Genomic DNA, 113,512 nt, shown 5'->3' on the forward strand with positions numbered 1-113,512 from the left:
CGTGGGGGCGCACACCGCGCTCCCCGCGCGCCCGGACACGGTCTAGCGCAGCGCCGCCCGGATCGCGTCGTCGATGCGCGGGAAGGCGAACGGGAACCCCGACCCCAGCAGGACACCCGGCAGCACCCGCCCGCTGTTCAGGACGTCCTCCGCCAGCCCTCCCAGCACCACCCGCAGGGCCGGCGCCGGCACCGCGAACGGCGTGGGACGGCGCAGCACCCGGCCCATAGCCGCGGTCGCCTCCCGGTTGGTCACCGGCTCGGGAGCCGTCAGGTTCACCGGGCCGGACAGGGACTCGGTGTCGATGATGTGCCGCAGCGCCGCCACGGCGTCGTGCAGCGCGATGAAGCTCCAGTACTGCCGGCCGCCGCCCAGCCGGCCGCCCAGCCCCGCCTTGAAGAGCGGGAACATCCGGCCCCAGGCGCCGCCGTGCCTCGCCACCACAAGGCCCGTACGGGCCAGGGCCGTTCGCACACCCGCCTCCTGGGCCGGGGCCGTGGCCTCCTCCCACTCCACGCACACGCCCGGCAGGAACCCCTCCCCGGGCGGCGCACCCTCGTCCACGGGCCGGCCGCCCGTGTCGCCGTAGTAGCCGACCGCGCTTCCGCTCACCAGTACCCGCGGCGGCACGTCCAGGGAGGCCACGGCCTCCGCGATCGCCGCCGTGCCGAGGACGCGGCTGTCGCGGATCTCCCTGCGGTACGCGTCCGTCCAGCGGTGGTCGCCCACCCCGGCCCCCGCGAGGTGCACCACGGCCTCGCAGCCGACCAGGCCGGCCACGTCCACGTACTGCCGTGCGGGGTCCCAGTGGACCTCGTCCCCGGCGCTCGCCGGGCGCCGCACCAGACGCACCACCTCGTGCCCGTCCGCGCGCAAGGACCTCACCAGCGCCCCGCCCATGAGCCCGGAGGCGCCGGTGACGGCAATTCGGCTTCTCTGCATGGGCCCATCCTGCCCCGGTGGTCCGACATGGCACAGTGGCCCCATGCCCGAGTCGCACATACGCCCCGCACGACGTGACGACGACGCGGAGCTGGGGGAGCTGGACCGCGCCGCCTGGTCGCCGTTGCATGCCGTGACCCCCCGGCCGCAGCCCCCGTACGACTCGTTCTTCGACGCCAACCACCGCCCGGAGCAGTTCCTCGTCGCCGAGGACGGGCACGGGGCGATTCTCGGCTACATCCGGCTGGCCCCGCCGACCCCGCTCGCCTGCAACCGGCACGTCCGCCAGATCCAGGGCCTCGCCGTGGCCGAGCGGGCCCGCGGCCGCGGAGTCGGGCGGGCGCTGCTGCGGGCGGCGTGCGACGAGGCCCGGCGGCAGGGAGCCGTGCGCATCACCCTGCGGGTGCTCGCCCACAACGCGCCGGCGCGGGCGCTGTACGAGGCGGAGGGCTTCGTGGTCGAGGGGGTACTGCCCGGCGAGTTCCACCTCGACGGCCGCTACGTGGACGACGTACTGATGGGCCGCGCCCTCACAGGCACCGCGTAGGCCCGCGCCCGCCGAGGGGCCGACGGCCCGTCAGCCGCTGCCGAACCGCTCCCACAGCCGCGGGAAGCGTTCGGCGAGTACCGCGTCGTCGTCGAGGTCGAAGGGCGTGCCGGCCGGCTCCGCCGACTGCATGGGGATCCCCAGGTCGGGCGCGTCGGCGCCGGTCAGCTGCTCGTACGCCTCGTCGGCGGCGTAGCCCAGTTCCTCGCCGTCGCCGTCGATGTCCTCGTCGAAGTCGTCCAGCAGCTCGGCCAGGGCGTCCGGCTCGTGCACCGCGCTCTCGAACATCTCCCGGCCCTGTCCGATGAGCCAGCAGCGGAAGTAGTCGAAGGCGTCGTCGCTCGCCCCGTCGAGCAGGACGGCCGCCGCGCCCCACAGGTCCCAGTGGTAGGCGCGGTTGTAGCGGGCCTCGAAGTGCCGTGCGAAGTCCAGCACGGAGTCGGGGTCGAGCTGCAGCAGCCGTTCGACGAGCAGCTCCGCGTGTTCCTCGGGGTCGCCCTCGGCGGCCTCGCGGGTGCTGTCGATGATCTCCCAGAACTCCGTCTCGTCCATCACGGGTCAAGCATCGTGGTTGGCGGGGGCCGTCGCACGCGGAGCATGCCGAAACGCGGCTGTTTCGCAATACGGTGGCTCCGGTCGGCCCAAGCCCGACAGAAGGTGTCCGGTTTCCGTGCGACGGTCGGCTCATGACGACGAACAAGCCGCTCAGCGGCAGGATCGCACTGGTCGCGGGCGCCACTCGTGGCGCGGGACGTGCCATGGCCGTGGAACTCGGCGCCGCGGGCGCGACCGTCTATGTGACCGGCCGGACCACCCGCACCAGTGTCAGCGAGGTCGGCCGCCCCACCGAGACCGTCGAGGAGACCGCCGAACTGGTCACGGCGGCCGGCGGCGAGGGCATCGCGGTGCCCACCGATCACCTCGAACCGGAGCAGGTGAGGGCACTGGTCCGGCGCGTCGAACGCGACCACGGACGGCTGGACGTCCTCGTCAACGACCTCTGGGGCGGAAACTTCCTGCTCGACTTCGACACCCGGATGTGGGACGTCGACCTGGAGCGCGGCCTGCGGATGCTGGACCTCGGCGTGAAGAGCCACATCATCACCAGCAGCATCGCGCTGCCCCTGCTGGTCCGTGAGCCGGGCGGCCTGGTCGTGGAGGTCACCGACGGCACCGCGGAGACCAACAAGGGGTTCCGCGAGAACTTCTACTACGACCTGGCCAAGAACGGCCCGATCCGGATGGCCTTCACTCTCGGCGAGGAGCTGAAGAGCGTCGGCTGCACCGCCGTGGCCGTCACCCCCGGCTTCATCCGCTCCGAGGAGATGCTCGACATCTTCGGCCTCACGGAGGAGAACTGGCGCGACGGCATCGACAAGCAGAAGCACTGGGCCCTGTCCGAGTCGCCCGTGTACCTCGCCAGAGGCGTCGCGGCGCTCGTCGCCGACCCCGAACGGTCCCGCTGGAACGGCCTGTCCCTCGACAGCGGCCGGCTGGCCAGGGAGTACGGCGTGAGGGACGCGGACGGCAGCCGGCCGGACGTCTGGGGATACATGCTGGCCGAACAGGCGGGCGGCACGCCGGCGGTGGAGGACTACCGGTAGAGGTCCCGCAGCGCGGCCGCCGCCCGCGCGAAGCGGTCCCGCAGCTCCGGCGGCCCGAGGACCTCCACCTCGGGCCCCAGGGACAGCAGTTGGCCGTACGCCACGTCCAGCGACTCCACGGGCAGCGTCAGCGTCACCCGCGCCCGGGTGTCCGGCGGACCGGCCGCCGCCAGCGCCTCCTCTGCGGCGGCGCGGTCCGTCACGTACGGCAGCCGGCGCGCGCCGTCCTCGGTCACGCGGACGACGGCCTCCGCGCGGAGGATCGACCGGGCGAACTGCGCGGCACGCTCCTGCCAGAAGGCGGCCAGCTCGAAGTCCTCGTCCCGTTCGAACCGTTCCCCGTCCGCCTCCACCGACGAGAACCGGTCGATGCGATAGACCCGCAGCGTGCCGTCCGCCCGCGCGCACAGGTACCAGACGCCCGCCTTCAGCACGAGCCCGTACGGTTCCAGCCGCCGTTCGACCTCGGTGTCCCCGCGGCGGTACGTGGCTCGTACGCGGCGGTCGTCCCACACGGCCTCCGCGAGGACCGGCAGCAGTTCAGGGGTCTTCGGCTCCTGGTACCAGCCGGGGGCGTCGAGGTGGAAACGCCGGGCCGCGGATTCGGGCGCGTTCCGCAGCGAGGGGAGCAGCGCCGCGGACACCTTCAGGCGTGCCGCGGACGCCGCGTCCTCGAGTCCCATGTCGCGCAGCGCGCCCGGCAGCCCGGACAGGAACAGGGCCTCCGCCTCGTCGCGCCCCAGACCGGTGAGCCTGGTGCGGTACCCGCCGATCAGCCGGTATCCGCCGGCCCGGCCGCGGTCCGCGTAGACCGGGACCCCGGCCTCCGACAGGGCGAGCGCGTCGCGGGTGACCGTGCGCTCGGAGACCTCCAGCTCCCGTGCGAGCTCGGCGCCGGTCATGGAGGGCCGCGACTGGAGCAGCAGAACCATCTTGATCAGCCGGGCAGCGCGCATGCCCCCATCATCGCGCAGCGGGGGCCAGCGGTACCTGGAGCTCCGTCACCCACTTCTCCTTGTCCGGCGGGCACTCCAGATACACCTCGCGGGCGTAGCCGGCCGAGTGGTGGCCGCCGGCGTCGATCCAGCGGGCCAGGTTCTGCTCGGTGGGCATGATCGTGTCCATCGGGCCGCGGTGCACGATCGTCGCCGCCCGCTCCACGGCGGCGAGTTCGGTGACCTCGAAGTCCGGTCCGGGCCCTGTCCCCGCGGAGACCGCGCACCCCGCGTGCACCACGATGCCGTCGCCGTCCGGCGCGTCCTCGTAGTAGGCGATGCCGGGTCCGGCGGGGGTGACGCCGGCCGCCTTCAGCCGGGAGAACAGCTCCTCGTACAGCGGGCTGATCACCGGGCCGATGTGCTCGGGTGCGTAGCTGGCGGCGACGGCGGACAGCTCGGCGACGTGGACCGCCGGAGTGCTCTTGATCATGACGTCCTGGGTGGGCATACGACCCTCGCTCTCGATCGACCGGAGCCTCGCCTCGACCTGCGCCAGCCTGGCGGCCGCCGCGGCCATCGCCTCCCGCAGTTCCGCCTCCCGCAGCCTGAGCATCCCGCGCAGCTCCTCCGTGGTCACCTTCTCCTCGAGGATCTGCCGCACCTGCTGAAGCGTGAAGCCGAGGTCCTTGAGGGCAATGACGCGGTTGAGCGTGGCGAGCTGGGCCGCGGAGTAATAGCGGTAGCCGCTGAAAGGGTCGGTGTGCTCGGGACGCAGCAGCCCGACCGCGTCGTAGTGACGCAGCATGCGGGCCGACACACGGCCGTGCCTGGCGAAGTCTCCGATGGTGAACATGACGTCTCCCAGTGCACGGCTTCACACGGTGTCAAGGTCAAGCATCGGACACCGAAGGCCCCCGCGGGCAGCTGCCCGCGGGGGCCTTCAGAACGAGCGGGCCTACAGGCCGTAGCGCTCGCGCGCCTCCTTCACGGCCGAGGCGGGGACCTCACCGCGCTTAGCCAGCTGGGCCAGTGCCGCGACCGTGATCGACTGCGCGTCGACACCGAAGTGGCGGCGGGCCGCGTCACGCGTGTCCGACAGACCGAAGCCGTCCGTGCCGAGCGAGGACCAGTCCTGCTCCACCCACTGGCTGATCTGGTCCGGCACCTGCCGCATCCAGTCGGAGACCGCCAGCACCGGGCCGGGCGCGCCCTCCAGGGCCTGGGTGACGTACGGGGTGCGCTGCTCACCACGGAGCAGGGCCGCGTCGGCCTCGAGCGCGTCACGGCGCAGCTCGCCCCACGAGGTCGCGGACCATACGTCGGCGGCCACGTTCCAGTCGTCCGCCAGGAGCCGCTGGGCCTCGAGCGCCCAGTGGATCGCCGTACCGGAGGCGAGCAGCTGGAGCCGCGGGGCGTCCGCGCCGGCAGCGCCCTCCTTGAAGCGGTACAGGCCCTTGACGATGCCCTCCTCGACGCCCTCCGGCATGGCGGGCTGCGGCTTGGGCTCGTTGTAGACCGTGAGGTAGTAGAAGACGTCCTCAGGGTTCTCGCCGTACATCCGGCGCAGACCGTCCTTGACGATCACCGCGATCTCGTACGCGAACGCCGGGTCGTAGTTGAGCGACGCCGGGTTGGTGGCGGCGATCAGGTGCGAGTGGCCGTCCGCGTGCTGCAGGCCCTCACCGGTCAGCGTGGTGCGGCCCGCGGTGGCGCCGACGATGAAGCCCTTGCCGAGCTGGTCGGCGAGCTGCCACATCTGGTCGCCGGTCCGCTGCCAGCCGAACATCGAGTAGAAGATGTAGAACGGGATCATCGTCTCGCCGTGCGTCGAGTACGACGTGGCGGCGGCGATGAAGTCGGCCATGGCGCCGGCCTCGGTGATCCCCTCGTTGAGGATCTGGCCGTCCTTGGCCTCCTTGTAGTACATCAGCTGGTCGCGGTCGACCGGCTCGTACGTCTGGCCCATCGGCGAGTAGATGCCGGCGGAGGGGAACAGCGACTCCATACCGAAGGTACGGGCCTCGTCCGGGACGATCGGCACCCAGCGGCGGCCGGTCTGCTTGTCCCGCATCAGGTCCTTGACCAGGCGGACGAAGGCCATGGTCGTGGCCATCTCCTGCTTGCCGGAGCCCTTGTGCAGCGCCTTGAACGCGCGCTCCTCCGGCTGGGGCAGAGGCGCGGAGGCGTGCACCCGGCGGGCCGGGGCGGGGCCGCCGAGGGCCGCGCGGCGCTCCTGGAGGTAGCGGACCTCGGGGGAGTCGGCGCCGGGGTGGCCGTAGGGCACCACACCGCTGTCGAAGGCGCTGTCCGCGATCGGGAGCCCGAGCAGGTCACGCATGCCCTTGAACTCGTCGATCGTCAGCTTCTTCATCTGGTGGTTGGCGTTCTTGGACTCGAAGCCCTTGCCGAGGGTGTGGCCCTTCACCGTCTGCGCGAGGATCACGGTCGGCGCGCCCTTGTGGGCGAGCGCCGCTCGGTACGCCGCGTACACCTTGCGGGCCTCGTGGCCGCCGCGGGAGGTGTGGAAGCACTCGGCGATCTTGGCGTCGGTGAGGATCTTCCCGAGCTCGACGAGCGCGGGCTCCGCCCCGAAGAAGTGCTCGCGGATGTAGGCCACGTCGCGGGTCGCGTACGTCTGGAACTGCGCGTCCGGGACCTCGCGCAGCCGGCGCACCAGGGCGCCCGTGGTGTCGAGCTGGAACACCTCGTCCCAGGCCGAGCCCCACAGCGACTTGACGACGTTCCAGCCGGCGCCGCGGAACTGGGCCTCCAGCTCCTGCACGATCTTGAAGTTGGCGCGGACCGGGCCGTCGAGACGCTGCAGGTTGCAGTTGATCACGAAGGTCAGGTTGTCCAGCTGCTCACGGGAGGCGAGGGCGAGTGCTGCGGTCGACTCGGGCTCGTCCATCTCGCCGTCACCGAGGAACGCCCATACGTGGGAGTTCGAGGTGTCCTTGATGCCGCGGCCCTGGAGGTAGCGGTTGAACCGCGCCTGGTAGATCGCCGACAGCGGGCCGAGGCCCATGGAGACGGTGGGGAACTCCCACAGCCAGGGCAGCCGGCGGGGGTGCGGGTACGAGGGGAGGCCCTTGCCGCCGGCCTCCTGGCGGAAGTTGTCGAGGTGGTCCTCGGTGAGGCGCCCGTCGAGGAAGGCGCGGGCGTAGATGCCGGGGGAGGCGTGGCCCTGGATGTAGAGCTGGTCGCCGGAGCCGTCCCCCTCCTTGCCGCGGAAGAAGTGGTTGAAGCCGGTCTCGTAGAGCCAGGCCGCGGAGGCGAAGGTGGCGATGTGGCCGCCGACGCCGTGCTTGGAGCCGCGGGTCACCATGGCCGCGGCGTTCCAGCGGTTCCAGGCGGTGATCCGGGCTTCCATCGCCTCGTCGCCGTCGAAGGCGGGCTCGGCCGAGGTCGGGATGGTGTTGACGTAGTCCGTCTCCAGCAGGCGGGGCAGGGCCACACCGGCCTTCTCGGCGTGCTGGAGCGTGCGGCGCATCAGATACGCGGCGCGGTGCGGGCCTGCGTGCTCCGCGACGGCGTCGAGGGACGCCGCCCACTCGGCGGTTTCCTCGGCGTCGCGGTCCGGGAGCTGGTCGAGCTCGCTCGGAAGCTTGCCTACGGGGTCGGTCATGATCGCCGCCTTCCGGACAGGAGGGGGGTTGAGATAAGGGGGTGCCGTGTCTGGCAGGACAGGGCGACGGGTCTGGTGGACCCGGTGACGACTGTAAGTCTCTGATCGATGATCGATCAAAGCCTGGGGTGAAATTGGCATCGGGTGCCTCAAAAGTGGGCACGCTGTGCCGCGACGAAAGGGTCTTATCGGGCGCCTGAGCGCACGTTCGAGCAGGCCCGACGCCAGCCGTGCAGCCGCTGGCAGAAGGGGCGCCGGACGGCCGCCGCCTGCGAAGAGCTACGAGCGGGGGACCGGCTGTGACCCGGCTACGCGCGGGGGGCGCAGCCGAGGACGTGCGCCTTCACCAGCGAGCCGATCTCCGGGTCCCGCCGGCGGAAGGCCTCCACGAGGTCCTGGTGCTCCTCCGCGTACGACTTCTGCACCGTGCCCAGCCAGCGGATCGACAGGGCCGTGAAGACCTCGATCCCCAGGCCCTCCCAGGTGTGCAGGAGGACGCCGTTGCCCGCCGCCCTGACCAGCTCCCGGTGGAAGGCCACGGTGTGGCGGACCTGCCCCGCCGAGTCGCCGGTCCGGTCCGCCTCGTACAGCGCCGCCACGTGCGGCTCCAGCGTCGCGCAGTCCTCCGCGAGGCGCCCCGCGGCCAGTTCGGCCGCGATCTGCTCCAGACCCGCCCGGACCGGGTAGCTCTCCTCCAGGTCGGCGGCGGTCAGATTCCGCACCCGTACACCCTTGTTGGGCGCCGACTCGATCAGCCGCAGCGACTCCAGCTCGCGCAGCGCCTCCCGCACCGGCGTCTGGGAGACCTCGAGTTCGGTGGCGATCCGGCGCTCGACGATGCGTTCCCCCGGCTTCCAGCGCCCGCTGACGATCCCCTCCACGATGTGCTCGCGGATCTGATCGCGCAGCGAGTGGACGACGGGGATGGTCATGGAGCGCTCCTTAAAGCCGCGTCGACCTGTGGCCCTTAGACAATACGGCTGCGCCCCCGCCCGGAAGTACTCCCGGGCGGGGGCGCAGCAGGTGAGGCTGGTTACAGCGGTGTCGCTCAGAGGCCGAGCTCGACCTCGAACTCACCGGCCTCCAGGATCTGCTTGACGGCCGTCAGGTAACGGGCGGCGTCGGCGCCGTCCACCAGACGGTGGTCGTAGGAGAGCGCGACGTACGTCATGTCGCGGATCGCGATCGTCTCGCCGAGGTCCGGGTGGTTCACGACCACCGGACGGCGGACCGTGGCACCGATGCCCAGGATGGCGACCTGGTTCGGCGGCACGATGATCGTGTCGAACAGCGCACCGCGCGAGCCGGTGTTGCTGATCGTGAAGGTCGCGCCGGCGAGGTCGTCCGGCGTGATCTTGCTGGCACGCACGGCGCCGGCGAGCTCGGCGGTCTTCTTGGCGATACCGGCGAGGTTCAGGTCGCCCGCACCCTTGATGACCGGCGTCATCAGACCCTTCTCGGAGTCCACGGCGATGCCGATGTTCTCCGAGTCGAAGTACGTGATGGTGCCCTCGGCCTCGTTGATCCGGGCGTTGATGACCGGGTGGGCCTTCAGCGCCTGGGCGGCGGCCTTGACGAAGAACGGCATCGGGGAGAGCTTGACGCCCTCACGGGCCGCGAACGCGTCCTTCGCACGGGCACGCAGCTTCATCAGCTTGGTGATGTCGACCTCGACGACCGAGGTCAGCTGCGCCTGGTCGTGCAGCGCCTTCATCATGTTGTCGCCGATGACCTTGCGCATGCGGGTCATCTTGACCGTCTGACCGCGCAGCGGGGACGCCTCGAGCTTCGGAGCCTTGGCCGCGGCCGGGGCGGCAGCGGCGGCGGGCGCCTGCGCGGCGGCCTTGGCGGCCTCCGCGGCGGCGATGACGTCCTGCTTGCGGATACGGCCACCGACGCCGGTGCCCTTGACCGAACCGAGGTCGACGCCGTTCTCGGCGGCGAGCTTACGGACCAGCGGGGTCACGTACGCGTCGCTCGCCTCGACGGCGGCGGGCGCGGCCGGGGCGGCGGGAGCCGCCGGGGCCTGGGCCTGGGCCGGCGCGGGGGCCGGAGCAGGTGCCGGGGCGGCCGGAGCCGGAGCCGGAGCCGGAGCAGGTGCCGGGGCGGCCGCAGGTGCCGGAGCCGGCGCGGGGGCCGGAGCGGCGGGCGCGGGAGCCGGGGCAGGAGCCGCCGGCGCGGGGGCCGGAGCAGCGGCCGGGGCGGGGGCGGCGGCCGGAGCCGCACCCTTCGCACCGATGACGGCCAGCTTGGCGCCGACCTCCGCCGTCTCGTCCTCCGCGACCACGATCTCCAGCAGCACGCCGGAAGCCGGGGCCGGGATCTCGGTGTCGACCTTGTCGGTGGAGACCTCGAGCAGCGGCTCGTCCTCCGTGACCTCCTCGCCGACCTCCTTCAGCCAGCGGGTCACGGTGCCCTCGGTGACGCTCTCGCCGAGCGCCGGAAGGACGACGTCGGTGCCCTCGGCGGAACCACCGCCGGCGGCGGCCTCCGCGGTCGGGGCGGGAGCCGGGGCGGCAGCCTCGGTGGACGGCGCGGCCTGCGGCGCCTCCTGGGCTGGCGCGGGCGCCTCGGCCGGAGCCGGGGCGGGCGCCGCGGCCTCGGCAGCCGCCGGGGCCGGGGCGGCAGCGGGGGCGCCGCTGCCGTCGTCGATGACGGCCAGCTCGGCGCCGACCTCTACGGTCTCGTCCTCGGCGACCTTGATGGACGCCAGGACACCGGAGGCAGGGGCGGGGATCTCGGTGTCGACCTTGTCGGTCGACACCTCGAGCAGCGGCTCGTCGGCCTCGACGCGCTCTCCCTCAGCCTTCAGCCAGCGGGTGACAGTGCCCTCGGTGACGCTCTCACCGAGCGCCGGAAGGGTTACGGAAACCGCCATGGTTTCAGTTGCTCCTTAACGATGTGCGGAAGTGGTCTGTCGCGCCCGTAACTGACTAGTCGTGGGAGTGCAGCGGCTTGCCGGCCAGGGCCAGGTGGGCCTCGCCGAGCGCCTCGTTCTGCGTCGGGTGCGCGTGGATGAGCTGCGCGACCTCGGCCGGCAGAGCCTCCCAGTTGTAGATCAGCTGAGCTTCACCGACCTGCTCGCCCATACGGTCACCGACCATGTGGACGCCGACCACGGCACCGTCCTTGACCTGGACGAGCTTGATCTCGCCCGCGGTCTTCAGGATCTTGCTCTTGCCGTTGCCCGCCAGGTTGTACTTCAGGGCGACGACCTTGTCCGCACCGTAGATCTCCTTGGCCTTGGCCTCGGTGATGCCGACGGAGGCGACCTCCGGGTGGCAGTACGTCACCCGCGGCACGCCGTCGTAGTCGATCGGGACGGTCTTCAGACCGGCCAGCCGCTCCGCCACCAGGATGCCCTCGGCGAAGCCGACGTGCGCGAGCTGGAGGGTCGGGACCAGGTCACCGACCGCGGAGATGGTGGGCACGTTGGTCTGCATGTACTCGTCGACCAGGACGTAGCCGCGGTCCATCGCGACGCCCTGCTCCTCGTAGCCGAGACCCTGGGAAACGGGGCCGCGGCCGATGGCGACCAGGAGGACCTCGGCCTCGAAGGTCTTGCCGTCGGCGAGGGTGACGCGCACGCCGTCCTGGGTGTACTCGGCCTTCTCGAAGAAGGTGCCCAGGTTGAACTTGATGCCGCGCTTGCGGAAGGCACGCTCGAGCAGCTTCGAGCTGTTCTCGTCCTCGACCGGCACGAGGTGCTTGAGGCCCTCGACGACGGTGACGTCGGTGCCGAACGACTTCCACGCGGAGGCGAACTCGACGCCGATGACGCCGCCGCCCAGGATGATCGCGGACTTCGGAACGCGGTCCAGGACCAGCGCGTGGTCCGAGGAGATGATGCGGTTGCCGTCGATGTCCAGACCCGGCAGGGACTTCGGCACGGAGCCGGTCGCCAGGAGGACGTGGCGGCCCTGCACGCGCCGGCCGTTCACGTCGACGGAGGTGGGGGAGGACAGCCGGCCCTCACCCTCGATGTAGGTCACCTTGCGGGAGGCGACCAGACCCTGCAGACCCTTGTAGAGGCCCGAGACGACCTCGTCCTTGTACTTGTGAACGCCGGCGATGTCGATGCCCTCGAAAGAGGTCTTGACACCGAACTGGTCGGCCTCACGAGCCTGGTCCGCGATCTCGCCGGCGTGCAGCAGAGCCTTCGTGGGGATGCAGCCGTTGTGCAGGCAGGTGCCGCCGAGCTTGTTCTTTTCGATCAGTGCGACGTCCAGGCCCAGCTGAGCTCCGCGCAGCGCCGCAGCGTAACCGCCGCTACCACCGCCGAGGATCACTAGGTCGAAAACGGTGCTGGCGTCGTTCGCCACGTCACGTCCTCCATGCATGTGCGCCGTTCGCCGGGCCCCCGTCTCGGGAGATGACCGGCCGGTCGGCTGGTGTTCGGCCGCTGTCTCTTCGGCCCTGTGGTGGGGGCCCTGTCCTGCCGAGAACCCATCTTCGCACTTGTTGACGGACGGCGGGACGCGGGGCCGGAGCTTGAGATGGTGAGCTTGAGCGCTTTTCCCCGTTACCGGGGCGTAATGGGGGCGGGCCGAAGGCGCGGGGGCGGGGTGGGGAACAGGCGCCGCGCAGCGGCGCCCGCGGCCCCACCCGCCCCCGTACCGATCCGGTCCGCTAGCCCAGGTCGCCCGCGGCGGTCCGCTCCGCCAGCTTCACCAGCGTGCGGATCGACGACCCGGTGCCGCCCTTCGGCGTGTAGCCGAACGGCGCGCCCTCGTGGAACGCGGGGCCCGCGATGTCCAGGTGCGCCCAGGTGATGCCCTCGCCGACGAACTCCTTCAGGAACAGGCCGGCCACCAGGCCGCCGCCCATGCGCTCACCCATGTTCGCGATGTCGGCGGTCGGCGAGTCCATGCCCTTGCGCAGCTCCGAGGGGAGCGGCATCGGCCAGGAGGCCTCGCCGACCTCCTCGGCGATCTCGTGGATCGAGGTACGGAACGCGTCGTCGTTCGCCATGATGCCGAACGTGCGGCTGCCGAGCGCCAGCACCATCGCACCGGTCAGCGTCGCCACGTCGACGATCGCGTCCGGGTTCTCCTCGGACGCCCTCGTCAGCGCGTCCGCGAGCACCAGACGGCCCTCGGCGTCGGTGTTGAGCACCTCGACCGTCTTGCCGCTGTACATGCGCAGCACGTCGCCGGGGCGGGTGGCCGAGCCGGACGGCATGTTCTCGGCGAGGGCCAGCCAGCCGGTGACGTTGACGGCGAGGCCCAGCCGGGCCGCCGCGACGACAGCGGCGAACACGGCGGCCGCGCCGCTCATGTCGCACTTCATCGTCTCGTTGTGGCCGGCCGGCTTCAGGGAGATGCCGCCCGAGTCGTAGGTGATGCCCTTGCCGACGAGCGCGAGCGTCTTGGCGCCCTTGGAGTGCGTGTAGGAGAGCTTGACCAGGCGCGGCGGGTTCTGGGAGCCCTGGCCGACGCCGAGGATGCCGCCGAAGCCGCCCTTGGCGAGCGCCTTCTCGTCGAGCACCTGCACCTTGATGCCGTGCTCCTTGCCGGCGGCCGAGGCCACGGCGGCGAAGGCCTCGGGGGTGAGGTCGTTCGGCGGGGTGTTGACCAGGTCGCGGGCGCGGTTGATCTCCTCGGTGAGCGCGACCGCGCGCTCGGCGGCGGCCTTGAACGCCTTGTCACGCGGCTTGGCGCCCAGCAGGGCGACCTCGGCCAGCGGCTTCTTCGCGCCGTTCTCGTCGGCCGTTCCCTGGTACGCGGTGAAGGCGTACGCGCCGAGCAGCGCACCCTCGGCGATGGCCTCCGCGTCCTCGACGGACTCTATGGGCAGCGCGAAAGCGGCCTTCTTGGCGCCGGAGAGCGCCCGCGCCGCGGCACCGGCCGCGCGGCGCAGCGCCTCGGCGCCGTACGCCTCGCCGTCCTCGGGGGCCGCGCCCAGACCGACGGCCAGCACGACCGGGGTCTTCAGGCCGGACGGCGCGGGGAGCTTGGTGATCTCGCCCTCGCCACCGCCGGCGCCGAGGGTCTCCAGGACGGAGGCGAGCTTGCCGTCGAACGCCTTGTCCACGGCCTCGGCGCCCGGCGCGACCACCGGGCCCTTGGCGCCCTTCGCCACACCGACGACGAGGGCGTCGGCGCGCAGCGTCGCAGCGCCTGCAGTGCTGAGAGTGAGAGCAGTCACGGTGGTGAAATCTCGCTTCCGTTGAGTTCCGAGGGTGCGGCGAGGGTGGATCGACACCCCACACCGGACAAGAGCCTACGCGCGGCCGTATGTATCGCTCACGGCGGCGGCGGTTCACTCGTGCGTGGTGTCTCTTTCATGTTCGGCCCGGAGGTTGTCACCGCTCGGCCACACTCACCACATTCGGGCGACGGGGCGTGGGCCCCCGTTGCGTCATCGGCACAGAACTTCCTTGCGTCTGCCAGGTGTTGGGGAAGCGTGCGAGGGGGGAGACACATGGAGCAGCAGCATGCGCGCGAGGCGGGACGCCGGCCCGGGACCGTGTCCGGCGGCGAGGCCGTCGTCGGCCGCCGTCCCGAGGCGCAAACGCTCGGCGGGGACGTAACAGCCTCCGCGGCCGACCGCCGCGGGCGTGCCTCCGGGCCCTCCCGGGCCCGCCCGGCCGGCACCGGGGCCCGTGGGAACGACGGAGGGTCCGGGGGCGCCGGGAAGCGGCGCGCACGGGTGGCCCGGCCGCGCCCTGGACGCGCGGCGGGCGGCCGGTTCATCGTCGCCGCGACCGCAGCCGTCACGCTGGCAGGGATCCTGCCCGCCGCACACGCGGCCGCCGCGCCGGTGCCCCGTATCGACCTCGTGGTGCTCGTCGTCGACGACGGGAGCGCGGCCGTCGACGCGATCGTCTCCGAACTGGCGGGCACCGGAGTGCCCCACCGGACGCTGGACCTGAACGACCCGGCCCGGCCCCGGGTCGACGCCTCCTTCCTCAGCGACACCGTGGACGGCCGCCCGCGTGCCAGGTTCCAGGGCGTCGTCGTGCCCGACGAGGACCCGTTCGGCGCGGACACCGCCGCCGGGGCCGCGGAGAACGCCGCCCTCTTCGCGTACGAGCGGACCTTCGGCATCCGCCAGGTCGACGCCTACACCTGGTCGCACCCGGGCGTGGGACTTGAGTACGTCGACAACGGCGGCTACGCCGGTGTGCTGGACGGCGCGCGCAGCGCGGTGACCACCGCCGGGCGGGCCGGAGTGTTCGGCTACCTCGACGGGCCCGTCACCTTCGAGGACAACTCGCCGCTCGTCGCCGAGAGCTACGGCTACGCGGGCCGCCCCCGCGAAGGATTCACCAGCCTCCTCGACGCGCCCGTCGGCGACGGCTCCTCACGCGCGAGCCTGATCGGCGAGTACACGCACGACGGCCGCCGCGAGCTGGTGGTGACCTTCGCCTACAACCGGCACCAGCGGCAGTTCCGGGTACTCGCGCGCGGCATCGTCGAATGGCTCACCCAGGGTGTCCACCTCGGGCAGAGCCGCAACTACTTCTCCGTCCACATCGACGACGTCTTCGCGCCCGACGCGCGCTGGGACACCGCCCGTAACTGCACCCCCGGCGACATCGACTGCCCGGGCGGCGGCGACGGGGCCGGTGCGCCGATCCGGATGACCGCGGCCGACGCCGCGCACACGGCCGCCTGGCAGCGGAGCGCCGGCTTCACCCTCGACATGGTCCACAACGCGGGCGCCGGCGAGGAGTGGAAGGCGGAGCACCAAGGCAGCGATCCGCTCACCGACCGGCTGCTCGCCGACAAGGCGCAGTACCGCTGGATCAACCACACCTACACCCATCCGTTCCTCGGCTGTGTGCAGGACGCGTCCACCGTGCCCTGGAAGTGCGCGACGGACACCGCGGGCAACACCCGCTGGGTCGGCCGCGCCGAGATCTCCGCGCAGATCCGCGACAACCACGAGTGGGCCGTGCGCAAGGGCCTGCCCGTCGACCGCACCGAACTCGTCACCGGCGAGCACTCCGGCCTGAAGACCCTTCCGCAGCAGCCGGTGGACAACCCGAACCTCGCCGGCGCCCTCGCCGACAACGGGGTGAAGTGGATCGCGAGCGACAACTCCCGCGAGCCGCGGCAGCGCCCGGTCGGTGCCGCGCGGACGGTGCCACGGCACCCCATGAACGTGTACTACAACGTCGGCACCGCGGCCGAGATGGCCGACGAGTACAACTGGATCTACACGGCCGCCGACGACGGCGGCAGCGGAGTCTGCGAGACCGACCCTGCCTCCACCTGCCTGCCGGAACCGCTCGACACCGCGACCGGCTACGCCTCGTACATCGTCCCGCAAGAGGCGCGCACCGCCCTCGGCCACGTCGTCGCCAACGATCCCCGCCCGCACTACGCGCACCAGTCCAACCTCGCCGAGGAACGCCTCCTGTACCCCGTGCTCGACAAGGTGCTGGCCGACTACCGCGCCCTGTTCGCCGACAGCGCGCCGGTCGTCAACCCCCGCCAGCGGGAGGCAGGTACGGAACTCCAGCGGCGCGCCGCGTGGGAACGGGCGCTCGCGGACGGCCAGGTCACCGCCTACCGCATCGGCGACACCGTCACCGTGAAGGCGCCCTCAGGTGTCGCCGCACCCGTCACCGCACCGGAAGGCACCCGTAAGCAACGGCTGCTGACCACCACGGTGTTCGGCTCCGCCTACGCCGGGACGCGCTCGGAGTGGGCCACGCCCGAACCGCTCCAGTCGGCGATCACGCTCAGGCTGCCGGCCTGACCCGACGGCACGGACCGGGCACCGCCGACCACCGTCCTGGGGGGACACCATCCATGCCGAGCTGCGGCCGTCATGTCACCATGCTCACCGAAGGCACCTATCCGCACGCCCACGGCGGCGTCTCCACCTGGTGCGACCAGCTGGTGCGCGGAATGCCGGAGGTCGACTTCCGGATCGTCTCCCTCACCGGCGGCGGCCGCGAGCCGGTCCCCTGGGAGATGCCGCGGAACGTCTACCGGCACACGGCGTTCCCCCTGTGGGGGCCGGAGCCGGCCCGCCGCCGGCTGCCCCGGCGGGAACGTGAGCGCTTCCTCGGCGTCTACGAACACCTCCTGCTGTCGATCCTCGACCCGTCGGCCGGCTGCGATTTCGGTGAGGCGCTGGACGGCCTCGCCGGCTACGCACGCGCCGGGCAGCTGACGGCGGCGCTCCGCTCCGAGTCCGCGCTGCGGTCGCTGATGTGGACCTGGGCCATGCCGCACCTGGAGCTGTCCGTGGCCCGGCCCACCGTGCACGATGCCCTCACGGCCCTCGACCTGCTGGAGCACACCCTCCGGCCGCTCGCCGCACGGATACCCGACGACTCGATCGCCCACGCCGTCAGCGGCGGCCTCGCCACCTTGCCGGCGCTGGCCGCCCAGCACTTCGACGGCGTGCCGTTCCTGCTCACCGAGCACGGCATCTACCTCCGCGAGCGCTACCTCTGGTACCGCGGCGAGGCCCAGCGGGCGCCGGTGAAGGCGCTGATGCTGGGCTTCTACCGCGAACTCAGCTCGCTCGGCTACCGGCGCGCCGACCTCATCACCCCGTGCAACCAGTACAACCGGCGGTGGGAGAAACGGGGCGGCGCGCCCGACGACCGCCTCCGCACCGTCTACAACGGGGTCGACCCGCACGCCTTCCCCGACGCCGGCCCCGAACCGGAGGTGCCGACGATCGCCTGGGCCGGCCGCATCGACCCCATCAAGGACCTGCGGACACTGATCCGGGCCTACGCGATGGTGCGCGCCGAACTCCCCGACGTACGGCTCCGGCTGTTCGGCGGCGTCCCCGCCGGCGGTGAGGCGTACCGCATCCGGATGGAGAAACTCGCCGCCGAGCTGGGGGTCGTGGACGGCATCAGGTGGGAGGGGCGGGTCAGCGACGTGGCGCGCGCCTACACGTCGGGGAGCGTGGTGCTGCTCTCCTCGATCAGCGAAGGGTTCCCCTTCTCGCTCATCGAGGCGATGTCCTGCGGCCGTGCCACCGTGTCCACCGATGTCGGCGGGGTCCGGGAGGCGGTCGGCGACACCGGCCTCGTCGTGCCGCCGCGTGAGCCCGCGCTGATGGCGGAGGCGACGCTCGGCCTGCTGCGGGACGCCGGACGGCGGGCAGAGCTCGGCCGGCTCGCCCGGCAGCGGGTCGTCGACCGCTTCACGCTCCGGCGCTCGGTGGACGCGTTCCGCCGGATCTATCTCGAACTGGCGGGGTTCCCTGAGCCGGTGACACTTCCGGTCGCGGAGGCCGCCGCAGGGGTGGCGTTCGCGGAGACCGCAGAGGCGGCACTGCCGTGACCGGAGCGCCACCCACAGCTCCGGCCGACCCGCTCGGTGAACTCGCCCACCGCATGGACGGCGTGATCGCCCACGCCGTCCACCCCGACGAGATCGCCGCCGTCCTCGAATCGGACGGCATGACGGACGACCACATCCGCCGCACCTACGGCCGCGCCGACTCGTTCGCGCTCGCCGAGGCGCTCCACGAGAGGGTCCCGCGCCGCTACCCGGAGCCTTCCCCACCCGCCGCCGACCCGTGGTGGACCGGGCTCCTCGGCTGTCTGCTGCGCGGCCTCGTCTTCGCTCTCCCGGGCCTCGCGTACGTACCGGCCGCCCCGCTGCTCGAGGGCGCGGCCCTCGGCCCGCTGCTGGCCGGCGCGCTCACCGGCTGGGCCTGGAACCAGGCGCTGTCCCACCGGGCGCACTCCTGGCTGGCACTGGGCGACCGGCCCGCCGCGCTCCGCTGCCTGCGCACGGGCGCCGCGGCGGGCACCCTGCTGAGCACCGCGGCCGCCGTCGTGAGTGCCGGGCCGGGCCAGTGGCACGCCGCCGTGTTCGCGTCGGCGCAGGCGCTGTACGTGTCGGCGGCGACGGCCCTGCTGGTGCTGGGCCGGGAACGCGCGCTGCTGTACGCGCTCCTGCCGACGGCCGGGGCCACGGCGCTGACCCTTCTCGACGACCTGCCCCCGTGGTCCCGGTCGGCGCTCCTGGCGGCGTCCCTCGCGGCGGCCACGGTCCTGGCGGTCCACGCCACGCGCCCGAAGGCCGCCGTGACCGGCCAGGAGCATGTCCGTCGACCGGCCCGACGGGCGCGGGCCCGGCCCGGAGCGCCGACAGCACGGGCCCGGCAGCCGCACCGGCCACGGGTCCTCGCGTCCGTGCCGTACGGGGTGTTCGGACTCGGGGCCGGAACCCTGGTGCTGTACACCGCTCTCGGGGACGTGCTCGCGGGCCGACCGGGCGCGGCTGTCGCCGCACCCGCCGCCGTGGCGCTGACCTTGAGCATGGGCCCCGCCGAATGGCTGCTCCGCCGCTTCCGCGACGGGACCGTCGCCGGGCTGCGCGTGAGCACCGCACTTGGGGAGTTCCGCCGGTGCACCGCCGCCGTCCTCGCGGAGTGCCTCTGCGGGTATCTCGCGATCCTGTTCGTCCTCGCGGTGGCCGGGACCGTGCTGTGGCCCGGTGCCCCCGCGTTCGGCGGGGTGCGGTCGGCCACCCTGCTGCTCGTCGGTGCGGTGCTGTGGACGGGGCTGCTGCTCCAGTCGTGCGGAGCGGCGAACCAGGTCGCGGCGGTCTGCGCCGGTGCCGCCGCCGTGCAGACCCTCGCGCTGCTCGCCGGGACCGGCGGCCCCGCGATCGTCGGCCTGTGCGTGGCCGCCGCGTCGGCCTCCGTGCTCGCCGTACTCGTCCGTGTTCTGCTGGGCCGTGCCACCGCCCACCGTCTCTGACTCAGGAAGCGCCCGTGAAAAGCCTGTTGGTTCCCTTCTACGAGCACCCCGCCGACCGGCCGGACGCCTGGGACGCCGTCGTCGCGGCCGCGTCCCGCCTCTACGGCGTCGTCCTCAATCCGGCCGACGGGCCCGGCACCGCACCCGATCCCGCCTTCGCCGCGGTCGCCGGGCGGCTCAGGCGTGCGGGGGTGCGCGTACTCGGCTACACCGACACGGACTACGGCCGCCGCCCGCACGCCGACGTCGTGCGGGACCTGCTGCGCCACCGGGACTGGTACGGCGCCGACGGCGCGTTCCTCGACCAGGTCTGCTCCGGGGCGGGCACCCTGGCCCACTACCGGCGGCTGGTGACGGAGGCCCGGTCGGCGGGCGCGGCCACCGTGGCCCTCAACCACGGCGTGCATCCCGACCCGGGCTACGCCGAGTTCGCCGATCTGCTGGTCACCTTCGAGGGCCCGTGGGACGCGTACCGGGCCGCCGGCATCCCGTCCTGGACCGCGGCCCACCCGCCGGAACGGTTCTGCCACCTCGTCTACGCGGCCCCGCCCGGCGCCCGCGCCGGCGCCGCGGTCCACTGCGTCGTCCCGGGCACCGGCGCCCACCCCTGGGGCACCCTCCCGCACCATCTGGAGCCCGCCCGGTGAAACGTTCGCCCTTCCTTCTCCTCGTCCTCCTGGCGGCCCTGCTCGCGGGATGCACGAGCGCGCCCGACGAGGCGGGCGGTCCGACGCTCCCTCCCCGGCCGGTGAGGCCCGCCGACGAGCGGTGGCTGCCCGGTCCCGGCCTGGCGTGGCAGTGGCAGCTCAGCGGCCGCCTCGATCCGACCGTCGACGTGCCGGTCTACGACATCGACGGCTTCGACCACCCCGCCTCCGCCGTCGCCGACCTGCACCGTCGCGGCCGCAAGGTCATCTGCTACCTCTCCACCGGCGCCTGGGAGGACTTCCGCCCCGACGCCGACCGGTTCCCGAAGTCGCTCCTCGGCCGCGGCAACGGCTGGGAGGGCGAGCGCTGGCTCGACATCCGCCGCACCGACCTCCTCGAACCGCTGATGGCCGAACGCCTCGACATGTGCAGGGACAAGGGCTTCGACGCGGTGGAGCCGGACAACATGGACGGCTACGCCAACCGCACCGGCTTCCCCCTCACGGCCGGCGACCAGCTCCGCTACAACCGCCTGATCGCCCGCCTCGCCCAGGAACGCGGCCTGTCCGTCGGCCTCAAGAACGACCTCGACCAGATCCCCGAACTGGTCGGCGACTTCGACTTCGCGGTCAACGAGCAGTGCGCGGAGCACGACGAGTGCGCCGCGCTCAGCCCGTTCGTCCGCGCGGGCAAGGCGGTCTTCCACGTCGAGTACGAGCTCCCGACACGGGAGTTCTGCCCCACGACGCGGGCGCTCGGCCTCAGCTCGATGCTGAAGAAGTACGACCTGGGGGTGTGGCGCGAGCCCTGCCCGTGACGCGACGCCTCAGCGGTGCGCGGTGACCTGCCGGCGAACAGTGGGGCAGCCGGCAGCGGGCAGCGGGTGGCGGTCAGCCGAGCACCAGCGCCACCAGTGCCACCGTTCCCGCCGTCTCCGCGAGTGCCCCGAACACATCACCCGTCACTCCGCCGAAGCGCCGCACGCAGTGCCGCAGCAGCAGCTGGGCGGCCAGCAGACCGGCCGCCACCGCGAGGGCGTGGTGCAGTGCGCCGTACGGGCCGAAGAGCGCGCCCGCGCCCGCCGCGAAGACGCCCACCACGACGCCCACGGCGAGCGCGGCCCGTAGCGGAACGGCCCCCGCGACCGCCGCCCCGAGGCCCTCGGGGCGGGCCGGCGGGACACCGGGACGGCAGGCGAGGGTCAGCGCGAGACGGGCGGTGACGGCGGTCAGCGCCGCGGCCGTCGCGCCCAGCGCCCAGCTCTGCGCGTACAGTTCGGCCAGCGCCGCGACCTGCCCGAGCAGGACGAACAGCAGCGTGATCACGCCGAACGGCCCGATGTCGGACTGCTTCATGATGCGCAGCGCGTCCTCTGCGGGCCTGCCGCTGCCGAGCCCGTCGGCCGTGTCCGCGAGCCCGTCGAGATGCAGACCCCGGGTGAGTACGGCCGGCACGGCCACCGTGGCCACCGCGGCCAGGAGCGGCCCCGAACCCAGCAGCGCCAGAAGCCCGCCGGCCGCCGCGGCGGACAGCCCCACCACGAGCCCCGCGAGTGGCGCGCACAGCATCCCGGCACGCGCGGCGTCGCGGTCCCAGCGGGTGACACGGACGGGGAGCACGGTGAGGGTGCCGAAAGCGAAACGTATGCCGTGCGCAGAGGCCGCGGCGGCGGTCCGAGGAGTCATCGCGCGAAGGGTAGCCCGAGCCCTGTGGCGGTAAATTGCGCATAATGCGCGAAGCGTTCTAAACGGGAGCGGGTGGCATGGGTCACTGGTTTTACCGCAACATCCTGGAACCCGGGAAGTTGCCGATGCTGCTCGCGCTGGCCTCCTTCGTGCTCACGTTCCTGCTCACACGCATGGTCACCCGGCTGATCAGGGCGGGCCGGGGGCCGTTCAAGAACGTCACTCCCGGCGGGATGCACATCCATCATGTGGTGCCCGGAGTGCTTCTCACCTTGGTCGGCGGCTTCGGTGCCGTGGGCAGCGGCAGACACGGCGTCGGCGCCGCCGTCTGCGCGGTGATCTTCGGAATGGGAGCCGGACTGGTCCTCGACGAGTTCGCCCTGATTCTCCATCTGGACGACGTCTACTGGACCGAAGAGGGCCGCAAGAGCGTCGAGGTCGTCGTGCTGGCCACCGCCCTCGCGCTGCTGGTCCTCGGCGGCTCCGTACCGCTCGGCGTCGACGAGCTGACACCGGACGAACGCCAGAACCGCGTCGGCGTGATCCTCACCGTGGTGGGCAACCTGCTCTTCGCCCTGATCGCCCTCCTCAAGGGCAAGACCAGGATGGGTCTGCTCGGTGTGCTCGTACCGGTGGTGGCGCTGGTCGGTGCGGTACGGCTCGCCCGCCCGGAGTCGTACTGGGCCCGCAGGTTCTACCGGCGCCGCCCGAAGGCCCGCGCCAGGGCGAGACTGCGTTCGATCCGCCACGACCGGCGCTGGGTGAGGCCGCGCCGGGCGTTCCAGGACCTGATCGGCGGGGCGCCGGACCGGGTGCCGCCCCGCGAGCCGTGACCGCGGAGCCCAGGCTCCGGCGCCGCGCGGTTCACGGCGCCTTCCCTCCAGGTGCCGGCGGTGCGTCCACCGGGGCAGGCCGGGCGCCTCGAGAAAGCCCTCGGCCGCCGTGCGTCACAGCGCCTCGGTCCCCGCCGCCTCGGGTTCCGCCGGCCCGGGCCGTTCCGGCAACTCCGCCGCCAGCGCGGCCGCCGCCTGCACCAACGGGAGCGCCAACAGCGCGCCCGTCCCCTCGCCCACCGTCACGCCGTGGTCGAGCACCGGATTGAGCGCCATCCGGTCCAACGCCTTCGTCTGCGCCGGCTCGCCGCTCACCTGGCCCGCGATCCACCAGTCCGGCGCACGGAACGCCGCCCGCTGCCCCACCAGCGCACACGCCGCCGACACCACGCCGTCCAGGATCACCGGCATCCGGCGCACCGCGCTCTGCAACAGGAACCCGGTCGTCGCCGCCAGGTCCGCGCCGCCCACCGCCGCCAGCAGCTCCAGCTGATCGCCCAGCACCGGCCGGGCCCGCCGCAAAGCGTCCCGGATCGCCGCGCACTTGCGCATCCAGGCCAGGTCGTCGATGCCCGCCCCGCCGCGCCCCGTCACCACGGACGCATCCGTGCCGCACAGCGCCGCGATCAGCGTCGCCGCCGGCGTCGTACCGCCCACGCTCAGGTCACCGAGGACCACGAGATCCGTACCCGAGTCGGCCTCCTCGTCGGCGATCGCCATGCCGAGGCGCACCGCCTGCTCCGCCTCCTCGGGAGTGAGCGCGTCCTCGATGTCGATACGGCCGCTGCCGCGCCGCACCCGGTGCCGCGACACCTCCTCCGGCAGCAGATCCGGGTCGCAGTCCAGACCCGCGTCGACGATCCGCACCGGCACGCCCGCCCGGCGGGCCAGCACGGCCACCGGGCTCGCGCCCTCCAGCACGCCCCGCACCAGCCGGTGCGCGGTGCCCGACTCCCGTGCCGACACGCCCAGTTCCGCGACGCCGTGGTCGCCGGCGAACAGCACCGCACGCGGACGCTCGATCGCCCTGACCGGGACGGACGCCTGCGCGGCGGCGAGCCACTCGCCCAGCTCGTCGAGACGGCCCAGCGCACCCGGCGGCACGATCAGCCGCTCCCGGCGTTCCTCGGCGTCACGCCGGGTACCGCTGTCCGGGCGCTCGATCAGTTCGGAGAAGTCGTCGAGATTCAGCCTGCTCATTCGCCGAACAGTACCGGCACCCGCCGACGCGCGGACGGCCAGCCGGGCGCCGTGCCATGGAGGCCCGGCCCCGCCTCGAGCGGACCTCAGCCGCGGAGCACCAGCGCCTGGCCCGCGACCACCAGCAGCACGTGCTCGCACTCGTCCGCGAACGCCGCGTTCAGCCGGCCCAGCTCGTCGCGGAAACGCCGCCCGGACGCCGTGGCCGGGACCACCCCGGAACCCACCTCGTTCGTCACCGCCACGACGGTACGGGCCGTCGCCCGGACCGCAGCGACCAGCTTGCCGACCCGCTCCCGCAGCGCCCGCTCACCCTCCGCGGCCCACCGTTCGTCGTCCCAGGCGCCGGTCTTGTCCATGGCGTCCGTCAACCACAGCGACAGACAGTCGATCAGCAGCGGCGGCCCCTCCGCCTCCAGCAGCGGCACCAGATCGCACGTCTCCGTCGTACGCCACGAACCCGGCCGGCGCTCACGGTGCGCGTGGACCCGGGCCGCCCACTCCGCATCGCCCTCCCGGGCCCCGCCTGTCGCCACGTACAGCACGTCCGGGAACGCCTCCAGCCGGCGTTCCGCCTCCAGCGACTTCCCCGAACGCGCCCCGCCCGTCACCAGCGTCCGCCGGGGCACGTCCGGCACCGCGTGGTACTCGCCGACGATCAGGGTCGTCCCGTCCGGCACCGCACGGGCGCCCGCGGCCGCCAGACGACGGGTCAACTCGGGGCCGCCCTGGGCGTCGTGGTCCAGATGCACGGCGAGCACGTCCGTCGTCGCCCCGATGGCCCCCGACGCCCGCAACCGGGCGATCGCGTCCGGACGGCCCACGACATCGGCCACGACCATCTCGTACGCCGCCCGCCCCTCCGCGAGCCCCGCAGGGGCCGCGCCCGGCGGCAGATACAGCAGGCGGTCGCCGTCCGGGGACGTCACCTCGTAACCCGTGCCCGGGTTGTCCGTCGGCAGAGCCCGCACCCGGTGCCCGCTGATCAGCGTCAACTCCCGCCCGTCCGGCACCCTCCCCGCCGTCGGGAGCCCCGCAGGCAGGTCCAGGGGCGGACCGTCATGAGGGTGCGTCAACAGCACCTGCCGCACGCCGACGAGCGAATGCCCCGCACGCGCCGCGGCGAGCGCGGCGCCCGGCGTCAGATCAAGAAGCAGCGCCCCGTCCACGAGCAACGCGGTTGCCGCCCGCGCCTCCGGGCCGCGGGCGGTGGCGCACACGGCGCAGGGGCAGTCGGGCCGGGGGAGGCCGGCGGGGGCGCCGGTGCCGAGCAGAGTCAGTTCCACGCCTCTGATCCTGCCGTCTCGCCCCGAGCGGTGCGCGCCCGGCTACGCTGCGGGCAGCAAACTGATCAGCTTGCCCTAGGGACGTGGGAGGCGCACATGGCGTGGACGTGGCGGTTCGAGAAGTCCGACGGTACGGAGGTCCAGCCGGCGGTGGAGCCGGAGGAGTTCACGACGCAGGGCGACGCGGAATCCTGGATCGGCGAGCACTGGAAGGAACTCCAGGAGGGCGGGGCGGACCAGGTCGTCCTCTCGGAGGACGACACGAAGATCTACGGCCCGATGAGCCTCCACGAGTCCTGAGCCCCGCAGCCCTGCGGGGGCGACGCTTCGGCCGGGCCCGGCCGGGGGTGTGACGCTCTCGTACCGGGCCCGGTACGAGAGCGTGGCGTCCTTGGGCGGGCCGCCCGGCCTGCGGTGGGGCGGGGGCCGGTTCCGTCGGACCGGGCGTCCGGGGCAAGGCGTAGGGGCCGGGCGGCTTCCGGCACGGTCCGGCGGTGCGGTGTTGCCGTCTGAGGGGCGGCGGGGGCGGAGCCCCCGACGCCAGGGGTCCGGGGCGGAGCACCGGTTCCGGGGAGGGGCGGGGTGGGGGAAGAACCCCGCTCACGACCCCGTCAGATCTCGCCCAGCGTGACCGTCACCGCCCGCTCCCGACCCCCTCGTTCCAGCGTCACGGAGACCTCCTCGCCCGGTCGTTTCGACGCCAGCACCTCCGCCAGGGACGTGATCGTCGTGATCTCCGTGCCGTCCAGCTTCGTGATGATGTCGCCCGCCCGGATCCCCGCCTTCGCCGCCGGGCCGTCGCCGGCCACGGAGGCGACCGCGACGCCCGACGGGCGGTAGTCGTCGTCCAGGACGGTGCGGCCCGTGATGCCGAGGGCGGCCCGGCCGGAGTCCCTGACCTCGCCGTACTTGATGATCTGGTCCGCGACCGTCCGCACCATGGAGACGGGGATCGCGAATCCGATGCCGGGCGCGGCGCTGCCTTCGAGGCCGGGGTCGGACGCGGCCAGCGTCGGGATGCCGATGACCTCGCTGCTCAGATTGACGAGCGCGCCCCCGCTGTTGCCCGGGTTGATCGCCGCCGAGGTCTGCACCATGTTGCCGAGGGTCGCCCCGGTCCCGCCGCCCTCGCTGCTCTCGCTGACCGTGCGGCCCACGGCGGAGACGATTCCCTGGGTGACGCTGCTGGACAGCCCGAGCGGTGAACCCATGGCCAGGACGATCTGGCCGACCGCGACCTCGGAGGAATCCCCGAAGCGGGCGGCCCTGAGGCCCGGGGGGACCGCGTCGAGCTTGACGACGGCGAGGTCCTGCTCGGGGAAGGCGGAGACCAGCGTCGCGGTCAGCGGCTGCTCACCGGTGGCGACGGTGACCTTGAAGCGCTCCGTCCTGCCCACGACATGCGCGTTGGTGACGATGTGGCCGTTGTCGTCGTAGACGATGCCGGAGCCGAGGCTCTCCCCGGCCTCGATCTGGACGACGGAGGGCAGCACGTTCGCGATGACTTCCCGGTAGTCGTCCTCGAGCTCGCTCGAGGCGACCGGGGCGGCGGCGGCCCGGCTGGAGGACACGGGCTCCGGCCCGGCGGCCGGCGAGCAGCCGGCGGCCAGGGCGGCCACGCAGAGAACGGCTGTCGTGGGCGCCGCCAGCCGGAGGGTTCGACGGGCCGGGCGGGGAGATGCGTCCATGCCCGGAGTATCTCTACGGCCGCCCGGCCGGTGCCTGCGGTGCACCGCCGATCAGGGGGCGGCGCCAGAGTCAGATCCGCCGTACTCCGCACAGGTGCAGCAGCGCCGCCACCCTGCGGTACGGGTCGGTGCGTCCGGCGCGCTCCTCCAGCGTCAGCACCTGGTGCAGCTCGTCGGCGGCGGGGAGTTCGACGTCGTTGCCGACGTGGTCCGTGAAGATCCGCACCCCGTACCAGGCGTGCAGCGGCGCGGCGATGCCGTCCAGCGTCGCCGTGAGTGCCTCGAGCCGGTCGGCGCGCACCTTCAGGCCGAGGCGGTTGGTGTAGGTGTCCGTGTCGAAGGCGTCCAGCGCCGACTGCCAGTCCCCGGCCGCTCCGGGCCGCATGGCCAGGGCGTCGCCGTTGCGGACGAGCAGGGACAGCAGCCCGCCCGGCGCCAGCATCCTGGCCAGGCCGGCGAGCAGCCCGTCCGGCTCCTCCACGTACATCAGCACGCCGTGGCAGAGGACCACGTCGAAGCTGCCCGGCAGGAAGTGCACGCCGGTGTCCCGGCCGTCGCCCTCCACGAGCCGGACCCGCTCGCGGATACCGGCGGGCTCGCCCGACAGTGCCTCACGGGCGGCCTTCAGCATCACGGCGTCCGACTCCAGGCCGGTGACCGTGTGCCCGGCGCGTGCCAGGCGCAGGGCCTGGGTGCCCTGGCCCATGCCGACGTCGAGCACCCGCAGCCGCTGGCCGACGGGATACCGCGACGTGATCTGTTCCTCGAGCTGCCGGGCCACCAGCTCCTGGCGGACGGTGTTGCGCAGGCCGCCGGCACCGGCCAGCCAGTTCGCGGACGCCTCCGGCGTGAAGCCGCCAGGCTGCGACGAATCGGTGCTCAGGGCCGCTCTCCGCGCTTGACCTGCGGCTTGGGCAGGCGCAGCCGACGCATCTGGAGCGTACGCATCAGGCCGTAGGCCACGGCTCCGCGCTTCGGCTCGTCGGGGAAGCGCTCGCGGAGCTGCTTCTTCAGACGGATCGACAGACCGATCGAGTCCACGACGATCAGCACGATCACGCCGAGCCAGAGCAGCAGCGCGATGTTCTGCAGCTGGGCGACCCGGACCATGCTCAGCACCAGGATCACCACCGCGAGCGGCAGGAAGAACTCCGCGATGCAGAAACGGGAGTCGACGAAGTCGCGGACGAAGCGCCGCACCGGGCCCTTGTCGCGGGCCGGCAGGTAACGCTCGTCGCCGCTGGCGAGAGCCTCCCGCTGCCTGGCCAGGTCGGCACGGCGGGCTTCACGCTGGCGCTTCATCGCCTCCTTGCGGTCCTGCGGCGCACCACTGGAGGCACGGCGGCGCTGGCCCTGTGCCTCACTGCGCTTAGGCGTCGGGCGGCCCTTGGGGGCCTCGGGGTCGCGGGGCTGCTTGGAGAGGTCCGCCGTCACCTTGCCGGTGGGGGCCTTCTCTTCCTTGGAACGGCTACGGAACACAAAACCCAAGGGTACGGGTTGCGGGGCATGGACCCCACCCTGGTGGGGAACGATCCCGCAACGGCGTGCGTCCGTAAGGGACAGAACGGGACGGCGGGCACAGCTCCCCTGACAGCCACCTACTCCTTGCGCCGGATCGGAGCCGTACGCAGTCGTCCTTGGGGATGAGCGCATCCGCGCTCGAACAGTGCGGTAATGGATGCAGGGCCCGTACTGTGGGTTCTGTTGGAGTGCTGAAGCCGTAGTCCGTCAGAAGGGGGCGCGCGAAGCCCATGAGCGGTGTCATGAAGCGTATGGGGATGATCTTCCGCGCGAAGGCGAACAAGGCCCTCGACCGGGCCGAGGATCCGCGCGAGACCCTCGATTACTCGTACCAGAAGCAGCTGGAGCTCCTTCAGAAGGTCCGCCGCGGAGTCGCCGACGTGGCGACCTCCCGCAAGCGCCTCGAGCTGCAGCTGAACCAGCTCCAGGGACAGTCCTCGAAGCTCGAGGACCAGGGCCGCAAGGCGCTGGCCCTCGGCCGTGAGGACCTGGCCCGCGAGGCACTGTCCCGCCGGGCCGCGCTGCAGCAGCAGGTCACCGACCTCGAGACCCAGCACCAGACCCTCCAGGGCGAGGAGGAGAAGCTGACGCTCGCCGCGCAGCGGCTCCAGGCCAAGGTCGACGCCTTCCGCACCAAGAAGGAGACCATCAAGGCCACCTACACCGCGGCGCAGGCGCAGACCCGGATCGCGGAGTCGTTCTCCGGCATCTCGGAGGAGATGAGCGACGTCGGCGTCGCGATCCAGCGCGCCGAGGACAAGACCGCCCAGCTCCAGGCGCGGGCCGGCGCGATCGACGAACTGCTCGCCTCCGGCGCCCTCGACGACCAGTCGGGGCTGGCGAAGGACGACATCCAGGCCGAGCTGGACCGCCTCTCCGGCGGCACGGACGTCGAGCTGGAGCTCCAGCGGATGAAGGCGGAACTGGCCGGCGGCCCGGCGTCGAAGCAGGCGATCGAGGGCGGCGCCGCAGGTTCGCAGGACGCCGCGCAGCAGCAGAGCAGCCCGCACAAGTTCGACAAGCAGTGACCGTCAGTCCGGACCAGTACGGAGAGTAAGGACTCGTCATGATCGTACGGATCATGGGGGAGGGCCAGGTCGAGGTGGCGGAGAGCCACCTCCCCGAGCTCGACAAGCTCGACGACGAACTGCTCGCGGAGATGGAGAGCGGCGACGGGGCCGGCTTCCGCCGGACCCTGCACGCGCTGCTCGAGAAGGTCCGGGAGCTGGGGGAGCCACTGCCCGACGCCTCTCTCGAACCGTCCGAACTGATCCTCCCCGCGCCGGACGCGACGCTGGAGGAGGTCCGTGAACTCCTCGGCGAGAGCGGCCTGATCCCCCCGGTGGCGTAGCGGCCGGCGCCCGCGCCCGCACTCCAACACGCGCGCCCCTGCCGTACCTCACTGCGCCGGCGAGGCTGACCAAGTCAGCCTCGCCGACGTTTGCGGTACGGGCACGGGGGCGGAGCCCCCGGTTCGGCCCCGCTCAGCGGTCGCCCCCGCCACCGTGCTCCGCCACCCCTTCCCACGCCGTAACGTTGCCTGACGTGACCCCATTCGCCGCCCGGTACGACCGCGTCCGCAACTGGCTGCGCGCGCACCCGCTGGCGCTGGACGGCGCCCTCGCCGTGGCCGCGTTGATCTGCATGGTGGCCGGCTCCTTCGCCGATCCGAACGGGCCGCACGGCCCCACCTTCGGCACCCGCACACCCGACGCGCGCAGCGCGGTCCTGATGCTGGTCGCCGCCTGCGCGCTCGTCTTCCGGCGGCGCGAGCCGATGGGCGTGCTGCTGGTCACCGGCGCGGTGTCCGTCGTCGAACTGGTGACGGGCGACCCGGCCGCCCCCGTCGCGATGAGCGCCGTGATCGCCCTGTACACCGTCGCCTCCCGTACCGACCGCCCGACCACCTGGCGGGTCGGCCTGCTGACGATGACCGTGCTGACCGCCGCCGCGATGGCCTTCGGCTCGAGCCCCTGGTACACCCAGGAGAACCTGGGCATCTTCGCCTGGACCGGGATGGCGGCCGCCGCCGGTGACGCCGTGCGCAGCCGGCGTGCCTTCGTCGACGCCATGAGGGAGCGGGCGGAGCGCGCCGAGCGGACGCGGGAGGAGGAGGCGGGGCGCCGGGTCGCGGAGGAGCGGCTGCGGATCGCCCGCGATCTGCACGACGTCGTCGCGCACCACATCGCGCTGGTCAATGTGCAGGCCGGGGTCGCCGCCCACGTCATGGACAAGCGTCCGGACCAGGCCAAGGAGGCGCTCGCGCACGTACGGGAGGCGAGCCGCTCCGCGCTGAACGAGCTGCGTGCCACCGTCGGGCTGCTCCGCCAGTCCGGGGACCCGGAGGCGCCCACCGCGCCCGCGCCCGGTCTCGCGGTCCTCGACGAACTGGTCACCACGTTCCGTCAGGCCGGCCTCCCCGTCGAGGTCGCCCGCGCCGATGAGGGGGACCCGCCGCCGGCGGCCGTGGACCTGGCCGCGTACCGGATCATCCAGGAGGCGCTGACCAACGTGCAGAAGCACGCTGGGAAGGACGCCAAGGCCGAGGTGAGCGTGGTGCGGGTCGGCTCGACGCTGGAGGTGACCGTCATCGACAACGGCCCCGCCGACGCGGCCGGTCCCTCCGACGGCGGCGGCCACGGTCTGCTCGGCATGCGGGAGCGGGTCACCGCCCTCGGCGGCACCCTCACCGCGGGACCCCGCTACGGAGGCGGCTTCCGGGTGCAGGCGATACTGCCGCTCAAGGTGCGGGCCGCCCGCGCGGGGGAGGACAGATGACGATCAGGGTGCTGCTCGCCGACGATCAGACGCTGCTGCGCAGCGCGTTCCGGGTCCTGGTGGACTCCGAGCCGGACATGGAGGTCGTCGGGGAGGCGGCCGACGGTGCGCAGGCGGTGGCGCTGGCCCGCTCCGAGCGGGCCGACGTGGTCCTGATGGACATCCGGATGCCCGGTACGGACGGGCTCTCCGCCACCCGCGAGATCAGCGCGGACCCAAAGCTGTCGCACGTACGGATCGTCATGCTGACGACCTTCGAGGTCGACGAGTACGTCGTGCAGTCGCTGCGGGCCGGCGCCTCCGGCTTCCTCGGCAAGGGCGCCGAGCCGGACGAACTCCTGAACGCCATCCGGGTCGCCGCCGCGGGCGAGGCACTGCTGTCGCCGGCCGCGACCAAGGGGCTCATCGCCACCTTCCTCGCGCAGGGCGGAGCCGCGGACGACGACGGCCGGCACGCCGGGGACTTCTCCGAGCGGCTCTCGGCGCTCACCGTCCGCGAGCGCGAGGTGCTGGTGCTGGTGGCCGGCGGCCACTCCAACGACGAGATCGCCACCCGGCTCGAGGTCAGCCCGCTCACGGTCAAGACCCATGTGAACCGCGCCATGGCCAAGTTGGGCGCCCGCGACCGCGCCCAGCTGGTGGTCACCGCGTACGAGTCGGGACTGGTACGTCCAAGGGTGGAGTGAGCCGTAGGGCGCGCGTACTCCAGCTGCGGTATGCGCGGCGTAAGGAACGGGACCTGGGGGCTAGGGAACGGCCTCTCCTTGTGGCCGAAGGTGTAGGCGGGCCTTGGTGCCCGTCCCCGCGCAAGCCACAGAAGAGAGACCCCATGTCCTGGCTGTCCAGATTCAGCCTGTCGCAACGGGCCCTGATAGGGCTGATGTCCATCGTCGCGATCGTCTTCGGTGCGATCGCCGTCCCGCAGCTCAAGCAGCAGCTCCTGCCGTCCATCGAGCTCCCGATGGTCTCGGTGCTCGCCCCTTACCAGGGCGCGTCGCCCGATGTCGTCGAGAAGCAGGTCGTCGAGCCGCTCGAATCGAGCATCAAGGCCGTCGACGGCATCGAGGGCATCACGTCCACGGCCAGTGAGGGCAGCGCCGTCATCATGGCGACCTTCGAGTACGGGGACGGGGGCAAGCAGCTCGTCGCCGACGTCCAGCAGGCCGTGAACCGGGCCCGCGCCCAACTGCCGGACGAGGTGGACCCGCAGGTCATCGCCGGGTCGACGGACGACATCCCCACCGTCGTGCTCGCCGCGTCCTCGGGCAAGGACCAGCGTGGGGGCGCCCCCGGGCCGGAGGCTCTGGGAGAGCTCGCCGACCAGCTCGAGCGGACCGTCGTACCGGCGATCGAGGACATCGAGGGCGTTGGCCAGGTCTCGATCGACGGCGTCCAGGACCTCCAGGTCTCCGTCACCCCCGACGACCGCAAGCTCGCCGCCGCGGGCCTGAACACCATGGCGCTCTCCGAGGCGCTCAGGACGGGCGGCGCGACGATGCCCGCCGGGTCGTTCTCCGAGGACGGCAAGAGCCGCACGGTCCAGGTCGGCGGCGGCTTCACCAGCCTGCAGCAGATCGAGGACCTGCGGATCGTGCCCGCGCAGGGCACGAAGGGCAAGCCCGTACGCCTCGGTGACATCGCGACCGTCGAGCAGACGGAGGCGAGCCGGGTCTCCCTGACGCGTACGAACGGCAGGCCCAGCCTTGCCGTGCTGGCCACCATGGACAACAACGGCAGCGCCGTCGCCATCTCGGAAGCGGTCCAGGACAAGCTGCCCGGCCTCCGCGCCGACCTCGGGGCGGGCGCGGAGCTCACCGTCGTCTCCGACCAGGGCCCGGCGGTCTCCAAGTCGATCTCCGGCCTGACCACCGAGGGCGCGCTCGGCCTGGTCTTCGCGGTCATCGTGATCCTGGTCTTCCTCGCGTCGCTGCGCTCGACGCTGGTCACGGCGGTGTCCATCCCGCTGTCCGTCGTCCTGGCACTGATCGTGCTGTGGACCCGTGACCTGTCGCTCAACATGCTCACCCTCGGCGCGCTGACCATCGCGATCGGCCGGGTCGTCGACGACTCGATCGTGGTCCTGGAGAACATCAAGCGTCACCTCGGCTACGGCGAGGAGCGGCAGAGCGCCATCATCACAGCGGTGAAGGAGGTGGCGGGCGCCGTCACGTCCTCCACGCTGACGACCGTCGCGGTGTTCCTGCCCATCGGTCTCGTCGGCGGCATGGTCGGCGAACTGTTCGGCTCGTTCTCGCTGACCGTCACCGCCGCGCTGCTGGCGTCCCTGCTCGTCTCGCTGACCGTCGTCCCCGTCCTGTCGTACTGGTTCCTGCGTGCCCCCAAGGCCGTGCAGGGTCTGGACCCGGAAGAGGCCCGGCGAAAGGCGGAGGAGAAGGAGGCGCGGAGCCGGCTCCAGCGGATGTACGTCCCCGTGCTGCGCTTCGCGACCCGCCGCCGCCTGACGAGTGTCGCCCTGGCGGTCGTGGTGCTGTTCGGCACCTTCGGCATGGCCGGGCTGCTCAAGACGAACTTCTTCGACCAGGGCGAGCAGGAGGTCATGTCCGTCAAGCAGGAACTGCCGCCCGGCACCAGCCTCGAGGCGGCCGATGCCTCCGCGAAGAAGGTCGAGCAGGTCCTCGCGGGCGTCGACGAGATCAAGGACTACCAGGTCACCGTCGGCTCCTCCGGCTTCATGGCGGCCTTCGGCGGCGGCACCGGCGCCAACCAGGCCTCGTACCAGCTGACGCTGAAGGACGCGGCGTCGTACGAGAAGGTCCGCGACCACCTCGACGAGGAGTTCGGCAAGCTCGACGGCGTCGGCGACACGACCATCGCCGCCGGTGACGGCTTCGGCAGCCAGGACCTGAGTGTCGTGGTGAAGGCGTCCGACTCCGGGACCCTGCGGAAGGCGTCGGAGGCGGTACGGGCAGAGGTCGCGAAGCTCGATGACGTGACCGACGTCCAGAGCGATCTGGCCCAGTCCGTGCCGCGTATCTCCGTCAAGGCCACACCGAAGGCGGCCGACGCCGGCTTCACCGACGCCACGCTGGGCATGGCCGTCGGCCAGGCCGTCCGCGGCACCCCGTCGGGCAAGGCGCTCCTGGCCGACACCGAGCGGGACATCGTCATCACCTCCGCCAAGCCGGCGAAGACGATGGACGAGCTGAAGGCGCTGCCGCTCGGTCCGGTGAAGCTCGGTGACATCGCCGAGGTGAAGCTGGTCCCCGGACCGGTCTCGATGACCCGGATCGACGGCTCGCGGGCCGCGACGATCACGGCGAAGCCGACCGGCGACAACACCGGCGCGGTGAGCACCGCGCTTCAGTCGAAGATCAAGGCGCTGGACCTGCCCGAGGGTGCGACCGCCTCCATCGGCGGCGTGTCGGAGGACCAGGAGGAGGCGTTCCTCAACCTCGGCCTGGCGATGCTGGCGGCGATCGCGATCGTCTTCATGCTGCTGGTGGCGACGTTCCGGTCGCTGATCCAGCCGCTGATCCTGCTGGTCTCCATCCCGTTCGCCGCGACCGGCGCGATCGGCCTGCTGGTCGCGACGGGTACGCCGATGGGCGTGCCGGCGATGATCGGCATGCTGATGCTCATCGGCATCGTGGTCACCAACGCGATCGTGCTGATCGACCTGATCAACCAGTACCGGGCCCAGGGACTTGGCGTGGTCGAGGCCGTCGTCGAGGGCGGCCGGCACCGGCTGCGCCCGATCCTCATGACGGCCCTGGCGACGATCTTCGCGTTGCTGCCGATGGCGCTCGGTGTCACGGGCGAGGGCGGCTTCATCGCGAAGCCGCTGGCGGTGGTGGTGATCGGCGGTCTGATCACGTCGACGCTGCTGACCCTGCTGCTGGTGCCGACGCTGTACGCGATGGTGGAGCTCCGCAAGGAGCGGCGCCGCGCCAAGCGGGCGGCGAAGCGGGAGGCCGCGAAGCCCGCGGAGACGGACGAGACGTCCCTGGAGCCGTCGAACGCCTAGCTTCCGTCTGTTCCTTCACGCACCAGGGCCCCGCAGCCGACCGGCTGCGGGGCCCTGGTCGTTGTCGTGGGCGCAGGCAGGCCCTGACCGCACGCGTTGAAGGGGCGTCCCGCCGCGGCGGGACGCCCCTTCAACGCACGTACGGCGGCGGTTACGGCAGCGCCAGCATCCGCTCCAGCGCGAGCTTCGCGAAGCTCTCCGTCTCCTTGTCGACCTCGATGCGGTTGACCAGGTTCCCCTCGGCCAGCGACTCCAGGGCCCACACCAGGTGGGGCAGGTCGATGCGGTTCATCGTCGAGCAGAAGCAGACCGTCTTGTCCAGGAAGACGATCTCCTTGCCCTGGTCCGCGAAACGGTTCGCCAGGCGCCGGACCAGGTTCAGCTCCGTGCCGATCGCCCACTTCGAGCCGGCCGGGGCCGCCTCGAGCGTGTTGATGATGTACTCCGTCGAGCCCACGTAGTCGGCGGCGGCGACCACCTCGTGCTTGCACTCCGGGTGCACCAGGACGTTGACGCCCGGGATGCGCTCACGCACGTCGTTGACGGAGTCCAGCGAGAACCGGCCGTGCACGGAGCAGTGACCGCGCCACAGGATCATCTTGGCGGCGCGCAGTTCCTCCGCCGTCAGACCGCCGTTCGGCTTGTGCGGGTTGTAGAGCACGCAGTCCTCGAGGGACATCCCCATGTCCCGGACGGCGGTGTTGCGGCCCAGGTGCTGGTCCGGCAGGAAGAGGACCTTCTCGCCCTGCTCGAAGGCCCAGTCCAGCGCGCGCTTGGCGTTCGACGACGTACAGATCGTGCCGCCGTGCTTGCCGGTGAAGGCCTTGATGTCCGCGGAGGAGTTCATGTAGGAGACGGGCACGACCTGCTCGGCGACGCCGGCCTCCGTCAGTACGTCCCAGCACTCGGCGACCTGCTCGGCGGTGGCCATGTCGGCCATCGAGCAGCCGGCCGCGAGGTCGGGCAGCACGACCTTCTGGTCGTCGGAGGTGAGGATGTCGGCGGACTCGGCCATGAAGTGCACACCGCAGAAGACGATGTACTCGGCCTCCGGCCGGGCCGCGGCGTCCTTCGCCAGCTTGAACGAGTCACCGGTGACGTCGGCGAACTGGATGACCTCGTCGCGCTGGTAGTGGTGGCCGAGGACGAAGACCTTCTCGCCGAGCTTCTCCTTGGCCGCGCGGGCGCGCTCCACCAGATCCGGGTCGGACGGCGAGGGCAGGTCGCCCGGGCACTCCACGCCGCGCTCGCTGCGAGGGTCGGCCTCACGGCCGAGCAGTAGCAGTGCGAGCGGAGTCGGCGACACGTCGAGCTCGGGGCTGGTCTGGGCGGTCGTCACGACACGCACCCTTTCTTCGTCTGGCAGAGCGCTTTTCGTCTATTTGACGCTATCTATCATAACCGCTTCACGTCACTTTGACGATGGCCATAGTGTCGATGTGACGCACCCCCCTGTCCGCAGGGTGACGCACACCCCGTCCACAGGCCGGTGCCGCTCCATGGCCGGGTGTGCGAGCATGAAGGGGAAAGACGAGCGGTCCGGAATGAATCCAGGGCCATGCCGGTTGCACCGTCGGCAAGCAGTCCGCACAACCCGGGAGAGAAGCAGATGTCCGTATCGGACGAGACCACCACCGTGAGCGACGGCATCCTCCTGTCCGACGCCGCCGCGGCCAAGGTCAAGGCCCTGCTGGACCAGGAAGGCCGGGACGACCTGGCGCTGCGCGTCGCGGTTCAGCCCGGCGGCTGCTCCGGCCTGCGTTACCAGCTGTTCTTCGACGAGCGCTCCCTCGACGGCGACGTCGTGAAGGACTTCGACGGTGTCAAGGTCGTCACCGACCGTATGAGCGCCCCGTACCTGGGCGGCGCCTCCATCGACTTCGTCGACACCATCGAGAAGCAGGGCTTCACCATCGACAACCCGAACGCCACGGGTTCCTGCGCCTGCGGCGACTCGTTCAGCTAAGAGTCCGGCTGCTCATGCCGAAGGCGGCGGACCCGATCCCGGGTCCGCCGCCTTCGGCATGTTGCATGAGGGTCGTCAGCCCTTGCGCGGCAGGGGCTTGCCCGTGTTCGCGTCGACGACCTTCCGGCCGTCCAGCGGCTCGTCCAGCGTCACGGACGCCTTGAGCTCCTTGGCCAGCATGATGCAGACCCGCTCGGGGTCCGGGTTCGTCTCCACGATCCGGACCTTCACCTGGTCACCGCTCTCGGTCGCCTTCGCCTCGTAGTTGCTGCACACGCCGCCCCAGAAGGTGACGGTCAGGGTCCGCCCCTCGACGCTGTACGAGATCTGCGCGGGGCCCTGGTCGGCCGGGTCCTTCGACGGATCCGCCGGAGCGATGTCACGCGCCGGCGGCTCGGCGCTCTTGAGGAAACGCTCCTCCACGGCGGTGTGCGTCACCGTGAACGGCCGGCCCCCGTCCTTCGCCGCCACCTCGAACAGCCACGACGGCACCAGTGCCTGCCGCCCGTCCACATACTGCGCGGAGAGCCCGAAGACGGCCTTGCCGATCGTCAGCCGCTCCGGCCCCGCGGTCGTGCCGTCGGGCTCACAGGGCGCGTCCGGCTTGATCTCGCCCTCGTGCGGGACCGGGGTGGCGCACCCACCGATGCCGATGCGTCCGCTGTCCTTGCCCGCCTTGTTCAGCTGATCGACCGCCTCCTCGGCGGAGATCACCGGATACGTGTCGCTCTTCGCGGGCTTCTTCAGCTGCCCGCTGCCGCCGACCACGGTGCCGTCCGCACCCACCTGGACGCCCGTCGTCCAGCCGTACGTCGGCAGGCCGCCCACCACCGGATTCGCGTTGACCACGCGCACCGCGCCCATCAGCTGGCCCGCGTTCAGCGCGGCCTCGCCCTGGCCCACGGCCCGCAGCACGGGCGCCGCGGCCTTCTTCGCCTCGGCCTCGCTCACCGGCGCGCCACCCTCGCCCGCCGAGCCGCCCGAGGGGCAGGCCTTGCCCTTCAGGCAGTTGTCCCCGCCCGGCGAAGCGAAGCGGGCGAACGTCCAGGTGCCCGGGGCGTCCTTGTTCACCTGGAGTGACGGCCCCTGGCCGTCCTTGGTCGGCCCGATCTTCCAGGCCGGCCCCTCCAGACGCGGTGTCCCCGGCAGGCCGAGCGCCTTCGCCAGCCGGGTCACCTCCGCCTCCGTGACCGTCCCCGTCGCCCGGTGCACGGCCGCACGGCCCGGCCCCTCCGGCAGGTCGCCCTTCGCGCTGTAGACGACGCCGCCTCCGGTCGGGTCCGGCTCACCCGGCGCGATCCCGCTCTCGGTACCGCTCCCGCCGAGGTCCAGGGCCGGCGGCGGAGGATTCTTCGCTCCGGCGGCACCGCTCTTGGCGTCCGTGGCGTCCGCGCCCTCGGAGCCGGCGGTCGCGAAGTACGCACCGCCACCGCCGGCGACCAGCACCGCGGCCGCCACAGAGGCGACGACCAGCGGGGAACGCCGACGGCGGGGACTCTCCTGCGTGTTCTCCGTGCTGCTCACCGCATCGCTCCTTGTCTCGCGCCTCCTGCTGCGGAGGACACGTGTGGGACGGAGCGGGGGAGCGCGTGGTTCCCTTCGCCTCTTCCCCGGAGCCGGACCTCGGCGCCGGAGCCGCTGCGGGGCCGGGTGGCGTCAGTCGCCGTACTCCGACATCGCGTCCACCAGCCGCGCGGACGCGGACGGCACCACGACACCGTGGATGAGGGACGGGTGCACGGGCGCGGGCGCCGCGGCCGCCGGTACGACCCAGTGTGGTGCCATCCGGGCGCAGTCGCCGCGCAGCTGGGCCAGACTGATCTCGGACTCCCGCGGATCCCGCTGCGGCCGCGGCTCGAGCGCCGCCGTGTACTTGGTCATAGCCGCACCGTATGCACCTGGGAGTCCCGGAAAAAAGCCCTACTATCGGGTAGTTTCCGCACGTGGCCCGGTTCGGGGACCCGGTAGCGTGGACTGTCACTGCCAGCCCGCCTCAGGAGCGCCTCACCGTGCGTATCGCAGTCACCGGCTCCATCGCCACCGACCACCTCATGACCTTCCCCGGCCGCTTCGCCGACCAGTTGGTCGCGGACCAGCTGCACACGGTCTCCCTCTCCTTCCTCGTCGACACGCTCGACGTGCGCAGGGGCGGTGTCGGCGCGAACATCTGCTTCGGCATGGGGCAGCTCGGCACCGGCCCGATCCTCGTCGGCGCGGCGGGCTCGGACTTCGACGAGTACCGCGCCTGGCTCGACCGCCACGGCGTCGACACGGCGTCCGTCCGCATCTCGGAGGTCCTGCACACCGCCCGCTTCGTGTGCACCACCGACTCCGACCACAACCAGATCGGCTCCTTCTACACCGGTGCGATGAGCGAGGCCCGCCAGATCGAGCTCAAGTCGGTGGCGGACCGCGTCGGCGGCCTCGACCTCGTCCTGATCGGCGCGGACGACCCGGAGGCGATGCTGCGCCACACCGAGGAGTGCCGCTCGCGGGGCATCCCGTTCGCCGCGGACTTCTCGCAGCAGATCGCCCGGATGAGCGGCGACGAGATCCGGATACTGCTGGACGGCGCGGCGTACCTCTTCTCCAACGAGTACGAGAAGGGCCTCATCGAGTCCAAGACCGGCTGGACCGACGAGGAGATCCTCGGCAAGGTCGGCCACCGGGTCACCACCCTCGGCTCGCGCGGTGTTCGCATCGAGTCCGCGGGCGCGGACCCGATCGAGGTCGGCTGCCCGGACGAGGAGGCCAAGGTCGACCCCACCGGCGTCGGCGACGCGTTCCGGGCGGGCTTCCTCTCGGGCCTCTCGTGGGACGTGGGCCTGGAGCGCGCGGCGCAGGTGGGCTGCATGCTGGCGACGCTGGTGATCGAGACGCTCGGCACGCAGGAGTACACGCTGCGGCGGGCGCACTTCATGGAGCGCTTCACGAAGGCGTACGGGGACGAGGCGGCGGCTGAGGTCCGCCGGCACCTGTCCTGACGCGCCGCGTCCCGCCTGCGGCGGGGCCGTTTCCCCTCCCCTCCCCCTACGGACTGGCGGCCGTGGGGGCCCCACTTCCCGAACCGGGGCTTGCCACCGCGCTCCGCGCGGTGTTTCGGGGGCTCTGCCCTCGGGCCCCCGCGTCTCAATCGACGGCGGGGCTGGACATGCCCCCGGCGGGAGCCGCACATCGGTACAGGGGGAGGGGGTGGGGTGGGGGTGACGCCCGCCGCAGGCGTCAGCGCAGGCGCCGCACCACGTACGCCACCCCCACCTCCGCCCCCCGTTCCCCCACGTACTCCTGCCCCCGCATCCCGCACCACGCCGGGATGTCCAGTCGGGCCGCCTCGTCGTCGGAGAGCACCGTGACCGTGCGGCCGACCGGCACCTCGCCGATGACCTTCGCCAGTTCGATCACCGGGATCGGGCACCGCCGCCCGAGCGTGTCCAGCACCAGGGACTCGGACGCCTCCGAAGGCTCCGAGGAGAAGGACGCCTCCGGCCGCGCCGCAGCCGCAGACGCCGGCGCGCCGAACCGCTCCCGTACCCCCGCCACCAGCCCCGGCAGCACGGCCAGGAAGCGGTCCACGTCCTCCTCCGAGGTGTCGAACGGCGCCAGCGACACCCGTACGTTGCCCTCCGACAGGACGCCCATCGCCCTCAGCACATGGCTCGGGATCAGCGTGCTGCTCGTGCACGACGAGCCGGAGGAGACGGAGAAGCCGGCCCGGTCCAGTTCGTGCAGCAGTGTCTCCCCGTCGACATAGAGACAGGAGAACGTCACCACGTGCGGCAGCCGCCGCGCCGGGTCGCCGACCACCTCCACGTCGGGCACCAGCTCCGGCACCCGCGCGCGGATGCGGTCCACCAGGGCCCGCAGCCGGGCCGACTCGGCCGCCGCCTCCGCGCGTACGGCCCGGAGCGAGGCGGCCGCCGCCACGATCGCCGGGATGTTCTGGAATCCGGCGGACCGGCCCGACTCCCGCTCGTCGGCGGGGCCTTGCGGGGCGAAGCGGACGCCCTTGCGTACGGCGAGCAGTCCGACGCCCGACGGGCCGCCCCATTTGTGCGCGCTCGCGGTGAGCAGAGACCAGTCCCCTTCCACGGGCCCCCAGGCGAGCGACTGCGCCGCGTCCACCAGGAGCGGCACGCCCAGGGACCGGCACGCCTCGGCCACTTCCCGCACGGGCTGCTCGGTGCCGACCTCGTGGTTGGCGGACTGCAGGCAGGCCAGGGCGGTGGCCTCGCCGAGTTCGGCGGCGTATGCCTCCGGTGCGACGGCTCCGTACCGGTCGACGGCGACCTCCGTCACCGAGCCGCCGGCGGCCTCCCATGCCTCTGCCGCGTGGAGCACGGCGGAGTGTTCGACGGCGGAGACGACGAGCCGCCGGCCGACACGCCGACGCCCCGCGAGCGCCCCGGAGACGCCGGCGTGGATCGCCTGCGTCCCCGAAGGAGTGAACACGAGCTCGTCGGGGCGGCAGCCGACGGCGTCCGCCGCGGCCTCCCTGGCGGCGTCGAGGAGCAGCCGGGCGCGGCGGCCCTCGCGGTACAGCCGGGCGGGGTCGGCCCAGCCCTCGTCGAGGGAGGCCTGCAGAGCCTGCCGGGCGACGGGGTGCAGGGGAGCGGCGGAGGCGGCGTCGAAATAGGGCACGTCATCACGCTAACCCCGGCCAGGACACGGAGTGTCAGTTGCCTGCCGGAATCGGGCATTCCAGGGCGCTCCGCACCTCCCCCGAAGGGAGCAGCCACCCCTTCGGGGTGCCGGACGGCGCGTTGGGCACCCTCCCCGCGCGACCCCAAATAGCGTCCAGTAGGGTTTGGTCCGCATAAACATCCAAACCCCTGCCCGCGTCAGGGCCGGCGACCGACCAGCGAGACGGCCGCAGCCCGGCCGCGCGGGCCGAGACTCTCGGGAAGGCGCTACGTGAGTCCCAACGGCTCCGACCGCTCGTCGCGGCGCCCGATGCGGCGGAAGCTGCCGCAGGTGCTGACTGCGGGCCTGATCCTGGCTACCGCCTCCGGTTGCTCATACAACTGGGAGGATTTTCCACGCCTTGGAATGCCCACCCCCGTCACGGAGGAGGCGCCGCGGATCCTCTCCCTCTGGCAGGGCTCGTGGGCGGCTGCGCTCGCCACGGGCGTGCTGGTGTGGGGTCTGATCCTGTGGAGCGTGTTCTTCCACCGGCGCAGCCGCACCAAGGTGGAGATCCCTCCGCAGACCCGGTACAACATGCCCATAGAGGCGTTGTACACCGTGGTTCCGATCATCATCGTGTCGGTCTTCTTCTACTTCACCGCGCGTGACGAGTCGAAGCTCCTCGAGCTCTCCGACAAGCCCGCCCACACCATCAACGTGGTCGGCTACCAGTGGAGCTGGGGCTTCAACTACCTCGAGGACGTGGACGGGAACCCGGCCACCGGGGACGCGGCCGCGGACAAGGAACTGAACGCGATCCCGGACAAGTACACCAATGACTTCCCGGCGGGTGCGGAGGGCGTCTACGACGCCGGTATTCCCGGCACCCGGAACCCGCAGAACGGCAACCCTGGCCCCACGCTGTGGCTGCCCAAGGGGGAGAAGGTCCGGTTCGTCCTGACCTCGCGTGACGTCATCCACTCCTTCTGGGTGGTCCCCTTCCTCATGAAGCAGGACGTCATCCCCGGCCACACCAATGTCTTCGAGGTGACCCCCAACCGTGAGGGCACCTTCATGGGCAAGTGCGCCGAGCTCTGCGGCGTCGACCATTCGCGGATGCTCTTCAACGTCAAGGTCGTCTCCCCGGAGCGCTACCAGCAGCATCTGAAGGAGCTTGCCGAGAAGGGGCAGACCGGCTTCATCCCGTCTGGCATCGAGCAGACGGACCCGGCCAGGAATGCGGAGAAGAACCAACTGTGAGCATCCTCAACGAATCCCAGGGTGCCGCCGTGGCGGACGAAGACTCGTACGAGAACGAGCTGCCGGTACGGCGCAAGCAGCCCGGCAATGTCGTCGTGAAGTGGCTGACGACCACCGACCACAAGACGATCGGCACGCTCTACCTCGTCACCTCGTTCGTGTTCTTCTGCATCGGTGGCCTGATGGCGCTCTTCATGCGCGCCGAGCTGGCCCGGCCGGGCACGCAGATCATGTCGAACGAGCAGTTCAACCAGGCGTTCACGATGCACGGCACGATCATGCTGCTGATGTTCGCGACGCCGCTCTTCGCCGGTTTCGCGAACTGGATCATGCCGCTGCAGATCGGCGCTCCGGACGTGGCGTTCCCGCGTCTGAACATGTTCGCGTACTGGCTGTACCTCTTCGGTTCGCTGATCGCGGTGGCCGGCTTCCTCACCCCGCAGGGTGCGGCCGACTTCGGCTGGTTCGCCTACGCCCCGCTGTCGGACGCGGTCCGTTCGCCGGGTGTCGGCGCCGACATGTGGATCATGGGTCTGGCCTTCTCCGGCTTCGGCACGATCCTCGGCTCGGTCAACTTCATCACCACGATCATCTGCATGCGCGCTCCGGGCATGACGATGTTCCGGATGCCGATCTTCACCTGGAACGTGCTGCTGACCGGTGTGCTGGTCCTGCTCGCCTTCCCGGTCCTGGCGGCAGCGCTGTTCGCCCTGGAGGCGGACCGCAAGTTCGGCGCCCACATCTTCGACGCCTCCAACGGCGGCGCTCTGCTGTGGCAGCACCTCTTCTGGTTCTTCGGGCACCCCGAGGTGTACATCATCGCCCTGCCGTTCTTCGGCATCGTCTCGGAGATCATTCCGGTCTTCTCCCGTAAGCCGATGTTCGGTTACATCGGTCTCATCGGTGCGACGATCGCGATCGCCGGTCTGTCCGTGACGGTGTGGGCGCACCACATGTACGTCACAGGCGGCGTGCTTTTGCCGTTCTTCTCGTTCATGACGTTCCTCATCGCGGTACCGACCGGTGTGAAGTTCTTCAACTGGATCGGCACGATGTGGAAGGGGTCGTTGTCCTTCGAGACACCGATGCTGTGGACCATCGGCTTCCTGGTCACCTTCACCTTCGGTGGCCTGACCGGTGTCATCCTCGCGTCGCCGCCGCTGGACTTCCACGTCTCCGACTCGTACTTCGTCGTCGCGCACTTCCACTACGTCGTCTTCGGCACCGTGGTCTTCGCGATGTTCGCCGGATTCCACTACTGGTGGCCGAAGTTCACGGGCAAGATGCTGGACGAGCGGCTCGGCAAGATCACGTTCTGGACGCTGTTCATCGGCTTCCACGGCACGTTCCTGGTGCAGCACTGGCTGGGCGCCGAGGGCATGCCCCGCCGGTACGCGGACTACCTCGCGGCCGACGGCTTCACCGCCCTGAACACGATCTCGACGATCGCGTCGTTCCTGCTGGGCCTGTCGATGCTCCCCTTCATGTACAACGTCTGGAAGACGGCGAAGTACGGCAAGAAGATCGAGGTCGACGACCCGTGGGGCTACGGCCGCTCGCTCGAGTGGGCGACCTCCTGCCCGCCGCCGCGGCACAACTTCCTCACCCTGCCCCGCATCCGCAGTGAATCGCCTGCGTTCGACCTGCACCACCCGGAGATCGCGGCTCTCGACCAGCTCGAGGACGGCGGCCAGGGTGCCCCGGTCGCGGCCGTCGGCAAGGAGGAGAGCAAGTGAAGATCCAGGGCAAGATGTTCCTCTGGCTGAGCGTCTTCATCCTGGCCGTCGCCATCCTGTACGGCGTCTGGTCGAAGGAGCCTGCCGGTACCACCGCGCTCTTCCTGGCTTTCGGCCTGAGCGTCATGATCGGCTACTACCTGGCCTTCACGGCCCGGCGGGTGGACGCCATGGCCCAGGACGACAAGGAAGCCGACGTGGCCGACGAGGCCGGCGAGGTGGGGTTCTTCTCCCCGCACAGCTGGCAGCCGCTCGCGCTGGGCATCGGCGGCGCGCTCGCCTTCCTCGGCGTGGCGCTCGGCTGGTGGCTGCTGTACTTCTCCCTGCCGGTGATCCTGGTCGGTCTCTTCGGCTGGGTGTTCGAGTACTACCGCGGTGAGAGCCAGAACCAGTAACAACACCTGAGACACACGGGACGGGCCCGGCTCACCTCACTCCAGTGAGGTGATCCGGGCCCACTCGTTCGGAGTCATCCGGCGCGCCGCGGCTGACGAACCTTCATACCGTGTGCTCATGAACCACACGCCTCGTATCCGTGCCGTCAGCTGCATCGCGCTGGTCGTCTCCCTCGGTGTGGTCGCGACCGCGTGCGGCGAACCGGACAAGCACCCCCTGTCCGCCGCGCCGTACGACGCGGCGCGGCAGGTGAGTTTCAACGCCGGGTCAGACTCGAAGGTGGACCCCGACAAGCCCCTGGAAGTCACGTCCAAGGGCGACGGCGGCCGGATCACGGACGTCACCGTCATGGACGAAGCGGGCCACTACCTCGCCGGTGAACTCGCCGCGGACGGCGTCCGCTGGCGCTCCACGGCCCCGCTCGCCGCCGGCGCGAAGTACACCGTCCGGGTCTCCACGGAGGACGACGAGGGTGCTCCAGGGCTGCGCACGATGCTCTTCGAGACGGCGCCCGCCAAGCGGTTCCTCACCGCCGAGTTCGGCCCCAAGGCCGGCACGTACGGCGTGGGGCAGCCCATCACGGCCAAGCTCAGCCTCGCCGTCGGCGACGGCAAGGGCAGGGCGGTCGTCGAACGCGCCCTGAAGGTCAGCTCGAAGCCCGCGGTCGAGGGCTCCTGGCACTGGGTCGACGACAAGACCCTGCACTACCGCCCGAGGGAGTACTGGCCCGCCGGTGCCACGGTGAACGCCACCAGCAACCTCCAGGGCGTCAAGGTCGCGGGCAAGCTCTACGGAGGCCGCTCCAAGCCACTGAAGATCACCATAGGCGACCGCCTCGAAGCCGTCACCGACGCCGGGTCGCACACCATGACGGTGATGCGGAACGGAGAAGTGATCAAGACCATGCCGGTCACCACCGGCAAGCCCGGCTTCGACACGCGCAACGGCATAAAGGTCGTGCTGGGCAAGGAGTACTTCGTACGGATGCGCAGCACCAGCATCGGCATCGCCGAGGGCAGTTCCGAGTCCTACGACCTGCCCGTCTACTACGCGACCCGCGTGACCTGGAGCGGCGAATACGTCCACGCGGCGCCCTGGTCGCTCGGTTCACAGGGCTCGGCGAACGTCAGTCACGGCTGCACCGGGATGTCCATGGAGAACGCCGAATGGTTCTACAAGACCGTTCGGGAGGGTGACATCGTCAAGGTCGTCAACAGCTACGGCGACATGATGGACACGTTCGGTAACGGCTTCGGTGACTGGAACCTGTCCTGGGACAAGTGGCGCAAGGGCAGCGCCCTGATCGCGGGCTCCGACGCGGCGGAAGGCAACGTCACCGAGGTGTCCGCCCGCCTGCGCCCCCGGGTCTGACCGGCCCCTCCCGTGGTCAGGCCTCGATGGAGAGCCGGCTGCGCAGCAGGGCCGCCAGTGAGGCGGCGAACTCCACCGGGTCCACCGGCAGCGTCACCGCGGCCTCCGCACGGCTCCAGGTGGCCAGCCAGGCGTCCTGCGGGCGGCCGATCAGCAGCAGCACCGGCGGGCAGTCGAAGATCTCGTCCTTGATCTGCCGGCACACGCCCATCCCGCCCGCCGGGACCGTCTCGCCGTCCAGGACGCAGACGTCGATCCCGCCCTCGTCAAGGGCCTTGAGGACGGCGGGCAGGGTCGCGCACTCCACGAACCGCACCGGCGGAACGTCGGGGGCGGGCCTGCGTCCCGCCGCCAGCCTGACCTGCTCGCGGGTGTTGGAGTCGTCGCTGTAGACCAGGACCGTGGCGCTCGACTGCATGGTTCCTCCGCACTCGTTCGATCAGGCTGTTGCGCCGGATGCTACTCCGTCCCACTGCCTGTCAACACCGGTTCGGACACGCCTTCGATGGGCCGTTCGGCTCCCCCGGAAGGCCCCGCGGGGAGTGGGAACACTCCGAACGGCACCCCCCGGAGTGAGGGCGGGATAAGCGACCGACATAATGTCGGTCGTGGCGACAGCAACGACAGTAGAAACCGGGCACGCGCACCCGTCGGTCAATCGACCGAACCTCACCAGCGTCGGAACCATCATCTGGCTGAGTTCCGAGCTGATGTTCTTCGCGGCCCTCTTCGCGATGTACTTCACCCTGCGATCGGTGACGGGTGCCGACTTCTGGGCAGAGAAAGCCGATGCGCTGAACTTCCCGTTCTCGGCGACCAACACCACGATCCTGGTGCTCTCCTCACTCACCTGCCAGCTCGGCGTGTTCGCCGCTGAGCGGGGCGACGTGAAGAAGCTCCGCACCTGGTTCGTGATCACATTCGTGATGGGTGCCATCTTCATCGGCGGTCAGGTCTTCGAGTACACCGAGCTGGTCAAGCACGAGGGGCTCTCCCTCTCGTCCGACCCGTACGGCTCGGTGTTCTACCTGACCACCGGTTTCCACGGCCTGCACGTGACGGGCGGTCTCATCGCCTTCCTGCTGGTCCTTGGAAGGACCTACGCGGCCAGGAGATTCACCCATGAGCAGGCAACCGCCGCCATCGTCGTGTCCTACTACTGGCACTTCGTCGATGTCGTCTGGATCGGCCTCTTCGCCACGATCTACATGATCAAGTAATCGGCGCGGGCGGTTCGTCCCCGAGCGGACACCGCCTGAAGCAGACACAGTCCAGAAGCACCGACGCAGAAGATCCTGACACCGGGGTAATCCGTGAAAAAGCTCTCCGCACGACGACGCCATCCGCTGGCGGCGGTCGTCGTCCTACTCCTCGCGCTGGCGGCCACTGGGGGGCTGTACGCCGCGTTCGCACCCGCGGACAAGGCGCAGGCCGACACAACCGCCCAGTCCCTCGCCATCAAGGAGGGGCAGAAGCTCTACACCGTCGGCTGCGCAAGCTGCCACGGAACCGGCGGTCAGGGCACCTCAGACGGCCCGTCCCTGGTGGGTGTCGGCTCCGCCTCCGTCGACTTCCAGGTCGGCACGGGGCGCATGCCCGCCCAGCAGCCCGGCGCGCAGGTGCCGAAGAAGAGGAACATCTACACGCAGGCCGAGATCGACCAGCTCGCGGCCTACGTCGCCTCCCTGGGCGCAGGTCCGATCACGCCGACCGAGAAGCAGTACAGCCCGGAAGGTGCGGACATCGCCAAGGGTGGCGAGCTGTTCCGCAACAACTGCGCCCAGTGCCACAACTTCACCGGTGAGGGCGGCGCGCTGACCGAGGGCAAGTACGCCCCGAGTCTGGACGGCGTCAGCCCCAAGCACCTCTACGAGGCCATGCAGACCGGCCCGCAGAACATGCCCTCCTTCCCCGACACGACGATGCCCGAGCAGCAGAAGCGGGACATCATCGCGTACGTCAAGGCCGTGAACGGCGAGGAGACGCCGACCCCCGGCGGATTCGCGCTCGGTGGCCTGGGTCCGGTTGCCGAGGGTCTGTTCGGCTGGATCTTCGGTCTCGGTTCGCTGATCGCTGTTGCCATCTGGGTCGCGGCCCACACCGCTAAGGCCAAGAAGTCATGAGTAGCCAAGACATTCCAGAAGAGAACCTGCCTGCAGAGCAGGGCGCCGCGCACGACGCGGCCCACGGTGGCACCACCGCCGTAGCACAGCGCCACGACGATCCGTTCGCCGATCCGGGACTGCCGGCCCACAAGCCGCGTATCCAGGACATCGACGAGAGGGCCGCCAAGCGCTCCGAGCGCGCCGTTGCCTTCATGTTCACGCTGTCGATGCTGGCCACGATCGGCTTCATCGCCGCGTTCGTGATCTTCCCGGTCGACAAGATCGTCTACATCTGGCCGTTCGGGCACATCAGTGCGCTGAACTTCTCGCTGGGTGTGACGCTGGGCCTGGCGCTCTTCTGCATCGGCGCGGGCGCCGTCCACTGGGCGCGCACCCTGATGTCCGACGTGGAGGTCGCCGACGACCGGCACCCGATCGAGGCCGAGCCCGAGGTCAAGGCCAAGGTTCTGGCCGACTTCGCGGACGGTGCCCGGGAGTCCGTGATCGGACGGCGCAAGCTGATCCGCAACACCATGTTCGGCGCGCTGGCCATGGTGCCGCTCTCCGGTGTGGTCCTGCTGCGCGAGCTCGGCCCGCTGCCCGAGGACAAGCTCCGCAAGACGCTGTGGGCCAAGGGCAAGCAGCTCATCAACATGAACACCAACGAGCCGCTGCGTCCCGAGGACGTCGCGGTGGGTTCGCTGACCTTCGTCATGCCCGAGGGGCTGAAGGAGAGCGACCACAACTTCAACACCGAGATCGCCAAGGCGGCCGTGATGATCGTCCGGCTTCAGCCGGAGGACATCAAGGACAAGCGTGAGCTCGAGTGGTCCCACGAGGGCATCGTGGCCTATTCGAAGATCTGTACGCACGTCGGTTGCCCGATCAGCCTGTACGAGCAGCAGACGCACCACGTCCTCTGCCCGTGCCACCAGTCCACCTTCGACCTCTCCGACGGCGCCCGCGTCATCTTCGGTCCGGCCGGTCACCCGCTTCCGCAGCTGCGGATCGGTGTGAACGCCGAGGGCAACCTCGAGGCGCTCGGCGACTTCGAAGAGCCCGTCGGTCCTGCCTTCTGGGAGCGCGGATGAGCACTGCAACGGATACGAAGAAGAAGGCGCCCGCCGGCGAGCGGGTGGCCGACTGGGCGGACGGCAGGCTCGGGATCTACTCGTTGGCCAAGGCCAACATGCGCAAGATCTTCCCGGACCACTGGTCCTTCATGCTCGGTGAGATCGCGCTCTACAGCTTCATCATCATCATCCTCACGGGTGTGTACCTGACGCTGTTCTTCCACCCGAGCATGAACGAGATCGAGTACCACGGCTCGTACGTGCCGATGCAGGGCATCCGGATGACCGAGGCGTACGCCTCGACCCTGGACATCAGCTTCGACGTCCGCGGTGGTCTGCTGATCCGGCAGATCCACCACTGGGCCGCGCTGATCTTCCTCGCCGCGATGTTCGTGCACATGATGCGCGTGTTCTTCACGGGCGCGTTCCGCAAGCCGCGTGAGATCAACTGGCTGTTCGGCTTCCTGCTGTTCGTCCTCGGCATGTTCACCGGTTTCACCGGTTACTCGCTCCCGGACGACCTGCTCTCCGGCACCGGTGTCCGCTTCACGCAGGGCGCGATCCTGGCGACGCCGATCGTCGGCACCTACCTGTCGATGTTCCTGTTCGGTGGCGAGTTCCCCGGTCACGACATGGTGGCGAGGTTCTACTCGATCCACATCCTGCTGCTGCCGGGCATCATGCTCGGGCTCGTGGTGGCGCACCTGATCCTGGTCTTCTACCACAAGCACACCCAGTTCGCGGGCCCCGGCCGTACGAACAAGAACGTCGTCGGCATGCCGCTGCTGCCGGTCTACATGGCCAAGGCCGGAGGCTTCTTCTTCCTGGTCTTCGGTGTCATCGCGCTGATCGCCGGCATGTTCACGATCAACCCGGTGTGGGCCCTCGGTCCGTACCGTCCGGACCATGTGTCCACCGGCGCCCAGCCCGACTGGTACATGGGCTTCGCCGAGGGCCTCGTCCGAGTGATGCCCGGCTGGGAGATCAACCTGTGGGGCCACACCCTGGTCCTCGGTGTGTTCATCCCGCTGGTCCTCTTCGGGCTCGTCCTCGCGGTGCTCGCGGTCTACCCGTTCATCGAGTCGTGGATCACCGGCGACAAGCGCGAGCACCACATCCTGGACCGCCCGCGCAACGCTCCGACGCGTACCGCGCTGGGCGTGGCCTGGGTGACCGGTTACGTGATCATGCTGCTGGGTGGCGGAAACGACATCTTCGCGACGCACTTCAACCTGTCGATCAACGCGATCACCTGGTTCGTACGCATCACGTACTTCGTCGGACCGGTCCTCGCGTTCATCATCACCAAGCGGATCTGCCTGGGTCTGCAGCGGCGCGACAAGGACAAGGTGCTGCACGGACGTGAGTCCGGCATCATCAAGCGCCTGCCGCACGGTGAGTTCGTCGAGGTGCACGAGCCGCTGGCACAGGGCGACCTGTACAAGCTCACCGCGCACGAGCAGTACAAGCCCGCGGAGATCGGCCCGACCGTCGACGAGAACGGCGTCCGCCGCAAGGTGAAGCTCAGCGAGAAGCTGCGCGCCAGGCTCAGCAAGAGCTACTACGGCGAGCACAACCAGATCGACAAGCCCACCGCGGACGAGTACAAGGAGATCACGAGCGGCCACGGCCACCACTGATCGCCTGACGGACACGTCCGGCAGACACGTCGCCACAGCGAAGGGCCCCGTCCACTCGATGGACGGGGCCCTTCGCCGTGCCCGGTGCTGGATAGGGTGGGATCCACCCCTGTCGGCTTGTGGACCCTGGAGCGGACCATGAACGTTGTGACCCCAGTAGGCGGCGACAGCGTGGCGGCCCACTCCTGGCCGAGCGTGCTGAACGCCCTCCTCGAGAACCGCGACCAGAGCGCGGACGCGACGGCGTGGGCCATGGACCGGATCCTCAGCGGTGAGGCCACCGACGCGCAGATCGCCGGCTTCGCGGTCGCCCTGCGCGCGAAGGGCGAGACGGTGGAGGAGATCACCGGTCTGGTGCGGACGATGTACCGCCACGCCAATCTGATCGAGGTGCCGGGGGGGTGTGTCGACATCGTCGGCACCGGCGGCGACGGCGCCAAGACCGTCAACATCTCCACCATGTCCGCGATCGTCGTCGCCGGTACGGGCGCGAAGGTGGTCAAGCACGGCAACCGCGCCGCCTCCTCGGCGAGCGGCGCCTCGGACGTCCTGGAGAAGCTCGGCGTCAATCTGGAGCTGACCCCGCAGCGGGTGGCCGAGGTCGCGGCCGAGGCGGGCATCACCTTCTGCTTCGCCGTGAAGTTCCACCCGGCGCTGCGGCACGTCGCCATGGCGCGCAAGGAACTGGGCATCCGGACGGTCTTCAACTTCCTCGGCCCGCTCACCAACCCGGCGAAGGTGACCGCGCAGGCGACCGGCGTCGCCGACGCCCGGATGGCGCCGATCATGGCCGGGGTGCTGGCCGAACGCGGCTCGTCCGCACTGGTCTTCCGCGGCGACGACGGCCTCGACGAACTGACGACCACTTCCACCTCCCATGTCTGGGTGGTGCGGGACGGCGCCGTGCGCGAGGAGACCTTCGATCCGCGGGACATCGGCATCGAGCTGGTCCCGGTCGAGGCGCTGCGGGGCGCGGACGCGTCGTACAACGCCGACGTGGCGCGCCGGCTGCTGGGCGGTGAGACGGGGCCCGTACGGGACGCCGTGCTGCTCAACTCGGCAGCGGCGCTCGCGGCCCTGGAGCCGACCGACGGCACGCTGAACGAGCAGCTGGCGGCCGGTGTGGCACGGGCGGCCCGGTCGATCGACTCCGGAGCGGCGAGGGCCGCGCTGGAGCGCTGGGTCAAGGCCAGCAACGCGTAACACGATCCCAGGGCGCGGTCCGGATGGTGGACCGCGCCCTTGCGTCCGCCGCGACGTGTGGCAGGATGCTGGCCAAGGTCATGAGTGACAGCGATTACGGCCCCGGCCCGCTGTCCGGCAACCCTCCGTCCGTGGCGGGGTGCCCCGGGTGAAGACCAGGCCGCAGGCAGCGAGGTCTGTGGCAAGCGCGGACCCCCGCGGCGTCATCGACCGCCGCGTCCCTGGGGTCCTGGTCCTCAAGGGAGCAGTCTCGTGAGCAAGCGAATGCGATAGGGCGTCTCCGCCCCTTCTTCAACACCCTCCGCACGGCGTCGCCGTGTGCCGAGGCCGTCCCGTATCCGGGTTCTGAAGCCGATTCGCCTTTCTCCCCCTACCTTCGGTGGGGGTACCCCCAGCTGGGAGATACCGCCATGTCCGTGTACCCGAACGCCGCCGAGACCGCTGTCGCCGACGCCGCCGACCCGTCCCTCTGTGCCCCGCTGCCGGTCCTCGGCCGGGACGTCACCGTCCCGCTCGTCACCGGCGGCGAAGTCACCTACGCGGCCCTCGACTACGCCGCGAGCGCCCCGGCGCTGCAGCGGGTGTGGGACGACGTGGCCGCGTACGCCCCGTACTACGGCAGCGTGCACCGCGGCGCCGGGTACCTGTCGCAGCTGTCCACCGACCTGTTCGAGAACAGCCGGGCCGTGGTGCACGAGTTCCTCGGCTGCCGCGACGGCGACGAGGTGATCTTCACCCGGTCCACGACCGACTCGCTGAACCTGCTGGCCGCCGCGCTGCCCGACGGTTGCGAGGTGTTCGTCTTCGAGACCGAGCACCACGCCTCACTGCTGCCGTGGCGGGACGCCCGGGTGACGTACCTGGACGCGCCCCGCACGCCCGGTGAGGCGGTACGGACGCTGGAGCACGCGCTCGCCCACCGCGACCCCCACGGCCCGGCGCTGGTCTGTGTGACGGGTGCGTCCAACGTGACCGGTGAGCTGTGGCCGGTACGGGAACTCGCCGCGGCGGCCCACGCGCACGGCGCCCGTATCGTGCTCGACGCGGCCCAGCTCGCGCCCCATCACCCGCTGTCCGTCAAGGAGCTGGACGTCGACTGGGTGGCCTTCTCCGGGCACAAGCTCTACGCGCCGTTCGGCTCCGGTGTGCTCGCCGGGCGGGCGGACTGGCTGCGTGAGGCCGAGCCGTACCTCGCGGGTGGCGGCGCCTCCCGCACCGTCGCTCGGCGCGCCGACGGCGGGGTGGAGGTCGAGTGGCACACCACCGCCGCACGGCACGAGGCCGGCTCGCCCAACGTGATCGGCGTCTACTCGATCGCCGCCGCCTGCAAGGCGCTCACCGAGGCCGGTTTCGACCGGCTGGTCGCCCGCGAGCAGCATCTGATCGCGAAGGTCCGCGAAGGGCTCGCCGAGGTGCCCCAGGTCCGGGTGCTGTCGCTGTTCGGCGAGGAAGCCCCCCGCGTCGGTGTCCTCTCCTTCGTCGTGGACGGCTGGAACAGCTCGCACTTCGCCGCGGCGCTGTCCGCCGAGTACGGCATCGGCGTCCGTGACGGACTCTTCTGCGCCCACCCGCTCGTGCGCACCCTGCTGGGCAGCGACCCGCAGGACGTCGGCGAGTGCGGCGCCCCGGAGGCCGGGCCGGGGGAGAGGTCGCTCAACGCCATCCGCGTCAGCTTCGGCGCGGGTACCCCCGACGAGCACGTGGAGAGGTTCGTGCGGGCCGTCAAGGAGCTCGTCCGCGACGGCGCCCAGTGGAAGTACCGCACCGAGGACGGGCGTTGCGTGCCCGACCGGGGCTGACTCAGGCCGCGAGCCGGGTGCCCAGCAGCACCATCCGCAGCGCGCGTTCGGCCGCGTCGGCGAGGAACTCACCGGCGCGGTCCAGCGCTTCCGGCAGCGGGACCGGCGCCGGCACGATCGACCCGTAGGCGTCCACGCCCGCGGCGCGGACCTCGTGCACGCCGTGGCCGAGCGTCCCGGCGAGGGCCAGCACCGGCACCCCGGCGGCCCTGGCCCGGTGTGCCACCTCGGCCGGGATCTTCCCGCGCACGGTCTGGTCGTCGAGCGCCCCCTCCGCCGTGATCACCAGGTCGGCGCGGGCCAGCCTGGCGTCCAGGTCGACATGGTCCAGCAGCACGTCGAAGCGGGGCAGCAGCCGGGCGCCGAGCGCGGCCAGCCCCGCGCCGAGCCCGCCCGAGGCGCCCGTGCCGGGGGCGGTCCGCAGGTCGACGGCGGCCGGCAGGGCGGCGGTGAGGTGCGCGGCCCAGTGTTCCAACGCGGCCGAGAGCTCCTCGACCTGCGCCGGGGTCGCGCCCTTCTGGGGGCCGAAGACCCGGGCCACGCCGTGCTCGCCGCACAGCACGTTGTACGGGTTGCAGGCCACCAGGATCTCGGCCGCGGCGACACGGGGGTCGAGGCCGGCGCTGTCGATCCGCGCGAGGCGTGACAACTCGCGTCCCCCCGGCCGCAGTTCCTTGCCGCCGCCGTCCAAAAGCCGGACGCCGAGGGCCTGGAGCGCGCCCGCCCCGCCGTCGGAGGTGCCCGAGTCGCCGCAGCCGACCAGGATCCGCCGGGCACCGGTGTCCAGCGCGGCCCGGATCAGCTCACCCACGCCGTAGGTGGTGGTGGCGCCCGGGTCCCGGCGGTCCGGCGGCACCAGGGCCAGTCCGGCGACGGCGGCCATCTCGACCACGGCGGTGCCGTCGCCGAGCACGGCGAAGTGGGCCGGTACCGGAGTGCCGAGCGGTCCCGTGGCCCGGCGGCGCACCAGCCGGCCGCAGGTCGCCGCCGCCAGCGCCTCGGCGGTGCCCTCACCGCCGTCGACCAGCGGGACGAGGTCGATCTCGGCGTCGGGGGCGACCCTGCGCAGTCCCTCCGCGATCGACTCCGCGGCCTCCCGGGCCGTCAGGGACTCCTTGAAACCGCTGGGTGCGACGGCGATACGGATGGGGGTACGGCTCATGGCTGGGTCTCCAGAAGGACGGGCACGCCGAGCAGCGGCCAGACGGTGAGGGCGAATAGCAGCACGACGGCGGCGCTGAGCGGCGCGAGGAGGCCGGACAGCCGCAGAAGATCGCGCGGGGTGAAGGTGGGCACACCGTCCGGCGGGTCGGCGAAGAGCGTGACCGGCTTGGCGGAGGCGGGCAGCGTGTGGCAGAACCCGGCCGCGGCGGTGGACGCCAGGGCCGCGGCGACCGGGTTGACCCCGGCGGCGACGGCGGCGGCCACCACCAGCGGTACCAGCACGGACGAGCGGGCGGAACGGGACTGAAGCACGAGGTGCGCCGCGGTACTGACCACCACGATCACGGTGAGGAACAGCCACGCCGGCAGGTCCGCGGGCAGCCCGCCCACCAGCCATCCGGCCGCCCCGGACTCGGCCAGCGCCACCCCCATCGCGGTCGTCGCGGCCATGAACAGCAGCAACGGCCAGGGCACCGTCCGCAGCCCGTCCTTCAGCCGTACGGTGCCGAGCGCCGGCGATGCCGCCACCACCGCGCCGATCAGGGCGACCACCGCCGGCGGTACCCCGTGCAGCGGCTCGCTGCACCACAGGGCCACCACCGTGCCCAGCAACAGCAGGCACCTTGTCTCCGCGGTGGTCAGCGGGCCGGTCACCGCCGTGGGGGAGTGCTCCTGGAGCAGCGCGGGCGTGATGCTGACCGGCCCCCGGCGCTCCGCCCGGGAGGTGGTGGTCAACAGAACGGTCTCCGCCGCCAGATGTGAGGAGACCACGGCCAACGGCAGGCCCAGCAGCAGCCATTCGACGAAGCCGAGCCGCTCACCGGTCTGCTCCCACAGCACGCTCACCGTGATCAGATGCGCGCCCGCGCCGATGAGGGTCGCGACGGCGGACAGCAGGACCACCGTCGGGAACAGCAGCGCCAGCATCACCACCAGTCGCCGCCGGTCGGCGAGCGCCTTGGCGAGGGCGAGGAACACCGGCATGGCCAGCGCGGCCCGGCCGGAGGTGGCCGGCACCGCGAACGCGGTGACCACCAGCGCCGCGGTCGTCAGATGCACCAACTGCCGTACGGTGCGCGCTCCGCCGACCAGGAAGGCGGCCGCCCGCCCTGCCAGCCCTGTCCTGGCGACGGCGGCCGCCAGGACGAACGCGCAGATCAGCAGCCAGACCGTCTCGTCGCCGAGGGTGGCGAAGAGGGTGTCGGCGCTGATGACGCCGGTCGCGGTGAGCGCCAGCCCGGCCCCGAGGGCGATGTAGGTGTCGTCGACAGGTGCGGCGATCCAGGCGCAGGTGGCGAGAGCGAACACGGCGAGCGTGAGCCGTGCTTCACCGTTCAGCGACGGGAAGACGGTGGGGACGGCGAGTAGCGCACAGACGCTGAGCGCCGCGCACAGCCAGACCGCCTGGCGGAGGGAGAGGGTCACGACGAACAGTCTTGGAGCGGGCCGTGAGCCGCCGATGAGCCGCTGATGAAGGAGAGTTCATCCGCGGTCGCACCCTTTGAAAGCCTTTACGGCATTCGGTAGCCCATGCCCCGTACGGTCTCCAGCCGTTCGGCGCCGAGCTTCTTGCGCAGCGCCCGCACATAGACGTCCACGATGTTGGAGCCGGGGTCGAAGTCGTAGCCCCACACATGGGAGAGGATCTGCTCGCGGGACAGCACCTGCCCGGGATGGCGCAGGAACAGTTCCAGCAGCACGAACTCACGTGTCGTCAGGTCCACCGTCCGCCCCGACGCCCGCGCCCGGCGGGTCCGCAGGTCCAGGCTGAGGTCACCGCTGCGCAGGACCGTGACCTCCGGGGCGCGGGCCGCGGTGCGCAGCCGCAGCCGCACCCGCGCCAGCAGCTCCTCGAAGCGGAACGGCTTGGTCATCCAGTCGTCGGCACCGCCCTCGAGGCCGGCGACCGTGTCCCGTACCGAGTCGCGGGCGGTCAGCACGACCACGGGCAGGGTCACCCGGGACCCGCGCAGCACGCGCAGCACGGTGAAGCCGTCCCGGCCGGGCAGACCGATGTCCAGCAGCATGAGGTCGAAGCCGCCGGACAGGGCGTGGTCCAGAGCGGTGTCGCCGTCGGCGGCGACCGTGGTGGTGAAGCCGTTGGAGCGCAGCCCCTTCTCGACGAAGGACGCGATCCGCTCCTCGTCCTCGGCGATCAGAATGCGGTTCACAGCGCGTCCTCCATGACGAGTACGAATGTCGCCCCTCCGCCGTCGGTGCGGCGCAGCTCGACCCGGCCGCCCCGGTGCCCCTCCGCGATGGCCCGGACGATGGACAGGCCCAGCCCGGCGCCGCTGGTGCGGGCGCCGCGCCGGGCGGTGCCGCGCCGGAAGCGCTCGAAGATCACCCCGGCGTCCTGCTCCTGCACACCCGGCCCGCTGTCGGCGACGTACAGCTCCAGCCGGTCCTCCAGCGCGCGGGAGCCGATGCGTATCCGGGCGCCGGGGACCGTGTGCTGCACCGCGTTCTGCGCCAGCTGCACCATGGCCTGGGTGATGCGCTGCGGATCGAGCACCGCCTCGCGGTCCGCGACCTGGTCCAGCACCCAGTCACGCTCGCCCAGCGCCCGCGCCTTCACGAAGACGTCGGCGGTCAGCTCGCCGAGCTGCACCGGCTCGGGACGGATGAAGTCCGGCCGCTCGGCCTTGGCCAGCAGCAGCAGGTCCTCCACGATCCGGCTCATCCGGTCGAGCTCGTCGGTGACCAGGCGGACCGTCTCGCGCTGCTCGGCCGGGTCGTCGCCCATGACCTCCAGATGGCCGCGGACGATGGTGATCGGGGTGCGCAGCTCGTGTCCGGCGTCGTCGACGAACTGCCGCTGGCCCGCGAAGGCCCGCTCCAGCCGGTCCAGCATGGCGTTGAAGGTCTCGGCGAGCGCGGCGATGTCGTCACGGCCCTGGACCGGGATCCGCTGGGTCAGGTCCTGCTCGGTCAGCTGCTCGGCGGTCGCCCGGACCACTCGTACGGGTGCGAGGATGCGGCCGGCCACCACCCATCCGATGCCGGTCGTCAGCAGCAGCGCCACACCGGAGATCACGAGCAGCGTGCGGAACGCGTCGTCGGCGATGGACCGCTCGCCGTCGGCGTGGAACGCGACGACGAAGGCCGCCGGGTGACCCGGTCGGGCGGAGTCGATGGGCACCTTCGCCCAGCGCACCTCGCCCGCCGGCCGCTCGAGGACGCCGGAGGAGGCCTTGGAGTCCAGGATCGCGGAGAGGGAGGTCCGGTCCGGGTGCAGTGCGACGGAGGCGCGTATCTCGCGTGACTGCCGTATGACGTGGAGGCTCTGCCCGGCCGGGCGGGTCAGTCCGAGCAGTTCCTCGTCGGGATCGGAGTACTGGCGCTGGAGGAAGACCCGCAGCAGCTTCTCCGGGTCGGTGAACGTGCGGCCGGTGTCCGGGTCGACGCCCTGGGGCACGAAGTTCCCGAACTCCTGGGTCTCCTGGGTGAGCAGCTGGTTGATCCGGTGGTCGATGTCCCGCAGCAGCAGTGACCGGGTGGTGGTGGCGACGGCCGCGAGAGCCACCGTCATCATCAGGAGCAGCCAGAGCAGAATGCGGACCCGCGCGGAGATCCGGCGGTCAGTTCTCTTCACCGGTGTCGTCATCATCGTCGTCGTCGGTGGCCGCCGGACCCGGCACGACGGCGTCGCCGGTGGGGCGCGGGCCCGTCGGCGTGCCGCTCGGGCCGCCCGAGGGGGTGCCGCCGGGGGCGGCGGACGGCGCGGGCGAGGCGGGACGCGGAGTGGTGTCCAGCTCGACGGCCGGCGGCACCCGGGGCGTTTTTGGGGCGTCGGTCAGGGCGTAGCTGGTGGCCGCGATACCGAGCGGGGTGGCGACGACGGCGGCGAGGGTCGCCATGCGATGGGTGAATGCCATACCGGTCATCCTCGGGTCCTGGCGGAAGGCCCGGATGAGGCGCAGATGAGGATTCCTTCATGAACGGCCCGCGGTGCGGCCCGGCCCGGGTCCGCACGCCCGGGCGGCCCCGACCCGCCGGACCGGTCCTACGCGTCCAGCCCGATGGCGAACGCCGCCTCGAGGTCGTGCTGCGAGTAGGTGCGGAAGGCGACGTGCGTATCGGTCCCCTCGACACCGGGGATCTTGCTGATCCGGCCGGGGATCACGTCCGCCAGGTCGTCGTGCCTGGCCACACGCACCATGGCGATCAGGTCGTAGGTGCCGGTGACGGAGAAGACCTCGCTGACGCTGTCCAGCGCGGCGATCGACTCGGCGATCTCGGGGATGCGGTCCACGCTGGTCTTGATGAGCACGATCGCGGTGATCACGGCTGGCTTTCTCCCTCGGTCGCTGCGGATGCGTTCACTCTAGTCCCACGCCCGTAGCGGCCCCACGCGTAGACGAAGCCCGCCCCGAAGCCGACCAGGTGCGCCAGATACGCGACGCCCGGCCCGCTGCCGGCGCCCCTGGCCGCCAGCCACTGAAGGACGAACCAGAAGATCAGCACCGCCCAGGCGGGGAAACGCAGCGGCAGGAAGAAGAGGAAAGGGAACAGGCTGGTCACCCGTGCCCTCGGGAAGAGGAAGAGGAACGCCCCGAGGACCGCGGAGATCGCCCCGGAGGCCCCCACCAGCGTCTGCTCGGAGTCGGCGTTGACGACCGCGAACGCGAGCAGGGCGAGATAGCCGGCCCCGATGTAGAAGAGCACGAACTCCAGCTGCCCCATCCGCTCCTCCGCCATCGCGCCGAAGACGAACAGGAACAGCATGTTCCCCAGCAGATGCAGCCAACTGCCGTGCACGAACAGCGCGGTGAGCGGAGTGAGCAGGGCGTCCGGGGAGCCGGCCGTCAGCTCGGCGGGGATCACGCCCCAGCGCTCGAAGTACCCCGCCTGGGCGACGAGCAGCCGGTCGCCGAGGCCGTACACGGGGTTGAATCCGGACACCGGGCTGATGAGGAAGATCGCGCAACAGACCGCGATCAGGCCGTACGTCACCGCGGGCCCCGAGGCCGCGTTCCTGAGCGCTTCCCTGGCCGTGCCCCACCTACTGATCATGGACAGAGCATGGCGTAGCAGGACCGAACGGTACAGAGTGCCTCGCCGCGACATCGGGTACCTGCAAGGCCGTAGGGTTACAGGCAGTACATCCGCAGTTCGACGGCGCACCGCGGTACCGCACCCGCATGAGACAAGAGGACGGCACGATGACGACGGTTCCCTCGCCGACCGCCGAGACCAGGTGGCGCTGCACGCTCTGTGGCAATCTGACGCGCTTCGACGTCACACGCTCGTCGAAGGTCGTCGAGTACGTCCATCTGGACCTGGCGGGCGAGCCGACCGTCGAGGAGCGCGAGGTCGTCAGTGAGACCATCGAGTCGGTCCGCTGCCGCTGGTGCAACGCGGTGGACCAGATCGAGCTGGTGGACAGGCCGGGAGCCGGTTCCTGAACGGAGCGGCCCCCATGGGTGGTAGGGGTGACGGATCGTGGAGCAGCCTGAGAACGGCGGCGGACCGGCCGGTGCGGCCGGTGACGCCGCCGAGGCGCTCGACCGCCCGCTGCCGGAAGGTGTGAGGCGACGGGTCGTCGCCCTCGTCTCCGACGCCTTCGGCGGCCTCACCGTCGCCGAACTGCCCGCCCAGCTCCGGCAGTACGCCCGGTTCACCCCCACCCGGCGCGCCAAGTTCGCCGGGAACGCGATGGCCGCCGCGCTCGAGGGAGACCCCCTCTTCCGCCAGCGCATCGGCGAACGGCTCGGCAAGGCCCAGCCCGAGCTGGTCAAGGCACTCGAGTCCGGATCGCCGCCCGCCGCCGCGGACCCCGCCGACGTGGCGGCGGCCGCCTATGTGCTGCGCCCCGCCGGCTGGGTCAAGATGGTCGCCGCCGCCGGCGAGGAGGCCCAGCGGGCCGACGCCGAGCGCGCCGACGAGGCCGGCCGGCGCGAGCTCGACAGGCTGCGCGAGGAACTGGCCCATGCCCGCGACCAGATCAGGTCGGAGACCGAGCGGCTGCGCGCCGAACTCGACAGCGCCCGCAGGGAGAACGAGTCGCTGCACCGCAAGCTGCGCAGCGCCCAGGCCGATCTGAAACGCGGCGAGGCCGCCCTGCGCCACCGGGACGCCGAGATCGAGGGTGTCCGGGCCCAGGCCGCGGCCCAGGTGTCGGCCGCCGAGAGCGAGACCCGGCGGCTCAAGGCACGCCTGGCGGAGGCCGAGGCGGCGGTCGAGGCAGGCCGCCGGGCCGCCCGCGAGGGCCGTTCCGTCGAGGACATGCGGCTGCGGCTGCTCCTGGACACCGTGCTCGACGCGGCCCAGGGGCTGCGCCGCGAGCTGGCCCTCCCGCCCGCGGGCATGCACCCGGCAGACACGGTGGACGCCGTGGAACCGGGGCGGATGTCGCCCAAGGACATCGCGGCACGAGCGCTCTCCGAGACGGATCCCGCCCTCCTCGACCAGCTGCTGGCGCTGCCGCAGGCGCATCTGGTCGTCGACGGCTACAACGTCACGAAGACCGGCTATCCGACGATGCCGCTCGAGAAACAGCGGCTGCGGCTGCTGGGCGGCCTGTCGATGCTCGCCGCCCGGACGGGCGCCGAGATCACCTGCGTGTTCGACGGGGCGGAGCTGGCAGCTCCGGTGCTGCTGGCGCCCCCGCGAGGGGTGCGGGTGCTGTTCTCCAAGGCGGGTGTGACGGCGGACGAACTGATCCGTCAGCTGGTGCGGGCGGAGCCGCCCGGCCGGCCCGTGGTGGTCGTCTCCACCGACCGGGAGGTGGCCGACGGTGTCGCGAAGGCGGGCGCCAGACCGGTCGCGTCCGCCTTGTTGCTGAAGCGGCTTTCGCGCGTCTCGTAACTCCGGCGGCATATGCCCGATTTAGGGTCTCCGCAGGTGGGACGCTGCGTCAAGTTTCCATCACTACACGTGTGATGAGAGTAAAGATTGGGCTCCCTGGGTAAGATTTTTCCCGTGGGGATTTGAAGTGATCACAGGAAGGTCACTAAGGTCGGGGCTCGAACCTTCGCGCGGTTGATCGCCCATCCGGGGCGACAGCGAAGGAACCGCCGAGTTCGTGCAGTTCGACCCCATTTCCCCCAGGGACCCGATGCGCGGACGCCGGGGATTCGCGTCCCCCCACTGCCCGGTAGGCGGCTCGAGGAAGAAGGAGCTCGCCTTCGTGGCGTCCCACCGTCGTCCCAAGCAGCCGAGCCGCACCCGCGTGACCGTGCTCACCGCGACCGCCGCAGCGGCCGTTGCCCTGACCGCCCAGACCGCCCAGGCCGACCCGAAGCCGAGCAAGAGCGAGGTCAAGGAGAAGGTCGACAAGCTCTACGAAGAGGCGGAGAAGGCCACCGAGAAGTACAACGGGGCCAAGGAGCAGCAGGAGAAGCTCGACGAGCAGATCGACGCGCTGCAGGACAAGGTCGCCCGCGGGCAGGACGAGCTCAACACCCTGAGGGACAGCCTGGGTTCGGTGGCGAGCGCCCAGTACCGCACCGGTGGCATCGACCCCTCCGTGCAGCTCTTCCTCTCCGGTGACCCGGACACCTACCTCGACAAGGCCTCCGCGCTGGACCAGCTCGGCGCCAAGCAGACCGAGGCGATCCAGGAGATCCAGTCCAAGCAGCGCACCCTCGCGCAGCAGCGCCAGGAGGCCCAGAGCAAGCTCGGCGACCTCGCCGAGACCCGCAAGACGCTCGGCGAGAAGAAGAAGGAGGTTCAGGGCAAGCTCGCGGAAGCGCGGCAGCTGCTGAACTCCCTCACCGCCGCCGAGCGCGCCGCGCTCGCCGCCGACGAGAGCCGCGCGAACCGCGCCAGCGCCCGTGTCGACCTCGGCCCGGCCGTGCCCGCCTCGCAGCGCGCGTCCGCCGCGTTCGCCGCCGCGCAGTCCCAGATAGGGAAGCCGTACGTCTACGGCGCGTCCGGCCCGAACTCCTTCGACTGTTCGGGACTCACCTCCTGGGCGTTCGCGCAGGCCGGCGTCTCCATCCCGCGCACCTCGCAGGCGCAGGCCAATGCCGGCACCCGCATCTACTCGCAGAGTCAGCTCAAGCAGGGTGACCTGGTCATCTTCTACGGCGACCTGCACCACGTCGGCTTCTACGCCGGCAACGGCCAGGTGCTGCACGCCCCGCGCAGCGGCACCAACGTGCGCTACGAGTCGATCAACAACATGCCGTTCCAGTTCGGCGTGCGTATCTGACGCACGGTCGGACGGACTGCCGGCCAGGCAGTCGGACGGATCGTTCGACGGGTCCTCACACCCGCCCGAACGGGGGAATTCGTCCCCTTCATACTGACGCAACGCCCCGCCGGTGACCTGTGGTCTCCGGCGGGGCGTCACTCTTCGTGCTCGCCGGGGTCTTTGGTCACCTCGTGTTCACCCGGTTACTCTCTGCCGCGCATCGAACCCGGTTCCCCGGAAGTCCCGGTGGAACCGCTGCGAAAGTCCTGCGGAAGGGAGCGCGGCACGTGGTGTCCCACCGCCGACCCTCACAGCCCGGCCTCACACGGAGTGCCCGGGGCACCGTCCTGTCCGCGGCGGCGGCCACGGCCGCCGCCGCCCTCGGCGCCGGTGCCGCACCGGCCGGTGCCGAGCCGGGAGCCGGCGCGGAGGCGACCCGGGCCAGGGTCGACCGGCTCTACGAGGAGGCCGAGCGGGCCACGGAGCGCTTCAACGCCGCGGGTGAGCGTGTCGAGGAGCTCCACGAGCAGGTCGAACACGCCCAGGACAGGGTGGCCCGCAGCCAGGAGCGGATCAACCGGATGCGCGAAGCGCTCGGCTCCGTGGCAGGCGCCCAGTACCGCTCCGGCGGCATCGACCCGGCGCTGGCACTGCTGCTCTCCCAGGACCCGGACGGCTACCTTGGCGCGGCGGCGACGCTGGACCGCATCTCGGAACGCCACTCCGCCGCGCTGAGCGACCTGCGCCGCGAGCAGCGCGACCTCGGCCAGGAACGCTCGGAGGCTTCGCGCGACCTGGCCGAACTGGAGCGCAGCAGAAGCGTGGTGGCGCGCCACAAGCGCACCGTGGAACGCAAGCTCGGCGAGGCCAGACGTCTGCTGAACGCGCTGCCGGCCGAGGAACGGGAGGCGTACGACCGGTCCTCGCGCTCCGGCCGCGACGACCTGGCGGGCATGGCCGTGCTGCCCGGCGTCCCGGCCGCCTCCCCGCATGCGGCGGCGGCCATGACGGCGGCGCGCAGCGCGGTCGGCCGCCCCTACGTGTGGGGCGCCACCGGGCCCTTCGGCTTCGACTGCTCGGGCCTCGTGCAGTGGTCCTACGCCCAGGCGGGAGTGGGCCTCCCGCGCACCTCCCAGGCCCAGGCGAACGCGGGCACCCGCGTGCCGCTGTCGGCGGCCCGGCCGGGCGACATCGTCACGTACCGGAGCGACGCGAGCCATGTCGGGATGTACGTGGGGAACGGCCAGGTGGTCCATGCGCCGTATCCGGGGGCGGCGGTGCGGTACGACCCGGTGGGGATGATGCCGGTGCACGCGGTGACGCGGGTGTAGGTGGGGGCGGGCTGCGCCTGCGGCGGGCTTGTCCCCTCCCCGCCTCTTCCCGCTGTACCGATGTGCGGCTCCGCCGCGTGGCGGGCAAGCCCCGGACCCCTTACGGCCTTCGGCCGTGCCCTCGATCGCCGGGCGGGTTTGAGTTGCTCGGCAACTCAAGCCCCGCCGGCGATCGAGGCGCGGGGGCGGAGCCCCCGAAACACCGCGCGGAGCGCGGTGGCGGGTCCGGGCGGGGCCCGGTCACCGGGTGCCGCGGGGCGCAGGGGGCGGCGCGGGCCGTCCGGTTACGTACCATCGCAGGATGGCATCGCACGGGCGCGCGCAGCGCACAGCGGGGACGGCGCTCGCCGTGCTCGTGCTCGTCGGCGGGTGCGGTGGCATCGGCCCCGCGCCCGTGGACCCGTCCGTCGAGGAGATACAGCAGGCCCTGGACGTTCGGGCCGCCGCCCTGCTCGGCCACGACCGCGCCGGCTACCTCGCGTCGCTCGAGCCGGGCGCGGCCGCTCTGCGGGCGGCGCAGGGCGAGGAGTTCGACAACCTCGCCGATGTGCCGCTGCACTCGTGGGGGTACCGGGTGAAGGGCGTCCGGCACCACGGAGGGAAGGCCGTCGCCGACACCGAGCTGCGGTACCGGATAGCCGGCTACGACAGCGCGCCGATGACCGTCTCACGCACGCTCGAGCTGACCGAGCGCGACGGCCGCTGGTACGTGACCGCCGACCGCGCCGGCAGCGGCGCCCCGCAGCAGCTGTGGCAGCAGGGCGATGTGGACGCCGTACGGGGCAGCCACAGCCTCGTCCTCGGCGTCGGACAGGACGAGAAGCGGCTGCGTGAGCTCGCCGCCGCCACCGACCGTGCCGTGCCCGCCGTGTCGGGCGCCTGGCCGTCGGAATGGGCGGGCAGGGTCGTGGTGCTCGTACCGGACTCGGTGGAGGCCATGGGCAGGCTGCTGGGCACGCCGGCGGCCGGGTACCGGGGCATCGCGGCCGTGACCACAGGGAAGACGGGCGCCGCGAAGGACGGTTCGCCCGCGGACCGGGTCGTCGTGAACCCGGAGGCGTACGGGCTGCTCGGCGAGTTCGGGCAGCGAATCGTGCTCACCCACGAGACCACCCATGTGGCGACCCGGGCGCACACCTCCGCCGCGACACCGATGTGGCTGTCGGAGGGCTTCGCGGACTGGGTCGCGTACCGCGGCACCGGACGTACCGCCGCGGAAGCCGCCCCCGAGCTGCAGGAAGCGGTCCGGGCAGGGGACGTGCCGGCCGTGCTGCCATCGGACCGGGACTTCTCCTTCGGCGGCGACGCGGACGCGCTGGCGCGGGCCTACGAGGGCGGCCGGCTCGCCTGCGAGATGATCGCCGGCCGCTGGGGCGAGGCGAAACTCACCGCGTTCTACCGGTCCGTCGGGGAGGGACCTCGGCGGGAGGGCGCGATCGAGCGGGCACTGGGCGAGGAGCTCGGCACCACACCGGAGGCGTTCACCGCGATGTGGCGGGACTTCCTTCGCGAGCAACTGGGCTGATCCGGGCGGGCGGCTGCGGCAGGGGAACCGTCTGCCGCCACAGCCGGCGGCAGGCGGTGACCGTCGCGGCCACCAGCAGCCCGTTGCGCAGGACGAGCAGCGCGATGCCTGTCGGATCGCTCGCCACGACTTCCGCGAACCAGATGGGGAACTCCAGCACCGTCACGGCGGTCGCCGCCAGCACCAGCCAGGCGGGGAGCGTCATCCGGCTGCCGGGGAACACCAGGCACACGGCGGCCAGGCCGACCAGCCACACCATGTACTGCGGGCTGATCACCCGACTCGTGGTCGTGAACAGCAGCACCGCCGCGAAGGCGGCGTCGCACGGCGTGGACGGCCCGAATTCCTTCGCCCGGAGCCGCCACAGCACCAGCCAGCCGAGCGCGAGGACGGACAGACCGAGGGCGACCGTGCTGACCAGTGGGACGTACGGGCCGAGGAACTCGACGGACCCGTAGTTCAGCAGCACCTGCCCCTCCCAGCCGAAGTGCCGGGCGAAGTGGAAGACCAGGGCGCCCAGCGACTCGACCTCGGTACCCCGGTCGCGCTGGAAGGTGAGGAAGGCCAGGCCGCCCGGCATCAGCGTGCACAGCAGCACGGTGACCGCCCCGGCCGTGGCCGCCGCGGCGCCCCAGGACCGGACCGTGGTGCGCCCCCGCGGAACACCCAGCAGGAGCAGCACCGGCCACACCTTCAGCACCGCGCCGAAGCCAGCCAGCGCCCCCAGGGTCCGCGGCCGGCGCACGCCCGCGAGGAGCGCGGCGACGGCGACGGCCGTGACCATCAGGTCGTAGCGGGCGTACACCGTCGGGCCGAGCAGGGGTACGCCCACGACCCACACCCAGGTGCCGCGCCGTGCGGTGCCGCGTCGCTCCGCGTACCGCAGCAGGAGCAGGACCATCAGGTCGCACACGAGGACGAGGACGAAGAAGGCGGAGGTGTAGTCGAGACCCGGGAGGAGCCCGGGGGAGAGGATCGCGAGCGCGCCGGCGGGCGGATACTGCCAGGTCACGTCGTTCAGCGGGTACGTGCCGGTGATCAGCACCTCGTACCAGCCCCGGTAGATCGCCGAGACGTCGCTGGTGACGTCGGGCCCGGGGAAGACGACGACCTTGAAGACGAACAGCAGCAGCGCGGTCCTGGTGAGCAACCACACCGCGAAGGGGAGGATCGTGCCTCGCGCGACCGCCGTCGGCATCGTGTCTCTTTCGTCGGTGGACGAGCCGGGGGACGACTCGGGAGCTGAGACTGCCATCATGCCGTGGCGGTACCCGAACCGGGCGACCGGGCCGTTCGGTACTGTCTGCGGCGATGCACAAGACCTTGATCGTGACCAACGACTTCCCGCCCAGGCCCGGCGGCATCCAGGCGTTCCTGCACAACATGGCGCTACGGCTGGACCCCGGACAACTCGTCGTCTACGCCTCCACATGGAAGCGCGGCCGGGAGGGGGCAGAGGCGACCGCGGCGTTCGACGCCGAGCAGCCCTTCACGGTCGTACGCGACCGTACGACGATGCTCCTGCCGACCCCGAGGGTCACCCGCACGGCCGTGCGCCTTCTGCGCGAACACGGCTGCGAGTCCGTGTGGTTCGGCGCGGCCGCCCCGCTCGGACTGATGGCCCCCGCACTGCGGCGCGCGGGCGCGCGCCGGCTGGTGGCCACGACCCACGGCCACGAGGCGGGATGGGCGCAACTGCCCGCGTCCCGGCAGCTGCTGCGCCGCATCGGCGAGGGCACGGACACGATCACGTACCTCGGTGAGTACACCCGCTCACGCATCGCCGCGGCGCTGACGCCCGAGGCCGCGGCCCGCATGGTGCAGCTGCCGCCGGGAGTCGACGAGAAGACCTTCCACCCCGGCTCCGGCGGCGACCTGGTCCGGCGACGGCTCGGCCTGAGCGACCGGCCCGTGGTGGTGTGCGTCTCACGCCTCGTGCCGCGCAAGGGTCAGGACACGCTGATCCGCGCCATGCCCGCGATCCTCGCGAAGGTGCCGGACGCGGTGCTGCTGATCGTCGGCGGCGGCCCGTACGAGAACGAGCTGCGGGGCCTCGCGGCGGAGACCGGGGTCGAGGGGTCGGTGCGCTTCACCGGCGCTGTGCCGTGGTCCGAGCTCCCCGCGCACTACGGCGCGGGCGACGTCTTCGCCATGCCCTGCCGGACGCGCAGGGGCGGCCTGGACGTCGAGGGCCTCGGGATCGTCTACCTGGAGGCGTCGGCGACCGGCCTGCCCGTCGTGGCGGGCGACTCCGGTGGCGCGCCGGACGCCGTGCTCGACGGCGAGACGGGCTGGGTCGTCCGCGGCGGCTCGGCGGAGGAGTCGGCGGAGCGCATCGTGCACCTGCTGGAGGACCCGGAGCTGCGGAAGCGGATGGGGGAGCGGGGGCGGGCCTGGGTCGAGGAGAAGTGGCGCTGGGACCTGCTGGCGGAGCGGCTGAAGGCGCTGCTCTGAGGGGGCGGGTTGCGGGTGCGTGTCGCCTGCGGCGGGCTGGTTCTCTAACCCTCCCCCTACGGCCTGGCGGCCGTGGGGGGACCCCACTTCCCGTAACCGGGGCAAGCCCCGGACCCCGTACCGCGCTTCGCGCGGTGTCCTCAATCGCCGGACGGGCTGAGAATGCCGCTGCGCGGCACTTCAGCCCCTCGGCGAAGACACTCCGGCCTACCGGGCAACTCCGGCCTCGCCCACGGCTCAGGCCTACGCCGATGGGGCAACGCCGGCCTCACTGGGCGACTATGGCCTCGCCGGCGGCTCAGGCCTACGCCGATGGGGCAACGCCGGCCTACCGGGCAACTCCGGCCCCGCCGACGGCTCAGGCCTACGCCGACGGGGCATTTCCAGCCCGCCGACGGCTACAGCCCTGCCGGCGGGTTCCGGCCTACGCCGGCCGGGGGGCATGTCCAGCCCCGCCGGCGATTGAGGCGCGGGGGTCCGGGGGCGGAGCCCCCGAAACACCGCGCGGAGCGCGGTGGCGGGTCCGGGCGGAGCCCGGGACGGGGGCGGAGCCCCGTCCGGTCAGGCGCGGTAGATCGCTTCGATCTCGTCCGCGAAGTCCTTCACCACCACGTTCCGCTTCAGCTTCAGCGACGGCGTGATGTGGCCCGCCTCCTCCGTGAACTGCGTCGGCAGAATGCGGAACTTGCGGACCGACTCCGCCTTGGAGACCGCCGCGTTGCCGTCGTCGACGGCCTTCTGGATCTCCGCCTGCAGGTCCGCGTCGTCGCGCAGGGAAGCCGCCGAGGAGCCGGCCGGTTTGCCGTGTTCCGCGGACCAGCGGCCGAGGAACTCCTCGTCGATGGTGACGAGCGCGCCGACGAACGGGCGGCCGTCGCCGACGACCATGCACTCGGCGACGAGGGCGTGCCCGCGGATGCGGTCCTCGATCACCGCGGGGGCGACGTTCTTGCCGCCGGCGGTCACCAGGATCTCCTTCTTGCGGCCCGTGATCGCGAGGTAGCCGTCCTCGTCGAGGGTGCCGATGTCGCCCGTGTGGAACCAGCCGTCGGCCAGTGCGTCGGCCGTCGCGGTCTCGTTGTTCCAGTAGCCGGAGAAGATGTGCTCGCCGTGCAGCAGCACCTCGCCGTCGTCCGCGATCCGCACCACGGAGCCGGGCAGCGGCTGGCCGACCGTGCCGATCTTCTGGCGGTCCCACGGGTTGAACGCGGTCGCCGCGCACGACTCGGTGAGGCCGTAGCCCTCCAGCACGGTGAAGCCGATGCCGCGGAAGAAGTGGCCGAGCCGCTCGCCCAGCGGCGCGCCGCCGGAGACCGCGTACTCGCCGCGGCCGCCGAGGACGGCGCGGAGCTTGCTGTAGACGAGCTTGTCGAAGACCTTGTGCTTGAGCTTCAGGCCGACCGGCACGCCGCCGGGGCCGCCCAGCGCGCGGCTGTAGGCGATGGCCGTGTTCGCGGCCTTGTCGAAGATCTTGCCCTTGCCGTCCGCCTGGGCCTTGGCCCGCGCGGAGTTGTAGACCTTCTCGAAGACCCGGGGCACACCGAGGATCAGCGTCGGCCGGAAGGAGGCCAGTTCGTCGGTGAGGTTCTTGATGTCCGGGACGCAGCCGAGCCTGATCGGCGCCATCACGGCCGCGATCTCGACCATGCGGCCGAAGACGTGCGCGGCGGGGAGGAACAGCAGCACGGAGCTCTCGCCCGTACGGAACAGCGGCTTCAGGCGCTCGACCAGGTTGCCGCACTCCGCGAAGAAGGCGCGGTGGGTGAGCACGCAGCCCTTGGGACGGCCGGTCGTGCCGGAGGTGTAGACGATGGTCGCCGGGTCGTCGGCCTTGGCGGAGGCGCTGCGCTCGTCGACGGTCTCCTCGGAGATCTCCGCGCCGGCGGCGGTCAGTTCGTCGACCGCGCCCTTCTCGATCTGCCAGACGTTCCGCAGGGCCGGCAGCGACTCGCGCACGGACTCCACGGCGGCGGCGTGCGCGTCGCCCTCGACGATCACGGCGGCGGCGCCGGAGTCACCGAGGATCCACTGCACCTGCTCCGCCGAACTGGTCTCGTAGACCGGCACGGTGACCGCGCCGGCGCTCCAGATCGCGAAGTCCAGCTGGACCCACTCGTAGCGGGTGCGGGACATCAGACCGACCCGGTCGCCGGGCCGGATGCCGGCGGCGATCAGGCCTTTGGCGGCGGCCCGCACCTCGGCGAGGAACTGCGTCGCGGTGACGTCCGTCCATCTGCCGGCGACCTTGCGGCCCATCACCGCCACATCCGGGTGCTGCGCGGCATTGCGGCGGATGAGATCCGTCAGGTTGCCGTCCGTGGGGACCTCGTACAGGGCCGGAAGGCTGAACTCGCGCAAGACTGCTGCTCCTCATCGGGCGCCGGCGCCACGGCTCTGTGTGATGCACCGGCTGCGGTCCAAGATCGGGCAGGTGCTCGGTGGGGGTGAGCACGACTGGACTGCCCGGACGTTACCCACGAGTACGCGGTTCCCGATAGGGGTTCCCGGCCAATGTTCTATGCGTCACACATCGATGGCTGGACTTCGCGCAGAGTATTCCACTCTGCGTGCGGGACCCAAGTAACCGCAGGTAGGCCCCCTCTACCCAGGTGCTCTCGACGGGTTCTAGGGTGATCGCCATGCGAGGCATGCGAGTCAACGTGGTCAGCGATGTGCACGGCAATGCAAGAGATCTCGCCATTGCGGGCGACGGCGCCGATGCCCTGATCTGCCTCGGTGACCTGGTGCTTTTCCTGGACTACGCCGACCACTCGCGCGGCATCTTCCCCGAGCTGTTCGGCGTGGAGAACGCCGATCTGCTCGTGGAACTGCGCACCGCGCGGCGCTTCGAGGAGGCCCGGGAGCTCGGACGCAGGCTCTGGGCGGAGCTCGGCACCGACAAGGAGACCGCCATCGAGGCGGCCGTACGGCGCCAGTACGCCGAGCTGTTCGCCGCCTTTCCCACCCCGACGTACGCCACCTACGGCAACGTCGACATCCCGGCCCTGTGGCACGAGTACGCCCGCCCCGGCACCACCGTCCTCGACGGCGAACGGGTCGAGATCGGCGGCCGGGTCTTCGGCTTCGTCGGCGGCGGACTGCGCACCCCGATGCGCACGCCGTACGAGATCTCCGACGAGGAGTACGCCGCCAAGGTGGAGGCGATCGGCGAGGTCGACGTGCTCTGCTCGCACATCCCGCCCGACGTCCCCGAGCTGACGTACGACACCGTCGCCCGCCGCTTCGAACGCGGCAGCCGCGCCCTGCTGGACGCGCTCCGGCGCACCCGGCCCCGGTACGCGCTCTTCGGCCATGTGCATCAACCGCTCGTCCGCCGGATGCGGGTGGGCGCGACCGAGTGCGTCAACGTCGGGCACTTCGCGGCCGGCGGCCGTCCCTGGTCCCTGTCCTGGTGACCCGGGGCACGCACCGGACGGCCGTGCGGTCGCGATAGCCTGCACCCCACACACCTGCCCGGTCCGTACCGCACTGTGAGGAGCCGCAGAGATGGCGGAACACACCAGCTCGAGCATCACGATCGATGCGGCACCGGCCGAGGTCATGGGCGTCATCTCCGACTTCACCCGCTATCCGGAGTGGACCGGCGAGGTGAAGGAAGCGGAGGTGCTCGCCACCGACGCCGAAGGACGCGCCGAGCAGGTCCGCCTGGTGCTGGACGCCGGCGCGATCAAGGACGACCACACCCTCGCCTACACCTGGCACGGGACCAACGAGGTCAGCTGGACGCTGGTGAAGTCCCAGATGCTGCGCGCGATCGACGGCTCCTACCGGCTCTCGCCGGTCGGTGGCGGCGATCGTACCGAGGTCACGTACCAGCTCACCGTCGACGTCAAGATCCCCATGCTCGGCATGATCAAGCGCAAGGCGGAGAAGGTCATCATCGACCGCGCCCTCGCCGGTCTGAAGAAGCGCGTCGAGAGTGGCGCCGGCGCCTGATGCGCAAGGTCCTCGTCACCGGCCTCGGCGGCGCGGGCCGCACCACCGTCGCCGCCGCCACGGCGCTCGCCGAGGCCGCACGCGGCAGGCGAGCGCTGTTCCTTTCCGCCGGCCCGGGCGACGTGCTCGGCGCACCGGTCACCGCCCGCCCCGAGGAGCCGGCCCGCGTCCGCGACGGCCTGTGGGCCGCCCGCATCGACGCCGCGTCCGACTTCCGCGCCGAGTTCCTCGACCTCCAGGAGCGTGCCTCCGCTGCACTGGACCTGCTGGGCGCGGCCAGGCTCGAGGACGAGGAACTGACCCGGCTGCCCGGCAGCGAGCAGTTCGCCCTGCTGCGCGCGCTCACCGTCGCCTCGCGCGGCGGCTGGGACGTCGTCGTCATCGACATGCCGCCGCTGCACGAGACGATCGCGCTGCTCGCGCTGCCGGAGGAACTGCGCCGCTATCTGCGCCGCCTCCTCCCGCAGGAGCGGCAGGCCGCCCGGGCGCTGCGCCCCGTGCTCGCCCAGCTCGCGGGCGTGCCGATGCCCGCCCAGTGGCTGTACGGGACCGCCGAACGCTGGGACACCGAACTGGCGGGTGTGCAGGCACTGATCGAGTCCGTGAACACCACCCTTCGGGTCGTCGCGGAGCCGGGCCCCCGGGCCGCCGCGGCCCTCCTCGAGGCCCGTGCCGGACTCGCCCTCCACGGGCTCCCCGTGGACACCCTCGTACCGAACCGGAACCTGCCGAGGGAATCGGCGGACCCCTGGCTCGCCCCTCTCGTCGCCCAGCAGGAGAAATGCCTGCACGAGTGGTACGGCGCCTGGCTGCCCAGCGCCTCCATATGCGAGGTCCCCCACCTCGGCCGGGACCCGCAGGGCCTCGAGGACCTCGCCCTGCTCGACACCCGCGCCGTCCGCACCGCCGCCGGCGGGGACGGACACCGGGGCGACGGACTCGCCGTCGAAGGCGACCCGGACCGGGAAGGCCCCCGGGGGGACGTCGGCCGGATCGACCGGCCCGAGCCGTCCGCGACCGGCCCCGGCGCCCAGGACGCCCTCTACGTGTGGGAACTGGAGCTGCCCGGCATCGTCAAGGACCAGCTCTCCCTCGTCCGCCGTGGGGATGAACTCCTGATCGAGGCGGGGCCGTTCCGCAGGATCCTCCCGCTGCCCTCGGCGCTGCGCCGCTGCACCGTCGCCGGCGCGGGTCTCGCGGACGGCACGCTCAAGGTCCGCTTCACGCCGGACCCGGGACTGTGGCCGCGGACACGCTGAACGCCGTACACCGTTCGGGTACCGTCGAGAGCACACAACCCCTCGAAACGGCCCTCAGGAGTACGTCATGAGCGAAGCGACCGAGCGCCCCGACGCCGACGCCTGGGCCGCCGCCTGCGAGGAGGACCTCGAGCAGGAGCGGGCCCGGCGCCGGGCGGAGTACGGGCAGCCGCACGGTTCCGCGGCGGAAGAACTGCGCAAGCTCTTCGACGTCGTGGCGGAGAAGGTCAGCTCCTTCCAGTCGTCCCTGCCCGGCATGGCCGCGCAGAGCGCCGTCCAGCAGTTCGTGACCCAGGCGAAGGCCGCCGTCGAGCCGGTCATCGAACGGAACCCGCAGGTCTTCGACCACCTCGCGGCCGCCGGCGGCGAACTGCTCGCCGCCTACCGGTCCGCCGTCGAGGGCCAGGAACGCCGCTGGACGCAGCGCCCCGCGGGCTCGCAGGACGCCAAGAACACCGATGACCCGCGCGACGAAGGCCCCGGCGGCAGCGAGCACATCGACCTGGACTGACCAGGGCATGCCCGCCCTCGGGTACGGTTGGCCTTAGCGGGGCTCGACCGAATACTGAGGGACACATGGGACTCACCATCGGCGTCGACATCGGCGGCACGAAGATCGCGGCGGGCGTGGTCGACGAAGAGGGCACCATTCTCGAGACGCACACCGTGCCCACCCCGTCGACTCCCGAAGGCATCGTCGACGCGATCTGTGCTGCCGTCGCAGGAGCCGGCCAGGGCCACGAGATCGAGGCCGTCGGTATCGGAGCCGCCGGTTACGTCGACGACAAGCGCGCCACGGTCCTCTTCGCGCCGAACATCGACTGGCGCCACGAGCCGCTCAAGGACAAGGTCGAACAGCGTGTCGGCCTGCCCGTCGTGGTCGAGAACGACGCCAACGCCGCCGCGTGGGGCGAATACCGCTTCGGCGCCGGGCAGGGCCACGAGGACGTCATCTGCATCACGCTCGGCACCGGCCTCGGCGGCGGCATCATCATCGGCAACAAGCTGCGCCGCGGACGGTTCGGCGTCGCCGCCGAGTTCGGTCACATCCGGGTCGTGCCCGACGGCCTCCTCTGCGGCTGCGGCAGCCAGGGCTGCTGGGAGCAGTACGCCTCCGGCCGTGCCCTCGTCCGCTACGCCAAGCAGCGCGCCAACGCCACACCGGAGAACGCGACGATCCTGCTCGGCCTCGGCGACGGCACCGTCGACGGCATCCAGGGCAAGCACATCAGCCAGGCCGCACGGCAGGGCTGCCCCGTCGCCGTCGACTCCTTCCGTGAGCTGGCGCGCTGGGCGGGAGCCGGTCTCGCGGACCTGGCCTCCCTCTTCGACCCGTCGGCGTTCATCGTCGGCGGCGGTGTCTCCGACGAGGGCGACCTCGTCCTCGACCCCATCCGCAAGTCCTTCCGCCGCTGGCTGATCGGCGGCCAGTGGCGCCCGCACGCCCAGGTGCTCGCCGCGCAGCTGGGCGGCAAGGCGGGGCTGGTGGGCGCGGCGGACCTGGCACGCCAGGGCTGACCGCGGAATCCGTCTCCGGCAGGTGCCCGCCGCGCCCGCCGAAGCGCGCGGCCTTGTGGGCCGCGTCCTTCGGGAAGCGCGGCGGGCACCGTCGTATGTTGCTCCCATGGCGATCACCGCACTGCCCAAGTCCCGCACCGAGCCGGACGGTTCGGCCGTGGTACGGGTCCTCGGCTACAACATCCGCTCCATGCGCGACGACGAGGAGGCGCTGGCCCGGGTGATCCGGGCCTGCGCACCCGACCTGGTGTTCGTCCAGGAAGCGCCGCGCTTCTTCCGCTGGCGCAAGCACGCGGCGCGGCTCGCCGCGAAGACCGACCTGGTGATGCTGTCCGGCGGAGCGACGGCGGCGGGCCCGATGCTGCTGTGCTCGCTGCGGGCCACGGTGGAACGCACCGAGGACGTCCTGCTGCCGCGCACCCCCGGTCTGCACCGGCGGGGCTTCGCCACGGCCGTCGTCCGCTTCGCGGGCGCGCGGGTGGGACTGATCAGCTGCCATCTGAGCCTCGCGGCCGACGAGCGCCTCGCCCAGGCGGAGCTGCTGCTGGAGCGGCTGAAGGCGATGGACGTGCCGCACGCGATCGTCGCGGGCGACATCAACGAACGGCCCGGCGGCCGGGCCTTCCGCCGCCTCGCGGGGGAGCTCCAGGACTGCTGGGCGGTGGCCCCCTGGGGCGGTGAGTTCACGTCCACGGCGGCCGGGCCGCACCAGCGGATCGACGCGGTCTTCGCGACGGAGGGGGTGGAGGTGCTGGGGTGCGGGGTGCCGGGTCTTTCCGCCGCGGATCTGCGGGCGGCGTCCGACCACCTCCCGGTCCTGGCGGCCCTCCGCGTCCCCGCGACGGGCTGACGAAGTCAGCCCGCCCGGCGTTTGAGGGCACCGCGCGGAGCGCGGTACGGGTCCGGGGCCTGCCCCGGTTTCGGGAAGGGGCGGGTAGGGGAACAAGCCCCGCGCCGCGGCCTCGCGGCCGACGCCGTCAGACCACCGCGCCCCGCCCCGGATCGTCGTTCTCGTCGTCGTCGCCGTGCGACATCCGCGCGACCAGCGTCGCGAAACCGCCCAGGAAGCCGCCCACGCACAGCGTCGTCAGCCACCACGTCATGTCCCACCGCAGGACCACCGCGATCAGCATCAGCACCGGGCCGCCGATCACCGCCAGCCACGCGAACTTCGACGTCACGTCGGCCTCCGGCAGCGGCGGGGGCTCGGGCGGGACGAAGTGGCCCTCGTCGCTGTCGTCGAAGTCGCCGTCGGACGGCTCCGCGACCTGGTAGTCGCGCGGCCCACCGACGCCCGGTGCGAAGGTGACCGAGCTGCCCAGTGCCGGCTTGTCGTCGTCGGGCCGGCGACCCGCGGGCCCGGGCCCGGGATCCGGTGTGTCGTTCATGTCGCTCTCCAGGAGCGCCAGGTCCTCCACCGACTTGAACGGCTTCGCGCCCGGCGGGTCGGCAGGCTCCTCGCCGTATCCGGCGACGATGGCCGCCCAGGCCGCGTCCTCGTCGATCGGCTGCGGCTCACGGTCCGCGTCGTGCTGGTCAGCCACCGGTTGTGCTCCCTCCCAAGGCTTCCGGCGCGGAAGACTCCGTGGTCCCCGCGCTCGGAGCGAGCCGGCCGATGAACGCGTAACTCTCCTCGAAGATCCGCTCCGCATCGTGGTCCAACGTCGCGACGTGGTAGCTCTGTTCCAGCAGGATCTCGGTGACGTCCGTGGAGGAGACACGGCTGAGGATCCGGGCCGAGTCGGCGGCCGGCACCACATGGTCCTCCGGGCTGTGCAGCAGCAGCATCGGCTGCGTGACCTGCGGAAGCTCCCCGTCGACCATACGGAAGAACTGCCGCACCGAATGCGCGGCGTGCAGCGGCACCCGGTCGTACCCCAGCTCCTCCACGCCCTGCTTGGCGATGTCGCTGGTCAGGCCCTTCGTGGACGGAACCAGGTGACGCACCACGGGCAGCAGCGACGCCATCGCGCCGTGGACCTTGTTCGCCGGGTTGACGACGACGACGCCCCGCACCGCGTCACCGTGCTTGGCGGCGAGCCGCAGCGTCAGGGCGCCGCCCATGGAGAGGCCGAAGACGAACACGTGCCGGCAGCGCTCGAGCAGCGAGCGCAGTTCCCTGTCCACCTCCGCGTACCAGTCCTGCCAGCCGGTGACCTGCATGTCCTGCCAGCGAGTGCCGTGACCGGGCAGCAGCGGCAGGGACACCGTGAGGCCCCGCTCCGCCAGATACTCGGCCCAGGGCCGCAGCGATTGCGGGGAGCCGGTGAATCCGTGACAGAGAAGGACGCCGACCTCGCCGCCGTCGTGGCGGTAGGGCTCGGCTCCAGGAAGGACCGGCACCGGGGTCTCCTGTTCGTGAGGTACGCGGGCGTACGGGAGGGTCGAGGGTGTCCTTCACGGTACGCGACCGGACCGACACCGACCAGGGCCGTTCCGTCACGCGAGCACGGCGGCGACGGACCCGGCGCGGCGGACGGGGGCCGGCCACGGGTTAAGGTCTGTTCGAAAGCAACAGGAGGCATTCGAGTTGATCTACGGCGCCATGAAGTTCTCCATCGGGGGTTCGCTGAAGCTTGCCTTCAGGCCCTGGGTGGAGGGTCTGGAGAACGTTCCGGCCGAGGGCCCCGCGATCCTCGCCAGCAACCATCTGTCGTTCTCCGACTCGTTCTTCCTCCCCGCTGTGCTCGACCGCAAGGTCACCTTCATCGCCAAGGCGGAGTACTTCACCTCGCCGGGCGTGAAGGGCAGACTGACGGCCGCGTTCTTCAAGGGCGTCGGCCAGCTGCCGGTGGACCGTTCGGGTGCCCGTGGCGCCGGCGAGGCGGCGATCAAGGCCGGGATCGACGTGATCGAGTCCGGTGGCCTGTTCGGCATCTACCCGGAGGGCACCCGCTCCCCGGACGGCCGCCTCTACCGCGGCAAGCCGGGCGGCCTCGCCCGTGTGGCGCTGGCCACCGGCGCGCCGGTGATCCCCGTCGCGATGATCGACACCGAAAAGATCCAGCCGCCCGGCAAGGTCGTCCCGAAGCTGATGCGCCCGGGTATCCGGATCGGCAAGCCGCTGGACTTCAGCCGCTACCACGGCATGGAGGGCGACCGCTTCATCCTGCGTTCTCTGACCGACGAGGTCATGTACGAGATCATGAAGCTGTCCGGCCAGGAGTACGTCGACATCTACGCGACGGCCGCGAAGCGTCAGATCGCCGACGCGGAGAAGGCTCAGAAGGCGGCCCGGGCCGAGGCGGAGAAGGCCGAGAAGGCCAAGAAGGCGCAGCGGCCCGCCGCCTGAGCGGCGCGGCACTGCTACGGGGTGGGGGAGATGGCCAAGCGCGAGCGTGTCGTGCGGATGTCGGTCGAGCTGCCGCTGTGGCGTGCGCTGACCGCCTACCGCGTGCTGACCATGGGCTACGCGGTGCTGCTCTTCGTCTTCACCCGGCAGAACTTCGAACGCCCGCTGGTGGCGGCCGGCTTCCTCGCGGTGCTGGCCGTCTGGACCCTGGCCACCCTCCCCAAGGTCGCGAACGCGGCGCGCTGCACCAGGGGGTTCCTGGCCGCCGACCTGACCATCGCCCTCACCGGCATACTGCTCACCCCGCTCGCCGACGCGCACGCCCAGACCCACGACGGCCCCACCCTGCCCTCGATCTGGACGGCGGGCTCCGTCCTCGCCTTCGCCATCAAGGGCGGCTGGCGCTGGGCCGGTTTCGCCTCGTCGTTCGTCGCCGTCGCCAACATCATCGAGCGGGGCGAGCCCAGCCGGGACACCTTCCACAACGTCCTGCTGGTGTGGGTGGCCTCCATAGCGATCGGCTATGTCGTCGAGGTGGCCCGCGCCTCTGAGCGCACCCTCGCCCGTGCGCTGGAGATCGAGGCGGCGACCCGTGAGCGGGAGCGCCTGGCGCGTGACATCCACGACAGCGTTCTCCAGGTCCTGGCGATGGTGCAGCGGCGGGGCACGGCTCTGGGCGGCGAGGCGGCGGAGCTGGGCAGGATGGCGGGCGAGCAGGAGGTCGCGCTGCGCAGCCTGGTCGCCGGTGGTCTGGTCCCGGCGTCCCGGGTGTCGGAGGACGAGTCCGAGGGCGCGGTCGTACGGATCGTGGACGTAGCGGACGACGACGGGCCCGCGCGGCCGTGCGACCTGCGGACGCTGCTCGCCCCGCACGCCGGGGCGAAGGTGACGCTGTCGGAGCCGGGCGCACCCGTCCTCGTGGACGCTCCGGCGGCCCGCGAGCTGGCGGCGGCGGTCGGGGCCGCACTGGACAATGTGAACAGGCACGCGGGCCCGGACGCCCAGGCATGGATCCTGGTCGAGGACTGGCCCGACGAGGTGATCGTGACGGTCAGGGACGACGGCCCGGGTATCGCGGACGGCCGGCTCGCGCAGGCGGAGGGGGAGGGCCGGCTCGGAGTCGCCCAGTCCATCCGTGGGCGGCTGCGGGATCTCGGCGGTACGGCCGAGCTGCTGTCGGTCCCCGGCCAGGGCACGGAAGTAGAGCTCAGGATCCCACGGGGGAAGGCAGCGAAATGACGGATCAGCGGACGCTCAAGGTGATGGTGGTCGACGACCACCCGATGTGGCGGGACGCGGTGGCACGCGACCTCACGGAGGCCGGGTTCGACGTGGTCGCCACGGCGGGCGACGGTGCGCAGGCCGTGCGCCGGGCCAAGGCCGCCGCGCCCGACGTTCTTGTGCTCGACCTCAATCTGCCCGAGATGCCGGGCGTGCAGGTGTGCAAGGAACTGGTCGGGACGCTGCCCGGACTGCGTGTCCTGGTGCTGTCCGCAAGTGGCGAGCACGCGGACGTCCTGGAGGCGGTGAAGTCGGGCGCCACCGGCTATCTGCTGAAGTCGGCCAGCACGGAGGAGCTGACGGACGCGGTGCGCCGCACGGCTGCGGGCGATCCCGTCTTCACACCGGGCCTCGCGGGCCTGGTGCTCGGCGAGTACCGCCGACTCGCCTCTGAGCCCGGTCCGCCGGCCGGTGCGGACGAGCCGAAGGCCCCCCAGCTGACGGACCGGGAGACCGAGGTGCTGCGGCTGGTCGCCAAGGGGTTGTCGTACAAGCAGATCGCGGAGCGGTTGGTCATCTCCCACCGCACCGTCCAGAACCATGTGCAGAACACCCTGGGCAAGCTTCAGTTGCACAACCGCGTCGAGCTGGTGCGGTACGCGATCGAGCGCGGCCTGGACGACGTCTGACCGCACGGCAGGCCGGTTCGAGCTGTACCCGTACGAGTGAATGGCGGACGGCCGACGACCGCGCCACGCACAGGAATCGACCATTCGCCCCATCCCTGAGTGACCTGCGTCACCATTAGCGTGACGGTCACAGGGCTCATCAGGCGAAGGGAAGTTTCCATGCGCGTCGGAGTACTGACCGGGGGCGGCGACTGCCCCGGCCTCAACGCGGTCATCCGCGGCCTCGTCCGCAAGGGTGTGCAGGAGTACGGCTACGAGTTCGTCGGCTACCGCGACGGCTGGCGCGGACCGCTGGAAGGCGACACCGTCCCGCTCGACATCCCGGCCGTCCGCGGAATTCTCCCCCGCGGTGGCACGATCCTCGGCTCTTCCCGTACCAATCCGCTGAAGGAAGCGAACGGCATCCGCCGGATCAAGGAGAACCTCGCCAAGCACGAGGTCGACGCCCTCGTCACCATCGGCGGCGAGGACACCCTCGGCGTCGCGGCGCGGCTCTGCGACGAGTACGGCATCAGCTGTGTCGGCGTACCCAAGACCATCGACAACGACCTGTCCGCCACCGACTACACCTTCGGCTTCGACACGGCGGTCGGCATCGCCACCGAGGCGATCGACCGGCTGCACACCACCGCCGAATCCCATATGCGCGTCCTCGTCGTCGAGGTGATGGGGCGTCACGCGGGCTGGATCGCCCTCCACTCCGGTCTGGCGGGCGGCGCCAACGTCATCCTCATCCCCGAGCAGCGTTTCGACGTCGACCAGGTCTGCGCCTGGGTCACCTCCCGTTTCAAGGCGAGTTACGCGCCGATCGTGGTGATCGCCGAGGGCGCGATGCCCAAGGACGGCGAGGCGGTCCTCAAGGACGGCACGCTCGACTCGTTCGGCCATGTCCGCCTCTCCGGCGTCGGCGAGTGGCTGGCCAAGGAGATCGAGAGCCGTACGGGCAAGGAGGCCCGCACCACGGTCCTCGGCCACGTGCAGCGCGGAGGCACCCCGAGCGCCTTCGACCGCTGGCTCGCCACCCGCTTCGGGCTGCACGCCATCGACGCGGTGCGCGACGGGGACTTCGGCAAGATGGTCGCCCTCCAGGGCACCGACATCGTGCGGGTGCCGATCGCGGAGGCGACCGCCAAGCTCAAGACGGTCGACCCGAAGCTCTACGAGGAGGTCGGCGTCTTCTTCGGTTGACGCGGCCGTGGGCCGTATATTCGCGATATCCGGATATTCGCGGGTATCCGGCCCACCGCTCGTGAACCGGGAGAGAACGTGGAAATCCTCGCCTACGGTGTCCAGGCCGACGAAAGGCCGCTCATCGAGAAGGCCTTCGCGGATCTTCACGAGGGCGTCCGGTGCCTGGACATGTTCCTCGACGCGGACACCGCCGCCATCGCCGCCGGCCACGAGGTGATCTCCACCAGCGTCAACGCCCAGTTGGACGCCGAGGTGCTGCGGACCCTCGCCGCCGGCGGCACGAGGATGATCGCCCAGCGGTCCACCGGCTTCAACAACATCGACCTCGATGTGGCCGGGCAGCTCGGGCTCACCGTCGCCAGGGTGTCGTACTACTCGCCGTACTCCGTCGCCGAGTTCGCCTGGACGCTGGCCATGGCCGTCAACCGGCGTATCGTCCGCGCCGCCAACCGCACCCGCGACTTCGACTTCCGGCTCGACGGCCTGATGGGCCGGGACATGCGCGGCCGCACCGCCGGCGTGATCGGCACCGGCAAGATCGGAGAAGCGTTCACCCGGATCGCCCACGGCTTCGGCATGCGGCTGCTCGGCCTGGACGTCGCCCCCAACCCCGCCTGCGTCGAGCTCGGCATGACGTACGTGGACAAGGACGAACTGCTCGCCGCCGCGGACCTGGTCACCCTCCACGTACCGCTGCTGCCCGCCACCCGGCATCTGATCGGCGCCCAGGAGCTGCGCGCCATGAAGGACGACGCGATCCTGGTGAACTCCAGCCGCGGCGGCTTGATCGACAGCGAGGCCCTCGTCGGCGAACTGCGCAAGGGCCGCTTCTCGGGGGTGGGTCTCGACGTGTACGAGGCGGAGGCCGGGCTGTTCTTCCTCGACAGGTCCATGGAGGCGGTCGACGACGACACCCTCGCCCGGCTGATGACGTTCCCCAACGTCCTGGTCACCTCCCACCAGGCGTACTACACCGCGGACGCGGTCGCCCAGATCGTGGACACCACCGCCCGGAACATCAAGGACCACCTCGAGGGCCGGCGCAGCGAGAACGTGCTCGTCCCCGCCGCGCCCGCCGCTTGATTCGCCCTGTCCCTCAGCCGACCAGCACACCCGCCAGCAGCGACGCCGTCAGCGCCGCGCCGTTCATGGTCAGCACGGACTCCGGATGGAACTGCACGGACGCGAAGCCGTTGCCACGCAGCGCGTGCACTTCCCCGGTCACCTCGTCCCGGCTCAGCTCGATCCGGTGCATCGCGAGCTCGGCCGCGGTGACCTCGTCGCAGCGCGCGGTGAAGCTGTTGTAGAAGCCGACCGTCTCCGGGCGGCCGAAGAAGTCGATCCGCTCCTGCGCCCCCTGGTACGGCTCGTCCTTGCGGACGATCTCCAGCCCCAGCTCCGCGGCCAGCACCTCGTGGCCGAGGCACACGCCCAGCAGACCGTGGCGGTGCCCCTTCAGCAGGTCGGCCGCGAGGGCCCGCAGGAAGCGCATCTTCGGATCGGACGCGTCCGCCGGATCGCCGGGGCCCGGCCCCAGCACCACGGGCCCCGGGTGGGCGAGGGCCCGCTCCCGCAGCCCCGGCGCGTCGTACCGCACCACGGTCACCTCCAGTCCGGTCGAGCGCAGCAGATGCGCCAGCATGGCGGTGAAGGTGTCCTCCCCGTCGACGACCAGGGCGTGCCCGGAGAGTCTCGCGGCCTGCTCCTGCATCCGCAGCCAGAACGGGGCGAGGTCGGCCCGGCGGGAGTCCAGGGCCGCCCGCACCCGTGGATCGTCCGCCAGGCGCGGCGCCGGGCCCCCGGCGTCGGACCGTCCCGGCCGCACTCCCAGCGCGGCGAGCACGCCCGCAGCCTTGGCGTGTGTCTCCGCGACCTCGCCGGCCGGGTCGGAGTGCCGCACCAGCGTCGCCCCGACCGGCACCCGCAGCGTGCCCGTGGCGTCGATGTCGGCGGTGCGGATCAGGATGGGCGAGTCGAGCGTCTGCGCGCCGGACGCGTCCTGGCCGATCAGTGCCAGCGCGCCCGCGTAGTAGCCGCGGCCGCCCACCTCGTGGCGCGAGATGACCCGGCAGGCGTTCTGCAGGGGCGAGCCCGTGACCGTGGCGGCGAACATCGTCTCCTTCAGCACCTCGCGCACGTCGAGGGACGAGCGTCCCCGCAACTCGTACTCGGTGTGGGCGAGATGAGCCATCTCCTTCAGCCGGGGCCCCACCACGACCCCGCCCATGTCGCCGACCGTGCACATCATCTTCAGCTCCTCGTCGACCACCATGGAGAGCTCCTCGCGCTCCTTGCGGTCGTCCAGGAAGGCGAGCAGCGCCTCGGCGGTCGGCCCCCCGGGCGGATACTGGAAGGTCCCGCTGATCGGGTTCATCACCACCGTGCCGCCGGTCATCCGCACATGCACCTCCGGGCTCGCCCCGACCAGCGTGCGGTCGCCCGTGTGGACCACGAAGGTCCAGTACGCGCCGCGTTCGCCGGTCAGCAGGCGCCGGAACAGGGCCAGCGCGTCGGCCCGGCCGAAGCCGTCGATCCGCCCGGTGAAGGTGCGCCGGATCACGAAGTTGGCGCCCTCGCCCTGCCCGATCTCGTCCTCGAGGACCCGCCGCACGATGTCCGCGTACTCCTCGTCGCCGACGTCGAACGCGCCCCCCTCGACCCGTACCTCGTGCCGGGGGAGCTCCTCCAGGACCTGATCGAGGGCGAGTTCATGGCTCTCGCGGGCGACCAGCACCGCGAGGGGCGTGCCGTCGTCGGTCACGTCGAAGCCGCGTTCCGCGATCTGGCGGAAGGGCACGAGCGCCAGGGAGGGATGCCCGCCCACCGGGATGTCGGCCAGGCGGGCGGCCTCGTGGACGTCACCGATCAGCACCTCGACGGTGCCGTGGTCGCGGCCGGGCGTACGGCGGTGCAGCAGGGCGAACGGGGGGCAGTCGTCGTCGAGCAGTCGTCCGATGAGCATGCGGGGTGTTCCTTCCAAGAGGGGAGGAACGGCCGCTGTCGGGAAAACAGTGAAGGCCGCCCCTCGGGCGGCCTTCGCGATCGGTGCTGCGCGCGATCAGGAAGCAGTGGGCCGCCGGAGTGCGGTCCACCACCAGTTCTGGATCTGCTGCGCGAACATGACGCCGACGATAACGCATCCGCCCGCGCCCGCGGGGCACGTCCCACGATGAGGACGGCCCCGCCGGCGCGGGCGGGGTGGGCGGGGTGCCGCGGCTCAGACCACCGTGTTGTAGATCTGCCAGCCGTTGCCGACCGAGGTCCGGGCGGCGAAGGGAGCCGTCGGGACGCCGGTGCCCTTGTAGAACCACAGGGCGCCGGACGGCTCACGGCCCACCATGTCGGCGATGCCGTCCTTGTTCAGGTCTCCGGTGGCGACCAGCATGTTGAACATGTTCCAGCCGCCGCCGACCTTGATGCGCGCGGCGAACGGAGCCGCCGCGTTGCCGGTGCCCTTGTAGAACCACAGGTAGCCGGACTTGTCCCGGCCGACCGCGTCGGCCTTGCCGTCCTTGTCGAGGTCACCGGTGGCGATGAGCATGTTGTACGTCTGCCAGCCGTCGCCGACCTTGCTGCGGCGGGCGAAGGGGGCGGACGGGACGCCGGTGCCCTTGTAGAACCACAGGGTGCCGGACGGCTCACGGCCCACCATGTCGGCGATGCCGTCGCCGTCGAGGTCCTGGGAGCCGACGATCATGTTGAACATGTTCCAGCCGGGGCCGACGTTGACGCGGGCCCGGAACGGCTGGTTCTTGTTGCCGCTGCCCTTGTAGTACCAGAGGTAGCCGGAGCCGTCCCTGGCCACCATGTCACCGGTGCCGTCGGCGCGGAGCGGCCCGAGGTCGGTGATGGCGTTGTAGCCCTGCCAGCCGCCGCCGATCCGGTAGCGCGGGTAGAACGGCGTCGTCGCGCTGCCGGTGCCCTGGTACTGGTACAGCGAGCCGCCGGTGTCACGGGCGAGCACGTTGAACCGGGTGGTGCCGGCGTCCGGCGCGGTGGGGGTGGCCTCCACGACGTCTGCCGCCTTCACCCAGGCCATGCGGTGGTTGTAGCGGATCGGGATGTAGATGTCGGTCGTGCCCACGACGCGGACCTGGGACGAGCCGAAGTAGTCGTCACCGGGGACCGGCTCGCCGGCCTTCACGTACGCCTGGCCGGCGGGGAAGGTGTACTTGGACAGGTAGTTCGGGTCGTCCGTCGGGGCGTTCTGACCGGTGCCGGCGTAGGCCGCCGCCTCGGGGAAGGAACGTCCGTAGATCCGGGCCGTCGCTCCGGCCTTGAGCTTCAGCACGGTCCCGTCGGTGACGGGCACGGTCCACTGGCCGCCGGGGTTGTGGAACCAGGCCTTCTGCCCGCCGTACCAGATCGCCGTCCAGTTTTCGCGCACCTCGGCGACGACGTAGGAGCCGCCCGCGCGGACCTTGTTCGCCCAGTTCCAGCCCTCGGACCAGGTCTGCGTGCCCAGGTACGGGTCGCTCAGCTTGGTCGCCGACGTCGACGGCGAGGTGTACAGGTAGGTGAAGTTCGCCGGCTGCTTGGTGACCGCGCTGCCACCGTTCGTCAGCGTGGGCTGGTTGGCCGTGGTGAACGGCGGCACGACACGGACCAGCTGACCGGCCTTGACGGGTCCACCGGCGCCGCCGGCGCCCGTCGGGGCGCCCATCAGCGACATGTAGTGGTTCCAGTCCCAGAACGGGCCCGCGTCCCAGTGCATGCCCTTGACCTTGGCATCGAGATGACCGGGCAGTTCGTCGTGGCCGACGATGTGCTCCCGGTCCAGCGGGACGCCGTACTTGGCGGCGAGGAACTTCACGACGGCGGCCGAGGACTCGTACTGGGGCTCGGTGTACCAGCTGCCCTCCTTGATGGCGTAGCCCTCGTGCTCCACGCCGATGGAGTGCATGTTGACGGTCCAGTTGCCCGCGTGCCAGGCGAGGTTCTTGTTCTCGACCATCTGGGTCACCAGACCGTCCGAGGCGCGGATCAGGTAGTGCGCGCTCGCGTACGACGCCGGGTTCTGGAAGGTGGCCAGAGCGCCGGCGTAGCTGCCCTCGGTGTCATGGATGATGATCTTGCGGATGCCGAACCCGTTGTCCGGGCGGCTCGCCGTCGAGTAGTTGCGGGAGCCGTCCCGTTCCGCCGGGACGAAGTTGCAGTTGAGGCCCGAGGGGCACTCCGGCGTGGGCACCGCCGTCGTGCTCACGGTCGTCGCCAGCGGCATCTTCGACGGCCTGACCGGCTTCACGCCCGGGTCGGCCGGCAGCGTGACGTACTCGCCGTCCGCCGTGAGCGTCTGCTCACCGTTCCTGATGGACTCGAAGACGCGCTTCGCGAAGAGGTCGGCGCCCTTCTTGTCCGGCGACTGGCTGTAGCGAGCCACCGACGCGTACCACTCGTCGGCCTCGTCGGGCAGGTCGCCCGTCGCCTGCTTCTGGTACTCGGCGAGGAGCGCGGCGCCCGCGCGGATGCTCGTCCCCGGGTCGGTCTTCACCGACTCCTCCGAGGCGTCGATCAGCCCGGCGGCCTCGTCGAGGGTGTGCAGCCGGGGGTCGTCGGTGTCGACGGTCTCCTTCGGCATGGTGCGGAGCGCCTCGGCGCGGTCGAACTGCTTCTCGATCGCCGGGTTGCCGCTGCGGTTCATGTGCTCGAGGAGGTGTTCCTTGTCGTCCTCGGCGAGGTCGTCCGCGTCGACCTGGGTGAGCCCCATCACGTTGTAGGCGCCGGTGACGCTCGGCTCGCCCTCGTGGGACTCCCAGCGCGTCTGCCGGTACGAGACCGCCATCAGCACGCTCTGGGGTACATCGAACTCGCGCGCCGCCTCCGCGAACTGGCTCTGGAGCGACTCGTTCCGGCTGCCCTCGTCGTCGCCGAGACCGACGAGGTCGGGTGATGCCACCGCGACCGTCCCGATCGTGGCAGTGGCGACGACTGCTGCCGCCAGCCCGTAGAAGAGCCGTTTCTTCTTGCGATCTCTGCGGTGCCCCTGGCTCACGCCCACCCCTGGTCCGTCTTGTGTTGTGATCCGTTTCGAAAACGCGCCGCAGGGTAACACCACTCGATCGGGTGAGCGTCTTCGAGGGACATTTCGGACGGCTGTCTCAGTCGCTGGGCACGCGGCCGGACAGGTGGCGGGACGCCGTAGGGTTGTGCTTGTGACCGTGAACGCTAAGACCACCGCTACCGGTGGCAACACCTGGCGAAACCTGCCCGCGGCGCAGCAGCCCGAGTACCCCGATGCCGAGGCTCTGCGCGATGTGATCGCGGACCTCGAGTCGTATCCGCCGCTCGTTTTCGCGGGCGAGTGCGACCAGCTGCGCGCCCGGATGGGAGCCGTCGCCAAGGGCGAGGCGTTCCTGCTCCAGGGCGGCGACTGCGCCGAGGCCTTCGACGCCGTCTCCGCCGACCACATCCGGAACAAGCTGAAGACGCTGCTCCAGATGGGCGCGGTGCTCACCTACGCCGCGTCCGTGCCCGTGGTGAAGGTCGGCCGTATCGCCGGCCAGTACTCGAAGCCGCGCTCCAAGCCGACCGAGACCCGCGACGGCGTGACCCTGCCGACCTACCGCGGCGACTCCGTCAACGGCTTCGACTTCACCGAAGAGGCCCGCATCCCGGACCCCGAGCGCCTCAAGCGGATGTACAACGCCTCCGCCTCGACGCTCAACCTGGTGCGCGCCTTCACCACCGGCGGTTACGCGGACCTGCGCCAGGTGCACGCCTGGAACCAGGACTTCGTGAAGTCGTCCCCCTCGGGCCAGCGCTACGAGCAGCTCGCCCGTGAGATCGACAACGCGCTGAACTTCATGAAGGCCTGCGGCACCGACCCGGCCGAGTTCCGCACGGTCGAGTTCTTCTCGTCCCACGAGGCCCTGCTGCTGGACTACGAGTCGGCCCTGACCCGGACCGACTCCCGCACCGGCCGGCTGTACAACACCTCGGGCCACATGGTCTGGGTCGGTGAGCGCACCCGCCAGCTGGACGGCGCGCACATCGAGTTCGCCTCCAAGATCCGCAACCCGATCGGCATCAAGCTGGGGCCGACGACGACGGTGGACGAGGCGCTGACCTACATCGACCGTCTCGACCCCGACCGCGAGCCGGGCCGACTGACCTTCATCGTCCGCATGGGCGCCGACAAGGTCCGCGACAAGCTCCCCGAGCTGGTCGAGAAGGTCACCGCCTCCGGCGCGACCGTGGCCTGGGTGACCGACCCGATGCACGGCAACACCTTCGAAGCGGCGTCCGGCCACAAGACCCGCCGCTTCGACGACGTGCTCGACGAGGTCAAGGGCTTCTTCGAGGTCCACAAGGCGCTCGGCACCCACCCCGGCGGTATCCACGTCGAGCTCACCGGTGACGACGTCACCGAGTGCGTGGGCGGCGGCGACGAGATCTTCGTCGACGACCTGCACCAGCGCTACGAGACGGCCTGCGACCCCCGGCTGAACCGCAGCCAGTCCCTGGACCTGGCGTTCCTCGTCGCGGAGATGTACCGCGACCAGTAGCCGAGGCGATATGCCGGTGGGGCGTGGATCGATGTGATCCACGCCCCACCGGCATATTCGGGGCTTTTACCCGGCCGAGGCCGCGGGTAAGGTTAGGTTAGCCTCACCGATCATCGGGACGGCGCAACCAATCGATCCCGGGAGGTGAACCGCGTGTACGTCTGCTCGTGCTTCGGCATCACGGAGAAGCAGGTCAAGGAGCATGCGGATGCCGGTGCCTGCACCCCCCGGCAGATCGCGTCCGTGTCCAAGGCCGGCACCGACTGCGGTTCCTGCGTGCGGCGCATCCAGGGGATCCTGGGCCGTGGCGCCTGCCCCCGCCGTGAGCTGCTCGAGCAGGGCAACGGCGCATCCGTCCTGGCCGCGGAGCCGGACGGTGGCACCGGGCCCGCGCTCGGCGAAGCCGCCTAGCCAGGGCCCGGTCCGATTCCGCCGGACCGTCGCCGGTCCGCGCTTCTCGCCTAGGACTCCGGCTGCTCGATCAGCTGGGCGATGTACAGCGCCTCGCCGAGCTTGTCGACCAGGTCCAGCTGGGTGTCGAGGTAGTCGATGTGGTGCTCCTCGTCCTCGAGGATCGACTCGAAGATGTTCGCCGAGGTGACGTCCCCCTTCGCGCGCATGACGTCGATGCCGCGCTTGAGGCGGTCGATCGCCTCCACCTCGACCTGCCGGTCGGCCTGGAACATCTCGGTGACCGTCTGCCCGATGCGTACATGGAACAGCCGCTGGTAGTTCGGCAGACCGTCCAGGAAGAGGATCCGGTCGGTGAGCACCTCCGCGTGCTTCATCTCGTCGAACGACTCGGCCCGGGTGTATTTGGCGAGCTTCGTCCAGCCGAAGTTCTCCTGCATCTTCGCGTGCAGGAAGTACTGGTTGATCGCGGTCAGCTCGGCAGTCAGCTGCTCGTTGAGGAACTCGAGGACCTCGGGGTCGCCCTGCATCGCAGAGGCTCCTTCCGCGCGTATGTCTGGGCAGGTTCGCGCATCCTCGCACCGTGGCACGGGAGCGTCCAGTAAGTGCACGCTTAGTAGGAGTTGCCCGAATCGGGCCAGACCTGGTCATGACCACCCCTCCCGGTCTGTCACCATTGAAGGCATGGGTCAGCCGGAGAGCCGGGAATACCGCGCACCAGAGGAGTCCGAGCTTCCGCCGGGGCAGCGACTTCAGCGAGGCTGGCCCGTCACCCACTACGGACCTGTACCCAAGTTCAAGCCGGACCGCTGGGAATTCAGGGTCTTCGGCGCCACCGCCGACGGTGAGAAGCACTGCTGGAACCACGAGGAGTTCTCGGCGCTGCCCTACTCGAGCGTGGTCGGCGATCTGCACTGCGTGACGAAGTTCAGCATGCTGGGGGCCGAATGGGGCGGTGTGCCCGCCCGCACGATCGTGGAACTCGCCCCGCCGGCGCCCTCCGTCAGCCACGTGATGGTCTGGGCGGAGTACGGCTTCAGCGCCAATCTGCGCCTCTCCGACTTCGTCGCGGAACGCACGATCTTCGCCACCCACAAGGACGGCGAGCTGCTGACCGCGGAGCACGGCTTCCCGCTGCGCCTGGTGGTCCCGCACCTGTACGCCTGGAAGGGGCCCAAGTGGGTCCGGGGCGTGGAGTACATGACGGCCGACCGCCGCGGCTTCTGGGAGGAGCGGGGCTATCACAACCTCGGCGATCCCTGGCGGGAGCAGCGGTACTCCTACCAGGAGGAACCGGGGGACGGCCCGGAGCTCTGAGCCCCGGGCCGTGAGGTCCGCCGTGCCGGATCTCAGTGGTACTGGTGGACCACCGCGTGCCCCTTGCCGCGGCCGATCATCCACTTGTTCACCGGAGTGGTGACCACGAACGCGACGAGGAACGCGAACGCGAGCGCGCCCCAGAAGAGGGAGTCGGCCAAGTGGGCGTCCATCGCGCCCGGGACGAGGAGCAGCACGCCGTTGTCGACGATCTCCATGACCGTGATGGAGATGGTGTCCGCGGCGAGTGCCACGCCGATCGCCGCCTTCAGGCTCAGGCCCGCCCGCAGGACCGCCCACAGGGTCAGCGAGTAGCCGAAGAAGAAGGCCAGCGCGATGGCGAGGATCATCGTGGGGGCGTTGCCCCAGCCCAGCGCGGTACCGATGATCATGCCGAGCACCTCGCCGATGGCGCAGCCCGTGAGGCAGTGCAGGGTGGCCTTGGCCGCCATGCTCCAGCTCGCCTTGCCAGGGCCCAGTGCGTGGCCGTGGTGGTCGTGGTGCCCGTGCTCCGAGTGGTCCATGTGCGTCTCGTGCCGCATGGCGTGCCCCCAATATTCGGTAGCGGTTCCTGCCCAGCAGTAGGAACCGTATACCCCCCATGGGTATTCCCCAGGGTCTCAGCGAAGTTTTTTCAGCCGGGCCACGTCCGCGGCATGTCCCTCCTTGCCACCAGGTGTCTCGATGACCAGGGGCACGCCCTCGGTGGCGGGATGCGACATCAGCGCGCGGAACGGTTCCTCGCCGATGTGGCCCGAGCCGATGTTCTCGTGACGGTCCTTGTGTGCCCCGGCGATGTCCTTCGAGTCATTCGCATGGATCAGCTTCAGCCGCCCCTGACCCACCGTTTCCACCAATAGATCCAGTGTCCGCGCCATCCCGTCGGGCGCCGCCAGGTCGTGTCCGGCCGCGAAGATGTGGCAGGTGTCCAGACAGACGCCCAGCTTGGGATGCGCGTCGAGGGCCTCGAAGTAGGGACCGAAGTCCCAGGTGCGGGAGCAGAGCGAGGAGCCCTGGCCGGCCGTCGACTCCAGAAGCAGAAACGGATCGTCGTCGTGCGTCAGCTCGTCCAGCAGCGGCAGCATCCGCTCCCGCACCTGGGCCAGCGCCACCTCACGGGCGCGGCCGCCCGTCGCCGAGCCGGTGTGCACCACCACGCCCTGGGCGCCGATCTCCCGGGCCCGGCGCAGCGAGTGCCGCAAGGAGAGGACCGACTGCTCGACGGTGGCTTCGGTGTGAGAGCCGAAATTGATCAGATAGGGGGCGTGCACCCAGGCCGAGATGCCCTCGGCCGCGCACTCGGCCCGGAACTTCTCGTCCTGGGCAGGGTTCCCCTTCGGCGTCGCCCAGCCCCGCGGATTGGCCACGAAGACCTGCACGGTCTCCGCCTCCAGCTCCCTCGCGTAGACGAGCCCGGTCGTGGCAAGGCCGCCGGCCACGGGAACGTGGCCGCCGACAGGGTTGCGCATAAGAACTAGAGCCCCTTGGTCTTGATCGTGATCGTGCTGCCCTCCGGCGCCTGCCCGCCGCCTTCGACGGACTGGCTCTCGACCTCGTCACCGAGGAACGGGAAGTTCTTCTCGACCTTCACCACGAAGCCGGCTTCCTCCAGCTCGGCGGTGGCGTCGTCCACCTTGTCACCGACCACGTCCGGCACCTCCGCCATCCGCGGGCCCTTGGAGACCGTCAGCGTGACCGTGTCGCCACGGGCCAGCCTGGCCCCCTCGGCGGCCGACTGCCGGGCGACGGAACCGGCCTCCTGCTCGGAGTGGATCCGCTCCTCGGCGACCTTCACCTTCAGACCGGCTTCCTCGAGTTCGGCCGTCGCGTCCTCGACGGAGTCACCCGTCACATCGGGCATGTCGATCGGCGCACCCTTGCTGACGACGATCGACACGGCGGTGTCGGGGCTCCGTCCGCTGCCGGCGGCCGGGTCGGTGCGGACCACCGAACCCTGCGCGACGCTCTCGTCGAACTCCCTGGTCACCACGCCCGGCGCCAGTCCCACCTTGCGCAGCTCGCGCTCAGCCTCCGCCAGCGGCCTGCCGGACAGGTCGGGGACCTTAACGATCTCCGGACCGCGGGAGACGGTGATCGTCACGGAGCCGTTGCCCCGTATCCGCTCGTTCGTGCCCGGGTCGCTCTTGATGACGGTGCCACGGGCCACCGTCTCGCTGAAGTCGTGGCGGACGGTCTTCAGGTCCAGGCCCGCCTTGTCGAGCGCCTCCCGGGCCTGCTGCTCGCTCTTGCCGATCAGCGGCGGGACACGGGTGAACTGGCCCGAGTTGATGTACCAGACACCCGCACCCACACCGATCACGGTGATCACCGCGAGCAGCAGGGCGAACAGACCGCGGCGCGACAACGGCAGGCTCCGGCCGGCCGGACGCAGCGGCTCGGGCTCCGGCCGCTCAGGAGGCGGCAGGATCAGCCGGGCCGTGTGGTGCACCCCGGGCTCCGCGCCGGCCGGCGCCCGCAGGATGACGTCCGTACGGTCCTCGTCGGAGGCGTCACCGTCCGCTCCGCCCTCCGCCGGTTCCCCGGTGCGGGCGCGCGGCGGGACCGCGTCCAGCTGCTCGGCGCCGAGCGCCGCCCGCGCCTCACGCGCCTGGGCCAGCAGGGCCACCGCGTCGTGCGGGCGGACCTCGGGATTGCGGGCCGTCGCGCTCGCCACCAGCTCGTCCAGCTCGACGGCGAGCCCCGGGAAGAGCGCGGAAGGCGCCGGGACGTCCGCGTTCAGATGCTGGAACAGCACCTGGGCCGGAGTGTCGCCGGCGTGCGGCTTGGCGCCCGTCAGCATCTCGTAGAGGACGACGCCGCAGGCGTACACATCGGCGCGGGTGTCGGCCGTGCCGTACTCGATCTGCTCCGGTGCGAGATAGGAGACGGTGCCGAGCACCGTGCCCGAGGTGTTGGTCACGGAACCGACCGCGCGCACCAGACCGAAGTCGGCGACCTTGACCCGGCCGTCGTCCCCTATGAGCACGTTCTCCGGCTTCATGTCCCGGTGCACGAACCCGGCCCGGTGCGCGGCGCCGAGCGCGGCCAGCACGGGCTCCAGGATGTCGAGCGCGGCCCGCGGCTGGAGCGCGCCGCGCTCACGCAGGACGTCACGGAGGGTGCAGCCCTCCACGTACTCCATCGCCAGGTACACGTACGCGCCCTGAGCGCCCTGGTCGAAGACCCCGACCACGTTCGGGTGCGCCAGCCGTGCGACGGACTTCGCCTCGCGGATGAACCGCTCCACGAACGTGACGTCCGTGGCGAGATCCGGATGCATCACCTTGAGAGCGAGCACCCGGTCGAGCCGGGTGTCGACGGCCCGGTAGACCGTGGCCATGCCGCCGACGGCGATGCGCGCATCGACGCGGTAGCGGCCGTCGAGCACCTGCCCGACGAGAGGGTCCTGGAGGGTCGTATCCACGCGGCGATTCTACGAGCCGGGGAGACGGGGTCCGACGGGCCGGACCGGGACGGGGCGGGACTGCAGCCGAGCTGTGACGCGGTGGTGGCGGGGGCGTGGCCGCCGCAGGGGGTGTTCCGGGGGCTCTGCCCCGGGCCCCCGCGCGAAGCGCGGTACGGGCCTGGCGGGCCCCCAAGCGGCGGAGCCGCACATCGGTACAGCGCGAAGGGGCGGGCAGGGGAACAGGCCCGCCGCAGGCGACACGCACCCGCACCCCCGGAACCCGCCCCCTCAGAACGCCGGTCGCTCCGGGTCGAGCGCCCCCCGCCCCTCGTGCGGCGAGGACGCCATCGCGAAGTGGCGTCGCGGGATCCGGCCCGCGCGGAACGCCAGCCGGCCCGCCTCCACCGCGTGGCGCATCGCCTCCGCCATCAGGACCGGCTCCTGCGCCCGCGTCACCGCCGACGCCAGCATCACCGCCGCGCATCCGAGCTCCATCGCCAGCGCGGCGTCCGACGCCGTGCCGGCGCCCGCGTCCAGGATGACGGGGACGTCCGCCTGCTCGACGATCAGCTGGAAGTTGTGCGGGTTGCGGATGCCGAGCCCGGAGCCGATCGGCGAGCCGAGCGGCATGATCGCCGCGCAGCCCACGTCCTGGAGCTTTCGCGCGAGCACCGGGTCGTCGTTCGTGTACGGCAGCACGGTGAAGCCGTCGTCGACGAGTGCCTCCGCCGCGTCGAGCAGCTCCACGCCGTCCGGCAGCAGTGTCCGCTCGTCCGCGACGACCTCGAGCTTGATCCAGTCGGTGCCGAGGGCCTCCCGGGCCAGGCGGGCGGTGAGCACCGCCTCGCCGGCGGTGAAGCAGCCGGCGGTGTTCGGCAGGACCTGGATGCCGAGCCGGTCCAGGACGGACAGCACGGACCCCTGGACCGTCGGGTCGAGGCGCCGCATCGCGACGGTCGTCAGTTCCGTGCCGCTCGCGACGAGCGACCGCTCGAGCACCTCGAGGCTGGGCGCCCCGCCCGTGCCCATGATCAGACGGGAGTCGAAGGTGGTCCCTCCGAGAGTGAAACGGTCGTCGGCCATGGCCGTTCAGCCTCCCTGCACTGCGGTGAGAATCTCGACGCGGTCCCCGTCACCGAGCCGCGTGGCGGCCCATTCGCCCCGCGGGACGACCGCCTCGTTGACGGCGGCGGCGACGCCGGAGGGCGCGGCGGAGAGAGCTGTGACGACCACGTCCAGCGTGGTGCCGGCCGCGACGTGGCGGGCCTCGCCGTTGACGAGGACGCGGATCGGATCGCCGACGGCGGCCGGGGCGACGACGGGGGCAGCGGCAGGGGCGGCGACAGCGGTGTCGGCGCTGTCGTTGACGGAGGTGTTCATGCGGGCTGCTCCTGAAGGACGGACGAGAAGCGGCGTGGGGAGAAGGGCCGTGCCACTTCGGGCAGTTCACCGGTCGTCAGCGCGTCGGCCAGCACATCGCCGGTGACGGGCGTCAGCAGCACGCCGTTGCGGTAGTGCCCGGTGGCCAGCAGCAGTCCGAGCAGTTCGGTGGGGCCCAGCAGCGGCGCGTTGTCGGGGGAGCCGGGGCGCAGTCCCGCCCGGGTCTCGGTGAGGGGCAGTTCCGTGATCCCGGGCACCAGCTCGTGCGCGTCGCGCAGCAGCTCGTACACCCCGCCCGCGGTGACCGTCGTGTCCCAGCCGAGCTCCTCGCTGGTCGCGCCCACCACCAGCTCGCCGTCCTCGCGTGGCACGAGGTAGACATGGCTGCCGCGGACCACGGCGCGCACCGTGCGGGACAGGAACGGCGCGTAGGGGCGTGGCACGGTCAGCCGCAGGACCTGGCCCTTCACCGGGCGTACGGGCGGGAGCACGTCCTTCGGTACGCCCTCCAGCCGTCCGCTCATGCTGCCGCCGGCCAGGACGACCTGTCCCGCGGTGACTTCGGAGCCGTCGGCGAGCACCGCCCCGGTCGCCCGGTCGCCCGTCACGAGCAGCCGCTCCGCCCAGCTGCGGCGGAAGTCGACCCCGGCCCGCTCGCAGGCGGTGATCAGGGCCGCGGCCAGCCGGCGGGGGTCGACCTGGTGGTCGCCGTCGACCCGCAGCCCGCCACGGACGCCGGGGGCGAGCATCGGCTCGAGGCGGCGGCATTCGCGGCCGGTGAGCCACTCGGACGAGAGCCCCGACCGGTGCTGGAGGGCGTGCAGTTCACGCAGATGCGCCCGGTCGTCGGCGTCGAGGGCGACGGCGAGCGTGCCGCAGGAGCGGTAGCCCACCCGCCCGCCGGACGTCTCCTCCAGCTCGGCGACGAAGTCCGGATAGCGGTGCGCGGATTCGAGGTTGAGGCCGAGCAGCGTCTGCTCGCCGTAGTGCAGTTCGGTGACGGCGGCCAGCATCCCGGCGGCGACCTGCGCCGCCCCGCCGCCCGGTTCCGGATCGGCGACGGCGACCCGTAGGCCCCGCTGCGCGGTGCGCCAGGCCGTGACCAGGCCGATGATCCCGCCCCCGATGACGAGGACGTCTGGGCTCGGTGTACGAGACATGGGCGTCCAGCCCCTCCCTTCGCCGGCATGACCCGGATCAGGTTCGTACGGTCGGAGGCCGTCCAGCCTCCCTCTCAGCCCGGTGCGTCCGGGCTCCCGCGAGTGCCTTACGGTGGCCACCCTAACCGCACGACCCGACGCGTTGTAAGGGAGCCGCAGCAGTGGCGAAGTCGCTCGACGGACTTGTTCTCTCCCCGGTCGCCGACCAGGCCCCGGGCCAGGTCGGCACCCGGACCCGGTTCACGTACCACGAGGAGCAGGGCAGGATCTGGGCCGAGTACGAAGGCGGCGACGTGGTCCGCGGCCACCTGGTGGGCACCAGGGACGGCGACCGGCTGGACTTCCGCTATGTGCAGCTCAAGACGGACGGCGGGACCTCGTCCGGCCACTGCCTCTCCACGGTCGTGGACCTGCCGGACGGCCGGGTGCGGCTTGAGGAGAGCTGGCAGTGGGAGTCCCAGGAGGGCAGCGGGACGAGCGTCGTGGAGGAGCAGGCTTCCTGACCACGCGCCTCCTGACCCCCAGTCAGGTACGTATGGTGTGCGGGTGGACGAACGGCAGCATCAGACGCGGGCGGACGAAGGGCAGCGGACGGCGGCGGCGCGGCGGCGCGTGGTGATCGTCGGCGCCGGCATGGCCGGTGTGCAGACCGCGGTCGCCCTTCGCGAGCAGGGATTCACCGGCACGGTCACCCTGATCGGCGCGGAGCCGCACCAGCCGTACGACAGGCCGCCACTGTCCAAGGCGATCCTGCTCGGCAAGGCGGAGGACTCCGCCTTCGACATCGACTTCGAGGCGCTCGGCGTGGAACTGCGCCTGGGCCTCGAGGTGACCCGGGTGCGGACCGACGCGCACGAGGTCGACACCGTGTCCGGCCCGGTCCCGTACGACGTGCTGGTCCTGGCCACCGGCGCCGAGCCGGTCACCCTGCCCGGCGCCGTCGGCGTCCCCGGTGTCCATCTGCTGCGCACGCTCGACGACGCCGCCCGGCTGCGGCCGCTGCTCGCCGAGCAGCACGACATCGTCGTGGTCGGCGCCGGCTGGATCGGCGCCGAGTTCGCGACCGCCGCGCGCCGGGCGGGGTGCCGCGTCACCGTCGTCGAGGCCGCGGGCCGCCCGCTCGCCGGGACCATGCCCGCCGAGGTCGCCGCCCCGATGGCCGCCTGGTACGAGCAGCACGGGGCCGAACTGATCACCGGCGCCAGGGTGGAAGCCGTCGAGCCGGGAGCCGTCGTCCTGGCCGGAGGGCGCAGGATCCCGGCCGGCGCCGTGGTCGTCGGTATCGGCGCGCGCCCCGCCACCGCCCTGCTCGCGGGCTCCGGCATCGAACTCGGCCCGGACGGCGCGGTGGTCGCCGACCGGTATCTGCGTGCGTCAGCGCCCGACGTGTACGCCGTCGGGGACTGCGCCTCCTACCCGTCCGGCCGTTACGGCGAGCGGCTGCTCGTCCACCACTGGGACAACGCGCTCCAGGGGCCGGGCACGGTCGCGGCGAACATCGTCGGCGACCAGGAGCCGGAGCCGCGGACCCCCGAGGTGTACGACCCGGTGCCGTACTTCTGGTCCGAGCAGTTCGGCCGCTTCGTCCAGTACGCGGGCCACCACGGCGCCGCCGACACGCTGCTGTGGCGCGGCAGTCCGGCGGAGGACACATGGTCGGTGCTGTGGCTGCGCGAGGGTGCGCTGGTTGCCCTGCTGACGGTGGGCAGGCCCCGTGATCTGGCACAGGGCCGCAAGCTGATCGTGTCCGGGACCGAGCTGGACCCGGCGAGGGCGGCCGACCCTTCCGTACCTCTGAAGGCGGCGGCACGGTAGGTCCTGGCTACCGACTGTCGGTCCTGGATGGCAGGCTTGTCCCCGTGACCGAGATTGACGCAAAGATCGATGCCCTCGTCCCCGCCTGGCTCTACCTGCCGGACATCGCGGAAATGCTCGATGTCGAGGTGACGCGCGTGCGGCAGCTGGTCAAGGACGGCCAGCTGATCGCCGTGCGCCGCGGTGAGAACAGGGCGCTCCAGGTGCCTGCCGCCTTCATCGACGGCAACAAGGTGGTCAAGGGCCTCTCCGGGACCCTGACCCTGCTGAGGGACGACGGCTTCACCGACGAAGAGATGCTCGAGTGGCTCTTCACCCCCGACCCGACCCTGCCGGGCACGCCTGCCCAGGCGCTCAGCGAGAATCGCGGCACGGAGGTGAAGCGCCGGGCCCAGGCGCTCGCCGTCTGAACCGACGGAAACCATCATCGCCGGCGGATGCACGGCCCGGGCCGCCCGGCCCGTGCGTCCGCCGCCCAACGGGGGGATCGCCTCATGTCCACGGCTCACGCGCTGCTGTCCGACGCCCGGCTCTATCTGTGCACGGACGCCCGTAAGCGGCAGGGCGACCTGCCCGAGTTCCTCGACGCCGTGCTGGCGTCCGGCGTGGACATCGTGCAGCTGCGCGACAAGGGCATGGAGGCCGCGGAGGAGCTGGAGCACCTCCAGGTCTTCGCCGACGCCTGCCGCCGGCACGGCAAGCTCCTCGCAGTGAACGACCGCGCCGACGTGGCTCACGCCATCGGCGCCGACGTGCTGCACCTGGGCCAGGGCGACCTGCCGGTGCCGGCCGCCCGCGCGATCCTCGGGGACGGCGTGCTGATCGGCCGCTCGACGCACAGCGAGTCCGAGGCGGCCGCCGCTGCCGTCGAGCCCGGCGTGGACTACTTCTGCACGGGCCCCTGCTGGCCCACTCCCACCAAGCCCGGGCGGCACGCCCCCGGCCTCGGCCTGGTGCGGTACACGGCGGGGCTGGCCGGTGACCGGCCGTGGTTCGCGATCGGCGGGATCGACGCCGCCAATCTGGACGAGGTGCTGGACGCGGGTGCGCGCAGGGTCGTCGTCGTACGGGCGATCACCGAGGCCGGCGATCCGGCCGGGGCCGCCGCTGACCTGGCGAAGCGGGTCAGGGAGCGGACCGCTTGACGGTGACGTTGATCGTCCATCTCTGTCCAAGGAGTGGACAAGACACCGGCAAAACAGACATATTTCCCTGATTCGGTTCGAGGATCCCCTCGGTCTGGCTAACCTGCCCGTATGGCCCTCGGTACTGCTTCCACCAGAACGGATCGCGCACGCACGGTGCGCGACATGCTTGCGACGGGCAGGACGTCGTACTCGTTCGAGTTCTGGGCGCCCAAGACGGAAAAGGGCGAGCGGAACCTGTGGAACGCGCTGCGCAGGGTCGAGGCGGTCGCCCCGAACTTCGTCTCCGTGACCTACGGCGCCGGCGGCTCCACCCGCGCCGGCACGGTCAAGGCCACGCAGGAGATCGCCGCCGACACCACCCTCACGCCGGTCGCGCACCTCACCGCGGTCAACCACTCCGTCGCCGAGCTGCGCAACATGATCGGCCAGTACGCCGACGCCGGCATCCGCAACATCCTCGCCGTCCGCGGCGACCCGCCCGGCGACCCGATGGGCGAGTGGGTCGAGCACCCGGAGGGCGTGCGCTACGCGGCCGACCTGGTCCGGCTCATCAAGGAGTCCGGCGACTTCTGCGTGGGCGTCGCGGCCTTCCCCGAGATGCACCCCCGCTCGAAGGACTGGGACGAGGACACCCGGCACTTCGTGGACAAGTGCCGAGCCGGCGCCGACTACGCGATCACGCAGATGTTCTTCGTGCCCGAGGACTATTTGCGGCTTCGTGACCGGGTCTCCGCGGCAGGTTGCGAAACCCCGATCATTCCCGAGATCATGCCCGTCACCAGCGTCAAGCAGATCGAACGCTTCGCCACGCTCAGCAACGCGCACTTCCCGGCCGAGCTGAAAGAGCGCATCCTCGCGGCCAAGGACGATCCGGCCGCTGTACGCTCCATTGGCATCGAGTTCGCGACGGAGTTCTGCGCGAGGCTGCTCGCCGAGGGTGTCCCGGGGCTGCACTTCATTACGCTCAACAACTCCACCGCGACGCTCGAAATCTACGAGAATCTCGGACTGCACGAGCAGTCGTGACCGGTCGTACCCGCCCCGCCCCGGGGCGGCGGCCGCAGGAGAGGGGCGGACATGGGCTGGACGGTCCTCTATATCGCGTTCGGCATCGTCGCGCTGTGGCTGCTCGGTGAGGTGCTGCTGCAGTACAAGGCACGGCTGCGCTGGCGGCTGCTCGCGTTCGGCGGCTTCCTGGGCGTCGTGATAGGCGTGCTGCTGCCGTCCGTGGTGGTGATCGCCCTCGGCGCCATGGCGTTCGCGGTCGGCCAGACGTATGTGACCCTCTCCTTCCGGCGCGGTTTCTCCACCGGCTGGGCACTCGGCGGCAGCCCCGGCGTGAGCAGGCGGCGCCGGTCCGGCGCGGACCGGGAAGCGACGAGGGAGCCCACGCTCGAGGTCACCGACCTCTCGTACGACTCGGCCGAGCAGGCCTACGACATGGCCGGCCCGGCGGCGGACGCCACGGGCCCCGCCGTCTACGAGCCGCAGCCGCTGCCCGACGACACCGGCCAGTACGGCGTCTACACCGAAGAGGCGTACGCCGCCCGGCCCGACGCGGAGCAGGCGGGTACCCGCGACGAGAGCTACGCCGCACAGGGCTCGGGCTACGGCGCCTACAACGCGTACGACGACCACGGCTACGCGCAGCCGCAGCCGGCGGAAGCGGCGACGTACGCCGGCCAGTACGACTACGGCACCGACAGCCGGCAGTACGCCACGTACTCCGACCCCTATGTGGGCGGCCAGCAGTACAGCACCTACGACACGTACGGTGGCGGCTACGGCGACCAGCAGCAGTACGCCGGCTACGGGCAGCAGGAGGGCTACAGCGAGACCCCGCCCGGCGGCGTGTGGGTGCCGCAGCAGCGTGAGGGCGATCAGCAGGAGCAGCCCCCCGCGTACTACGACAACGGGTACAACGACCAGCAGCAGTACCGCTACTGAGCTTCGACGGCGGCCGCCGGGCTTCGGCCGCGGCCGCTCACCGGGAGCCGCGGAAGCCCGCGCCCTCCACGATCAGCCCTGCCACCAGCGCACCCGACATGCCCGAGTGCGCCAGCCCGCCCCCGGGATGTGCCCAGCCGCCGGCGAGATACAGGCCCTCCAAGGGGCACGTGTTCATCGCCGGCAGGAACGCCCCCGACGACCCGGCGAGCGCCGGGGCGGGGACCGCGGCCGAAGCCGTGTCTCGGCGGGTGTCCTCCGGAGTGCGCACCACGCGCCACAGGATCCGCTCACGCAGCCCGGGGACAGCGGCCTGGGCCGCCGCCACCATCCTGTCGGCGGCCCCCTCCGCGATCTCCGCCCATCCCTGCCCGCCGGCCGGCTCGGCCGGCACCGTGGACGTCAGCGTGACCGTCTCGTGGTCGTCGTCCGGCCGAAGCAGCGGGTCGTCGGGCCGCATCACGACCACGGTGGGCCGCGGGCCGGTCCGCCCGGCGCGGATCGCGTCCCACTCCGCCGCCGGGTCCGGGGCGTGCACCACGGTGCGGTGCACGGTGCCGGCCTGCCGGCCACCGCGCAGCGCGAGGTGGACGGTCAGCCGGCCGGTGCCCCTCCGCGGCCGCGCCTGCGGTCGTTCGTCGGGACGGGCCCACGTCACGATGCGGTTCTCGAACAGCGACGGCACCGGGGCCCCGGAGACCACCATGTCCGCCTCCACCGGCCCGCCCCGGTCCAGTTCCAGGCCGGCGGCGCGGCCGTCCTTCTCCAGCACGCCCGTCACGGCGGTACCGAAGACGAACTCCACCTTCCTGGCCACGCAGCGCTCGTACACCGCGTCGGCGAGGGCGCGCAGGCCGCCCTTCACGTACCAGGAGCCGAAGGTCTGCTCCATGTACGGCAGCACCGCGGCGGACGGGGGCGCGCTGTGGGGGTCGAGACCGTACGCCAGGGCGTGGCTGTCGAGCAGTGCGGCGAGGCGCGGGTCGCGCAGTTCGCGCGTGCCGATCTCCGCGAGCGTGCGGGCGGGCCGACGCAACAGGCCCTGCCGCAACGCCGGGTAGGGGTCCTTCGACAGGAAGGCGGTGTCCGCGGGCAGCGGCTCCTCCAGCAGCGGACGGCGCGAGCGCTCCCAGGCTTCCCGGGCGCGAGTGAGGAACTCCCCCCAGCGTTCGCCGGAACCCGGCCCCAGCGCCGCCTCGAGCGCGGCGAGGGTACCGGCCCTCGACGCGTTGGGGAGGCTGACGTCCGTGCCGTCGGCGAAGACGTGCCGGCTCGCCGGGTCCACCTGCGTCAGCTCGACGCACTTCTCCAGCGGTTCCTCGCCGGTCTTGACGAACAGGTCCCGCCAGACCGCCGGGAGATGCAGCAGACCGGGCCCGGTGTCGAAGGCGAAGCCGTCCCGCTCGAAGCGGCCCACCGAGCCGCCGTGCGTCGCCAGACGCTCGTACACCGTCACCCGGTGGCCTGCCACGGCCAGCCGGGCGGCCGCCGCCATCGCGCCCATCCCGGCGCCGATCACCGCAATCCGTGCCATGACCGCGACTTTATTACCCGCCACCACCGGTTTCGTGGCCGGGTGCGCGCACGGCCCGGCGGCCTTCGCTCACCAGTCCGGTGGTCCCTGGACGCTCACGGCGCCTACGCGTCTCTCCTCCCGGCGCTGCGCCCTGCGCCGCAGGAACCGGCGGATCCTCGAGGCGAGGAAGAGCACCGTGACGATGCCCAGCACGAGGAGCGTGCCGGCGATGACGGCGGCGGCCACCGGGTTGAAGACCGCGAAGGAGATGATCCCGGCGACCCCGAGGTCTTCCGCGACGCTCACGGCGATGTTGCTGAAGGGTTCCGGCGAGGTGTTGATCGCCATCCGCGTGCCCGCTTTGACCAGATGGCTCATCAGCGCGGTCGAGCCGCCCACGGCTCCCGCCGCGAGCTCCGGCAGCGAACCGCTCTCACCCGCCAGCAGCGCGGCGACCACGGCGCCGGCGACCGGCCGGATCACGGTGTGGACCGAGTCCCATATCGAGTCGACGTACGGAACCTTGTCCGCCACCGCCTCGCACAGGAAGAGCACCCCGGCGGCGATCAGGACATCGGGGCGCTGGAGCGCCTGCGGCACCTGGTCGGAGACGCCGGTCGCGCCGAGCACGCCGAACATCAGGACCACCGCGTAGGCGTTGATCCCGCTGGCCCAGCCGCTGGTGAAGACGAGAGGGAGTACGGACACGGACGCGATCGTAACCACCCGGCGGCGGCCGCGGGTGGGGTTGAGCACGGAGTGCTGAGTATCCCTACCTACGCGCCGAGATGAGTATGTGCGCGGATGGGGCCGGGCCTGCCCGCACGGAAGAGTGGGGACCACGGAAGGGGCGCGGCACCGGCACCGACGACACGGGGCGGCGGAACGGTGCGGCTCCCCTGACGGAACGGGGGTTGCAGGACGGAGGGCCCACGACCACGGGGGACAACGGGGGTCGGGCTCTCCGGACCACGGGGGTGGCGGGGGAAACGGGGAACGCAAACGCCGGGCGGCTGGACGACCAGCCGGCCGGCGTTTCGTGTCCGCGCTCCCGATGCCGGGGGAGGTGCCGGGGGAAGGTACGTCACGCGCCGCTTTTGCACGAGACCTGTTCGGTGTCGCCTGTCGTGGCTCGGGCGAGGCCGGACTCAGTCGCGGCGGCCGCTCACCCGGCCGTGCAGCAGCAGCGACAGCGCCCCGTGGACGTCGTCGAGCGACCGCTCCCGCTGGAACGCCTGCCAGTCCAGTGCCGCCACCAGCACCATGCCGACCAGCGCGGCGGCCGTGAGCGGAATGTCGACCTCCTCGCTCAGCTCGCCCGCTTCCACGCCCTCGCGCAGCACCGTCTCCACAACGGCCACCGCCTGCTGCCGCACCACCAGGAGCGTGGACTGCCAAGCGCGGTTGGTGCGCCACAGCTCCGCCACGTACAGCTGGGTGAAGGCCGGATAGCGGTCGATGAACACCAGACCGGCCCTGATCATGGCGTCCAGCGCCTCGACCTTGGAGCCGCCGCGCTCGGCCGTACGGTCGGCGGCCTCCTGGAGCGAAGCCGTGAGGAGGCCGACGCCGAAACGCAGCAGCTCCTCGAAGAGTTCGGTCTTGCTCTTGAAGTTGTAGTAGACCGTGCCCTTGGCGACCCCGGCGCGCTCGGCGATCTCGTCGACCGTGGTGGCCGAGAAGCCCTGCTCCGCGATGAGCGTCACGGCGGCCTCGTAGAGCTTCGCGCGCGTCGCCCGGCGTCTGCTGCTGCTGTCCATGACACCGATTCTCACAGGTCCGGGCGCGGTCACAGACTCAGCTCCGGGTGAAGCCGGTCCAGCGTCCAGACCTGCTTGCGCCGGGCCGAGAGAGCGGTCAGGGCCAGCGCACCGGCCGAAAATGCCAGCAGCACCGCACACGCCTGCCACACCGGACCGAGCCCGCCGCCCGTGATGAGCCTGCGCAGCGCCTCGACGACGTAGGTCATCGGCAGGAACGGGTGGATCGCGTTGAAGAAGCCGGGACTCGTCTGGACCGGGTAGGTGCCGCCCGCCGACGTCAGCTGGAGCATCAGGACCGCGAGGACCAGGATCCGGCCGGCGGCGCCGAAGCGGGCGTTGAGCCACTGGATGATCGCCGCGAAGCAGCAGGTGACCAGGGCGAGGAAGCCGACCGTGCCCGCCGTGTGGGCCGTCTTCAGCCCGAGACCCCAGTGGAGGACGGACATCAGGGCGGCGACCTGGAGCAGTCCGATCGCCGCCACCGGAAGCAGACCCGCCAGGGCTATCCGCCAGGCGGACGCCCCGGTGGACAGGGCCCGTCGGTTGAGCGGCTGAATGATCATGTAGGCGACCATCGCGCCGACCCAGAGGGAGAGCGGGATGAAGTACGGGGCGAATCCGGTGCCGTAATTGGGCGCCGAGTGCAGGGACTTGCCGGCCAGCCGGACCGGGTCGGCCATCACCTCGGTGCGGCGGTCACGGTCCTTCTTGTCGTAGTCCGGGATCTTGTGGACGCCGTCGCTGAGTCCGACCGCCAGCTCCGTGGACCCGTCGGCGAGCCGGAACAGTCCGCCGTCCAGCTCGCCCGCGCCCTTCTTGAGCTTGCCGACACCCGAATCGAGGTCGGTGGACCCCTTCTTGGCGGTGGTGAGACCGGTGTGCAGCCGGTTCGCTCCCTTGGCGACCTTGTGAGCGGCGGTGTTGAGCTCGTTGATCTTGCCGACGGCGTACTCGAGGTCCTCGTCGAGCTTCGGAGCGCGCCGGGCCAGGTCGTCGGCCTTCTTCTCGAGGTCGGTGAGGTGCTTCTTCAGTGTCTTGAGGTCGCCGCTGCTGTTGCCGATCAGCACATTGAGGTCGTCGGCGATCTTGGCGACGTCCGCCGCGGTGTCCCTGGCACGCTTGAGCTCGGGGCACGCCTTCGGGTCGGGGAGCAGCGCCTGTTCGCACTGCGTCCGGTGGATCTCGCTCAGCGCGTCGGCGGCCTTGTGCGCGCGGACCGCGGCGCCGGGCGCCCGCTCGGTCAGGAGGCCGAGATTGCGCTGGACGGCCCGTGAGGAGTCGGCCACCAGCCGAGCGGTGTCACCGATCGACTTCCCGTTGTCCTTCAGGTACGGACGCGCCTTGTCGGCATGGCCGTTGACCTTGTCGGCGAGCACCTGCGTGCCGTCGGCGACCTGACGGGACCCGTTCTCCAGCTCGCCGGAGCCCTTGTGGAGCTTCGTGATGCCTCCGGCGAGCTTGCCGCTGCCGTCCTTCGCGTCCTTCAGGCCGTCCGCGAGGTCCTCCGAGCCCTTCTTGGCCTTCCCGACCCCGCTCTTGAGCTTGTCGGCGCCCTTCGCCGCCTTCTCCGTCGCCTCGTGGATGTCGGAGAAGGAGATGAAGATGCGGTCGAGGAACGACCGTGAGGCGTTGGTCGACGCGGCGGTGCGCACCTCGGAGAAGACCGTCCGCGAGATCTGCCCGACGATGTAGTTGTTCGCGTCGTTCGTGCGGACCTGGAGGGCACCGGTCTCGGGCGAGTCGCCCGAACTGGAGGCGATGCGCCGGCTGAAGTCCTCCGGCATGGTCAGCGAGAGGTAGTACGTACCGTCCTCGACGCCCTGGCGGGCCTCGGCGTCGCCGACCTCGTGCCACTCGAAGACGTCGCTGTCGAGCAGGCCCTTGGTGATCTCGTCACCGGCGGCGATCCTCTTGCCGGACGCGGTGGCGCCCTTGTCGTCGTTGACGAGGGCGACCGGAATCCTGTCGAGCCTGCCGTACGGGTCCCAGAAGGACCACAGGTACAGGGCGCCGTAGAGCAGGGGCAACAGCATGACCGCGACGATCGCGGCGGCCGGCAGCTTTCCCCGCCCGAAGCGCTTCAGCTCAAGCGCGGCCAGTTTCGGCGATCGCATCGGCCGCCCCCTCCTCGTCGGTGTCCACGTCGGTGTCCTTGCGGGTGTCTTCGGTCGGGCTTCCGGCGGGGCTCTTGTCGGTGCTCTCCTCGCCGGCCTGCGCGGGGCTCTCGTCGATGGCGGCGCCGGGGCCGGCTTCGTCGTCGCCGTCCGAGCCGGTCCCGGTGGGCCCGGTGCGTACGACGACGGCGCCCTCCGGCGCCTCGCTGCACACCGCGACCACGGTCGTCCCGCTGTCCGCGACGGAGCGCAACAGGTCCCAGGCAGCGGCCCGTTCGGTGTCGGAGAGCTTGAGGCCCACGTCGTCGACCGCGAGCAGCCGAGGGCCGCAGATCAGCGCCAGGGCCACGGATAGCCGCAGCTCCTCGAGCCTCTCGAGATCGCGTACGGCCGTGCGTTCCCGCTTGGGCAGCGTCGCGAGATCCAGCCCGGCGGCTGCCAGCGCCTTCTCGACACGCTCGGCCGCAGCGGCCCTCCGTTCCGCACGCGGCCGGAACAGAGCCCGGAACGAACCGTCGAAACGCCGCTGCAGCAGGGCCCGTTCGCGCAGGTGCTCCGCGACGGTGAGCGCCGGGTCGAGATCGCTGACCCCCGGCACCGGGCCGAGCGAGCTGATCCGGCGCACCGCGGCCATCCTGCGCGGCAGTTGAAGGCCGGCGACCTCCGCACGGCCTTCCGTGGGGCGCATCCGTCCGGTCAGAGCGAGCAGCAGGCAGGTGCGTCCGGAGCCCGACGGGCCCTCGATCGCGACGAGCGCGCCCGGCTCCGCGTCGATGTCCACCGAGCGGAAGGCCCAGCCGCGCGGGCCTCTCAGCCCGAAGTCCTCGGCGCTCATGGCCGCGCCCTGCGGGCTGTCCACCTGCCCCACCCCGATCCCCATCCCGGTCATCCCTCGGTCAGTTTTTGAACTGACCAGTCAGTGCAAAACTACCCCTGAACCCTTCCTCGAGGCAAAAGGCCAGGTCAGAGCCGATTGTCAGTGGGTGCCTCCACGATGGACACATACGGCCACAGCGCCGTCACACGACGACAGGAGGCTCGTCATGGCCAGCTACTCAGCAGCCGCCGGTCACCGGCGCCGCGCCACCGGCCCTGCCCCCTCATCGACCGGACCGGCACACGACGTGCATCCCGTGCTGCGCCGGTCCTCCGCGCCACCCGCCGCCCTCGATCTGCTCGCCCAGGCCCGCAGCGGACTCGACGAGGCCGCGACCTTGGACCAGCCGAACGAGCGGTACGCCACGGCACATCTGGCCGCTCTGCGCACGGCCGCCGCGGTGCTCGCCGCCCGCGGCCGCCCCGAGACCGGCGCGCGGCGCAGGCAGCGCATCCGCAGCGCCTGGGAGGTGCTGCCCGAGATAGCGCCGGAACTGTCCGAATGGAGCCTGCTCTTCGCCTCGGGCGCCGAGCGCCGGGCCCGCGCAGAGGCGGGCATACGGGGCGCGGCCAGCCATCGTGACGCCGACGACCTTCTCAGGGACGCGGCCATGTTCCTGCGCCTGGTGGAGCGCCTGCTGGTGCTTCAGCCGGCCCTGCCCCGGCCCAGGGTGTCGCAGCCGGATCAGGAAACTCCCGGTGACGGGACGGCGACACGGCGACGGGACGTCGCCGGATGAGCGGGGGAGCGGGGCGAGCGGGATGACCAGACGGAGACCGGCCCGGGGGGCGGCCGGGGCGCCGGCGGGGGATCGGTAGGGGCCTGCGGGGACCGGCCGCGGTGCCGGGCGGGGGCGGGCGGAGATGCCGTGGAGGGAAGGCGGGATGCCTCGGGATGAGACGCAACGTCGGCCCGGACGGCGGAGGCAATAGGGTGGGAGCAGGCCAACCAGCACATCGCCCGAGGAGCCAACTGCCGTGTCGGAACCGTCCCCCACCGGTGGGGAGACCCCACCGCGCCCCTCTCGCGCCTCTCTCCGTACCGCCGTGGTCTGGGAGGTCCTCAGGGACGCCCTGGACCGCCGGGTCAAGGCGACCGGGACGGACGCGCTGGACATCCTCGACACCGGCGGCGGCACCGGGAACTTCGCCGTGCCCGCCGCCCAGCTCGGTCACCGGGTCACCGTCGTCGATCCCAGCCCGAATGCCCTCTTCGCGCTCGAGCGCCGGGCGGCGGAGGCGGGGGTCGCCGAGCGGGTGCGCGGCGTCCAGGGCGACATCCACGGCCTCTTCGACGTGGTCGAGCGCGGCGGCTACGACGCCGTCCTCTGCCACGGCGTGCTCGAATACGTCGACGACCCGGCCGAGGGCGTGCGCAACGCCGTGGAGGCGCTCAGGCCCGCCGGAGCGCTCAGCCTGCTCGCCGCCGGGCTGGGCGGCGCCGTCCTCGCCCGGGCCCTCGCAGGGCACTTCAGCGAGGCCCGCCAGGCGCTGAGCGACCCCGACGGCCGCTGGGGCACGGGCGACCCGGTGCCCCGCCGCTTCACGGCCGAACAGCTCACCGAGCTCGTCGCACAGGCCGGTGTCGAGGTCGGCGCGGTGCACGGAGTGCGGGTCTTCGCCGACCTCGTTCCCGGCGTTCTCGTGGACACCGAACCGGGTGCGCTGGACGCGCTGCTGAAGCTGGAAGCCGCCGCCGCCGAACTGCCGGCCTTCCATTCCGTCGCGACCCAGCTGCACGTCCTGGGCGAGAAGCGCGGCTGATCAGCGGCGCAGCCGCAGATGGAGTACGCCACAGACCCTCCGTCGTCGGGCTTCGCACCGTATGATCGGGGGACACCATCCGGCATGACGGATCGGAGGTTGGGGAATCTACGCCTCAGCAACCCGATCGGGCATGGCGGCCCGGAGGGCGTTTTGCGAGAGGGCGGGTTTCACGGGGGCGAATCCCTGCCTATCCTGGAAGGGCCGCATACCGGTCGCCCCCGCGACCGACGACGAGGAGGACTCCGTGCCGCTCTCGGAGCACGAGCAGCGAATGCTCGAGCAGATGGAGCGAGCGCTGTACGCCGAAGATCCCAAGTTCGCGACAGCGCTCGAGGGAAGCGGGCTGCGTACGTACACCCGGCGACGGGTCTACCAAGCGGTCGCAGGCTTCCTGGTGGGTATCGCGCTCCTCATGGCCGGAATGGTCGCCCAGCAGATCTGGATCAGTGTGGTGGGCTTCCTGGTGATGCTCGGCTGTGCGGTTCTCGCGGTCACGGGCTGGCGCAAGGCGCCGAAGCCGGGTGAACAGCAGCAGACATCCGGCGGACACGGTCGCCGGCAGTCGCACCAGCGCAGATCGGTGATGGACCGGATCGAGCAGCGGTGGCAGCGCCGCCGTGACGAGCAGGGCGGTCACTGAGCCGTCCGGTCCCGACCGGACGACACGAGTGGACCTCCGGCCCATAATTTCGGAGTACGACTGAGGGGCGACGCTTTCGAGCGTCGCCCCTCACTCGTGTTCCCGGCTCTTGTCCCCGGCTCATGTTCCCGGCTGATGTTCCTGGATCGTGGGCCGCGGCCGTACTGAGGGGCCTCGTGCTCATCGCTCGTCGGCGCGGGCGCTACCGCCGCACGGCGCACCACCGCCCCGGTCCGGGCCCGTGGTGGACGGGCCCGGACCGGGGCGGGGCGGGCAGGCCGGGGGTCAGCCGCGCTGGCGGGTCGGGCGGCGCAGGAACGCCGTCCACCGGTCGAGCCGCAACCGCCGCACGTTCCACCGGTCCGTGAAGGCCGACCAGCGTTCCGACAGGGCCCAGACGACCCGGACGGAGGAGCGGGGCAGCAGCCGCGCCCGCATCCGGGTCCGGAAGCCCACCGCGCGGATCAGGCCGGCCTGGATCTGCCGCGCGTCGTCAGCGAGGCCCGTGCCGGCCCTCGGGACCGGCGCGTACAGGACCTGCTCCACCGAGCGGGCCACCCGGTGCACGGCCGCCGCGGGCTCGTCCTCCAGCTTGCCGAGCCTGACGATGCGCGCCGCCGCCTTGCGAGGTGTCAGCGACTCGTCGGGGAGGATGCCCACGTCCCACGCGGAGTCGGTGACCTCCTGCCAGGCGGCCAGAGTGCGGCCCGGATCGTCCACGGCCGTACGGCCGGCGATGGCCCCGCCGTCCGCGTCCAACGACACGGCGGAGGCTCCCGGTGAGCCCGGACCCCCACGGGGCGAACCCGCCTCGCCCTTGGCCGGCCGGCGCACAGGTACGCCCAGCCGCCGGGACCTGGTCACGAGCCGCCACAGCAGCGGCACGGCCAGCAGCAACAGCCCGCCCACGACCCCGGTGGTCACCAGCAGCACCGTGCCCAGCGTCGAGTCGTCGGCCGTCGGCGGCTGGACGTCACGAGGGTCGGCCGCGCCGCACTCGCCGAGCTGCCGCTCCTGGCGGGGGCACGCGTCGTCCTCGGGCCGGTTCGACTGCTCGGGGGCCGCGGAGCTGCCCTCCTCCGGCCGCGCCGGGTCGGAGGCGCCACCCGAAGGCGTCTGCTCCTGCGTGTACTCGGGCCGGAAGCCGCGGCTCGGCGTCGGCTCGAAGCGGGTCCACCCCACACCCTCGAAATACAGCTCGGGCCAGGCGTGGGCGTCCCGCAGGCCGACGGACACCGTGCCGTCCGACTGCGTGGTGCCCGGCTGGAAGCCCACCGCGACGCGGGCAGGGATGCCGAGTGTGCGGGCCATCGCCGCCATCGAGAAGGAGAAGTGGACGCAGAAGCCCTCCTTCTGCTTCAGGAAACGGCTGATCGCGGTGACACCCGTACCCGACCGGACGTCGGTGTTGTACGTGAAGCCTCCGGTGTCCGCGAACCACTCCTCGAGCTTCTCCGCGCGTTCGTAGTCGTTCGCCGCGCCCCTGGTCACCGTGGCCGCGGTCCGCCGGACGTCGCCGGGCAGCTCGTCAGGGACGCGGGTGTACTCCTGCAGGAGCGCCGCGGGGGGTGCGGGAGCGTCCGCCAGCTGCTCCTGGGTCGGCTTCACGATCAGGCTGTTGACCGAGTACTGGGCGCCCGCGGTCGTCTGCCCCCGGTCACCCACCAGCGTCCGGCCCGCGGGCTCGTAGCGCCAGCGGCCGTCGATGGCGACCGCCGTCGCCGGATAGGGCATCGGCAGCCAGTCCTGCTTGTACGACCCGGCAGCCGACAGGTTCGTCCTGACCTCGGTGACCTGGACGGAGGGGCTCAGCCCGGTCGGCTCCGGCAGCCGCTCCGGCACACCGGTGACCTTGCGCTGCGACGAGCGCCACGACGTGCCGTCGAACCGGTCCAGGGACAGGATCCGCAGATACATGTCCTGGTTGTCCGGCGCGTTGCTGCGGTAGCGCAGCACCTCACGGTTCTGGGGCTGGTTCAGGTTGTCCTGGAGCGAGACCAGCGGATTGACGGCCGAGATCGTGCCCCCGCCGCCGCCGGGGCCGCCGCCGGGGCCGTTGCCCACCCCGCCGATCAGTCCGCCGTCCAGGGCGGGCAGTGCCGCCGGTACGACGAGGGCGACGCCCAGTGCGAGGACACCGATCCTGCGGCCCGCCCTGACCGGTGCCTGCGGGCGGCCCTCCGTCGGGTCGAAGCCGCCCGTGGAGCGGTTGCGGGTGCCCGAGCCGCCGCCGAAGACGCGTCCCCACTGGGACAGCCGGTCACGGCCCTCGGCGAGCAGCAGCAGCAGGTAGCCGGACGCGGCCAGCAGGAACCACAGCCAGCTCGCCTCGCCGCCGGAGAGTCCCGCGGCCACGGAGTAGAGCGCCAGCAGTGGCAGACCGGCCGGGGCGGCGCTGCGGAACGTCACCGCGAGCGCGTCCACCGCGAGGCCGATCACCAGCACGCCGCCGATCACCATCAGCCTGATGCCGTCGGTGGCCGGGGCGGGAATCGCGTACTTGCCGACGTCGCCCGCACCGGCGCGCAGCAGCTCCCCGAAGTGGACGAAGGCGTCCGGTCCCGGCAGCACACCGAGGAACGCCTGGCCGCGGGCGAAGACCAGCGTGAGCAGCAGCAGCGTGACCAGCGTCTGCATCGCCACGGTCAGCGGCCGGGGCAGCGGCACTCGGCGGGCGAGCGCGCCCACCCCGGACTGTATCGCCAGCAGGAACCCGGCCTGGAACAGCCAGTTGGGCGGATCGACCAGCGGCAGCAGCGCTCCCGCCGCCATCAGCGTGGCGGCGAAGGCGCACACCGCGAGCCGTGCGCGACCGCTCATGACCAACCTCCCGGCGAACCGTACGTGCCTGCGCCAAAAGCC

General features: G+C 71.5%; 102 protein-coding genes, 1 pseudogene and 2 riboswitches (1 of these 105 only partly in view). Of the genes and pseudogenes, 55 read left to right on the forward strand and 48 right to left on the reverse strand.

The window, feature by feature from the left end:
* Positions 1–42 precede the first annotated feature (42 nt).
* The gene (locus ACIPJI_RS04475; protein WP_402244438.1) at positions 43–942 is read right to left on the reverse strand and encodes a TIGR01777 family oxidoreductase; all 900 of its coding nucleotides are present in this window, start codon (positions 940–942) and stop codon (positions 43–45) included.
* Positions 943–985: 43 nt separating this feature from the next.
* Here ACIPJI_RS04475 and ACIPJI_RS04480 point away from each other — a divergent pair, with 43 nt between their 5' ends.
* Entirely contained in the window at positions 986–1,489 is a 504-nt protein-coding gene (locus ACIPJI_RS04480; RefSeq protein ID WP_307705983.1) for a GNAT family N-acetyltransferase, read from the forward strand.
* Between the two features lie 30 nt (positions 1,490–1,519).
* Here ACIPJI_RS04480 and ACIPJI_RS04485 read toward each other — a convergent pair whose 3' ends face one another.
* Positions 1,520–2,041, reverse strand: a complete 522-nt coding sequence (locus ACIPJI_RS04485) for a DUF4240 domain-containing protein (RefSeq protein ID WP_402244744.1) — start codon at positions 2,039–2,041, stop codon at positions 1,520–1,522.
* 134 nt (positions 2,042–2,175) lie between these two features.
* Here ACIPJI_RS04485 and ACIPJI_RS04490 point away from each other — a divergent pair, with 134 nt between their 5' ends.
* Positions 2,176–3,093, forward strand: coding sequence for an SDR family oxidoreductase (locus ACIPJI_RS04490; RefSeq protein ID WP_307705982.1), 918 nt, complete (start codon positions 2,176–2,178; stop codon positions 3,091–3,093).
* Here the strand turns inward: ACIPJI_RS04490 and ACIPJI_RS04495 are convergent.
* The 7 genes from ACIPJI_RS04495 to ACIPJI_RS04525 form a co-directional block, all read right to left on the reverse strand.
* The gene (locus tag ACIPJI_RS04495) at positions 3,084–4,049 is read right to left on the reverse strand and encodes a helix-turn-helix transcriptional regulator (protein WP_402244440.1); all 966 of its coding nucleotides are present in this window, start codon (positions 4,047–4,049) and stop codon (positions 3,084–3,086) included. The genes ACIPJI_RS04490 and ACIPJI_RS04495 overlap by 10 nt on opposite strands.
* A gap of 7 nt (positions 4,050–4,056) precedes the next feature.
* Positions 4,057–4,884 carry a MerR family transcriptional regulator gene (locus ACIPJI_RS04500; protein ID WP_402244442.1) on the reverse strand — a complete coding sequence of 276 codons (828 nt, stop codon included), beginning with the start codon at positions 4,882–4,884 and terminating at the stop codon, positions 4,057–4,059.
* Between the two features lie 102 nt (positions 4,885–4,986).
* On the reverse strand, positions 4,987–7,656 hold the full coding sequence (gene aceE, locus ACIPJI_RS04505; RefSeq protein WP_307705978.1) for a pyruvate dehydrogenase (acetyl-transferring), homodimeric type: 2,670 nt from the start codon (positions 7,654–7,656) through the stop codon (positions 4,987–4,989).
* A gap of 308 nt (positions 7,657–7,964) precedes the next feature.
* On the reverse strand, positions 7,965–8,588 hold the full coding sequence (locus tag ACIPJI_RS04510) for a GntR family transcriptional regulator (protein WP_307705977.1): 624 nt from the start codon (positions 8,586–8,588) through the stop codon (positions 7,965–7,967).
* A gap of 116 nt (positions 8,589–8,704) precedes the next feature.
* Positions 8,705–10,534 carry a 2-oxoglutarate dehydrogenase, E2 component, dihydrolipoamide succinyltransferase gene (gene sucB, locus ACIPJI_RS04515; protein WP_402244444.1) on the reverse strand — a complete coding sequence of 610 codons (1,830 nt, stop codon included), beginning with the start codon at positions 10,532–10,534 and terminating at the stop codon, positions 8,705–8,707.
* Positions 10,535–10,589: 55 nt separating this feature from the next.
* Entirely contained in the window at positions 10,590–11,978 is a 1,389-nt protein-coding gene (lpdA, locus tag ACIPJI_RS04520) for a dihydrolipoyl dehydrogenase (RefSeq protein ID WP_037774878.1), read from the reverse strand.
* A gap of 307 nt (positions 11,979–12,285) precedes the next feature.
* Positions 12,286–13,803 (reverse strand): leucyl aminopeptidase, encoded by a 1,518-nt coding sequence (locus ACIPJI_RS04525; RefSeq protein WP_356623128.1) that lies wholly within the window; start codon positions 13,801–13,803, stop codon positions 12,286–12,288.
* Positions 13,804–14,079: 276 nt separating this feature from the next.
* Here ACIPJI_RS04525 and ACIPJI_RS04530 point away from each other — a divergent pair, with 276 nt between their 5' ends.
* From ACIPJI_RS04530 to ACIPJI_RS04550, 5 genes are read left to right on the forward strand one after another with little or no spacing between them, the layout of a single operon-like run.
* Positions 14,080–16,365 (forward strand): hypothetical protein, encoded by a 2,286-nt coding sequence (locus ACIPJI_RS04530; protein ID WP_402244446.1) that lies wholly within the window; start codon positions 14,080–14,082, stop codon positions 16,363–16,365.
* A 53-nt stretch (positions 16,366–16,418) separates the two neighbouring features.
* Positions 16,419–17,918, forward strand: coding sequence for a GT4 family glycosyltransferase PelF (pelF, locus tag ACIPJI_RS04535; protein ID WP_402244448.1), 1,500 nt, complete (start codon positions 16,419–16,421; stop codon positions 17,916–17,918).
* A complete protein-coding gene (locus tag ACIPJI_RS04540; RefSeq protein WP_402244450.1) occupies positions 17,915–19,348 on the forward strand; it encodes a hypothetical protein in 1,434 nt (477 codons plus the stop codon). The genes pelF and ACIPJI_RS04540 overlap by 4 nt, the downstream gene beginning before the upstream one ends.
* Positions 19,349–19,362: 14 nt before the next feature.
* Complete coding sequence (locus ACIPJI_RS04545; protein ID WP_307705972.1) at positions 19,363–19,995, forward strand: spherulation-specific family 4 protein; 633 nt, start codon at positions 19,363–19,365, stop codon at positions 19,993–19,995.
* On the forward strand, positions 19,992–20,813 hold the full coding sequence (locus ACIPJI_RS04550) for an endo alpha-1,4 polygalactosaminidase (protein ID WP_402244452.1): 822 nt from the start codon (positions 19,992–19,994) through the stop codon (positions 20,811–20,813). The genes ACIPJI_RS04545 and ACIPJI_RS04550 overlap by 4 nt, the downstream gene beginning before the upstream one ends.
* A 73-nt stretch (positions 20,814–20,886) precedes the next feature.
* Here the strand turns inward: ACIPJI_RS04550 and cobS are convergent, their stop codons facing one another.
* Positions 20,887–21,681: an adenosylcobinamide-GDP ribazoletransferase gene (cobS, locus tag ACIPJI_RS04555; RefSeq protein WP_402244453.1), complete on the reverse strand. Its 795-nt coding sequence runs from the start codon at positions 21,679–21,681 to the stop codon at positions 20,887–20,889.
* A 77-nt stretch (positions 21,682–21,758) separates the two neighbouring features.
* On the opposite strand from cobS, the gene ACIPJI_RS04560 reads away from it, so the two are divergent.
* The gene (locus ACIPJI_RS04560; protein ID WP_356623137.1) at positions 21,759–22,514 is read left to right on the forward strand and encodes a hypothetical protein; all 756 of its coding nucleotides are present in this window, start codon (positions 21,759–21,761) and stop codon (positions 22,512–22,514) included.
* Positions 22,515–22,628: 114 nt separating this feature from the next.
* On the opposite strand, the gene cobT is transcribed toward ACIPJI_RS04560, so the two are convergent.
* Together cobT and ACIPJI_RS04570 are read right to left on the reverse strand one after the other, a co-directional pair.
* Positions 22,629–23,714: a nicotinate-nucleotide--dimethylbenzimidazole phosphoribosyltransferase gene (gene cobT / locus ACIPJI_RS04565; protein WP_356623139.1), complete on the reverse strand. Its 1,086-nt coding sequence runs from the start codon at positions 23,712–23,714 to the stop codon at positions 22,629–22,631.
* Between the two features lie 86 nt (positions 23,715–23,800).
* Positions 23,801–25,000 carry a bifunctional adenosylcobinamide kinase/adenosylcobinamide-phosphate guanylyltransferase gene (locus ACIPJI_RS04570; RefSeq protein WP_402244455.1) on the reverse strand — a complete coding sequence of 400 codons (1,200 nt, stop codon included), beginning with the start codon at positions 24,998–25,000 and terminating at the stop codon, positions 23,801–23,803.
* A gap of 96 nt (positions 25,001–25,096) precedes the next feature.
* Here ACIPJI_RS04570 and ACIPJI_RS04575 point away from each other — a divergent pair, with 96 nt between their 5' ends.
* Entirely contained in the window at positions 25,097–25,300 is a 204-nt protein-coding gene (locus ACIPJI_RS04575) for a hypothetical protein (protein ID WP_189476333.1), read from the forward strand.
* Positions 25,301–25,611: 311 nt separating this feature from the next.
* Here the strand turns inward: ACIPJI_RS04575 and ACIPJI_RS04580 are convergent, their stop codons facing one another.
* The 3 genes from ACIPJI_RS04580 to ACIPJI_RS04590 form a co-directional block, all read right to left on the reverse strand.
* A complete protein-coding gene (locus ACIPJI_RS04580) occupies positions 25,612–26,688 on the reverse strand; it encodes a S1C family serine protease (protein WP_402244457.1) in 1,077 nt (358 codons plus the stop codon).
* A 70-nt stretch (positions 26,689–26,758) separates the two neighbouring features.
* Positions 26,759–27,472 (reverse strand): class I SAM-dependent methyltransferase, encoded by a 714-nt coding sequence (locus tag ACIPJI_RS04585; protein WP_373465403.1) that lies wholly within the window; start codon positions 27,470–27,472, stop codon positions 26,759–26,761.
* Positions 27,473–27,567: 95 nt separating this feature from the next.
* The gene (locus ACIPJI_RS04590) at positions 27,568–28,167 is read right to left on the reverse strand and encodes a DUF3043 domain-containing protein (protein WP_307705965.1); all 600 of its coding nucleotides are present in this window, start codon (positions 28,165–28,167) and stop codon (positions 27,568–27,570) included.
* A 272-nt stretch (positions 28,168–28,439) separates the two neighbouring features.
* On the opposite strand from ACIPJI_RS04590, the gene ACIPJI_RS04595 reads away from it, so the two are divergent.
* The 5 genes from ACIPJI_RS04595 to ACIPJI_RS04615 all read left to right on the forward strand — a co-directional run bounded on the left by ACIPJI_RS04595 (position 28,440) and on the right by ACIPJI_RS04615 (position 34,972).
* A complete protein-coding gene (locus ACIPJI_RS04595) occupies positions 28,440–29,237 on the forward strand; it encodes a PspA/IM30 family protein (RefSeq protein ID WP_189476324.1) in 798 nt (265 codons plus the stop codon).
* 38 nt (positions 29,238–29,275) lie between these two features.
* On the forward strand, positions 29,276–29,560 hold the full coding sequence (locus tag ACIPJI_RS04600; RefSeq protein ID WP_356623143.1) for a hypothetical protein: 285 nt from the start codon (positions 29,276–29,278) through the stop codon (positions 29,558–29,560).
* A 185-nt stretch (positions 29,561–29,745) separates the two neighbouring features.
* Entirely contained in the window at positions 29,746–30,987 is a 1,242-nt protein-coding gene (locus ACIPJI_RS04605; RefSeq protein ID WP_356623144.1) for a sensor histidine kinase, read from the forward strand.
* Positions 30,984–31,673: a response regulator transcription factor gene (locus ACIPJI_RS04610; RefSeq protein WP_356623146.1), complete on the forward strand. Its 690-nt coding sequence runs from the start codon at positions 30,984–30,986 to the stop codon at positions 31,671–31,673. Before ACIPJI_RS04605 ends, ACIPJI_RS04610 begins: the two co-directional genes overlap by 4 nt.
* Before the next feature lie 143 nt (positions 31,674–31,816).
* Positions 31,817–34,972 (forward strand): efflux RND transporter permease subunit, encoded by a 3,156-nt coding sequence (locus tag ACIPJI_RS04615; RefSeq protein ID WP_402244460.1) that lies wholly within the window; start codon positions 31,817–31,819, stop codon positions 34,970–34,972.
* A gap of 151 nt (positions 34,973–35,123) precedes the next feature.
* On the opposite strand, the gene nadA is transcribed toward ACIPJI_RS04615, so the two are convergent.
* The gene (nadA, locus tag ACIPJI_RS04620) at positions 35,124–36,311 is read right to left on the reverse strand and encodes a quinolinate synthase NadA (RefSeq protein ID WP_307705960.1); all 1,188 of its coding nucleotides are present in this window, start codon (positions 36,309–36,311) and stop codon (positions 35,124–35,126) included.
* Positions 36,312–36,581: 270 nt separating this feature from the next.
* Here nadA and ACIPJI_RS04625 point away from each other — a divergent pair, with 270 nt between their 5' ends.
* Positions 36,582–36,938, forward strand: a complete 357-nt coding sequence (locus tag ACIPJI_RS04625) for an iron-sulfur cluster assembly accessory protein (protein WP_005318559.1) — start codon at positions 36,582–36,584, stop codon at positions 36,936–36,938.
* Between the two features lie 75 nt (positions 36,939–37,013).
* On the opposite strand, the gene ACIPJI_RS04630 is transcribed toward ACIPJI_RS04625, so the two are convergent.
* On the reverse strand, positions 37,014–38,462 hold the full coding sequence (locus tag ACIPJI_RS04630) for a hypothetical protein (protein ID WP_356623151.1): 1,449 nt from the start codon (positions 38,460–38,462) through the stop codon (positions 37,014–37,016).
* Between the two features lie 132 nt (positions 38,463–38,594).
* The gene (locus ACIPJI_RS04635; protein ID WP_159692767.1) at positions 38,595–38,819 is read right to left on the reverse strand and encodes a hypothetical protein; all 225 of its coding nucleotides are present in this window, start codon (positions 38,817–38,819) and stop codon (positions 38,595–38,597) included.
* Between the two features lie 128 nt (positions 38,820–38,947).
* Here ACIPJI_RS04635 and ACIPJI_RS04640 point away from each other — a divergent pair, with 128 nt between their 5' ends.
* Positions 38,948–39,922, forward strand: coding sequence for a carbohydrate kinase family protein (locus ACIPJI_RS04640; protein WP_356623153.1), 975 nt, complete (start codon positions 38,948–38,950; stop codon positions 39,920–39,922).
* A 238-nt stretch (positions 39,923–40,160) separates the two neighbouring features.
* On the opposite strand, the gene ACIPJI_RS04645 is transcribed toward ACIPJI_RS04640, so the two are convergent.
* Complete coding sequence (locus ACIPJI_RS04645; RefSeq protein ID WP_307705957.1) at positions 40,161–41,576, reverse strand: cysteine desulfurase/sulfurtransferase TusA family protein; 1,416 nt, start codon at positions 41,574–41,576, stop codon at positions 40,161–40,163.
* Between the two features lie 273 nt (positions 41,577–41,849).
* On the opposite strand from ACIPJI_RS04645, the gene coxB reads away from it, so the two are divergent.
* The 4 genes from coxB (at position 41,850) to ACIPJI_RS04665 (ending at position 46,324) form a co-directional block, all read left to right on the forward strand.
* Positions 41,850–42,821 (forward strand): cytochrome c oxidase subunit II, encoded by a 972-nt coding sequence (gene coxB, locus ACIPJI_RS04650; protein ID WP_356623155.1) that lies wholly within the window; start codon positions 41,850–41,852, stop codon positions 42,819–42,821.
* Positions 42,818–44,557 (forward strand): cytochrome c oxidase subunit I, encoded by a 1,740-nt coding sequence (ctaD, locus tag ACIPJI_RS04655; protein WP_307705956.1) that lies wholly within the window; start codon positions 42,818–42,820, stop codon positions 44,555–44,557. Before coxB ends, ctaD begins: the two co-directional genes overlap by 4 nt.
* Positions 44,554–44,952, forward strand: coding sequence for a cytochrome c oxidase subunit 4 (locus ACIPJI_RS04660; RefSeq protein WP_356623157.1), 399 nt, complete (start codon positions 44,554–44,556; stop codon positions 44,950–44,952). The genes ctaD and ACIPJI_RS04660 overlap by 4 nt, the downstream gene beginning before the upstream one ends.
* Before the next feature lie 118 nt (positions 44,953–45,070).
* A complete protein-coding gene (locus ACIPJI_RS04665) occupies positions 45,071–46,324 on the forward strand; it encodes an Ig-like domain-containing protein (protein WP_356623159.1) in 1,254 nt (417 codons plus the stop codon).
* A 16-nt stretch (positions 46,325–46,340) separates the two neighbouring features.
* Here the strand turns inward: ACIPJI_RS04665 and ACIPJI_RS04670 are convergent, their stop codons facing one another.
* Complete coding sequence (locus ACIPJI_RS04670) at positions 46,341–46,742, reverse strand: hypothetical protein (RefSeq protein WP_307705953.1); 402 nt, start codon at positions 46,740–46,742, stop codon at positions 46,341–46,343.
* Positions 46,743–46,923: 181 nt separating this feature from the next.
* Here ACIPJI_RS04670 and ACIPJI_RS04675 point away from each other — a divergent pair, with 181 nt between their 5' ends.
* From ACIPJI_RS04675 to ACIPJI_RS04700, 6 genes are all read left to right on the forward strand, one after another.
* Positions 46,924–47,544, forward strand: coding sequence for a heme-copper oxidase subunit III (locus tag ACIPJI_RS04675; RefSeq protein ID WP_307705952.1), 621 nt, complete (start codon positions 46,924–46,926; stop codon positions 47,542–47,544).
* Between the two features lie 93 nt (positions 47,545–47,637).
* Positions 47,638–48,447, forward strand: a complete 810-nt coding sequence (locus ACIPJI_RS04680) for a c-type cytochrome (protein WP_356623160.1) — start codon at positions 47,638–47,640, stop codon at positions 48,445–48,447.
* A complete protein-coding gene (locus ACIPJI_RS04685; RefSeq protein WP_307705950.1) occupies positions 48,444–49,520 on the forward strand; it encodes a ubiquinol-cytochrome c reductase iron-sulfur subunit in 1,077 nt (358 codons plus the stop codon). Before ACIPJI_RS04680 ends, ACIPJI_RS04685 begins: the two co-directional genes overlap by 4 nt.
* The gene (locus tag ACIPJI_RS04690; protein ID WP_356623162.1) at positions 49,517–51,142 is read left to right on the forward strand and encodes a cytochrome bc complex cytochrome b subunit; all 1,626 of its coding nucleotides are present in this window, start codon (positions 49,517–49,519) and stop codon (positions 51,140–51,142) included. The genes ACIPJI_RS04685 and ACIPJI_RS04690 overlap by 4 nt, the downstream gene beginning before the upstream one ends.
* Before the next feature lie 138 nt (positions 51,143–51,280).
* On the forward strand, positions 51,281–52,345 hold the full coding sequence (trpD, locus tag ACIPJI_RS04695) for an anthranilate phosphoribosyltransferase (protein WP_307705948.1): 1,065 nt from the start codon (positions 51,281–51,283) through the stop codon (positions 52,343–52,345).
* A 76-nt stretch (positions 52,346–52,421) separates the two neighbouring features.
* Positions 52,422–52,539, forward strand: a riboswitch (SAM riboswitch).
* A gap of 216 nt (positions 52,540–52,755) precedes the next feature.
* A complete protein-coding gene (locus ACIPJI_RS04700; RefSeq protein WP_307705947.1) occupies positions 52,756–54,144 on the forward strand; it encodes an aminotransferase class V-fold PLP-dependent enzyme in 1,389 nt (462 codons plus the stop codon).
* On the opposite strand, the pseudogene ACIPJI_RS04705 reads toward ACIPJI_RS04700, so the two are convergent.
* The 7 genes and pseudogenes from ACIPJI_RS04705 to ACIPJI_RS04735 all read right to left on the reverse strand — a co-directional run.
* Positions 54,105–55,306 (reverse strand): annotated as a pseudogene (locus tag ACIPJI_RS04705) (glycerate kinase); the annotation flags it as partial. The gene ACIPJI_RS04700 and the pseudogene ACIPJI_RS04705 sit on opposite strands and share 40 nt — an antisense overlap.
* On the reverse strand, positions 55,303–56,733 hold the full coding sequence (locus ACIPJI_RS04710; RefSeq protein ID WP_307705946.1) for an SLC13 family permease: 1,431 nt from the start codon (positions 56,731–56,733) through the stop codon (positions 55,303–55,305). The gene ACIPJI_RS04710 and the pseudogene ACIPJI_RS04705, both read right to left, overlap by 4 nt.
* 86 nt (positions 56,734–56,819) lie before the next feature.
* A complete protein-coding gene (locus tag ACIPJI_RS04715; protein WP_402244467.1) occupies positions 56,820–57,479 on the reverse strand; it encodes a response regulator transcription factor in 660 nt (219 codons plus the stop codon).
* Positions 57,476–58,918 (reverse strand): ATP-binding protein, encoded by a 1,443-nt coding sequence (locus tag ACIPJI_RS04720; protein ID WP_402244469.1) that lies wholly within the window; start codon positions 58,916–58,918, stop codon positions 57,476–57,478. Before ACIPJI_RS04720 ends, ACIPJI_RS04715 begins: the two co-directional genes overlap by 4 nt.
* Entirely contained in the window at positions 58,890–59,186 is a 297-nt protein-coding gene (locus tag ACIPJI_RS04725; protein ID WP_402244470.1) for a small hydrophilic protein, read from the reverse strand. Before ACIPJI_RS04725 ends, ACIPJI_RS04720 begins: the two co-directional genes overlap by 29 nt.
* A gap of 128 nt (positions 59,187–59,314) precedes the next feature.
* Complete coding sequence (locus ACIPJI_RS04730) at positions 59,315–59,596, reverse strand: Lrp/AsnC family transcriptional regulator (protein WP_065488891.1); 282 nt, start codon at positions 59,594–59,596, stop codon at positions 59,315–59,317.
* Positions 59,593–60,324, reverse strand: coding sequence for a rhomboid family intramembrane serine protease (locus tag ACIPJI_RS04735; protein WP_307705944.1), 732 nt, complete (start codon positions 60,322–60,324; stop codon positions 59,593–59,595). The genes ACIPJI_RS04730 and ACIPJI_RS04735 overlap by 4 nt, the downstream gene beginning before the upstream one ends.
* Positions 60,325–60,473: 149 nt before the next feature.
* Between ACIPJI_RS04735 and ACIPJI_RS04740 the strand changes: the two genes are divergently transcribed.
* From ACIPJI_RS04740 to ACIPJI_RS04760, 5 genes are all read left to right on the forward strand, one after another.
* Positions 60,474–60,716, forward strand: a complete 243-nt coding sequence (locus tag ACIPJI_RS04740) for a hypothetical protein (protein ID WP_159695250.1) — start codon at positions 60,474–60,476, stop codon at positions 60,714–60,716.
* Between the two features lie 37 nt (positions 60,717–60,753).
* On the forward strand, positions 60,754–62,118 hold the full coding sequence (locus ACIPJI_RS04745) for an NYN domain-containing protein (RefSeq protein WP_402244472.1): 1,365 nt from the start codon (positions 60,754–60,756) through the stop codon (positions 62,116–62,118).
* A gap of 322 nt (positions 62,119–62,440) precedes the next feature.
* On the forward strand, positions 62,441–63,466 hold the full coding sequence (locus tag ACIPJI_RS04750) for an NlpC/P60 family protein (protein ID WP_307705942.1): 1,026 nt from the start codon (positions 62,441–62,443) through the stop codon (positions 63,464–63,466).
* 269 nt (positions 63,467–63,735) lie between these two features.
* Positions 63,736–64,779, forward strand: a complete 1,044-nt coding sequence (locus ACIPJI_RS04755; protein WP_402244474.1) for an NlpC/P60 family protein — start codon at positions 63,736–63,738, stop codon at positions 64,777–64,779.
* A 301-nt stretch (positions 64,780–65,080) separates the two neighbouring features.
* A complete protein-coding gene (locus ACIPJI_RS04760; protein ID WP_402244476.1) occupies positions 65,081–66,304 on the forward strand; it encodes a hypothetical protein in 1,224 nt (407 codons plus the stop codon).
* Here ACIPJI_RS04760 and ACIPJI_RS04765 read toward each other — a convergent pair.
* Positions 66,261–67,502, reverse strand: coding sequence for a glycosyltransferase 87 family protein (locus tag ACIPJI_RS04765; protein ID WP_402244747.1), 1,242 nt, complete (start codon positions 67,500–67,502; stop codon positions 66,261–66,263). The two genes, ACIPJI_RS04760 and ACIPJI_RS04765, sit on opposite strands and share 44 nt — an antisense overlap.
* Positions 67,503–67,615: 113 nt before the next feature.
* Here ACIPJI_RS04765 and ACIPJI_RS04770 point away from each other — a divergent pair, with 113 nt between their 5' ends.
* Positions 67,616–68,758 carry a glycosyltransferase family 4 protein gene (locus ACIPJI_RS04770; protein WP_307705939.1) on the forward strand — a complete coding sequence of 381 codons (1,143 nt, stop codon included), beginning with the start codon at positions 67,616–67,618 and terminating at the stop codon, positions 68,756–68,758.
* Positions 68,759–69,319: 561 nt separating this feature from the next.
* Here ACIPJI_RS04770 and ACIPJI_RS04775 read toward each other — a convergent pair.
* On the reverse strand, positions 69,320–71,116 hold the full coding sequence (locus tag ACIPJI_RS04775; protein ID WP_402244478.1) for an AMP-dependent synthetase/ligase: 1,797 nt from the start codon (positions 71,114–71,116) through the stop codon (positions 69,320–69,322).
* Positions 71,117–71,406: 290 nt separating this feature from the next.
* Here ACIPJI_RS04775 and ACIPJI_RS04780 point away from each other — a divergent pair, with 290 nt between their 5' ends.
* The 6 genes from ACIPJI_RS04780 to ACIPJI_RS04805 all read left to right on the forward strand — a co-directional run bounded on the left by ACIPJI_RS04780 (position 71,407) and on the right by ACIPJI_RS04805 (position 76,342).
* Complete coding sequence (locus ACIPJI_RS04780) at positions 71,407–72,174, forward strand: metallophosphoesterase (RefSeq protein ID WP_307710331.1); 768 nt, start codon at positions 71,407–71,409, stop codon at positions 72,172–72,174.
* A 91-nt stretch (positions 72,175–72,265) separates the two neighbouring features.
* The gene (locus ACIPJI_RS04785; protein ID WP_307705937.1) at positions 72,266–72,715 is read left to right on the forward strand and encodes an SRPBCC family protein; all 450 of its coding nucleotides are present in this window, start codon (positions 72,266–72,268) and stop codon (positions 72,713–72,715) included.
* Positions 72,715–73,974, forward strand: a complete 1,260-nt coding sequence (locus ACIPJI_RS04790) for an ArsA family ATPase (RefSeq protein ID WP_402244480.1) — start codon at positions 72,715–72,717, stop codon at positions 73,972–73,974. Before ACIPJI_RS04785 ends, ACIPJI_RS04790 begins: the two co-directional genes overlap by 1 nt.
* Before the next feature lie 67 nt (positions 73,975–74,041).
* A complete protein-coding gene (locus ACIPJI_RS04795) occupies positions 74,042–74,485 on the forward strand; it encodes a DUF5304 domain-containing protein (RefSeq protein WP_356623177.1) in 444 nt (147 codons plus the stop codon).
* A gap of 65 nt (positions 74,486–74,550) precedes the next feature.
* On the forward strand, positions 74,551–75,492 hold the full coding sequence (locus tag ACIPJI_RS04800) for an ROK family glucokinase (protein ID WP_307705934.1): 942 nt from the start codon (positions 74,551–74,553) through the stop codon (positions 75,490–75,492).
* Positions 75,493–75,598: 106 nt separating this feature from the next.
* Positions 75,599–76,342, forward strand: a complete 744-nt coding sequence (locus ACIPJI_RS04805) for an endonuclease/exonuclease/phosphatase family protein (protein WP_402244482.1) — start codon at positions 75,599–75,601, stop codon at positions 76,340–76,342.
* 127 nt (positions 76,343–76,469) lie between these two features.
* Here the strand turns inward: ACIPJI_RS04805 and ACIPJI_RS04810 are convergent, their stop codons facing one another.
* A complete protein-coding gene (locus ACIPJI_RS04810) occupies positions 76,470–77,036 on the reverse strand; it encodes a hypothetical protein (RefSeq protein WP_307705932.1) in 567 nt (188 codons plus the stop codon).
* Positions 77,029–77,835 carry a carboxylesterase gene (locus ACIPJI_RS04815; protein ID WP_307705931.1) on the reverse strand — a complete coding sequence of 269 codons (807 nt, stop codon included), beginning with the start codon at positions 77,833–77,835 and terminating at the stop codon, positions 77,029–77,031. The genes ACIPJI_RS04810 and ACIPJI_RS04815 overlap by 8 nt, the downstream gene beginning before the upstream one ends.
* Positions 77,836–78,022: 187 nt before the next feature.
* On the opposite strand from ACIPJI_RS04815, the gene ACIPJI_RS04820 reads away from it, so the two are divergent.
* The 5 genes from ACIPJI_RS04820 (at position 78,023) to ACIPJI_RS04840 (ending at position 82,968) form a co-directional block, all read left to right on the forward strand.
* Positions 78,023–78,784: a 1-acyl-sn-glycerol-3-phosphate acyltransferase gene (locus ACIPJI_RS04820; RefSeq protein ID WP_307705930.1), complete on the forward strand. Its 762-nt coding sequence runs from the start codon at positions 78,023–78,025 to the stop codon at positions 78,782–78,784.
* Between the two features lie 30 nt (positions 78,785–78,814).
* On the forward strand, positions 78,815–80,023 hold the full coding sequence (macS, locus tag ACIPJI_RS04825; RefSeq protein WP_402244484.1) for a MacS family sensor histidine kinase: 1,209 nt from the start codon (positions 78,815–78,817) through the stop codon (positions 80,021–80,023).
* Complete coding sequence (locus ACIPJI_RS04830) at positions 80,020–80,694, forward strand: response regulator transcription factor (protein ID WP_307705928.1); 675 nt, start codon at positions 80,020–80,022, stop codon at positions 80,692–80,694. The genes macS and ACIPJI_RS04830 overlap by 4 nt, the downstream gene beginning before the upstream one ends.
* 159 nt (positions 80,695–80,853) lie before the next feature.
* Positions 80,854–81,882 (forward strand): 6-phosphofructokinase, encoded by a 1,029-nt coding sequence (locus tag ACIPJI_RS04835; protein WP_307705927.1) that lies wholly within the window; start codon positions 80,854–80,856, stop codon positions 81,880–81,882.
* A 78-nt stretch (positions 81,883–81,960) separates the two neighbouring features.
* Positions 81,961–82,968 (forward strand): 2-hydroxyacid dehydrogenase, encoded by a 1,008-nt coding sequence (locus ACIPJI_RS04840; protein ID WP_402244486.1) that lies wholly within the window; start codon positions 81,961–81,963, stop codon positions 82,966–82,968.
* A gap of 13 nt (positions 82,969–82,981) precedes the next feature.
* Here the strand turns inward: ACIPJI_RS04840 and ACIPJI_RS04845 are convergent, their stop codons facing one another.
* The 3 genes from ACIPJI_RS04845 to ACIPJI_RS04855 all read right to left on the reverse strand — a co-directional run bounded on the left by ACIPJI_RS04845 (position 82,982) and on the right by ACIPJI_RS04855 (position 87,877).
* On the reverse strand, positions 82,982–84,847 hold the full coding sequence (locus tag ACIPJI_RS04845) for an anthranilate synthase family protein (protein ID WP_402244487.1): 1,866 nt from the start codon (positions 84,845–84,847) through the stop codon (positions 82,982–82,984).
* 96 nt (positions 84,848–84,943) lie between these two features.
* On the reverse strand, positions 84,944–85,006 hold the full coding sequence (locus ACIPJI_RS04850) for a trp operon leader peptide (RefSeq protein ID WP_159695253.1): 63 nt from the start codon (positions 85,004–85,006) through the stop codon (positions 84,944–84,946).
* 96 nt (positions 85,007–85,102) lie between these two features.
* Positions 85,103–87,877 (reverse strand): N-acetylmuramoyl-L-alanine amidase, encoded by a 2,775-nt coding sequence (locus ACIPJI_RS04855; protein WP_402244489.1) that lies wholly within the window; start codon positions 87,875–87,877, stop codon positions 85,103–85,105.
* Between the two features lie 166 nt (positions 87,878–88,043).
* Here ACIPJI_RS04855 and ACIPJI_RS04860 point away from each other — a divergent pair, with 166 nt between their 5' ends.
* Positions 88,044–89,390, forward strand: a complete 1,347-nt coding sequence (locus ACIPJI_RS04860) for a class II 3-deoxy-7-phosphoheptulonate synthase (protein ID WP_307710330.1) — start codon at positions 88,044–88,046, stop codon at positions 89,388–89,390.
* Positions 89,391–89,534: 144 nt separating this feature from the next.
* The gene (locus ACIPJI_RS04865) at positions 89,535–89,801 is read left to right on the forward strand and encodes a (2Fe-2S)-binding protein (RefSeq protein ID WP_189475533.1); all 267 of its coding nucleotides are present in this window, start codon (positions 89,535–89,537) and stop codon (positions 89,799–89,801) included.
* Positions 89,802–89,851: 50 nt separating this feature from the next.
* Here ACIPJI_RS04865 and bfr read toward each other — a convergent pair whose 3' ends face one another.
* Positions 89,852–90,331, reverse strand: coding sequence for a bacterioferritin (gene bfr, locus ACIPJI_RS04870; RefSeq protein WP_356623190.1), 480 nt, complete (start codon positions 90,329–90,331; stop codon positions 89,852–89,854).
* Positions 90,332–90,485: 154 nt separating this feature from the next.
* Here bfr and ACIPJI_RS04875 point away from each other — a divergent pair, with 154 nt between their 5' ends.
* Positions 90,486–91,118 (forward strand): sulfite oxidase-like oxidoreductase, encoded by a 633-nt coding sequence (locus ACIPJI_RS04875; protein ID WP_307705922.1) that lies wholly within the window; start codon positions 90,486–90,488, stop codon positions 91,116–91,118.
* A 32-nt stretch (positions 91,119–91,150) separates the two neighbouring features.
* Here ACIPJI_RS04875 and ACIPJI_RS04880 read toward each other — a convergent pair whose 3' ends face one another.
* The 6 genes from ACIPJI_RS04880 to thiO all read right to left on the reverse strand — a co-directional run bounded on the left by ACIPJI_RS04880 (position 91,151) and on the right by thiO (position 97,064).
* On the reverse strand, positions 91,151–91,660 hold the full coding sequence (locus ACIPJI_RS04880; RefSeq protein ID WP_356623191.1) for a DUF4396 domain-containing protein: 510 nt from the start codon (positions 91,658–91,660) through the stop codon (positions 91,151–91,153).
* Positions 91,661–91,738: 78 nt separating this feature from the next.
* A complete protein-coding gene (locus ACIPJI_RS04885; protein WP_402244492.1) occupies positions 91,739–92,587 on the reverse strand; it encodes a deoxyribonuclease IV in 849 nt (282 codons plus the stop codon).
* 5 nt (positions 92,588–92,592) lie between these two features.
* On the reverse strand, positions 92,593–94,542 hold the full coding sequence (gene pknB / locus ACIPJI_RS04890) for a Stk1 family PASTA domain-containing Ser/Thr kinase (RefSeq protein WP_402244494.1): 1,950 nt from the start codon (positions 94,540–94,542) through the stop codon (positions 92,593–92,595).
* A gap of 270 nt (positions 94,543–94,812) precedes the next feature.
* Positions 94,813–95,607 carry a thiazole synthase gene (locus tag ACIPJI_RS04895; protein ID WP_356623195.1) on the reverse strand — a complete coding sequence of 265 codons (795 nt, stop codon included), beginning with the start codon at positions 95,605–95,607 and terminating at the stop codon, positions 94,813–94,815.
* Positions 95,608–95,613: 6 nt separating this feature from the next.
* On the reverse strand, positions 95,614–95,904 hold the full coding sequence (gene thiS / locus ACIPJI_RS04900; RefSeq protein WP_402244496.1) for a sulfur carrier protein ThiS: 291 nt from the start codon (positions 95,902–95,904) through the stop codon (positions 95,614–95,616).
* A complete protein-coding gene (gene thiO, locus ACIPJI_RS04905; RefSeq protein WP_402244497.1) occupies positions 95,901–97,064 on the reverse strand; it encodes a glycine oxidase ThiO in 1,164 nt (387 codons plus the stop codon). The genes thiS and thiO overlap by 4 nt, the downstream gene beginning before the upstream one ends.
* Positions 97,062–97,174: riboswitch (TPP riboswitch) on the reverse strand. (Overlaps the previous gene by 3 nt.)
* A gap of 51 nt (positions 97,175–97,225) precedes the next feature.
* Here thiO and ACIPJI_RS04910 point away from each other — a divergent pair.
* The 6 genes from ACIPJI_RS04910 to ACIPJI_RS04935 all read left to right on the forward strand — a co-directional run bounded on the left by ACIPJI_RS04910 (position 97,226) and on the right by ACIPJI_RS04935 (position 101,974).
* Positions 97,226–97,567 (forward strand): hypothetical protein, encoded by a 342-nt coding sequence (locus ACIPJI_RS04910; RefSeq protein WP_307705916.1) that lies wholly within the window; start codon positions 97,226–97,228, stop codon positions 97,565–97,567.
* A gap of 130 nt (positions 97,568–97,697) precedes the next feature.
* A complete protein-coding gene (locus ACIPJI_RS04915; protein ID WP_402244750.1) occupies positions 97,698–98,879 on the forward strand; it encodes an NAD(P)/FAD-dependent oxidoreductase in 1,182 nt (393 codons plus the stop codon).
* A gap of 44 nt (positions 98,880–98,923) precedes the next feature.
* Positions 98,924–99,289 carry an Rv2175c family DNA-binding protein gene (locus tag ACIPJI_RS04920; protein WP_053557401.1) on the forward strand — a complete coding sequence of 122 codons (366 nt, stop codon included), beginning with the start codon at positions 98,924–98,926 and terminating at the stop codon, positions 99,287–99,289.
* An 84-nt stretch (positions 99,290–99,373) separates the two neighbouring features.
* Complete coding sequence (gene thiE, locus ACIPJI_RS04925; protein ID WP_307705915.1) at positions 99,374–100,024, forward strand: thiamine phosphate synthase; 651 nt, start codon at positions 99,374–99,376, stop codon at positions 100,022–100,024.
* Between the two features lie 111 nt (positions 100,025–100,135).
* Positions 100,136–101,053 carry a methylenetetrahydrofolate reductase [NAD(P)H] gene (gene metF, locus ACIPJI_RS04930; RefSeq protein WP_307705914.1) on the forward strand — a complete coding sequence of 306 codons (918 nt, stop codon included), beginning with the start codon at positions 100,136–100,138 and terminating at the stop codon, positions 101,051–101,053.
* Positions 101,054–101,104: 51 nt separating this feature from the next.
* Positions 101,105–101,974: a hypothetical protein gene (locus ACIPJI_RS04935; RefSeq protein ID WP_356623197.1), complete on the forward strand. Its 870-nt coding sequence runs from the start codon at positions 101,105–101,107 to the stop codon at positions 101,972–101,974.
* A 37-nt stretch (positions 101,975–102,011) separates the two neighbouring features.
* On the opposite strand, the gene ACIPJI_RS04940 is transcribed toward ACIPJI_RS04935, so the two are convergent.
* The 5 genes from ACIPJI_RS04940 to ACIPJI_RS04960 form a co-directional block, all read right to left on the reverse strand.
* Positions 102,012–103,508: a phytoene desaturase family protein gene (locus ACIPJI_RS04940; protein ID WP_402244500.1), complete on the reverse strand. Its 1,497-nt coding sequence runs from the start codon at positions 103,506–103,508 to the stop codon at positions 102,012–102,014.
* Positions 103,509–103,577: 69 nt separating this feature from the next.
* On the reverse strand, positions 103,578–104,198 hold the full coding sequence (locus ACIPJI_RS04945; RefSeq protein WP_402244502.1) for a DUF4126 domain-containing protein: 621 nt from the start codon (positions 104,196–104,198) through the stop codon (positions 103,578–103,580).
* Positions 104,199–104,638: 440 nt separating this feature from the next.
* Positions 104,639–105,250, reverse strand: a complete 612-nt coding sequence (locus tag ACIPJI_RS04950; RefSeq protein WP_159692869.1) for a TetR/AcrR family transcriptional regulator — start codon at positions 105,248–105,250, stop codon at positions 104,639–104,641.
* Positions 105,251–105,279: 29 nt separating this feature from the next.
* Entirely contained in the window at positions 105,280–107,367 is a 2,088-nt protein-coding gene (locus ACIPJI_RS04955) for a YhgE/Pip family protein (protein WP_402244503.1), read from the reverse strand.
* A complete protein-coding gene (locus ACIPJI_RS04960) occupies positions 107,339–108,226 on the reverse strand; it encodes an ATP-binding cassette domain-containing protein (protein ID WP_402244752.1) in 888 nt (295 codons plus the stop codon). Before ACIPJI_RS04960 ends, ACIPJI_RS04955 begins: the two co-directional genes overlap by 29 nt.
* 184 nt (positions 108,227–108,410) lie before the next feature.
* Here ACIPJI_RS04960 and ACIPJI_RS04965 point away from each other — a divergent pair, with 184 nt between their 5' ends.
* The 3 genes from ACIPJI_RS04965 to ACIPJI_RS04975 all read left to right on the forward strand — a co-directional run bounded on the left by ACIPJI_RS04965 (position 108,411) and on the right by ACIPJI_RS04975 (position 110,650).
* Positions 108,411–108,983 (forward strand): SAV_6107 family HEPN domain-containing protein, encoded by a 573-nt coding sequence (locus ACIPJI_RS04965; protein WP_307705908.1) that lies wholly within the window; start codon positions 108,411–108,413, stop codon positions 108,981–108,983.
* 307 nt (positions 108,984–109,290) lie between these two features.
* A complete protein-coding gene (locus ACIPJI_RS04970) occupies positions 109,291–110,007 on the forward strand; it encodes a class I SAM-dependent methyltransferase (protein ID WP_373465402.1) in 717 nt (238 codons plus the stop codon).
* 247 nt (positions 110,008–110,254) lie between these two features.
* The gene (locus ACIPJI_RS04975) at positions 110,255–110,650 is read left to right on the forward strand and encodes a DUF3040 domain-containing protein (protein ID WP_159692875.1); all 396 of its coding nucleotides are present in this window, start codon (positions 110,255–110,257) and stop codon (positions 110,648–110,650) included.
* A 285-nt stretch (positions 110,651–110,935) separates the two neighbouring features.
* Here the strand turns inward: ACIPJI_RS04975 and ACIPJI_RS04980 are convergent, their stop codons facing one another.
* Positions 110,936–113,470, reverse strand: coding sequence for a transglutaminaseTgpA domain-containing protein (locus tag ACIPJI_RS04980; protein WP_402244505.1), 2,535 nt, complete (start codon positions 113,468–113,470; stop codon positions 110,936–110,938).
* A protein-coding gene (locus tag ACIPJI_RS04985; RefSeq protein ID WP_307705905.1) for a DUF58 domain-containing protein crosses the window boundary here: on the reverse strand, positions 113,467–113,512 show its final stretch. The gene runs 1,313 nt beyond the window's last position; 46 of the gene's 1,359 nt are visible here — the last part of the coding sequence; its start codon lies beyond the right edge, outside the window — the gene reads right to left on this strand; it ends in the stop codon at positions 113,467–113,469. The genes ACIPJI_RS04980 and ACIPJI_RS04985 overlap by 4 nt, the downstream gene beginning before the upstream one ends.

Origin of the sequence: Streptomyces sp. NPDC086835, from assembly GCF_044745705.1 — a bacterium.
Classification (GTDB): Bacteria; Actinomycetota; Actinomycetes; order Streptomycetales; family Streptomycetaceae; genus Streptomyces.

Excerpts from the sequence above, each read along its gene's own strand:
- ACIPJI_RS04475 (WP_402244438.1), bottom strand. The coding sequence starts at position 942 with ATGCAGAGAAGCCGAATTGCCGTCACCGGCGCCTCCGGGCTCATGGGC.
- ACIPJI_RS04480 (WP_307705983.1), top strand. The coding sequence starts at position 986 with ATGCCCGAGTCGCACATACGCCCCGCACGACGTGACGACGACGCGGAG.
- ACIPJI_RS04485 (WP_402244744.1), bottom strand. The coding sequence starts at position 2,041 with ATGGACGAGACGGAGTTCTGGGAGATCATCGACAGCACCCGCGAGGCC.
- ACIPJI_RS04490 (WP_307705982.1), top strand. The coding sequence starts at position 2,176 with ATGACGACGAACAAGCCGCTCAGCGGCAGGATCGCACTGGTCGCGGGC.
- ACIPJI_RS04495 (WP_402244440.1), bottom strand. The coding sequence starts at position 4,049 with ATGCGCGCTGCCCGGCTGATCAAGATGGTTCTGCTGCTCCAGTCGCGG.
- ACIPJI_RS04500 (WP_402244442.1), bottom strand. The coding sequence starts at position 4,884 with ATGTTCACCATCGGAGACTTCGCCAGGCACGGCCGTGTGTCGGCCCGC.
- aceE (WP_307705978.1), bottom strand. The coding sequence starts at position 7,656 with ATGACCGACCCCGTAGGCAAGCTTCCGAGCGAGCTCGACCAGCTCCCG.
- ACIPJI_RS04510 (WP_307705977.1), bottom strand. The coding sequence starts at position 8,588 with ATGACCATCCCCGTCGTCCACTCGCTGCGCGATCAGATCCGCGAGCAC.
- sucB (WP_402244444.1), bottom strand. The coding sequence starts at position 10,534 with ATGGCGGTTTCCGTAACCCTTCCGGCGCTCGGTGAGAGCGTCACCGAG.
- ACIPJI_RS04530 (WP_402244446.1), top strand. The coding sequence starts at position 14,080 with ATGGAGCAGCAGCATGCGCGCGAGGCGGGACGCCGGCCCGGGACCGTG.
- pelF (WP_402244448.1), top strand. The coding sequence starts at position 16,419 with ATGCCGAGCTGCGGCCGTCATGTCACCATGCTCACCGAAGGCACCTAT.
- cobS (WP_402244453.1), bottom strand. The coding sequence starts at position 21,681 with ATGACTCCTCGGACCGCCGCCGCGGCCTCTGCGCACGGCATACGTTTC.
- ACIPJI_RS04560 (WP_356623137.1), top strand. The coding sequence starts at position 21,759 with ATGGGTCACTGGTTTTACCGCAACATCCTGGAACCCGGGAAGTTGCCG.
- cobT (WP_356623139.1), bottom strand. The coding sequence starts at position 23,714 with ATGAGCAGGCTGAATCTCGACGACTTCTCCGAACTGATCGAGCGCCCG.
- ACIPJI_RS04575 (WP_189476333.1), top strand. The coding sequence starts at position 25,097 with ATGGCGTGGACGTGGCGGTTCGAGAAGTCCGACGGTACGGAGGTCCAG.
- ACIPJI_RS04580 (WP_402244457.1), bottom strand. The coding sequence starts at position 26,688 with ATGGACGCATCTCCCCGCCCGGCCCGTCGAACCCTCCGGCTGGCGGCG.
- ACIPJI_RS04595 (WP_189476324.1), top strand. The coding sequence starts at position 28,440 with ATGAGCGGTGTCATGAAGCGTATGGGGATGATCTTCCGCGCGAAGGCG.
- ACIPJI_RS04600 (WP_356623143.1), top strand. The coding sequence starts at position 29,276 with ATGATCGTACGGATCATGGGGGAGGGCCAGGTCGAGGTGGCGGAGAGC.
- ACIPJI_RS04610 (WP_356623146.1), top strand. The coding sequence starts at position 30,984 with ATGACGATCAGGGTGCTGCTCGCCGACGATCAGACGCTGCTGCGCAGC.
- ACIPJI_RS04615 (WP_402244460.1), top strand. The coding sequence starts at position 31,817 with ATGTCCTGGCTGTCCAGATTCAGCCTGTCGCAACGGGCCCTGATAGGG.
- ACIPJI_RS04625 (WP_005318559.1), top strand. The coding sequence starts at position 36,582 with ATGTCCGTATCGGACGAGACCACCACCGTGAGCGACGGCATCCTCCTG.
- ACIPJI_RS04635 (WP_159692767.1), bottom strand. The coding sequence starts at position 38,819 with ATGACCAAGTACACGGCGGCGCTCGAGCCGCGGCCGCAGCGGGATCCG.
- ACIPJI_RS04665 (WP_356623159.1), top strand. The coding sequence starts at position 45,071 with ATGAACCACACGCCTCGTATCCGTGCCGTCAGCTGCATCGCGCTGGTC.
- ACIPJI_RS04670 (WP_307705953.1), bottom strand. The coding sequence starts at position 46,742 with ATGCAGTCGAGCGCCACGGTCCTGGTCTACAGCGACGACTCCAACACC.
- ACIPJI_RS04675 (WP_307705952.1), top strand. The coding sequence starts at position 46,924 with ATGTCGGTCGTGGCGACAGCAACGACAGTAGAAACCGGGCACGCGCAC.
- ACIPJI_RS04685 (WP_307705950.1), top strand. The coding sequence starts at position 48,444 with ATGAGTAGCCAAGACATTCCAGAAGAGAACCTGCCTGCAGAGCAGGGC.
- ACIPJI_RS04690 (WP_356623162.1), top strand. The coding sequence starts at position 49,517 with ATGAGCACTGCAACGGATACGAAGAAGAAGGCGCCCGCCGGCGAGCGG.
- trpD (WP_307705948.1), top strand. The coding sequence starts at position 51,281 with ATGAACGTTGTGACCCCAGTAGGCGGCGACAGCGTGGCGGCCCACTCC.
- ACIPJI_RS04700 (WP_307705947.1), top strand. The coding sequence starts at position 52,756 with ATGTCCGTGTACCCGAACGCCGCCGAGACCGCTGTCGCCGACGCCGCC.
- ACIPJI_RS04720 (WP_402244469.1), bottom strand. The coding sequence starts at position 58,918 with ATGATGACGACACCGGTGAAGAGAACTGACCGCCGGATCTCCGCGCGG.
- ACIPJI_RS04725 (WP_402244470.1), bottom strand. The coding sequence starts at position 59,186 with ATGGCATTCACCCATCGCATGGCGACCCTCGCCGCCGTCGTCGCCACC.
- ACIPJI_RS04735 (WP_307705944.1), bottom strand. The coding sequence starts at position 60,324 with ATGATCAGTAGGTGGGGCACGGCCAGGGAAGCGCTCAGGAACGCGGCC.
- ACIPJI_RS04740 (WP_159695250.1), top strand. The coding sequence starts at position 60,474 with ATGACGACGGTTCCCTCGCCGACCGCCGAGACCAGGTGGCGCTGCACG.
- ACIPJI_RS04760 (WP_402244476.1), top strand. The coding sequence starts at position 65,081 with ATGGCATCGCACGGGCGCGCGCAGCGCACAGCGGGGACGGCGCTCGCC.
- ACIPJI_RS04765 (WP_402244747.1), bottom strand. The coding sequence starts at position 67,502 with ATGCCGACGGCGGTCGCGCGAGGCACGATCCTCCCCTTCGCGGTGTGG.
- ACIPJI_RS04770 (WP_307705939.1), top strand. The coding sequence starts at position 67,616 with ATGCACAAGACCTTGATCGTGACCAACGACTTCCCGCCCAGGCCCGGC.
- ACIPJI_RS04780 (WP_307710331.1), top strand. The coding sequence starts at position 71,407 with ATGCGAGTCAACGTGGTCAGCGATGTGCACGGCAATGCAAGAGATCTC.
- ACIPJI_RS04785 (WP_307705937.1), top strand. The coding sequence starts at position 72,266 with ATGGCGGAACACACCAGCTCGAGCATCACGATCGATGCGGCACCGGCC.
- ACIPJI_RS04790 (WP_402244480.1), top strand. The coding sequence starts at position 72,715 with ATGCGCAAGGTCCTCGTCACCGGCCTCGGCGGCGCGGGCCGCACCACC.
- ACIPJI_RS04795 (WP_356623177.1), top strand. The coding sequence starts at position 74,042 with ATGAGCGAAGCGACCGAGCGCCCCGACGCCGACGCCTGGGCCGCCGCC.
- ACIPJI_RS04800 (WP_307705934.1), top strand. The coding sequence starts at position 74,551 with ATGGGACTCACCATCGGCGTCGACATCGGCGGCACGAAGATCGCGGCG.
- ACIPJI_RS04805 (WP_402244482.1), top strand. The coding sequence starts at position 75,599 with ATGGCGATCACCGCACTGCCCAAGTCCCGCACCGAGCCGGACGGTTCG.
- macS (WP_402244484.1), top strand. The coding sequence starts at position 78,815 with ATGGCCAAGCGCGAGCGTGTCGTGCGGATGTCGGTCGAGCTGCCGCTG.
- ACIPJI_RS04830 (WP_307705928.1), top strand. The coding sequence starts at position 80,020 with ATGACGGATCAGCGGACGCTCAAGGTGATGGTGGTCGACGACCACCCG.
- ACIPJI_RS04835 (WP_307705927.1), top strand. The coding sequence starts at position 80,854 with ATGCGCGTCGGAGTACTGACCGGGGGCGGCGACTGCCCCGGCCTCAAC.
- ACIPJI_RS04845 (WP_402244487.1), bottom strand. The coding sequence starts at position 84,847 with ATGCTCATCGGACGACTGCTCGACGACGACTGCCCCCCGTTCGCCCTG.
- bfr (WP_356623190.1), bottom strand. The coding sequence starts at position 90,331 with ATGCAGGGCGACCCCGAGGTCCTCGAGTTCCTCAACGAGCAGCTGACT.
- ACIPJI_RS04875 (WP_307705922.1), top strand. The coding sequence starts at position 90,486 with ATGGGTCAGCCGGAGAGCCGGGAATACCGCGCACCAGAGGAGTCCGAG.
- ACIPJI_RS04880 (WP_356623191.1), bottom strand. The coding sequence starts at position 91,660 with ATGCGGCACGAGACGCACATGGACCACTCGGAGCACGGGCACCACGAC.
- ACIPJI_RS04885 (WP_402244492.1), bottom strand. The coding sequence starts at position 92,587 with ATGCGCAACCCTGTCGGCGGCCACGTTCCCGTGGCCGGCGGCCTTGCC.
- ACIPJI_RS04895 (WP_356623195.1), bottom strand. The coding sequence starts at position 95,607 with ATGGCCGACGACCGTTTCACTCTCGGAGGGACCACCTTCGACTCCCGT.
- thiS (WP_402244496.1), bottom strand. The coding sequence starts at position 95,904 with ATGAACACCTCCGTCAACGACAGCGCCGACACCGCTGTCGCCGCCCCT.
- thiO (WP_402244497.1), bottom strand. The coding sequence starts at position 97,064 with ATGTCTCGTACACCGAGCCCAGACGTCCTCGTCATCGGGGGCGGGATC.
- ACIPJI_RS04915 (WP_402244750.1), top strand. The coding sequence starts at position 97,698 with ATGGCCGGTGTGCAGACCGCGGTCGCCCTTCGCGAGCAGGGATTCACC.
- thiE (WP_307705915.1), top strand. The coding sequence starts at position 99,374 with ATGTCCACGGCTCACGCGCTGCTGTCCGACGCCCGGCTCTATCTGTGC.
- metF (WP_307705914.1), top strand. The coding sequence starts at position 100,136 with ATGGCCCTCGGTACTGCTTCCACCAGAACGGATCGCGCACGCACGGTG.
- ACIPJI_RS04935 (WP_356623197.1), top strand. The coding sequence starts at position 101,105 with ATGGGCTGGACGGTCCTCTATATCGCGTTCGGCATCGTCGCGCTGTGG.
- ACIPJI_RS04940 (WP_402244500.1), bottom strand. The coding sequence starts at position 103,508 with ATGGCACGGATTGCGGTGATCGGCGCCGGGATGGGCGCGATGGCGGCG.
- ACIPJI_RS04950 (WP_159692869.1), bottom strand. The coding sequence starts at position 105,250 with ATGGACAGCAGCAGCAGACGCCGGGCGACGCGCGCGAAGCTCTACGAG.
- ACIPJI_RS04955 (WP_402244503.1), bottom strand. The coding sequence starts at position 107,367 with ATGCGATCGCCGAAACTGGCCGCGCTTGAGCTGAAGCGCTTCGGGCGG.
- ACIPJI_RS04965 (WP_307705908.1), top strand. The coding sequence starts at position 108,411 with ATGGCCAGCTACTCAGCAGCCGCCGGTCACCGGCGCCGCGCCACCGGC.
- ACIPJI_RS04980 (WP_402244505.1), bottom strand. The coding sequence starts at position 113,470 with ATGAGCGGTCGCGCACGGCTCGCGGTGTGCGCCTTCGCCGCCACGCTG.